Source organism: Bradyrhizobium prioriisuperbiae (genome assembly GCF_032397745.1).
GTDB lineage: Bacteria > Pseudomonadota > Alphaproteobacteria > Rhizobiales > Xanthobacteraceae > Bradyrhizobium_A > Bradyrhizobium_A prioriisuperbiae.
Genome location: NZ_CP135921.1, coordinates 8,941,889 through 9,055,081 on the forward strand (window position 1 = coordinate 8,941,889; position 113,193 = coordinate 9,055,081).

At 64.1% G+C, this 113,193-nt stretch carries 115 protein-coding genes and 1 tRNA gene (1 of these 116 running past the window's edge); 64 read left to right on the top strand and 52 right to left on the bottom strand.

Annotated elements, in window-relative coordinates:
* Positions 1-189: 189 nt before the first annotated feature.
* Together RS897_RS41510 and RS897_RS41515 are read right to left on the bottom strand one after the other, a co-directional pair.
* Positions 190-1,101: a hypothetical protein gene (locus tag RS897_RS41510; RefSeq protein ID WP_315834443.1), complete on the bottom strand. Its 912-nt coding sequence runs from the start codon at positions 1,099-1,101 to the stop codon at positions 190-192.
* A gap of 152 nt (positions 1,102-1,253) precedes the next feature.
* Complete coding sequence (locus RS897_RS41515) at positions 1,254-2,540, bottom strand: hypothetical protein (protein ID WP_315834444.1); 1,287 nt, start codon at positions 2,538-2,540, stop codon at positions 1,254-1,256.
* A 380-nt stretch (positions 2,541-2,920) separates the two neighbouring features.
* Between RS897_RS41515 and RS897_RS41520 the strand changes: the two genes are divergently transcribed.
* Both RS897_RS41520 and RS897_RS41525 read left to right on the top strand, forming a co-directional pair.
* Positions 2,921-4,165, top strand: a complete 1,245-nt coding sequence (locus RS897_RS41520; RefSeq protein ID WP_315834445.1) for an MmgE/PrpD family protein — start codon at positions 2,921-2,923, stop codon at positions 4,163-4,165.
* A gap of 167 nt (positions 4,166-4,332) precedes the next feature.
* A complete protein-coding gene (locus RS897_RS41525) occupies positions 4,333-4,710 on the top strand; it encodes a hypothetical protein (RefSeq protein WP_315834446.1) in 378 nt (125 codons plus the stop codon).
* Positions 4,711-4,872: 162 nt separating this feature from the next.
* Here RS897_RS41525 and RS897_RS41530 read toward each other — a convergent pair whose 3' ends face one another.
* From RS897_RS41530 to RS897_RS41560, 7 genes are all read right to left on the bottom strand, one after another.
* On the bottom strand, positions 4,873-5,994 hold the full coding sequence (locus RS897_RS41530; RefSeq protein WP_315834447.1) for a hypothetical protein: 1,122 nt from the start codon (positions 5,992-5,994) through the stop codon (positions 4,873-4,875).
* Between the two features lie 33 nt (positions 5,995-6,027).
* On the bottom strand, positions 6,028-6,582 hold the full coding sequence (locus RS897_RS41535) for a hypothetical protein (protein WP_315834448.1): 555 nt from the start codon (positions 6,580-6,582) through the stop codon (positions 6,028-6,030).
* A 384-nt stretch (positions 6,583-6,966) separates the two neighbouring features.
* A complete protein-coding gene (locus RS897_RS41540) occupies positions 6,967-7,668 on the bottom strand; it encodes a terminase small subunit-like protein (RefSeq protein ID WP_315834449.1) in 702 nt (233 codons plus the stop codon).
* Between the two features lie 328 nt (positions 7,669-7,996).
* Positions 7,997-8,278, bottom strand: coding sequence for a cell division topological specificity factor MinE (minE, locus tag RS897_RS41545; RefSeq protein WP_315834450.1), 282 nt, complete (start codon positions 8,276-8,278; stop codon positions 7,997-7,999).
* A complete protein-coding gene (gene minD / locus RS897_RS41550; RefSeq protein ID WP_315834451.1) occupies positions 8,275-9,090 on the bottom strand; it encodes a septum site-determining protein MinD in 816 nt (271 codons plus the stop codon). The genes minE and minD overlap by 4 nt, the downstream gene beginning before the upstream one ends.
* A 23-nt stretch (positions 9,091-9,113) precedes the next feature.
* Complete coding sequence (gene minC, locus RS897_RS41555) at positions 9,114-9,809, bottom strand: septum site-determining protein MinC (RefSeq protein WP_315834452.1); 696 nt, start codon at positions 9,807-9,809, stop codon at positions 9,114-9,116.
* A 124-nt stretch (positions 9,810-9,933) separates the two neighbouring features.
* A complete protein-coding gene (locus RS897_RS41560) occupies positions 9,934-11,247 on the bottom strand; it encodes an MFS transporter (RefSeq protein WP_315834453.1) in 1,314 nt (437 codons plus the stop codon).
* Between the two features lie 150 nt (positions 11,248-11,397).
* Between RS897_RS41560 and RS897_RS41565 the strand changes: the two genes are divergently transcribed.
* The gene (locus tag RS897_RS41565; protein ID WP_315834454.1) at positions 11,398-11,754 is read left to right on the top strand and encodes a hypothetical protein; all 357 of its coding nucleotides are present in this window, start codon (positions 11,398-11,400) and stop codon (positions 11,752-11,754) included.
* 201 nt (positions 11,755-11,955) lie between these two features.
* Positions 11,956-14,214 carry a lytic transglycosylase domain-containing protein gene (locus tag RS897_RS41570; RefSeq protein WP_315834455.1) on the top strand — a complete coding sequence of 753 codons (2,259 nt, stop codon included), beginning with the start codon at positions 11,956-11,958 and terminating at the stop codon, positions 14,212-14,214.
* A gap of 58 nt (positions 14,215-14,272) precedes the next feature.
* Here RS897_RS41570 and RS897_RS41575 read toward each other — a convergent pair whose 3' ends face one another.
* The 5 genes from RS897_RS41575 to RS897_RS41595 form a co-directional block, all read right to left on the bottom strand.
* The gene (locus RS897_RS41575; protein ID WP_315834456.1) at positions 14,273-15,265 is read right to left on the bottom strand and encodes a catalase family peroxidase; all 993 of its coding nucleotides are present in this window, start codon (positions 15,263-15,265) and stop codon (positions 14,273-14,275) included.
* Positions 15,266-15,368: 103 nt separating this feature from the next.
* Positions 15,369-17,138 (bottom strand): cytochrome c biogenesis protein DipZ, encoded by a 1,770-nt coding sequence (locus RS897_RS41580; protein ID WP_315834457.1) that lies wholly within the window; start codon positions 17,136-17,138, stop codon positions 15,369-15,371.
* 66 nt (positions 17,139-17,204) lie between these two features.
* On the bottom strand, positions 17,205-17,396 hold the full coding sequence (locus RS897_RS41585) for a hypothetical protein (RefSeq protein WP_315834458.1): 192 nt from the start codon (positions 17,394-17,396) through the stop codon (positions 17,205-17,207).
* 80 nt (positions 17,397-17,476) lie between these two features.
* Complete coding sequence (locus tag RS897_RS41590; RefSeq protein WP_315834459.1) at positions 17,477-17,893, bottom strand: organic hydroperoxide resistance protein; 417 nt, start codon at positions 17,891-17,893, stop codon at positions 17,477-17,479.
* Positions 17,894-18,153: 260 nt separating this feature from the next.
* The gene (locus RS897_RS41595; protein ID WP_315834460.1) at positions 18,154-19,218 is read right to left on the bottom strand and encodes an alpha/beta fold hydrolase; all 1,065 of its coding nucleotides are present in this window, start codon (positions 19,216-19,218) and stop codon (positions 18,154-18,156) included.
* A gap of 266 nt (positions 19,219-19,484) precedes the next feature.
* On the opposite strand from RS897_RS41595, the gene RS897_RS41600 reads away from it, so the two are divergent.
* Positions 19,485-19,955: a MarR family winged helix-turn-helix transcriptional regulator gene (locus RS897_RS41600; protein WP_315834461.1), complete on the top strand. Its 471-nt coding sequence runs from the start codon at positions 19,485-19,487 to the stop codon at positions 19,953-19,955.
* A 105-nt stretch (positions 19,956-20,060) separates the two neighbouring features.
* On the opposite strand, the gene RS897_RS41605 is transcribed toward RS897_RS41600, so the two are convergent.
* Positions 20,061-20,459: a MerR family transcriptional regulator gene (locus RS897_RS41605; RefSeq protein WP_315834462.1), complete on the bottom strand. Its 399-nt coding sequence runs from the start codon at positions 20,457-20,459 to the stop codon at positions 20,061-20,063.
* Positions 20,460-20,969: 510 nt separating this feature from the next.
* On the opposite strand from RS897_RS41605, the gene RS897_RS41610 reads away from it, so the two are divergent.
* The 4 genes from RS897_RS41610 (at position 20,970) to RS897_RS41625 (ending at position 22,992) form a co-directional block, all read left to right on the top strand.
* Positions 20,970-21,209: a GDCCVxC domain-containing (seleno)protein gene (locus RS897_RS41610; RefSeq protein WP_315834463.1), complete on the top strand. Its 240-nt coding sequence runs from the start codon at positions 20,970-20,972 to the stop codon at positions 21,207-21,209.
* On the top strand, positions 21,202-21,585 hold the full coding sequence (locus RS897_RS41615) for a hypothetical protein (RefSeq protein WP_315834464.1): 384 nt from the start codon (positions 21,202-21,204) through the stop codon (positions 21,583-21,585). Before RS897_RS41610 ends, RS897_RS41615 begins: the two co-directional genes overlap by 8 nt.
* A 99-nt stretch (positions 21,586-21,684) precedes the next feature.
* Positions 21,685-22,509: a helix-turn-helix domain-containing protein gene (locus RS897_RS41620; protein ID WP_315834465.1), complete on the top strand. Its 825-nt coding sequence runs from the start codon at positions 21,685-21,687 to the stop codon at positions 22,507-22,509.
* An 18-nt stretch (positions 22,510-22,527) separates the two neighbouring features.
* A complete protein-coding gene (locus RS897_RS41625; protein ID WP_315834466.1) occupies positions 22,528-22,992 on the top strand; it encodes a nuclear transport factor 2 family protein in 465 nt (154 codons plus the stop codon).
* 110 nt (positions 22,993-23,102) lie between these two features.
* Here RS897_RS41625 and RS897_RS41630 read toward each other — a convergent pair whose 3' ends face one another.
* The gene (locus RS897_RS41630) at positions 23,103-23,450 is read right to left on the bottom strand and encodes a MerR family transcriptional regulator (RefSeq protein ID WP_315834467.1); all 348 of its coding nucleotides are present in this window, start codon (positions 23,448-23,450) and stop codon (positions 23,103-23,105) included.
* Between the two features lie 87 nt (positions 23,451-23,537).
* On the opposite strand from RS897_RS41630, the gene RS897_RS41635 reads away from it, so the two are divergent.
* Positions 23,538-23,921 (top strand): EthD domain-containing protein, encoded by a 384-nt coding sequence (locus RS897_RS41635; protein ID WP_315834468.1) that lies wholly within the window; start codon positions 23,538-23,540, stop codon positions 23,919-23,921.
* 79 nt (positions 23,922-24,000) lie between these two features.
* On the opposite strand, the gene RS897_RS41640 is transcribed toward RS897_RS41635, so the two are convergent.
* Entirely contained in the window at positions 24,001-24,294 is a 294-nt protein-coding gene (locus tag RS897_RS41640) for a hypothetical protein (protein ID WP_315834469.1), read from the bottom strand.
* A gap of 550 nt (positions 24,295-24,844) precedes the next feature.
* On the opposite strand from RS897_RS41640, the gene RS897_RS41645 reads away from it, so the two are divergent.
* Entirely contained in the window at positions 24,845-25,093 is a 249-nt protein-coding gene (locus RS897_RS41645) for a DUF4168 domain-containing protein (protein WP_315838920.1), read from the top strand.
* 29 nt (positions 25,094-25,122) lie between these two features.
* Here RS897_RS41645 and RS897_RS41650 read toward each other — a convergent pair whose 3' ends face one another.
* From RS897_RS41650 to RS897_RS41660, 3 genes are all read right to left on the bottom strand, one after another.
* Positions 25,123-26,115 carry an Ldh family oxidoreductase gene (locus RS897_RS41650; RefSeq protein WP_315834470.1) on the bottom strand — a complete coding sequence of 331 codons (993 nt, stop codon included), beginning with the start codon at positions 26,113-26,115 and terminating at the stop codon, positions 25,123-25,125.
* 200 nt (positions 26,116-26,315) lie between these two features.
* Positions 26,316-27,521 carry a UxaA family hydrolase gene (locus RS897_RS41655; protein WP_315838921.1) on the bottom strand — a complete coding sequence of 402 codons (1,206 nt, stop codon included), beginning with the start codon at positions 27,519-27,521 and terminating at the stop codon, positions 26,316-26,318.
* A gap of 76 nt (positions 27,522-27,597) precedes the next feature.
* Entirely contained in the window at positions 27,598-27,885 is a 288-nt protein-coding gene (locus tag RS897_RS41660) for a UxaA family hydrolase (RefSeq protein ID WP_315834471.1), read from the bottom strand.
* A gap of 223 nt (positions 27,886-28,108) precedes the next feature.
* Between RS897_RS41660 and RS897_RS41665 the strand changes: the two genes are divergently transcribed.
* Both RS897_RS41665 and RS897_RS41670 read left to right on the top strand, forming a co-directional pair.
* On the top strand, positions 28,109-28,879 hold the full coding sequence (locus tag RS897_RS41665) for a GntR family transcriptional regulator (protein ID WP_315834472.1): 771 nt from the start codon (positions 28,109-28,111) through the stop codon (positions 28,877-28,879).
* A gap of 245 nt (positions 28,880-29,124) precedes the next feature.
* Positions 29,125-30,117 carry a tripartite tricarboxylate transporter substrate-binding protein gene (locus RS897_RS41670; RefSeq protein WP_315834473.1) on the top strand — a complete coding sequence of 331 codons (993 nt, stop codon included), beginning with the start codon at positions 29,125-29,127 and terminating at the stop codon, positions 30,115-30,117.
* 24 nt (positions 30,118-30,141) lie between these two features.
* Here the strand turns inward: RS897_RS41670 and RS897_RS41675 are convergent, their stop codons facing one another.
* From RS897_RS41675 to RS897_RS41695, 5 genes are read right to left on the bottom strand one after another with little or no spacing between them, the layout of a single operon-like run.
* A complete protein-coding gene (locus RS897_RS41675) occupies positions 30,142-31,446 on the bottom strand; it encodes a TRAP transporter large permease (protein WP_315834474.1) in 1,305 nt (434 codons plus the stop codon).
* A 13-nt stretch (positions 31,447-31,459) separates the two neighbouring features.
* Entirely contained in the window at positions 31,460-32,053 is a 594-nt protein-coding gene (locus RS897_RS41680; protein ID WP_315834475.1) for a TRAP transporter small permease subunit, read from the bottom strand.
* Positions 32,054-32,063: 10 nt separating this feature from the next.
* A complete protein-coding gene (locus RS897_RS41685) occupies positions 32,064-33,062 on the bottom strand; it encodes a TRAP transporter substrate-binding protein (RefSeq protein WP_315834476.1) in 999 nt (332 codons plus the stop codon).
* Positions 33,063-33,092: 30 nt separating this feature from the next.
* Positions 33,093-34,751 (bottom strand): hydantoinase B/oxoprolinase family protein, encoded by a 1,659-nt coding sequence (locus RS897_RS41690; protein ID WP_315834477.1) that lies wholly within the window; start codon positions 34,749-34,751, stop codon positions 33,093-33,095.
* A gap of 2 nt (positions 34,752-34,753) precedes the next feature.
* Entirely contained in the window at positions 34,754-36,850 is a 2,097-nt protein-coding gene (locus RS897_RS41695; RefSeq protein WP_315834478.1) for a hydantoinase/oxoprolinase family protein, read from the bottom strand.
* 79 nt (positions 36,851-36,929) lie between these two features.
* Between RS897_RS41695 and RS897_RS41700 the strand changes: the two genes are divergently transcribed.
* Complete coding sequence (locus RS897_RS41700) at positions 36,930-37,358, top strand: hypothetical protein (RefSeq protein ID WP_315834479.1); 429 nt, start codon at positions 36,930-36,932, stop codon at positions 37,356-37,358.
* A gap of 118 nt (positions 37,359-37,476) precedes the next feature.
* Positions 37,477-37,704: a hypothetical protein gene (locus RS897_RS41705; RefSeq protein ID WP_315834480.1), complete on the top strand. Its 228-nt coding sequence runs from the start codon at positions 37,477-37,479 to the stop codon at positions 37,702-37,704.
* A gap of 20 nt (positions 37,705-37,724) precedes the next feature.
* Here the strand turns inward: RS897_RS41705 and RS897_RS41710 are convergent, their stop codons facing one another.
* A complete protein-coding gene (locus RS897_RS41710) occupies positions 37,725-38,612 on the bottom strand; it encodes a dihydrodipicolinate synthase family protein (protein ID WP_315834481.1) in 888 nt (295 codons plus the stop codon).
* A gap of 232 nt (positions 38,613-38,844) precedes the next feature.
* Here RS897_RS41710 and RS897_RS41715 point away from each other — a divergent pair, with 232 nt between their 5' ends.
* The 4 genes from RS897_RS41715 to RS897_RS41730 all read left to right on the top strand — a co-directional run bounded on the left by RS897_RS41715 (position 38,845) and on the right by RS897_RS41730 (position 40,139).
* A complete protein-coding gene (locus RS897_RS41715; protein ID WP_315834482.1) occupies positions 38,845-39,042 on the top strand; it encodes a hypothetical protein in 198 nt (65 codons plus the stop codon).
* A gap of 6 nt (positions 39,043-39,048) precedes the next feature.
* Positions 39,049-39,270 (top strand): hypothetical protein, encoded by a 222-nt coding sequence (locus RS897_RS41720; RefSeq protein WP_315834483.1) that lies wholly within the window; start codon positions 39,049-39,051, stop codon positions 39,268-39,270.
* Positions 39,271-39,478: 208 nt separating this feature from the next.
* Entirely contained in the window at positions 39,479-39,787 is a 309-nt protein-coding gene (locus tag RS897_RS41725) for a hypothetical protein (RefSeq protein WP_315834484.1), read from the top strand.
* A 166-nt stretch (positions 39,788-39,953) separates the two neighbouring features.
* Positions 39,954-40,139 carry a hypothetical protein gene (locus RS897_RS41730; protein ID WP_315834485.1) on the top strand — a complete coding sequence of 62 codons (186 nt, stop codon included), beginning with the start codon at positions 39,954-39,956 and terminating at the stop codon, positions 40,137-40,139.
* A 254-nt stretch (positions 40,140-40,393) separates the two neighbouring features.
* Here RS897_RS41730 and RS897_RS41735 read toward each other — a convergent pair.
* A tRNA-Pro gene (locus RS897_RS41735) sits at positions 40,394-40,470 on the bottom strand.
* Between the two features lie 84 nt (positions 40,471-40,554).
* Here RS897_RS41735 and RS897_RS41740 point away from each other — a divergent pair.
* The 3 genes from RS897_RS41740 to RS897_RS41750 all read left to right on the top strand — a co-directional run bounded on the left by RS897_RS41740 (position 40,555) and on the right by RS897_RS41750 (position 43,704).
* The gene (locus tag RS897_RS41740; RefSeq protein WP_315834486.1) at positions 40,555-41,544 is read left to right on the top strand and encodes an L-threonylcarbamoyladenylate synthase; all 990 of its coding nucleotides are present in this window, start codon (positions 40,555-40,557) and stop codon (positions 41,542-41,544) included.
* Positions 41,545-41,586: 42 nt separating this feature from the next.
* Positions 41,587-43,014, top strand: coding sequence for an FAD-binding oxidoreductase (locus tag RS897_RS41745; RefSeq protein WP_315834487.1), 1,428 nt, complete (start codon positions 41,587-41,589; stop codon positions 43,012-43,014).
* A 108-nt stretch (positions 43,015-43,122) separates the two neighbouring features.
* The gene (locus RS897_RS41750; protein ID WP_315834488.1) at positions 43,123-43,704 is read left to right on the top strand and encodes an NUDIX hydrolase; all 582 of its coding nucleotides are present in this window, start codon (positions 43,123-43,125) and stop codon (positions 43,702-43,704) included.
* A 133-nt stretch (positions 43,705-43,837) separates the two neighbouring features.
* Here RS897_RS41750 and RS897_RS41755 read toward each other — a convergent pair whose 3' ends face one another.
* Complete coding sequence (locus RS897_RS41755) at positions 43,838-44,608, bottom strand: SOS response-associated peptidase (protein WP_315834489.1); 771 nt, start codon at positions 44,606-44,608, stop codon at positions 43,838-43,840.
* Positions 44,609-44,671: 63 nt separating this feature from the next.
* Between RS897_RS41755 and RS897_RS41760 the strand changes: the two genes are divergently transcribed.
* The 4 genes from RS897_RS41760 (at position 44,672) to RS897_RS41775 (ending at position 46,627) form a co-directional block, all read left to right on the top strand.
* Positions 44,672-45,199 carry a hypothetical protein gene (locus RS897_RS41760; RefSeq protein ID WP_407654403.1) on the top strand — a complete coding sequence of 176 codons (528 nt, stop codon included), beginning with the start codon at positions 44,672-44,674 and terminating at the stop codon, positions 45,197-45,199.
* Positions 45,199-45,633, top strand: coding sequence for an NUDIX hydrolase (locus RS897_RS41765; RefSeq protein ID WP_315838922.1), 435 nt, complete (start codon positions 45,199-45,201; stop codon positions 45,631-45,633). The genes RS897_RS41760 and RS897_RS41765 overlap by 1 nt, the downstream gene beginning before the upstream one ends.
* 49 nt (positions 45,634-45,682) lie before the next feature.
* On the top strand, positions 45,683-46,060 hold the full coding sequence (locus tag RS897_RS41770; protein ID WP_315834491.1) for a TIGR02301 family protein: 378 nt from the start codon (positions 45,683-45,685) through the stop codon (positions 46,058-46,060).
* A 300-nt stretch (positions 46,061-46,360) separates the two neighbouring features.
* Complete coding sequence (locus RS897_RS41775) at positions 46,361-46,627, top strand: hypothetical protein (RefSeq protein WP_315834492.1); 267 nt, start codon at positions 46,361-46,363, stop codon at positions 46,625-46,627.
* 167 nt (positions 46,628-46,794) lie between these two features.
* Here the strand turns inward: RS897_RS41775 and RS897_RS41780 are convergent, their stop codons facing one another.
* Positions 46,795-48,129 carry a dihydroorotase gene (locus tag RS897_RS41780; RefSeq protein WP_315834493.1) on the bottom strand — a complete coding sequence of 445 codons (1,335 nt, stop codon included), beginning with the start codon at positions 48,127-48,129 and terminating at the stop codon, positions 46,795-46,797.
* 131 nt (positions 48,130-48,260) lie between these two features.
* Here RS897_RS41780 and ygfZ point away from each other — a divergent pair, with 131 nt between their 5' ends.
* The gene (gene ygfZ, locus RS897_RS41785) at positions 48,261-49,154 is read left to right on the top strand and encodes a CAF17-like 4Fe-4S cluster assembly/insertion protein YgfZ (protein ID WP_315834494.1); all 894 of its coding nucleotides are present in this window, start codon (positions 48,261-48,263) and stop codon (positions 49,152-49,154) included.
* 10 nt (positions 49,155-49,164) lie between these two features.
* Positions 49,165-49,797, top strand: coding sequence for a DNA-3-methyladenine glycosylase I (locus RS897_RS41790; RefSeq protein ID WP_315834495.1), 633 nt, complete (start codon positions 49,165-49,167; stop codon positions 49,795-49,797).
* Between the two features lie 129 nt (positions 49,798-49,926).
* Here the strand turns inward: RS897_RS41790 and RS897_RS41795 are convergent, their stop codons facing one another.
* Genes RS897_RS41795 through RS897_RS41805 form a run of 3 tightly spaced genes read right to left on the bottom strand, consistent with a single transcriptional unit; the run spans position 49,927 to position 54,103 of the window.
* Complete coding sequence (locus RS897_RS41795; protein ID WP_315834496.1) at positions 49,927-51,558, bottom strand: HAL/PAL/TAL family ammonia-lyase; 1,632 nt, start codon at positions 51,556-51,558, stop codon at positions 49,927-49,929.
* A 24-nt stretch (positions 51,559-51,582) separates the two neighbouring features.
* Positions 51,583-52,848: an allantoate amidohydrolase gene (locus RS897_RS41800; protein ID WP_315834497.1), complete on the bottom strand. Its 1,266-nt coding sequence runs from the start codon at positions 52,846-52,848 to the stop codon at positions 51,583-51,585.
* A 28-nt stretch (positions 52,849-52,876) separates the two neighbouring features.
* Positions 52,877-54,103, bottom strand: a complete 1,227-nt coding sequence (locus tag RS897_RS41805; RefSeq protein ID WP_315834498.1) for a urate hydroxylase PuuD — start codon at positions 54,101-54,103, stop codon at positions 52,877-52,879.
* A 114-nt stretch (positions 54,104-54,217) separates the two neighbouring features.
* On the opposite strand from RS897_RS41805, the gene RS897_RS41810 reads away from it, so the two are divergent.
* Positions 54,218-55,144 (top strand): LysR family transcriptional regulator, encoded by a 927-nt coding sequence (locus RS897_RS41810; RefSeq protein WP_315834499.1) that lies wholly within the window; start codon positions 54,218-54,220, stop codon positions 55,142-55,144.
* Here the strand turns inward: RS897_RS41810 and guaD are convergent.
* Both guaD and puuE read right to left on the bottom strand, forming a co-directional pair.
* Positions 55,118-56,512, bottom strand: a complete 1,395-nt coding sequence (gene guaD, locus RS897_RS41815) for a guanine deaminase (RefSeq protein WP_315834500.1) — start codon at positions 56,510-56,512, stop codon at positions 55,118-55,120. The two genes, RS897_RS41810 and guaD, sit on opposite strands and share 27 nt — an antisense overlap.
* On the bottom strand, positions 56,509-57,927 hold the full coding sequence (gene puuE, locus RS897_RS41820) for an allantoinase PuuE (RefSeq protein WP_315834501.1): 1,419 nt from the start codon (positions 57,925-57,927) through the stop codon (positions 56,509-56,511). Before puuE ends, guaD begins: the two co-directional genes overlap by 4 nt.
* Positions 57,928-58,069: 142 nt before the next feature.
* Here puuE and uraH point away from each other — a divergent pair, with 142 nt between their 5' ends.
* The 5 genes from uraH (at position 58,070) to RS897_RS41845 (ending at position 64,366) form a co-directional block, all read left to right on the top strand.
* On the top strand, positions 58,070-58,483 hold the full coding sequence (uraH, locus tag RS897_RS41825; RefSeq protein ID WP_407654604.1) for a hydroxyisourate hydrolase: 414 nt from the start codon (positions 58,070-58,072) through the stop codon (positions 58,481-58,483).
* The gene (gene xdhA / locus RS897_RS41830; RefSeq protein ID WP_407654404.1) at positions 58,455-59,984 is read left to right on the top strand and encodes a xanthine dehydrogenase small subunit; all 1,530 of its coding nucleotides are present in this window, start codon (positions 58,455-58,457) and stop codon (positions 59,982-59,984) included. The genes uraH and xdhA overlap by 29 nt, the downstream gene beginning before the upstream one ends.
* Positions 59,971-62,331 (top strand): xanthine dehydrogenase molybdopterin binding subunit, encoded by a 2,361-nt coding sequence (gene xdhB, locus RS897_RS41835; protein ID WP_315834504.1) that lies wholly within the window; start codon positions 59,971-59,973, stop codon positions 62,329-62,331. The genes xdhA and xdhB overlap by 14 nt, the downstream gene beginning before the upstream one ends.
* Positions 62,328-63,215, top strand: a complete 888-nt coding sequence (gene xdhC, locus RS897_RS41840; RefSeq protein ID WP_315834505.1) for a xanthine dehydrogenase accessory protein XdhC — start codon at positions 62,328-62,330, stop codon at positions 63,213-63,215. Before xdhB ends, xdhC begins: the two co-directional genes overlap by 4 nt.
* A 113-nt stretch (positions 63,216-63,328) precedes the next feature.
* Positions 63,329-64,366, top strand: a complete 1,038-nt coding sequence (locus RS897_RS41845) for a hypothetical protein (protein ID WP_315834506.1) — start codon at positions 63,329-63,331, stop codon at positions 64,364-64,366.
* 81 nt (positions 64,367-64,447) lie between these two features.
* Here RS897_RS41845 and RS897_RS41850 read toward each other — a convergent pair whose 3' ends face one another.
* A complete protein-coding gene (locus tag RS897_RS41850) occupies positions 64,448-65,740 on the bottom strand; it encodes an NCS2 family permease (RefSeq protein ID WP_315834507.1) in 1,293 nt (430 codons plus the stop codon).
* 311 nt (positions 65,741-66,051) lie between these two features.
* On the bottom strand, positions 66,052-66,246 hold the full coding sequence (locus RS897_RS41855; protein ID WP_315834508.1) for a hypothetical protein: 195 nt from the start codon (positions 66,244-66,246) through the stop codon (positions 66,052-66,054).
* Positions 66,247-66,670: 424 nt separating this feature from the next.
* Here RS897_RS41855 and RS897_RS41860 point away from each other — a divergent pair, with 424 nt between their 5' ends.
* The 11 genes from RS897_RS41860 to RS897_RS41910 all read left to right on the top strand — a co-directional run bounded on the left by RS897_RS41860 (position 66,671) and on the right by RS897_RS41910 (position 73,128).
* On the top strand, positions 66,671-67,033 hold the full coding sequence (locus RS897_RS41860; RefSeq protein WP_315834509.1) for an ArsR/SmtB family transcription factor: 363 nt from the start codon (positions 66,671-66,673) through the stop codon (positions 67,031-67,033).
* Positions 67,017-67,511: an SRPBCC family protein gene (locus tag RS897_RS41865; RefSeq protein ID WP_315834510.1), complete on the top strand. Its 495-nt coding sequence runs from the start codon at positions 67,017-67,019 to the stop codon at positions 67,509-67,511. The genes RS897_RS41860 and RS897_RS41865 overlap by 17 nt, the downstream gene beginning before the upstream one ends.
* Before the next feature lie 81 nt (positions 67,512-67,592).
* Positions 67,593-68,033, top strand: a complete 441-nt coding sequence (locus tag RS897_RS41870; RefSeq protein WP_315834511.1) for a VOC family protein — start codon at positions 67,593-67,595, stop codon at positions 68,031-68,033.
* A gap of 39 nt (positions 68,034-68,072) precedes the next feature.
* A complete protein-coding gene (locus tag RS897_RS41875) occupies positions 68,073-68,594 on the top strand; it encodes an SRPBCC family protein (protein WP_315834512.1) in 522 nt (173 codons plus the stop codon).
* Between the two features lie 72 nt (positions 68,595-68,666).
* Positions 68,667-69,077, top strand: a complete 411-nt coding sequence (locus tag RS897_RS41880) for a DoxX family protein (RefSeq protein WP_315834513.1) — start codon at positions 68,667-68,669, stop codon at positions 69,075-69,077.
* A 35-nt stretch (positions 69,078-69,112) separates the two neighbouring features.
* A complete protein-coding gene (locus RS897_RS41885; protein WP_315834514.1) occupies positions 69,113-69,646 on the top strand; it encodes an SRPBCC family protein in 534 nt (177 codons plus the stop codon).
* A 10-nt stretch (positions 69,647-69,656) separates the two neighbouring features.
* A complete protein-coding gene (locus RS897_RS41890; protein WP_315834515.1) occupies positions 69,657-70,211 on the top strand; it encodes a VOC family protein in 555 nt (184 codons plus the stop codon).
* Positions 70,212-70,315: 104 nt separating this feature from the next.
* Positions 70,316-70,789: an SRPBCC domain-containing protein gene (locus tag RS897_RS41895; RefSeq protein ID WP_315834516.1), complete on the top strand. Its 474-nt coding sequence runs from the start codon at positions 70,316-70,318 to the stop codon at positions 70,787-70,789.
* Positions 70,786-71,262 (top strand): SRPBCC family protein, encoded by a 477-nt coding sequence (locus RS897_RS41900; protein ID WP_315834517.1) that lies wholly within the window; start codon positions 70,786-70,788, stop codon positions 71,260-71,262. Before RS897_RS41895 ends, RS897_RS41900 begins: the two co-directional genes overlap by 4 nt.
* 78 nt (positions 71,263-71,340) lie before the next feature.
* Entirely contained in the window at positions 71,341-72,543 is a 1,203-nt protein-coding gene (locus RS897_RS41905) for a multidrug effflux MFS transporter (RefSeq protein ID WP_315834518.1), read from the top strand.
* 198 nt (positions 72,544-72,741) lie between these two features.
* Positions 72,742-73,128, top strand: a complete 387-nt coding sequence (locus RS897_RS41910; RefSeq protein WP_315834519.1) for an antibiotic biosynthesis monooxygenase family protein — start codon at positions 72,742-72,744, stop codon at positions 73,126-73,128.
* 8 nt (positions 73,129-73,136) lie between these two features.
* Here the strand turns inward: RS897_RS41910 and RS897_RS41915 are convergent, their stop codons facing one another.
* Both RS897_RS41915 and RS897_RS41920 read right to left on the bottom strand, forming a co-directional pair.
* Positions 73,137-74,264, bottom strand: a complete 1,128-nt coding sequence (locus RS897_RS41915) for a glycoside hydrolase family 71/99 protein (protein ID WP_315834520.1) — start codon at positions 74,262-74,264, stop codon at positions 73,137-73,139.
* A gap of 189 nt (positions 74,265-74,453) precedes the next feature.
* Positions 74,454-74,987, bottom strand: coding sequence for a winged helix-turn-helix transcriptional regulator (locus RS897_RS41920; protein WP_315834521.1), 534 nt, complete (start codon positions 74,985-74,987; stop codon positions 74,454-74,456).
* 180 nt (positions 74,988-75,167) lie between these two features.
* Between RS897_RS41920 and RS897_RS41925 the strand changes: the two genes are divergently transcribed.
* The 8 genes from RS897_RS41925 to RS897_RS41960 all read left to right on the top strand — a co-directional run bounded on the left by RS897_RS41925 (position 75,168) and on the right by RS897_RS41960 (position 84,299).
* Complete coding sequence (locus RS897_RS41925) at positions 75,168-75,845, top strand: glutathione S-transferase family protein (RefSeq protein ID WP_315834522.1); 678 nt, start codon at positions 75,168-75,170, stop codon at positions 75,843-75,845.
* A gap of 33 nt (positions 75,846-75,878) precedes the next feature.
* A complete protein-coding gene (locus RS897_RS41930) occupies positions 75,879-76,451 on the top strand; it encodes a dihydrofolate reductase family protein (protein WP_315834523.1) in 573 nt (190 codons plus the stop codon).
* A 32-nt stretch (positions 76,452-76,483) separates the two neighbouring features.
* Complete coding sequence (locus RS897_RS41935) at positions 76,484-76,849, top strand: nuclear transport factor 2 family protein (protein WP_315834524.1); 366 nt, start codon at positions 76,484-76,486, stop codon at positions 76,847-76,849.
* Positions 76,850-76,933: 84 nt separating this feature from the next.
* The gene (locus RS897_RS41940; protein ID WP_315834525.1) at positions 76,934-77,551 is read left to right on the top strand and encodes a YfbR-like 5'-deoxynucleotidase; all 618 of its coding nucleotides are present in this window, start codon (positions 76,934-76,936) and stop codon (positions 77,549-77,551) included.
* A gap of 173 nt (positions 77,552-77,724) precedes the next feature.
* Positions 77,725-79,587: a patatin-like phospholipase family protein gene (locus RS897_RS41945; protein ID WP_315834526.1), complete on the top strand. Its 1,863-nt coding sequence runs from the start codon at positions 77,725-77,727 to the stop codon at positions 79,585-79,587.
* A gap of 214 nt (positions 79,588-79,801) precedes the next feature.
* Complete coding sequence (locus RS897_RS41950) at positions 79,802-80,308, top strand: tyrosine phosphatase family protein (RefSeq protein WP_315834527.1); 507 nt, start codon at positions 79,802-79,804, stop codon at positions 80,306-80,308.
* Positions 80,309-80,516: 208 nt separating this feature from the next.
* Positions 80,517-81,500, top strand: coding sequence for an NUDIX hydrolase (locus tag RS897_RS41955; RefSeq protein ID WP_315834528.1), 984 nt, complete (start codon positions 80,517-80,519; stop codon positions 81,498-81,500).
* 96 nt (positions 81,501-81,596) lie between these two features.
* Entirely contained in the window at positions 81,597-84,299 is a 2,703-nt protein-coding gene (locus RS897_RS41960; RefSeq protein WP_315834529.1) for a DUF2339 domain-containing protein, read from the top strand.
* Positions 84,300-84,439: 140 nt separating this feature from the next.
* On the opposite strand, the gene RS897_RS41965 is transcribed toward RS897_RS41960, so the two are convergent.
* The 3 genes from RS897_RS41965 to RS897_RS41975 form a co-directional block, all read right to left on the bottom strand.
* Positions 84,440-84,955, bottom strand: coding sequence for a hypothetical protein (locus tag RS897_RS41965; RefSeq protein ID WP_315834530.1), 516 nt, complete (start codon positions 84,953-84,955; stop codon positions 84,440-84,442).
* A 128-nt stretch (positions 84,956-85,083) separates the two neighbouring features.
* Entirely contained in the window at positions 85,084-86,070 is a 987-nt protein-coding gene (acuI, locus tag RS897_RS41970) for an acrylyl-CoA reductase (NADPH) (RefSeq protein WP_315834531.1), read from the bottom strand.
* Between the two features lie 141 nt (positions 86,071-86,211).
* Entirely contained in the window at positions 86,212-87,462 is a 1,251-nt protein-coding gene (locus tag RS897_RS41975; protein WP_315834532.1) for an MFS transporter, read from the bottom strand.
* Between the two features lie 377 nt (positions 87,463-87,839).
* On the opposite strand from RS897_RS41975, the gene nadA reads away from it, so the two are divergent.
* The 4 genes from nadA to RS897_RS41995 all read left to right on the top strand — a co-directional run bounded on the left by nadA (position 87,840) and on the right by RS897_RS41995 (position 93,190).
* Positions 87,840-88,952 (top strand): quinolinate synthase NadA, encoded by a 1,113-nt coding sequence (gene nadA / locus RS897_RS41980; RefSeq protein WP_315834533.1) that lies wholly within the window; start codon positions 87,840-87,842, stop codon positions 88,950-88,952.
* A gap of 113 nt (positions 88,953-89,065) precedes the next feature.
* Positions 89,066-90,652, top strand: coding sequence for an L-aspartate oxidase (locus RS897_RS41985; protein WP_315834534.1), 1,587 nt, complete (start codon positions 89,066-89,068; stop codon positions 90,650-90,652).
* A gap of 204 nt (positions 90,653-90,856) precedes the next feature.
* On the top strand, positions 90,857-91,735 hold the full coding sequence (gene nadC / locus RS897_RS41990; RefSeq protein WP_315834535.1) for a carboxylating nicotinate-nucleotide diphosphorylase: 879 nt from the start codon (positions 90,857-90,859) through the stop codon (positions 91,733-91,735).
* A 105-nt stretch (positions 91,736-91,840) separates the two neighbouring features.
* Positions 91,841-93,190: an SMI1/KNR4 family protein gene (locus tag RS897_RS41995; RefSeq protein ID WP_315834536.1), complete on the top strand. Its 1,350-nt coding sequence runs from the start codon at positions 91,841-91,843 to the stop codon at positions 93,188-93,190.
* 100 nt (positions 93,191-93,290) lie between these two features.
* Here RS897_RS41995 and RS897_RS42000 read toward each other — a convergent pair whose 3' ends face one another.
* The 3 genes from RS897_RS42000 to RS897_RS42010 all read right to left on the bottom strand — a co-directional run bounded on the left by RS897_RS42000 (position 93,291) and on the right by RS897_RS42010 (position 98,399).
* Positions 93,291-94,661, bottom strand: coding sequence for a cell wall hydrolase (locus RS897_RS42000; RefSeq protein ID WP_315834537.1), 1,371 nt, complete (start codon positions 94,659-94,661; stop codon positions 93,291-93,293).
* Positions 94,662-95,132: 471 nt separating this feature from the next.
* Positions 95,133-98,093, bottom strand: coding sequence for a pyruvate, phosphate dikinase (gene ppdK, locus RS897_RS42005; protein ID WP_315834538.1), 2,961 nt, complete (start codon positions 98,091-98,093; stop codon positions 95,133-95,135).
* Between the two features lie 150 nt (positions 98,094-98,243).
* Entirely contained in the window at positions 98,244-98,399 is a 156-nt protein-coding gene (locus RS897_RS42010; protein ID WP_315834539.1) for a DUF3096 domain-containing protein, read from the bottom strand.
* 107 nt (positions 98,400-98,506) lie between these two features.
* On the opposite strand from RS897_RS42010, the gene RS897_RS42015 reads away from it, so the two are divergent.
* On the top strand, positions 98,507-98,731 hold the full coding sequence (locus RS897_RS42015) for a hypothetical protein (protein WP_315834540.1): 225 nt from the start codon (positions 98,507-98,509) through the stop codon (positions 98,729-98,731).
* 76 nt (positions 98,732-98,807) lie between these two features.
* On the top strand, positions 98,808-99,173 hold the full coding sequence (locus tag RS897_RS42020; RefSeq protein ID WP_315834541.1) for a DUF1236 domain-containing protein: 366 nt from the start codon (positions 98,808-98,810) through the stop codon (positions 99,171-99,173).
* Between the two features lie 202 nt (positions 99,174-99,375).
* Here RS897_RS42020 and RS897_RS42025 read toward each other — a convergent pair whose 3' ends face one another.
* From RS897_RS42025 to RS897_RS42040, 4 genes are all read right to left on the bottom strand, one after another.
* Entirely contained in the window at positions 99,376-100,467 is a 1,092-nt protein-coding gene (locus RS897_RS42025; RefSeq protein ID WP_315834542.1) for a hypothetical protein, read from the bottom strand.
* Positions 100,468-100,607: 140 nt separating this feature from the next.
* Positions 100,608-101,198, bottom strand: coding sequence for a class I SAM-dependent methyltransferase (locus RS897_RS42030; RefSeq protein ID WP_315834543.1), 591 nt, complete (start codon positions 101,196-101,198; stop codon positions 100,608-100,610).
* A 220-nt stretch (positions 101,199-101,418) separates the two neighbouring features.
* A complete protein-coding gene (glyS, locus tag RS897_RS42035) occupies positions 101,419-103,521 on the bottom strand; it encodes a glycine--tRNA ligase subunit beta (RefSeq protein WP_315834544.1) in 2,103 nt (700 codons plus the stop codon).
* A gap of 4 nt (positions 103,522-103,525) precedes the next feature.
* Complete coding sequence (locus RS897_RS42040) at positions 103,526-104,455, bottom strand: glycine--tRNA ligase subunit alpha (RefSeq protein WP_315834545.1); 930 nt, start codon at positions 104,453-104,455, stop codon at positions 103,526-103,528.
* A gap of 347 nt (positions 104,456-104,802) precedes the next feature.
* Here RS897_RS42040 and RS897_RS42045 point away from each other — a divergent pair, with 347 nt between their 5' ends.
* Together RS897_RS42045 and RS897_RS42050 are read left to right on the top strand one after the other, a co-directional pair.
* Positions 104,803-105,048: a hypothetical protein gene (locus RS897_RS42045; RefSeq protein WP_315834546.1), complete on the top strand. Its 246-nt coding sequence runs from the start codon at positions 104,803-104,805 to the stop codon at positions 105,046-105,048.
* A gap of 188 nt (positions 105,049-105,236) precedes the next feature.
* Entirely contained in the window at positions 105,237-105,371 is a 135-nt protein-coding gene (locus RS897_RS42050; RefSeq protein WP_315834547.1) for a hypothetical protein, read from the top strand.
* Between the two features lie 125 nt (positions 105,372-105,496).
* Here the strand turns inward: RS897_RS42050 and RS897_RS42055 are convergent, their stop codons facing one another.
* Together RS897_RS42055 and RS897_RS42060 are read right to left on the bottom strand one after the other, a co-directional pair.
* On the bottom strand, positions 105,497-105,703 hold the full coding sequence (locus tag RS897_RS42055) for a hypothetical protein (RefSeq protein WP_315834548.1): 207 nt from the start codon (positions 105,701-105,703) through the stop codon (positions 105,497-105,499).
* A 305-nt stretch (positions 105,704-106,008) separates the two neighbouring features.
* Positions 106,009-106,839, bottom strand: a complete 831-nt coding sequence (locus RS897_RS42060; RefSeq protein ID WP_315838923.1) for a S49 family peptidase — start codon at positions 106,837-106,839, stop codon at positions 106,009-106,011.
* A 482-nt stretch (positions 106,840-107,321) separates the two neighbouring features.
* Here RS897_RS42060 and RS897_RS42065 point away from each other — a divergent pair, with 482 nt between their 5' ends.
* Entirely contained in the window at positions 107,322-109,862 is a 2,541-nt protein-coding gene (locus RS897_RS42065) for an autotransporter outer membrane beta-barrel domain-containing protein (protein ID WP_315834549.1), read from the top strand.
* A 313-nt stretch (positions 109,863-110,175) separates the two neighbouring features.
* Here the strand turns inward: RS897_RS42065 and RS897_RS42070 are convergent, their stop codons facing one another.
* Together RS897_RS42070 and RS897_RS42075 are read right to left on the bottom strand one after the other, a co-directional pair.
* Positions 110,176-110,940, bottom strand: coding sequence for a tRNA1(Val) (adenine(37)-N6)-methyltransferase (locus tag RS897_RS42070; protein ID WP_315834550.1), 765 nt, complete (start codon positions 110,938-110,940; stop codon positions 110,176-110,178).
* On the bottom strand, positions 110,933-111,160 hold the full coding sequence (locus tag RS897_RS42075) for a putative signal transducing protein (protein ID WP_315834551.1): 228 nt from the start codon (positions 111,158-111,160) through the stop codon (positions 110,933-110,935). Before RS897_RS42075 ends, RS897_RS42070 begins: the two co-directional genes overlap by 8 nt.
* A gap of 270 nt (positions 111,161-111,430) precedes the next feature.
* Here RS897_RS42075 and RS897_RS42080 point away from each other — a divergent pair, with 270 nt between their 5' ends.
* Together RS897_RS42080 and RS897_RS42085 are read left to right on the top strand one after the other, a co-directional pair.
* Positions 111,431-112,441: a polyprenyl synthetase family protein gene (locus RS897_RS42080; RefSeq protein ID WP_315834552.1), complete on the top strand. Its 1,011-nt coding sequence runs from the start codon at positions 111,431-111,433 to the stop codon at positions 112,439-112,441.
* 81 nt (positions 112,442-112,522) lie between these two features.
* Positions 112,523-113,193, top strand: the 5' portion of a protein-coding gene (locus tag RS897_RS42085) for an AAA family ATPase (protein ID WP_315834553.1). 493 nt of this gene lie beyond the right edge of the window; 671 of the gene's 1,164 nt are visible here — the first part of the coding sequence; its start codon is at positions 112,523-112,525; its stop codon lies off the right edge, out of view.

Sequence of the window (113,193 nt, forward strand, 5' to 3'; positions counted from 1 at the left end):
AATGTTGCGTCTGTCACCACGATTGGTCTCGATCTTGCGAAGAACGTCTTCCAGATCCACGCGGTCGATGCGCGGGGAGCGGAGATCGAATTACGGTGCACTTAACACACCGAGATCGTCATTCTCGCACTACGGAGCGCCAGACAAACAGCAAACGCTCGGAGTTAAACAGTCAGGACTTCGAAAAGCTCATCGTCTTTCATCGAACTCCTTGCTGACGTCAACAATCTTCACCGACAGCCGTTCTGCTAGGAGCCTAACGATCGAAGTTGGACGGCAATCGATGACAAGCACCGCTTGTGCATTAGGCGGTTCGGCAGCAGCGAGCTGCATGGCGCGGAGCGTTGCCCGATACTTCACACATTGAAAGATGCCGCGCTGAACTTCATCGTCAGAAGCTTCGCTTGTCTTCACCTCAACCGCCAGACGCGTTTTTGCATTAGTGAAGAGGACGTCGAGTCGATCACCAGACGCTAGCCAACATTCCGACTTTCCTTTCCCGAATTTTCCGAACGAACTGACGGCATCGGGATGGTTCACAACCCAGTCTTTGAGCTTTTTGTGTAACGCCGACTCTGGACCGCCGGCAAACCTTGACCGATTTGGCGTTGGTATCGGTTCTCCTCTGCCGCTGTCGAGACTCCCAACTACAGTCTTTGAAATTTTGAGGTGCCGACCTATCTGGTTCCAGCCGGTAAAATTGAACACCTGCTCCATTGCTGACTGAGCGTAGCTATCGCGCTCGTCTTTGTTCAAGCGCTTGATCTCTCGCGGAGTCATGCCGAAATGCTTGGCGAGATAGCTGTCGACACCATGGCTCGGCAAACCAGACTTTTTGCTCACAATGATAGCATTGAGCAGGGGAACGTCATGCCCCAGGTCTTCAACCAGCGCTTCGCACACATCGCCGACTTTTCCTGCAACATAGCGGTAGGTTAAGGCCATAACCAACGGCTCACCTCGCATATGTACGGCATGATTTAGATCGCCGTAAGTAATCGGATCGCCGCCCATTGCGCTCGCCAGTACGATAGGAAAGGCAATGCGCGTAGTCACGTCCGTCCACTCGTCGCCACCCCGCAGAAGTTCGATTGCCGACATATCTCGCCCTCGATCATTGATTTGATGGTGACAGCAACAGCAACATGGTCGCGTCGACGTTGCTGCTTGGAAACTACCCAGCAATCGATCCGACTACTATCTAGCCAATCCCAAACGACGCGTGCTCATAGTTGGACTCCCCACCCGAAGATTTATGAAGCCAGTCGAATTTGCTGCAGTGTTAGATTGTTCAGGGCGCGTACGGCCTCCTGGGAATATCTGGCGCCGTTATCGCCCCGCGGACCAAGGGCAATGTTCAATGTGTGGGTCTGGGTTGCTGTTACGCCGGCCAGATTGCCGATTGGCCCGCGAAATCGTACGAGTGTCCAGGTCGGTGCAATTGACGCTCCCGCAGTCACAACGAATTGGACCGAGTGCGAGACTGAATCGATCGGAGGATCAGGAATCCTCTTCGTGACATTGCCCGCATTTTCACCTGCCGCTTTGGATTGCTCGGCTGCGTCGGCAGCGAGATCAACCACATCATCTGCGTTTGTTTTCGCTTGGTTGGCCTTGGTGTATGCCTCGGGACTCGTATCGCCTTCCTTCATGTTCGTCGCAATGTCGACGACCAGATCGTTCTTCGTTTTGGCTCTGGTTGCGTCATCGCGCGCCTTTAGGGCTTGCTGTCTGGCCATTACTGCAATTGCGCGAGATTGTCGCAGGAATTCCGCGTCTTCAACATCTCTGAATGGCGATTCTTTAAGGGAAAGCTCAGCAGACGTCGCGGCACGCTCCGCTTCATCGGCGGATTTCTTCGCGGCCGCATAGGCGTCTTTTGATAGCTTCGCAGCCTCGTCTGCAATCTCTTTCGGCTGTTTGGTGGCAGCGACGTTTGCCGATTTCGGGACAGCCGGCGCGATTGCCGCGGCTTTTGCAGTCCCTGGAGCGGGGTGATCGCCCGCCTGAAGATCTCTCGTGGCCACCGGCGACAAAGCGGAATCAACCCATTCGCGCAAACCAAGATCACCCGCAAGGTTGCTCCGCAGGCCGGGATCACAGGGATCCGGAAGACGATATTTCGCACTACGAACAAGCAGGCCCCGACGCCACCGCCGTAACTCAAGAAGTGAGAGCGAAAAACTGATGGCCTCGGTTCTTATTGCCTGACCGGACACCGAGGCGCCGGCGCCAAACGAAAATTGCTGGGCAACTCCGCTAACGGTGCCCAGCGGCTCGACATACGCGCCGACAGGAGTGACTGATCCCAGATTGTTGGCGATCAACGTCATATCGACCTTGGCAGTCCATTGCTGGAGCCATCGGAACTGCGGTTCCTGAATTTTTTCGCTAAACGAGTCAGCCAATTCACACTTTACGCGTTCGACGATGTCGCGAATTGGTATGGCACCCGTGGCTTCAGATAGTGGCGGCACCGTCGAACACGCCACGAGCAACGAGCCGATCATCAACAGAAATACGCACGAAAAGATGCGCATTGGAGCCCCCACCCCTGAAATCACGCAAAGTATGCGACTACTATGGATTGTGCTTGGCAGAAAGATCAACTTGAATCTTAGCAACCCGCCGCTCTCCCTACGTGGCCCGCTGGCCATGGCTTGAGCGCCCCCCTTGCTGAGCCTGCGCTATAGCTCTCTCTAAAAAGGGGTACTCACATGAACCGACGCAATGTTCTCGGCCTGACGTCAACGACAGCCATGGGCCTTGCCCTGGCACCCGTACGCACGTTTGGACAGTCGCCCCCTCCCGCCTCCCTCATGGCCCCCCTCAGCGCCTACATGTCCGCCGCCGCCACCCGCCCCTCCCCGCCGACGTCACCGAACAAGCCAAGCACCACCTGCTCGACACCCTCGCCGCCATGATCTCCGGCTCCGAGCTGCTGCCGGGACAGGCGGCGCAGCGCTACGTCAGCGCGTCCGCCGGCCGCGGCGCGGCGACGGTCGCGAGCTTTCCGCTCACGGCGGCGCCGGCGGATGCGGCGCTGGCCAACGGGGTGATGGCGCATGCGGACGAGACCGACGACTCGCACAACGAGTCGCGCTCGCATCCGGGCTCCTCCGTGGTGCCGGCGGCGCTGGCTATGGGCGAGGATGGCGGCATCGACGGGACGCGGCTGTTACGCGCGGTGACGCTGGGCTACGACATCGGCACCCGCGTGGTGATGGCGATGGGCGGCGCCGCGTTCAGCTATGAGAGCAGCCTTGCCACCCACAGCATCGCCGGCACCTTTGGGGCGGCGGCCGCGGCCGCCTGCGCCGCCGGGCTCGACGCGCAACAGATGCGTTTCGTGCTGGACTACACCGCGCAACAATCCTCCGGGATCGTCGCCTGGCGGCGCGACACCGACCACATCGAGAAGGCGTTCGTGTTCGCCGGCATGCCCGCGCGCAACGGCGTCACCGCTGCGCTCTTGGTAAAATCCGGCTGGAACGGAGTCGACGACATTTTTTCCGGCGCGGACAATTTCTTCCAGGCCTATGCGCCGAAGGCCATGCCCGCGCGGCTGGTGGAGGCGCTGGGCGAGCGTTACGCGATTACGCAGACCGACATCAAGAAATGGACCGTGGGATCACCGATCCAGGCGCCGCTGGATGCGATGGCTGCGATCCGCGGCCGGACGCCATTCACGGCGGATGAGGTGCGCGAGGTGAGCGTGCGCGTGGCGCCGTCGGTGGCCGCGGTCGTGGACAACCGCGACATGCCCGACATCTGCCTGCAACACATGATGGCGGTGATGCTGCTGGACGGCACGGCCTCGTTCCACGCCGCCCACGACAAGCCGCGCATGCAGGATGCCGCCGTGCTGGCCCAGCGCGCCAAGGTGCGGCTGATGCGCGACGAGGAGCTGGCGAAACTGCTGCCGGTGCGCGTGGCCATTGTGGATGTGACGCTCACTGACGGACGGGTGCTGTCGGAGCGCATCACCGCCGTGCGCGGCACGCCGCGCAACCCGATGGAGCGCACGGAGGTGATGGAGAAGGCGCGGGATCTCATCGCGCCGGTGCTGGGGCGGGGCAAGGCGGAGCGGCTGATCGCGACGATCTATGCGATCGAGGGTGTGGGGATGTGCGGGGGGGTTGAGGGGTTGTTGCAGCGGGGGTGAGTGCACCGCAACCTTATGCGCATATGCGTCATCCCACTGGATCTGTTCGCAAGGCCGCGAAAGTGCGCGTTACAGATCCCGACACTAGTCTTTAGTAGTAGCATACCCCCTTGCGCTCCCCCACGGGTTGAGAAATGATCTTACTCAGGTCTGGGGAGATCACGAAAATGCGTGTTCTGGGAATCGTGGCGCTGGGCGCTGCGCTGGCGGGCTGTGCGTCGAGTTCATCGGAAATCGCGCCCGCCTATGTTTCACCGGTCATGTACCAGCAATACACCTGCGCGCAGCTCGCCCAGGAAGCGCAGGGCGTGTCGGCGCGTGCGGCAACCCTGTCCGGCGCCCAGGACCAAAAACGCACAAACGATGCAATCGCAACGACGGCAGCTGTCGTGATCTTCTGGCCAGCGGCTTTCCTGGTTGGCGGCGACAAACAGACCGCGGCAGAACTCGCGCAGATGAAGGGACAGATGGTCGCGATCGAGCAAGCGTCTATCCAGAAGAAGTGTGGGATTCAGTTTCAGGGGCAGCGGCCGCCTGGCACGTAACAACCTCTACTCCAGCGCATTGGATGGAAAGACCGGGTTTACGGTGGCTGCGATCGAGGGCATGGGGATGTGCGGGGGTTGAGACCGCTGCTGCAGCGGGGGTGAGTCGGCTGATGCGCGCGATGACGCCAGGCTACGACATCGGCACCCGGGTGGTGATGGTTACCTCACAATCGCCGGTGTGATCGCAGCAACGGACGTCGGGGACGACGGAATCTCTCCGAGCTTGATCGTCAATCCGGCATAGAACTCGTCCTGCCTGGTCAGCGTGCGCGGCGTGTTGCCGTTGGTATAGCGTGCCTGCAGGAAAAGGTTGTCCTTGTAGATCGGATAGGATGCGGTGACCTGTACGTAATCGATGTTGCGCTTGCTGGACGGATTGAGCGTCTCAGCGAGATAGATGTACTTCGCTTCAAACGTCAGCGATTTATCGATGACGTCCGGCCAGAGGTTGTCGAATATCAGACTTGCGGAGATCTTCGTGCCGGCCCAAAGATAATTGTCGCCGGGCGTCAGCGTCTTGAACACCCCGTCATCGGCCACATGGAAATAGTCGAGTGCTAACGTCGGGCGGAAGTTCAGCCACACATTCTCGGTCAGTTGCGTCGTCTTGCCGATAAAGCCCAGCGTCATGGGCTGCCAGAATGCCTCAAAGCCGAATATGCTCGCTTTTCCGTCGAAGTCCGTCGTGTAGACGGCATCAGCTTTCACGTATTGGCGAATCAAGTACGAATTCGGGCTGAAGTATTCGAACTCGAAGCCACCCTTGGCCGACTGCGAACCGGTGTTCTTCGAACCATTTTGAATGCTGCGATCGAATTCCATTCCCGTCAACAGAGCTACCCGGCTGAGGTAGCTGTTGGCTTTCAGATTTTCAGTCGTGAGTTCGCGGTCCCAGACAAATCCCGCGATCACCGCGCCCTTGATGGCCAGCGCACTTTGTTTCGCGATGCGGTCATCGGTGTAGGACACCAGTGCGCCGGCATCCGATACTTTCGTGTCATTCGTGATCGCGGCGCCAGTCGGATAGGCGTCTCTCACAAGAAACACCGGGGCCGGCTTGAACGGATCTTTCTTCGGTGCCGGTGGCTTCGGTTTCGGCTTCGGCATCACCGCGACATCGCGCTGGAATACCTTGACTTCCTCGCTGTCAATGCACCCGTCCCGATCGAAATCATACTTTTTCAGAAGCTCCTCAAGGCCATCGGCCTTCAGGCAATATTCCGACGTCGCAGCATTGGCAGCATTGGCAGCATACGGCAATGCGCAAACGCCGGTGATCATCATTGCCCGGATGGAATGACGCATGGCCGTGCCTCAGTTCTTCTGCGGATTATGGCGAACAACTGCTCCAATAAAATCCGCGACGAACGACGCCGACTGCGTCTCATAGGGCTGGATCCACTGCTTCATGGTATACCCCGCCTGGTAGTAATAGTTGTCCAACAGGACCGCCATGGTGCGCTTCTCGTCCACTTCAAAGTGGTAACGGGACAATGGATAGGCGGCCGCTATCGTGTTCGGATCGACGTTCTTGAAACGACCGATAACGATCCTGACGTCACGATCGGCCGCGATCGGCGAATATCCACGCACCTCCAACCCTTCAAGATGCTTGTGCTGATCGTGAGCAGACGCGTTCGGATCAAGACCTTCGAGAATATCCCTGCTGATCCTGCTGTTCGCCGCAATTTCGGCCTCCACCGGCGCCTGGTTGAAATCGACGACAATGCCAGCGGTCCGCAGCGCGGACGATGCAGCGTCCTTGAACGCTTCGGAATAGACCCGCGCCCGCTCTTTCTTGTCCGCTATCTTATCCGATTGCTGTTTCGCGTACTGCGCAAAGTCGGAGCCCCAATTTTCGTTCGCCATGACCGCCCCCCGCTTTCCATTTTGTGTTCGGTTGATGCCCATCCGCTCAAATCAATGCATCAAGATGCATGCAGCATCGCCTGGAGCGACGAACGCTCCGCGCGCTGTTCACTTGAACTCGACGATGTGACTTGAGGCCCTTGCTGTCAGTTGAAATCAATAAAACGCGTCACGCAGGTGACGAGGAAAATACAAGTCACGAATATTCCGCGCTGGAAATGCAGCAGAAATAACCCATCGAAAAATGACCAAATTATTAAACGCCAAGGGATGACGAAACGCAACTACAGCAAAAGAGATTTTTTGGGTGTGCTTTTGCGAACACTCCCGTTTTGTGTGGCTCGACCGCCGCATAGAGACGATGCGTCGCGCCGCCCACCGCCGTCATGGCTTCAGCCCCCAGGGACGGCGGCAGTAGGGGCAGCCGTCGCTTTTCGGCGGCAGGCCGCGGGAGCGGCCGTCGATCTCCTTCAGCAGATCTGCCCAGGTGTGGTGGGGCTGCTCGGGCCTGGCCTGCACGTCGAGGCTGCTCTTGAACACGCGCGGCATCACCTTGGACAGAATCCAGCAGCGCGCGGTGACGCGGGCGCGGGAGCGCATCACATTCTCGCGGTTGAACACCCGATGCACGCCGCCACGCGCGCTGCGGCGCTCCATCCAGTCGTTGCGGGCGTTGTCGGCGATGTCGAGGATGGCGTCGGCCATGACGAGATAGCCGAACTCGCGTGCCTGCCAGTAGCGCGCCGCAAAGCCGTCGCGGTCGGCCTTGACCCAGCCAAACACCGCGTCAGCGGAGGGCATGCCGGCCTCGCTGCAGACATCGCTGAGGGTGCGCCCGGCGCTGAGCTGGCCGCAGATATCGTCGGCGATCTCGGGCGTATAGAGCAGCGGTACGCCGCGGGAATGCGGATAGGTCTTGTAACGGTCGCCGAAGCCGGCGCGGTTCTCGCGCACCCACTGGTGGACGGTCCACGCGTTGGGCATGCCGTCGTCGGTGCAGATGTCCTTCACGGTGCGGCCGCGCGCCAGTTCGTTGCAGATGCGGTTCGCAATGGCGGCGCTGTAGGGAACGTATCGCCTGCGCATGGGGATGCTCCTCGGTCAGGTACGCGGCTCGCGCGGACAATAAAAAGCCCGCGCCGGGCGGAGGCCGGAGCGGGTGCGAGCGTGACGAGAGTCGGCGATTTGGCGTTACGGCGCAAGGGTGGGGATGTGGATATTGTGGCTAACTCCGTGGGTGGTGCAGGCGCGGTGGGGATGATGCGCCTCGCCACCCTCCGTTGTCATGCCTGCGGACGCAGGCATCCAGTACGCCCGGTGTGCGAGAGGAAACTCTGCGCACATCACGCCGGCCTGCGTTTACTGGATCACCCGCGGGTGATGACACCGTGTGTGGAGCGAGGCTGTCGTCACCTCATCCCGCGATCGCGAGCCGCTTCTCGAAGCCGTTCGGCAGTTCGATATCCACCTCCAGCGTGGAGACGCTGTCGCCGCGGTCCATGCGGACAATCACCTTGTCGGGATCGAGGTCGACATGGCGGGAGACCACCGCGAGGATTTCCTCGCGCAGCAGGTTCAACAGATCCGGCTGGCCACGCTGGCCGCGTTCGTGGGCGAGCAGGATCTGCAGCCGTTCCCGCGCCACCGGCGCGGAGGCGGTGCGCGGCCGCAGGAAACGCAGGATGTCGAGGCTCATGCCGCCCTCCGTCCCAGCAGCCGCTCCATGAAGCCGCGGCGCTCGGCCGGCACCGTCATGGTGATGGTCTCGCCGGCGAGGCGCTTGGCCGCGTCCATGTAGGCGCGGGCGGGCGGGCTTGCCGCATTGTTCAGGGTGACGGGAGAGCCGACATTGGAGGCGCGCAGCACGTCCTGGCTTTCGGGAATGATGCCGAGCAGGGGCGTGGCGAGGATCTCGAGAATATCGTCGATCGAGAGCATCTCGCCGCGCGACGCCCGGCCCTGGTCGTAGCGGGTGATCAGCACATGCTTCTTGACCTGCTCGCCCTTCTCCGCCTTCACGGTCTTGGAATCCAGCATGCCGATGATGCGGTCGGAATCGCGCACGGAAGAGACTTCCGGATTGGTGACGATCACGGCTTCGTCCGCATAACGCATCGCCAGCGTGGCGCCGCGCTCGATGCCGGCCGGTGAGTCGCAGATCACCCAGTCGAATTTTGCGCGCAACTCATCGATGACCTGCTTGACGCCCTCGTCACTGAGCGCATCCTTGTCACGGGTCTGCGACGCCGGCAGCAGCCACAAATTCTCCAGCCGCTTGTCGCGGATCAGCGCCTGCGAGAGTTTCGCCACCCCCTGCACCACATTGATGAGATCGAACACCACGCGGCGTTCCGCCCCCATCACCAGATCGAGGTTGCGCAGGCCGACGTCGAAATCGACCACGACGACCTTGTCGCCGTTCTGCGCCAGCGCCGCGCCGAGCGCGGCCGTGGTCGTGGTCTTGCCCACGCCGCCCTTGCCTGATGTCACGACCAAGACCTTGGCCATTCGTTGTCTCCTTGGAAGTTGAATTAATTGAGCGGTGTGATGCGCATGGTTTCGCCGTCGAGCCACGCCTGCGCGGCCCGCCCCCGCACCATGGCGTTGATGTCTTCGGCGGTCTGGTAGTAGCCGTCGATGGCGAGAAGCTCCGCCTCGATCTTCTGGCAGTAGATGCGCGCGGCGGCATTGCCGTTGATGCCGGCCATGGCGCGGCCACGCAGCGCGCCATAAATATGGATCGAGCCCCCGGCCACGATCTCCGCCCCCGACCCCACCGCGCCCAGCACGGTGACGTCGCCTTCCGAGAATACGATGCATTGCCCCGAGCGCACCGGCGCCTCGATCAACAGCGAGGTCTGCGGCGGCGGCTTCAGGTCCGGCTTTTTCTCCGGCAGCGGGTCGATCACACAGTGGCGCCCGCCGGTGAGCAGCGGCGGCAGTTTGGCATCGACGCGCGAGGCATCCACACCCTCGATGCCGAGCACGCGGATGCCGCGCTCTTCGAGGCTGGCGATCAGGTGCGCGATGCCGTGGCTGGACAGATCCAGTGCCGCGAGATCCAGCACGATCGGACGGCCGACGAAGAATCCGGGCGAGCGCGCCAGCGTCGCGTCGATCTCGTCCAGCCAGTCCACGATGGGCAGCACCGGCGAAAACACGAACGCGACATAGGACCGGCCGCGCAGCCGCACCAACTGCCGTTGCGGCTCCACCTTTGCATCCATGAGGGGCGACTCTCTTGACTGGTTGTCGATTGGTTAACGCGAGATTGGCCACGCATGGTTAATGAGCGGTTAACGGCTGTCATATTTTGTTAAGGAACCGGGGGATGGAACGCGGGGCGCGCGCCTACGGCGTTCGCCCCGGCGCGGTTTCCCGCATCAGGGTCATGGCGATCAGGCCGACGGTGCCCGAGAACAACAGGTACCACGCCGGCGCCAGCGCATTGCCGGTGACATGCAGCAGCCAGGTGACGACGAGTTGCGCGGTGCCGCCGAAAGTGGTGATCGCTGCCGCATAGAGAATGGCGAAGGCGCCGCCGCGGATGCGTTTGGGCAGGCTCTCGGTCATTGCCGCATAAAACGCGGTGTAGGGAATGGTGCCGATCAGCGACAACACGCCGAAACCGCCGAGCAGCGCGGCGGGGCTCTTGGTGTCCACGATCCACAGAAACACCGGATAGGTGAGCAGCAATGCAGCGAGTTGCGGCCACACCATCAGCGGGCGGCGGCCATAACGATCGGCCAGCCAGCCGCCGAGCAGCGCGCCGGCAAAGCCCAAAGCGTTGCCCGCAACCGAGGCTGCGAAGGCGAGCGACGGCGCCACCTGCAGCGTGGTCTCCGCATAGGTCGTCATATATTTGGTGACATAAGTGGCGATGGTGCCGCTGGCGAGAATCAGCAGACCCAGCACGAACACCCGCGTATGGGCACGCCAGACTCCGGCTTGTGCGCCGACCTGCGCCTCCGGCATCGCATGCGCCGCCTCCTCCGGCAGGTGCATGGTCTCGGGCATCCGCGTGCGCATCCACAGCCCGAACGGCAGCGTCACCGCGCCGAGCAGGAAGGCAATGCGCCAGCCATAGGCATCGAGCGCGCTGGAACTGAGTGTCGTCGACAGCACAAGACCGACCACGGCGCCGATGGTGGCGGCGATCTCCTGGCTCGCCGGCTGCCACGACACCGCAAAACCGCGGCGATGCGGTGGCGCGGATTCCAGCAGATATGCCGTGGTGGGGCCGACCTCGCCACCCAGCGAAAACCCCTGCACCATGCGCGCCAGAATGGCGATGATCGGCGCGGCAATGCCGATGCTTTCATAGGACGGCGTCAGCGCCAGCACGATGATGGCGACGCCCATCATCGTGAAACTCAGGATCATCGCAGGCTTGCGGCCGGCACGATCCGAATAGAGCCCGATCACGATGCCGCCGAGCGGCCGGGTGATAAAGCCGGCGCCGAAGGTGGCCAGCGCCCCCATCAGGCTGGCGTAGGCGCTGTGGGAGGGAAAGAAGGTGCGGCCGATCTGCACCGCGAAAAAAGCGAAGGTGATGAAATCGTAGAACTCGAGCATGTTGCCGATGGTGGCGCCGAGTGTGGCACTCACGCGGGCGCCGGGCACCTCGCGCACCTGTTCGCGTACCTGCACGACGTCCTCAGTCATCAGCCCCTCGATTCACCGGCACGCCATCATGCCATCGCGGCGCATGGACGCCAACCGCGCAGGGACCATTGAAATGGTTCCTGCGCGTTCCAGCACAAAGCCGATGATCCTGCCTTCGTTGCACCACAGAGTGCCGTATGAGTGTCGCGCATGAAATGGTGTCACGTGTTTTCGGGATTGTTCTTCGCCGCATTCGGTTCCACCCCCGCAATGGCGGAGATGTCGAAAGGTGTCGCGCGCAGTGCGGGTTCGTTCTTTGCCGCCGCCGTGTCGTGCGAACAGCGCGACCGGATCCAGGGCGGCCAGACCGAGGCGCTGCGCGCCGGCCTCGATCGTTATCTCACGCAGGACAACAGGCGCTGGCTCCAGCAGGGCTTCGACAAGGGCACGCGGCGCGCGCAGGTGTTCGTTCCGGAGACCGGATGGACGCCGTTCACACCCGACGAGGCCGGCTGCTACCGGGTGCAGGGCGTGCTCGACGATTACAAAATGCAGCTCAGCGATTAGGGGAACCCGCGCCGGACACATTTTCTCCCTGATGTTTTGCGCCCATGTTGCCCAAACGTAACAGTGGCCTATCGGCGCTGTGATACCCTGCCGGGGCAGGAACGGCACGGATTGTGCGATTCAGGTTCGTGCCTCTTCCTGGTGTTTCGTCTTTGGTGCTCCTTGCTTTCGTGCCTTTTGGGGTTTCGCGGGGGATCAGGAATGAACCGACGTATCCGGCTGCTGACGGGGGTCGTCAGCGTCGCCTTGCTTGCCGCGCTGTCGAACGACGCGGCGGCCGCCGTCCGCCACAAGCCGACGCCCCGTGCCGCGACCAAGCCAGCCGCGGCCAAGGCCGTTGCGAGCAACTCGTCCGCGCACAAGCCGGCTGAAAAGAAGTCTCGCGCCAGTAAGACTGTTGCGACCAAACCCGTCGCCAGCAAGTCTGTCGCCAGCAAATCGATCGCAACCACCTCGACGACCAAAGCGATCCCGATCCCGAAGCCCAGACCGGTGATCGACGCTGCCGCGCCGACGACAACAACGCCGCAGCTCGCCGGCGATCCGGCGCTGGTGAAGCAGGCGCTCGATCTCGTGCGCAAGGGCGAGATCACCGAGGCCACCACCCTCAAGACATCGATCAATGATCCCGCCGCCCGCACCCTGGTGGAATGGCTGATCCTGCGCAATCCGAGCAGCGACGTGACGTTCGGCCGCTATGCGGCGTTCATCTCGGACAATCCGGACTGGCCGGCGGTGCGGATGCTGCGCCGGCGCGCCGAAGACCGGCTGTGGCAGGCGCGCGGCGACGCGGCCACGGTGCGCGGCTTCATCGGCGACGCGCCGACCAGCAGCAAGGGCCGCCTCGCGCTGGCGCGCGGGCTGCTCGCCGAAGGTGACCGTGACGGCGCGGCAAAGCTGGTGCGCGAGGCCTGGCGCTCGCATGAACTGTCGGAACGGCTGGAGACTGAAACGCTCGCCGCCTTCGGCGATCTCCTAACCCGCGACGACCATCGCGCGCGCATGGACAAGCGCATTGGCGCCAAGGATCTCGCCGGCGCGATGCGCGCCGCACGCCGCCTGGGCGGTGACGATGTCGCGGTGGTGAAAGCCTGTTCCGCCGTCGCCGGCAGCGCCAGCAATGCACTGGCGCAACTCGACGCGGTGGCAACCGACGCGCGCCAGGACCTCGGCTACGTGCTCTGCCGCCTGCAATGGCTGATGCGCAACGATCGCCTGCAGGACGCCGCGCGGCTGATGCTGTCGGCGCCGGCCGCGACCATGGCTTCGCAGGAGACCGACGAATGGTGGCGGCAGCGGCGCGTGCTCGCCCGCAAGCTGCTCGACCTCGGCGACAACACCACCGCCTTCCAGGTGGTGCGCGACGCAGCGCTCCCGGCCAATGAGAATTACCAGGCGGAAGCCCGTTTCCTGCCCGGCTGGATCGCACTGCGTTATCTCGGCGAGCCGGCCACGGCGCGGGCACTGTTCGCCGATATCGACGACGGCTCGATCAATCCGATCGTGCTGGCGCGCGCGAACTACTGGCGCGGCCGCGCCGCGGAAGCGCTCGGCGACAGCGAGGGCATGCGTCGCTTTTTCGAGGCCGCGGCCGCCCACCCCACCGCCTATTACGGACAGCTGGCGCGCGCGAAACTCGGCCTCGACAGGCTGGAGCTGCGATCGCCGGACACCGCGCCCCGCGAGGACATGGCGCCGGCCGACGACCGCGTGCGCGCCGCCGACATGCTGTACACCCTCGGCGAGCGCGACACGGTGCTCGGCTTCGTGGCTGATTTGGGCGAGCGCAGCACCGACACCGCGTTGCTGGCCGCGCTGGGCGAGCTGACCGCGCGTCGCAACGATGCCCGCGCCATGCTGCAACTCGGCAAGACCGCGCTGGCCCGCGGCCTCGCCCTCGACACCTATGCGTTTCCCGCCATCGGCATCCCGCAGCACACGCCAATTGGCCCGGAGATCGAGCGCAGCGTGATCTATTCGGTCGCCCGCACTGAGAGCGCATTCGACCAGAAGGACATGTCGCCGGCCAAGGCGGTCGGCCTGATGCAGGTGACGCCGGACGCCGGCCGCGACACCGCCAAACGCTTTGGCGTGACCTATGACTGGAACCGGCTGGTGTCCGATCCCGTCTACAACACCCAGATGGGCGCGGCCGAACTCGCCGCCCTGCTGCGCGAATACCGCGGCAACCACATCATGACGTTTGCCGGCTACAATGCCGGCCGTGGCCGCGTGCAGCAGTGGATGCGATCCTACGGCGATCCGCGCGATCCGAAGGTGGATGCGGTCGACTGGGTCGAGCGCATTCCGTTTGCCGAAACCCGCAACTATGTGCAGCGGGTGATCGAGAACGTCGCGGTCTACCGCGTCCGTCTCGATGCGGCACCGCCGGTGGTGGCGGAGCGCGATGCCACCCGCGCGGTGAGGCGGGAGGCCAGCGCCGTCGCGGACGCACCGTAGCCGGCACTGGCACAGTGACCAGCAGTGCGTTGGCGCCGCCATTTCCGCATCAGGCGATCTATTTGGTACGGCGGCCGAACGACTCCGCATAGGCCTCGGTGCGGGTGTTGATCAGCGGGTCGTCCGACGCCTCGATGCCGCCGGTCAGGTTGGTCGGCATGAACAACAGCTCGTTTTCCACCTTTTTGGTGTCCAGCGCCTTGGTCACCGCGATTTCGCCAAGCTCCACCGTGGGCCGGCTGTCCGGCCAGACCTTGGTGGCATCGGTGGTGGAGTCGCCATCGGCCGCGACGTGAACGAGCAGCCGGAACTTGACCGGCGCTTTCTCGACCGACGCGCGCAAATTGTCGGCCAGCGCATTCGGGGAGCGCTTCGCGGCATCCTCATCGCTGACATAGGCTGCCTCGTTCACCGGCACGATGCGATAGCGGCCGAACTTGCTGGCACCCTGCGCATTGCTGAACTTGAACGCATTGACGCCGAAATACGGCTGCGTGCCGTAGCTGACCGCGACCGGGCGCGGTGTCGTGACAAACGCCAGCGCCGCAGGATGCGCCCCCAGGAATGTCTCCACCGGCGTGGGTTTCGGCGCAGAGGGACCGCTGTTGCCGACCGCCTTCAGCAGCGCCAGGAAATCCTCGCCGGTCGCCACCGGAAAGCCGTTGGCCGAAATGCAGACGATGTCGGCCTCGCTGCCATCGGGCAGCCGGAACTTGATCGCCATGCCGCGCACGCCGCCGACGGAAAGGTGGGTGTCGGGCGCATCCGGCACGCCGCCCGAATTGGAGAACCGGATGGTCAGCGGCGTCGGCGCACCCTTGAGGAACACCGCCGAACTCAGCGTTTCGGCGCCCGGCGCTGGCGTGAAGGTGCCTTCGAACACCGCGCCCTTGGCATGGTTGGCGCGAACGCCGGGATGGACGCCGTACAGTGCGTTCATCTGATCGACGAGCTGGACGCCGAGTGGTGCGTCTTCAGCGGCACAGGTCACGCCTGTGGCGACCAGAGTCGAGATGGCGATGCTCACGGCTGCACCGAAAAATGATCGCATGATGTTCTCCTGACCTGCCTTTGACGAAAATCCGTAACCCGGACGATCGCTGCGTTGATCCGGGCCGCACGTCTTCTACGTTGCCGCTATCCCGCCCGTTACCTTATCCAAATGTGAAGGCATAAGCATGAACGCCTGCGTCGAGGAATTCGATCTGGAAGGTGCGATCCGTCACCTGCCCGGCCTGCCGGACCAATTGATAGAGCCGCTCCTCCTTCACGCTGCCGAAGCCATCGGCATCGATGTCGGTGCCGTGATCGGCGCCCGGCGGCTTGCCGTCGATGGTGACGCGGAAACGCACCGGCTGTCCCCGCGCGGACGGGCCCAGCACAAGGTGAAGATCGCGGGCATGAAAGCGGTGAAGGATGCTGCCGCCCTTGTCGTTGAGCGTGGCGAACTCGCCACCGATGGTCCAGGCGCCGTCCAGACTCCAGCGATTCAGCGGAAGGCTCGACGCCGCGCGATAGCGGCTCGCGACACCCGGCCGAATGCCGCCGGGTGATGCAAAACCCGTGGCCTGATTATAGCCGAGATAAGTCTCGCCCGACTGCAGGTTGCCGGCGTCAGCCGGGGCCTGTGCGCCCTCGCCGCTGACGTCCGAGATGTCCTGCCTGGTCTCGGACCTGTCGCGAGCCTCGGCCAGCAACTTCTGGATCAGCAACTCTGAGGTCTCGTAGTCGCCCTCGCCCAGCGTATGGTGGCGGACACGGCCGTCGACACCGATGAAGTAGAGCGCCGGCCAGGCCTGATTGCCAAACGCGCGCCAGATCGCGAAGTCGTTGTCGATGACCACGGGATAACGCACGCCGAGCGACGCGGCGGCCTTGCGCACATTGCCGACATCCTTCTCAAAGGCGAACTCAGGCGTGTGTGCGCCGATCACCACCAGCCCCTGGTCCCTGTATTTGTCCGCCCAGGCGCGGACATAAGGCAGCGTGCGCAGGCAATTGATGCAGGAATAAGTCCAGAAGTTCACCAGCACCACCTTGCCACGCAGATCCTCCGGGCGCAGCGGCGCCCCGACCCACGAACGGCCGTCGAACAGCGGCCGCAAGAACGCCGGCAGTGCGGCGGCGGCTGCAACCTGCCCCGGCTCCGCCATCGCCGGCGTCGGCGCCATCCGCAGCGCGTCAATCAGGTTCTGCTCCAGCCGCGCAGTGTTCACTGACGACAATCGCGTGAGCAGGCCGGTGTCGGCGCCGAGCGCAATGACCACCGCGCCGGCGACGACAGCCGCGCCCAGCACCCGGCGCACGCCGCCGCTCGCTTGCGGTGACCAAGGCAGGTGCGCCAACAGCCGGCGGCCGAAGGCGAGACCCAGCGCCAGCGACGTTGCCGCGCCCAGGCCATAAGCCAGCAGCAACAGCGAGGTCTGCAGGCTCGGGCCGCGCAGTGCCGCGCCGGTGAGGATCAGCCCCATCACCGGGCCTGCGCACGGCGCCCACAGCAAACCGGTGGCGACGCCGAGCAGCAACGATGCGCCGGCGGTTACCGGACGCGACGCATCTGCAGGCCTTCCGTCTCCGTTGGTCCCGCGCTGCGCGGCCCAATCCGACAGCCGCGTGCCCAGCGCCACCAGCGGCGCCATCACACGCTCGGCCAATGCGGGCCACAGCAGCGTCAGCCCGAACAGCGCCATCACCGCCAGCGCGACCACGCGACCATTGCGGTTGAGATCGATCGCCCAACCGCCCGCAACGGAGGCGAGCGTCGCGACCACAGCGAAGGTGAGCGCGAGACCGACGAGCAGCGGCAGGCCGCCGCGCGTGAACGGCACGCCGGAGCGCGCCAGCACGAACGGCAGGATCGGCACGATGCAGGGCGAAGCGATGGTGAAGAGGCCCGCCGCATAAGCGAGGATAAAGAGCGTCATGGGGACACCATTGGAAATCGAAACGGAAGTGGTTTGCGACGCAAGTGCGTCGCGGGGCAGCGTGGGTTAGCGTGGGCCGGGCCGTTCCGGCTTGCGCTCGTAACGCAGCACCAGGCGTGGACTCGGTCGCGCCGGAATGCAGCCGCGCCGGTCCTGCGGCCAGGCGGTTGCGACATGAAGGCCGGCGACCAACGCAGGCAGCACAGCCAGAAGCCACGCCGATCCGCGCTGCAACTGGCGAAACAGAAACTGACGCATGATCACAAACCCTTGCGATGGAGAGAGACCGACCGAGGCGACGCCGCCCGCACGATGCGAGCGGCGCCGCTCTTGACGGGTCACACGACGTTCAGCGTGACGTCGATGTTGCCGCGCGTCGCCTTGGAATACGGGCAGAGCTGATGGGCGCTATTGACCACGGCGCGGGCGACATCGGGCGCAAGTCCGGGCAGGCTGACGTTGAGCCGGGCCTGCAGGAAGAATGCTTCGCCCCCGGTGCCGAGATCCACCTCGGCATCGACGGCGAGATCCTTCGGCAGCGTCACGTCAAGCTTGCGTGCGGCCCGGTTCATGGCGCCGATGAAACAGGCCGACCAGCCGGCGGCGAACAACTGCTCGGGATTGGTGCCTTGGCCGTTGCCGCCGGGAGGCGACAGCTTGATGTCGAGATGGCCGTCATCGCTGCGCGCCGCGCCATCGCGGCCGCCGGTGGTGTGGGTCTTTGCGGTGTAGAGGACTTTTTCGATCTGGGACATGAGAGACTCCTTTGATTGCGTAAATCGAGCTGAGAGAACAAACCGTCATCCTGAGGTGCCGCGCAGCGGCCTCGAAGGATGGCAGCCGAGGTGCCGGGCCGTCGCCCTTCGAGGGCCATGCTACGCATGACCACCTCAGGGTGACGGGTAACTGGAAACGCGCTTCAGTTGATCGTGTAGCTCGGGTGAGCGCAGCGACACCCGGGAACGATGGTGAATATTGACCCGGATGTCGCTTCGCTCGTCCGGGCTACGAGTCTTCAGAAGCGAGCGACGTCGATCACCGCCTGCGCAAACGCCTGCGGCGCTTCCTGCGGCAGGTTGTGGCCGATGCCGCCGCTGATGTTCCGGTGCTCATACTTGCCGGAGAATTTCTTGGCATAAGCCGCGGGCTCCGGATGCGGCGCGCCGTTGGCGTCGCCTTCCAGCGTGATGGTCGGAACCGTGATCACGGGGAATGCGGCGAGCTGCTTTTCCAGTGCGTCATACTTCGCTTCGCCCTCGGCGAGGCCAAGCCGCCAGCGATAATTGTGGACGACGACGGCAACGTGGTCCGGATTGTCGAACGACGCAGCCGAGCGGTCGAACGTCGCATCATCGAATTTCCACTGCGGCGACGCGATCTGCCAGATCAGCTTGGAAAAATCATGGCGGTTGGCGTCATAGCCGGCACGGCCGCGCTCGGTGGCGAAGTAATACTGGTACCACCACTGCAGCTCGGCCTTCGGCGGCAACGGCTTCTTGCCGGCCTCCTGGCTGCCGATCAGATAACCGCTGACGGAGACCAGCGCCTTGACCCGCTGTGGCCACAACGCGGCGATGATGCAGGCGGTCCGCGCGCCCCAATCGCAGCCGGCGAGAATCGCCGTGTCGATCTTCAGCGCATCCATCAAGGCGATGATATCGGCGGCCACCACCGATTGCTGTCCGTTGCGCGGCGTGTCGCCCGACAGGAAGCGCGTGGTGCCATAGCCGCGCAGATACGGCACGATCACCCGATACCCCGCCGACGCAAGCTGCGGCGCGACGTCGACATACATGTGAATGTCGTAAGGCCAGCCGTGCAGGCAGATCACCACGGGACCGTCGGCGAGGCCCAGTTCGGCGTAGCCCACTTTGAGCACGCCGGCGTCAATCTGCTTCAGCGGACCGAACGAGGTGTGGGTGCCCGGCTTAAGCGCAGGCAGTGTCGCGGCCTTGGTGGTTTTCGCCATGGACTGTGCATTCGCGGCACCGCCGAAGGCGGCCGTTGCGAGGACGAAAGCTGCCGTGCCGAGGAAGCTGCGGCGGCGCGGGTCGATGATGTCGATGGTCTGTTCGGTCATGGTGCTGGTCTTTCCTAGAAAGCATCTCGTGGTCGGCGCGGTCAGCCGCGCGCGTGGGGGGCCGCCACCACAAGGGTGGAATGAATAGTCGTCACGGTTCGTCTCCGTTGAGTGGGCAGGCGCCAGATTTAAATCGCTTACGATTAATTCGTATACGTTACATAAAGACACCTCAATCGCTCAGTCAACCCTTTCGATTTAATCGGATGCGATATATATGGATGCGAGAGTTCACATCACCGTGTGGTTTCCCTGAAAGGTGCGCCATGACCCTTATTGATGAGGCCGCGCCGGCCAAACCGGCTCCCCGGCTGTCGGATTTCCTTTGTTTTGCAATCTATTCGGCCAACCTGGCCTATGGCCGGGCCTACAGGCGCATCCTGGACGAACTCGGGCTGACCTATCCCCAGTACATCGCCATCGTGTCGCTGTGGGAGGAGGACAACCAGACCGTCAGCGGCCTGGGCGAAAAGATGTTCCTGGAATCCAACACCCTGACCCCGATCCTGAAGAAGCTCGAGGGGCTGGGTTACCTGCGCCGGCAGCGCGATCCCGCCGACGAGCGCGTGGTCCGCATCAGCCTGACCGATGCGGGACGCCGGCTGCGCGAGAAAGGCCTGACCATGAATCTGGTGGAGGCCTCCGGACTGAAGCCCGACGAATTCGCCAAGATGCAGAAGGGCGTCGCCACCCTGCGCAACAACCTGATCAAGGCGACGGACGAAGGGCGGACGTGAGGCAGCGTTTCGTTTGCGCAGCCCGCGCCGGATCGCGATCAGCGCACAGTGGCGCGCGTTTCTCGCGCTGGACCACGCTAACTGTGACGCTGAGATGCAACGGATTCAACCGTTGGCGAGCATGTCGAGAACAGGACAGGCCGGCGTCTTTGTCCCGGAGCATTGATCGACAGTCTTTGTAAGGATGGTTTCGAGCTTGCGAAGGTCTGCGATCTTGGCCCGCACTTCATCGAGATGGCTCATCGTCAGCGCTTTGACATCGGCGCACGACGTATGGCCCGGCTCGGCCAAGGCCAAAAGCGCCTTGACCTCTTCGATGCTGAAACCAAGTTCCCGCGCCCGCCGGATAAAGGACAATCGCCGGATGTGCTCGGCGCCATAGCTCCGATAACCGCCAGCGGTGCGGGCGGGCTTAGGCATCAGGCCGATGCGCTCGTAATAACGAACGGTCTCCAGATGGACGCCGGCCGCATCCGCCAGTTTGCTTATGGTCAGGTCTCGCACGGTCGTTTTTTTTGGCTTGAGCCAGTAGCGGCTACGGAGTTCAGGGTACACCCGGCTCGCGAGGAAAACACTTATGGCTCTTCAAGAATCGCTTCACGAATCCGTTGCCACACGTAGGGTTTCCGACGTTCCGAACCCCAACACAGGGGTGGCCGGTGGCTCGCTGGCTGCCATAGGCGCAATCACGGGCCTTGGGGCCATTGCCGCATCATCGTGTTGCGTCGTGCCGTTGATACTCGCCTCTGTTGGTGCCGGTGCCGGCATCTTTGGGATCCTCGAGTTCCTTGCGCCGTGGCGAATACCTCTTCTCATTGTGAGCGGCGCCGGGGTGGCGGCGGGCTGGTTTGCGTGGTGGCGCAACCGCCGGATCGCCTGCGAAGTCTCAGCATGCGCCCCACACTCCCGGTCCCAGGCACCGCTGATACTTCTCGTTCTGGCCTCTCTCGTCATCATGGCGGCAGTCGGCTGGAACTACCTCGAGCCCTCCTTGCTCAAGCTCGCGCGGTCCACATGACGCAACTCACATCGAATCTCACTTGCCCCGTGTGCGGGCATCAGGCCTCCGAACGTATGCCCACCGACGCCTGTCAGTTTTTCTACGAGTGCAAGGGCTGCGGTGCGCTGCTGAAGCCGAAAGCAGGAGACTGTTGCGTGTTCTGCTCCTACGGCGATGTCCCCTGCCCGCCGATACAGGAGGCACGAGCCGGGAGACAGGTTGCGTCATGCTGCAGTGGAGCCGTCGATGGCTGACGAATGCAACTCCTGCTCTCCATCTCACGCGAAGGACTGGGCTGGTGATTGGCGCTCGCTGGCCGGGCTTTGGGGAGTTCCTGGCGCGCTCATGCTCGCCGCCGGATTGTTGGGACCGATGCCCCGCACGGTCATTTGGACCATCATGCTGAGCTGGATGGCGGCGGCTTGTTTCGCAAACGCCCGCCGCTGCGGCCGGACTCACTGCCGCATCACAGCGCCGTTCTTCGTTGTGATGGCAATCCTTGTCGTCGGCTACGCAACCGGAACGGTGCCTCTCGGAGAACACGGCTGGCTCATTCTGGGAAGCGTTACCGTTGTCGGTCATGCCGTCCTGTGGTGGGGCAGCGAGCGTGTCTGGGGCACATTCTCGTAATCTTCACCACGGAAACGTTCTTCCTGCAGACGTCGTCCCGCCGTCGCTTACGTCGGAGGTAATTGATCTCCCGACCTGTGAAGGTCTAGGCTCGTCATCATGAGCGCGCAGACCTACGCCATCCATGATGCCGCGACGGGACAGTTCAGTCACCTGCTCAAGCAGTGGCGACACGCGCGCCGTCTCAGCCAGATCGATCTCGCAAGCGAGGCCAATATCTCGGCCAGGCATCTTTGCTTCATGGAGACCGGCCGCGCGCAGCCTAGCCGTGAGATGGTGCAGTTGCTCGGCGCGGCGCTCGAACTGCCGCTCGAAGAGCAGAATGCCCTGCATGTCGCGGCCGGCTTCGTGCCGCCCTACGGCGACCTCGGACTGGAGGCTGTGAATCTGCAGCCGGTACGCCAGGCGCTGGACTTCATTCTCAAGCAGCAGGAGCCCTATCCCGCGATCGTGGTCGATGGACGCTGGGACGTGCGTATCCGCAACGACGCATCGCGGCGCCTGTTCAGGACGTTTCATGCATCCTACGACATGGAGGCCGGCCTCGCCGACAACGCCATGCACGCGGTGTTTCATCCCAGGGGCCTGCGCCCGTTCATCCTGAACTGGGACGAATTCGCCGGCCAGATGATCCAGATCCTTCATCGCGACATCGCGCAAGGGCACCGCGTTGCCGCGCAACTGCTCGACGAAATCGTGGTCTATCCCGGCCTGCCCGCCGACTGGAAGCTGCCGCGTGCGGCCGGATCCGCCTCGCCGGTGATGGCGATGAAGTTGCAGAAGGGCGATCTCCGGCTCGCGTTCTTTTCAACGTTTACGGCGCTCGCAATGCCGACCGACGCCGCGCTGCAGAAGCTGAAGATCGAATGCTTCTTTCCCGCAGACAACGCGACCGCGACAAAAGCCCACGAACTGGCGCTCTGACACGACCGGGAGACGACAATGCAGCAAGCCTTACAGCACCAGGCGTCCGAGGCGATGGGTACCCTGAGTGCGCTGAACGCGCGCTTCATCCACAATTATGTCACGCGTGACGTGACTTCTCACGAAGCCATCCTGCATCCGCGCTTCATCAATATTACGCCCACGGGCCTGCGCCAGGAGCGCGCCGCCTATCTGAGGTTCTGGGCCACCGGATTCGATCCCGACACCATGGTCTACTATGATGTCCGCGATGAACGCATCTCGATCTTCGGTGATGTCGTGCTGGTGCGCGCCACCACCAAGTCCATCCGCCGCCGCGACGGCGAGGACATCATGGGCATGACGACCTATACCGACATCTATCAGTTCGAGAAGGGGACATGGACCTGCATCCAGGCGCAGATCACGCCGGTCGCCCCTGAACACCACCCCGCCGACGATACGATCGTCAACGTCTACATCGACGGACAACTCCAGCAATGAATCTGATGAGCAAGCGGCGCGCAACCTGACGCGCTCGCACACGAAGCCGATACGGCGGCCGAAAAAAGCCAAGCGCCCTGCGACGAAAGCAGCACGCCGCAGGCGTTCCGTCAGCTGCCGCGTCCGAGATAAGAAGCGAGCACGCGACGGCTCTTGGTCAGGTGAGCAATCTGCCGGTCCAGCTCGGCGAGCTTCTGCCGGACGCTGCTCTGCAACTCCCCGCAGGGCTTGAAGCCGGGCGCGCCCGGCAGCGGACAGGGCAGCACCTGTCGAATGCTCGCGAGCGTCAAGCCCGCCTTGTTCAGCAGCGTGATGCGCGCGACCCGATCGACATCGCTCGCGGCATAGAGCCGGTAGCCGGCCGCGGTCCGCTGCGGCTGCAGCAGGCCCTGGCTTTCATAGTAGCGCAGCATCCGAACGCTGACGCCGCTCCGCTGCGACAGCTGGCCGATCCGCATGATCATCTCCGCTTGACCCTGACACTACTGTCAAGGTGTAGCCTCGCGGCGACGACATGAAAAGCAGATCTTGGAAAGGACATTGCGATGCTGAAGCTCACCATTCTGGTTAAACGACGCGCCGATCTCACGCAGGCGCAATTCGATGCGCACTGGCGCGACCGCCACGGCCCACTGGTGCGCTCGCATCAGGACAGCCTGCGGATCCGACGTTATGTGCAGACCGTGCCGCTCGACAATCCGGCGGCGCAGGCCGCGATCCAGGCAAGCCGCGGCAGTATGGCGGCCGACTTCGATGGCTGCGCCGAATTGTGGTGGGACAGCCTGGAGGAGGCCGCGGCGGCGCGGGCGACCCCGGAGGGAGTTCGCGCGCTGCAGGCCCTGATCGAGGACGAGCGCCGCTTCGTCGATCTTTCGCAGAGCGTGCTCTGGTATGGAACCGAGCGACAGGTCATTCCGGACAGCGCCTGACGCTACAAGAAAGCACCGCAGTCCGGCGGCGAAAGCCGCCGGAGCGCGCGCAGATCCTTCGTTTGGATCCTGATCTCGATCAGTGCGTGACCTCGAGTTCGATGACGGTGCCGGTGGGCGCGGGTTCATGTGGCGCCAGCCCGGTGCGGTTGGAATCGGTCCAGTTCGCGAGGTTCACGACCTGTGCCGCCTTGCCTCCGCTTGTCACGGCGTCCGTCGCCGGTTCCAAGATGTTCAGGCCGTGGCGATCGAGCAGGAAAGTGTGGTCCCCGAATAATTCGTTCAGTTGCGGAACCACGGGATGGCTGTCGGGAATCGCCTGGGCTTCGAACTGATCCATGGCTTTCTCGACCTGTGCGGACGTCAATTTCATCGCACACTCCTTTGATGTGGGTTGGATGGTTTTGGATCGCGGGTTGGGCTCCGCGCGATGACGCGGAGCGCATCAGTCACGCATCACGAATGCTCCCACCTCCGAGCTGTCACGCATCAAGGTGGTCCAACGCTGCCGCGGTTCCGTTCACATCGATCCCGCGTGGGCTGCAACGCATCGGCGCATTCGCACATCATGCGTGAGGAGTTTGATTTTTTTCCGGCGGTTTGTTGGCCCGGATCTGATGTTGGCGCGGTATGTCTTTCGACATGCCAGCATCCCCCGAATGGCCAGAACCACGCGGAAGCTGTTTGCACGCCATGCCGCAGGCATGATTTTCAACGCCAGCACGCCAACCCGTACAGGAACAAGCATGCGACCCATGATGCAATCGATGATGCACCCCGCCGCCGCGGTGATGAGCGCTGCGTGACTTCTCGCGGTTCCAGCCGCAAATGCTCAGGCTCCGACGAAGCAGGCTCCGGCCTCCCAGGCACCGAGCAGCGCGCAGACACCCAACGCCCAGGCGCCGAATATTCCAGACCAGAAGCTGGATGCCGCCGCGGCCGCGGTGGAACAGGTCGCCAACGTCAAGAAGGATTACCAGCAGCGCATCGAAGCCGCACCAACACCGGACAAGCAGCGCATCGCCGACGAGGCCAATACGGTGCTGGCGAAAACCGTCACCGATCATGGCCTCACCGTCGAGGAATACACAGCGATCCTGGTGGCGGCGAAGGACGATGCCGGCGTGCGGGAGAAGCTGATCCAGCGCATGAAGCCGCCGGGCAAACAGTAGACGACCCTCGAGGCCCGCTACATTTAAATTTAATCCATTCTGGCAACCGCGCGGACGACCTCGTCGGGAATCGCGAGGCCGTCACGCGCCGCAGTTGCCCGCAATGCAAAGCGACGCTCGCCGGGAAGGCGCGCGCCGCTTTGGCCGGTGATGGACTGCGCGAGCGCCGCAATCAGCGCACCATAACGATCGTGCCCGAATCCGCCCGGGTTGACGGCCAGGATGAATTGGCCGGTGCCGGGCGGACCGCCCTCGCCGTCGAGGAAAGAGCTCGCACCTGCCGATGGATGCGCATTGACCAGCGCGACCGCAAGCACTTCGACCATCAAGGCCAGCGCAGCACCTTTGGCATCGCCGAGCGGCACCATGGTGCCCTTCAGTCCTGCATCGGGATCGGTGGTCGGCCGCCCCTGCGAATCGAGCGCCCACCCCTCGGGAATGCGTTCGCCCTTCTGCTTGGCCGCGACCAGATTGCCGCGCGCGACTTTCGACACCGAGAGATCAATCACGACCGGTGATTCTGCGGGACGCGGTGCGGCGAACGCAATCGGATTGGTGCCGAATACGGCCCTCTCACCACCCCACGGCGCCATCGCCGCCGGCGTGTTGGCGAACAGCAGCGCGACAAGGCCCTGCTCCGCCAACCGCTCGACATGATAACCGGCGGCGCCGCAATGATTGGAACGACGGACAGCGGCCACCGCGATACCCTGGCTGCGCGCGACATCTGGCAAATCGCGGATGGCGAGATCGATCGCGGGATAGGCGTAACCGTCAGCCGCATCGATGGCGAGCACGCCGGGTGCGGTGCGCACGCAGGCGGGCACCGCTTTGCCGTCCACCTTGCCGCTTGTCAGCATGGTGAGATAGGTCGGGATGCGGGTGAGGCCGTGGCCTTTCAAGCCATCCGCTTCCGCCGCGACCAGGGCGCGGGCGACCGACTCGGCGTTGGCGCGGGTGCAGCCGCGGCGCTCGAAGATGTCGGTGGCCCAGGTGATGGCGTCGGGGAGAGAGAGTTTCATGGGTGGCTCCGGTTGGCGCACTCAGGTCCACAATGATTGTAAGAATGATGCACTTCGACACCCAACGTCGTCATGCCCGCACTTGTTGCGGGCATCCACCCCAACACGTCTTACGGCGTCGCAGCAAGGAAGACGTGGATGGCCGGGACAAGCCCGGCCATGACGGTATGGAGTGGCGAGACGCATCGCGTCTCACTCGCTCACGCGCTCCGATATAGCTTGGTCAGCGAAAACTCCCGATGCCCCAGCGCTTCCGCAGCTGTCAGCCGCCCATTCGCGGTGCGCACGATCATGTCAATCAACGCGTCGCCTGCCTGCGAGATGGTGAGGTCACGACGCAGGATGCCGGAGACGTCGCAGTCGATGTGCTCGGGCATGGTGCGGATGGTCTTCGGGTTGCCGGAGATCTTGATCACAGGCACGATCGGATTGCCGATCACATTGCCCTGCCCTGTCGGAAAGGTGTGGATGACATAACCACCCGCCGCCATCAGGGTCACGCATTCGGCGGCAGCCGAGGACGAGTCCATGAAATAGAGTCCGGGGCCCTTGGCCGGCGCTTCGGCGGGCTCAAGGATCTCGATGTATTTCGAGGTGCGGCCGATCTTCTCCAAATTGCCGAGCGCCTTCTCCTCGATGGTGGTGAGGCCACCGGCGATGTTGCCCTTGGTCGGCTGGCTGTCGGAGAGATCGGAGGTCTTGTGCGCCTCGATCACGTCGTCTTGATATGCCTTCCACATGGTGTACCAGCGCTCGCCCAATTCCGGCGTCGCAGCGCGGGCCTTGCACAAATGCTCGGCGCCGGTGATTTCCGAGGTCTCGCCGAACACGCCATAGATGCCTTTCGGCAGGAGCTTGTCATACATGTTGCCGACGGTCGGGCATGACGACAGGCCGGTGGTGGTGTCGGACTCGCCGCACTTGGTCGAGATCCACAGCTCCGAGAGATCGCAGGGTTCGCGCTGCAGCTCAGAAGCCCACTGCACATAATCCTTGGCGATGTAGGACGCTTTCGCGATGGTGGCGATGTCGCCGTGTTCCTCGATGCCGAACCCGACCACCGGCTTTCCCGTTTTGGCAATGCCGTCGACCACCACCTTGGTCCAGCCAGGCTCGATGCCGATCACCACAACGGCTGCGACATTCGGGTTCGATCCGGTCCCGATCAACGTTCGAAAGTGCAGATCGAGATCCTTGCCGAACTGCAGACGACCATAGGCGTGCGGAAGCGCCAGGGTGCCCTTGACGTTGTTGGCCACCGCTTCGCATGCGGCGTTGGAAAGATCGTCCAGCGGCAGGATCAGGACATGATTGCGCACGCCGACACGGCCGTTCTCACGGCGCCAGCCGGTGATGGCGGTGGAGGTTGCGTCGCGCTTGACGGCCGGCGCCTTGTAGGCCGGCATCTCGATGTTGCGGCCGCGCACGTCGGCGAGCGGCGTCCTGGCGGTCTGGAAATTGGCTACGATCGACATGACAACCTCACCAGCGCTTGGTCTTGGCATTGTGGACGTGAAGATGTTCCCCCCGAGCGATCGCGGCCTTGGTGATGCCGACGTCCTCGCCGTACTTCCACACCGTCTCGCCCGCGGGGATGTCCTTCAGCGCCACCTTGTGGCCGATCGGGATATCCATCTTCACAGTGAGGCCGAACGTGGTGTCGTTCTCGGTGATCAGGCACAGCATGTCGGTGCCGGCCTTGAGGCCTTCGATAACGACAACACCGCAATTATCCTTGGGCGAATGAACCAGGCAGTGGGGATGACTCATGGGAATCCCTTCTTGTTCGCAAGTCAGAAACGAAAACTCTGGATTCGTCATGGCCAGGCTTGTCCTGGCCATCCATGTCTTTCTTGCGGTAACGCTGTGAAGACATGGATACCCGGCACAAGGCCGGGCATGACGGAGAACACAAAGCATGCTCCCAGCAGAGGCGGCACGATCGTCCTCCCCCAGTCTTGTATAAGATATAAGACATGTTAGGCTGTCAACCATGAAACGGGCAACGCTGCGTCACGCATCAGGACTGCCTTCGGTCACGGAACGTGCCGCAGCAACGGCCGATTTCCGCCCGCTGTACCGCCAGGTAAAGGACATGCTGGTGGCGCGGATCGCCGACGGCCGCTGGACACCCGAACAGGCCATCCCCAACGAATTTGAGCTCGCCGCTGAACTTGGCGTCAGCCAGGGCACCGTGCGCAAGGCGCTGGACGAGATGGCGGGCGAGAACCTTTTGGTGCGCTACCAGGGCCGCGGCACCTTCGTCGCCAGCCATGACGAGGCGCGCATCCTGTTCCAGTTCTTCAAACTGGTGCCCGATACCGGCGAGAAGGTGTTTCCCGAAAGCACGATCGTCGACACCACGCAGATCAAGGCGCCGCGCGCGACATCCGATGCGCTCGGACTCGACGCAGGCGCGCAGGTGATCCGCATCCGGCGGCTGCGTTCGCTGTCAGGCCGCCCAGTGATATCTGAGACCATCATGCTGCCGGCGACATCGTTCGCCGGCCTCGTGCAGGCGCCGATCCCCAACAACCTCTATCAGCTTTATGCCGCGAAATTCGGCGTGCGGATCGCCCGCGCCCAGGAACGGCTGAAGGCGATCGCACTGTCAGCCAAGCAGGCGCGCGAGCTCGGTGTCGCCGAGTTGACCCCTGCCCTGATGATCGATCGGATCGCTTTTGGTTTGGACGGCCGCCCCATCGAACATCGCATCAGCATTTGCCTGACGGAGGACGCGCATTATCTGTCGGATTTGAAGTGAGATGGGATACGCTTCAACAACGTTGTTGGGCAATGCGCATCAACACCCACATTCGTCATCACCGGGCTTGACCCGGTGATCCAGCTTAAGCGTACAATCGTTGGAGAAAGCTGGATTGTGACCGCGACTTGGCGCAAGCCGCTGAGATCAAGTCCGGCAATGACGTTGTGGGGATGATGCGCATCGAACATCAACTGATCTCTACAAAGAAAACAAAAAACCGCGTCCCCGGGAGGACTCCTAGAATGAATTTCGCGAAACGATGGGTTGCGCTTGTCATTCTTGCTGCGACGACCCTGTTCAGTGCCGCAACCTTCGCGCAGGATTATCCCACCCGCATCATTACCCTGGTCGTGCCATTCGCAGCCGGCGGTCCCTCCGACGTGATCGCGCGGCTGCTGGCCAATTCCATGAGCCAGACCCTGGGCCAGCAGGTGATCATCGAAAACGTGGTCGGCGCCGGCGGCACGGTCGGCGCCGCGCGGGTGGCACGCGCCGCGCCCGACGGCTACACATTGCTGATCCATCATCTGGCGCTGACCGCGGCGCCGAGCCTCTACAACAACCTCACCTATGACACCAGGACCGCATTCGAGCCGGTGGGCCTGGTCAATACCGGGCCGATGGTGCTGGTCGGGCGCAAGACGCTGGAGGCCAAAACCGCGCAGGACCTGATCGCCTACTTCAAGGCGCAGGGCGACAAGGTCACGCTGGCGCATGCCGGCGTCGGCTCCAACGCCCATCTCTGCGCGATTCTTTTGAGCCAGGCGCTCGGCGTGAAGCAGGTGTATGTGCCCTATAACGGCACCGGACCGGCAATGAACGATCTCGTCACCGGCCAGGTCGACGCGCTGTGCGACCAGTCGACCACCGCGGTGCCGCAGATCATCGGCGGCAACGTCAAGGGATACATCGTGACATCGGAGCAGCCGCTCGACGTCATCAAGGACGTGGCGACCGCAAGGATTGCCGGCGTGCCCTCCTTCGACATGGCGATCTGGCACGGCCTCTATGTGCCGAAGGATACCCCGCGCGAAGTTGTGCTGAAACTCAACGCGGCACTGGGCAAGGCGCTGACCGAACCGCTGGTGCTGGAGCGATTCAAGGCAGTGGGCACCACGCCGTTTCCGAAAACGGAATGGTCGCCGCAGGCTCACAGCAAGCGGTTTCTTGCCGAGATCGATCGCTGGGGCCGGCTGCTGAAGGTGGCGGGGGTGACGCCGGCGACGGCGAGGTAGCGCTGCCGGGATTGCGAGGGCGCCCTACCCGTAGAGCACCCTCGGCAGGATGGTGACGATGCTCGGGAACAGCGTCAGCAGCAGCACGAAGCTGACCATGATGATCAGATATGGCATCGTCACCCGCGCGATATAGCCGAGGCCGTCGTCGGTCAGGCCCTGGATGACGAACAGATTGAAGCCGACCGGCGGCGTGATCTGCGCCATCTCGACGGCAAGCACCAGAAAAATGCCGAACCAGACCTCGTCGAAGCCCGCGGCCTTCACGATTGGCAGCACGATCGGCAGGGTCATCACAATCATCGAGAAGCCGTCAAGGAAGCAGCCGAGCACGAGATAAAAGCCGACCAGCACCACGATCAGCATGAACGGCGACAGGCCCAGGCCCTTCACGAAGGCGGCCACCGCCTGCGGAATGCCGAGGAACGCCGCGGCGTTGCCGAGAATCGAAGCGCCGAGCACGATCAGCGCAATCATCGAGCAGGTGACGACAGAGCCGATGATGACGTCGCGCATCACCTGCCGGCTCATGGATCCCTGCCCCCAGGCGACCAGCGCTGCGCCGAGCACGCCGACGGCGGCCGCCTCCGAGGGCGTGGCAAGGCCGCCATACATCGAGCCGAGCACGCAGGCGATCAGGAACAGCGCCGGCGCGAGGTCCTTCAGGGCGGCGAAGCGTTCGCTCCACGGGACCTGCGCGAGCTTCGCCTCGGTCTCCGGCACCAGCGTGCCGTTCAGCGCCGTGTGCAGCATCACCCAGGCCATGAAGGTCCCCGCCAGCAACAGCCCCGGAAGCACGCCGGCGGTGAACAGCTTCAGGATCGAGACATCGCCGAGCACGCCATAGATGATCATGATGTTGGACGGCGGGATCAGGAAGCCGAGGGTGCCGGCGCCCGCAAGCGAGCCGATCGCGATGTCGCGGGAATAACCCCGGCGCAGCAGCTCGTTGAGCGACATGCGGCCGATCACCTGCGTCGTCGCCGCCGACGAGCCGGAGATCGCCGCGAAGATGGTGCAGCCGATCACGTTGACATGCAGGAGACGCCCCGGCAGCAGGCCGGCCCATGGCGCGAGTCCCTGGAACAGCGACCGCGACAGGCGGGTGCGAAACAGCAGTTCGCCCATCAGGATGAACAGCGGCAGCGCCAGCAGCTCCTGCGTGGTGAGGATGTTCCAGGCGTATTGCGGCAAGAGCTTGTCGAGCGGGATCGAACGGAACATCGCCAACAGCAGCGTGGCCGTCATCGCGAGCGTGAGCCCGATCCAGAGACCGCCCGCCAGCAGCGCGAACAGGATGGCGAACAGACTGACGACTTCGATGGTCATGGGAGGCGCGCAATCATTCGACGGGTGAGGCCTTCATGCGATGGTCTTCCAGCGGCAGGCCGAGCGCCGCCTGGATGGCGCGGGCCAGGAACTGCAGGGTAAGCAGCAGCATGCCGAAGGTGACGACGGCTTGCGGAAACCACAGCGGCGTGTCGCTGGATGTCGACACCTGCCCGCGGACGAAGGAGCCCCAAGCGAACTTGACCATCGCCGAGGTCAGGAACGCCATGAAGACGAAGCCGGCCAGGGCCGCAAGGATCTCGAGCGCGCGCCGCAGCGGCGCCGGAACATTCTTCAACAGCAGCACCACGCGGATGTGGCCGCCGACGCGCAGCGTCATGGCGGCACCGAAGGTGAAGGACGCCGCCATCAGATAGGAGGAATATTCCCACGCGATCGAGATGCTCGGGGGAAAGAACGGCAGCACATTCGACAGACAGCGGGTCGCGACCTCGGCGAGCATCAGCAGCGTCAGCGCCAGGAGACAGCCGCCGCCGATCCAGCCGTCGAGCCGGCCCAGGCGATCGATGGCGTCGAGCAGAAAACGCAGCGGCGCCGGCGCCGCCGCATTCAGGCTTTCCGGAGGAGCAGGCAGCACGGACGCCACGGCGCAGCCCCTAGCGCTTCATGTCGGCGAGATAAGCGCGCACCGGTTTGTCCGCCGCGGGCACGCGCTTGAGGAAGGTATCGAGCAGCGGTGCGGTCCTGGTGCGGATCTCCGTCATCATCGCGTCAGGCACCGGCACCACCTCCATGCCGCCCTCCTTGAGGCGGTTGAGGCTGTCGACATCGGCTTTCAGCGAGTTCGCCCAGAAACCCGGCTCCATCTTCGCGGCGATGCCGGCGATCAGCTGCTGCTGATCCGCGCTCAACGCCTTCCAGGAATCGAGATTGACGGTGAGCATCTGCGACGACCAGACGTGGTTGGTCGGATAGACGTATTTCAGGAACTCCCAGAACTTGCCGTCAACGCCCGACACCGCCGAGGTCGACACGCCGGCGACCGCGCCAGAGGCCAGAGCCGGAATGGTCTCGCCCCAGGGGATCATCACCGGCGCCATGCCGACCGCATTGAGCATGTCGACATTGTTCTTGTCGGGCACCCGGATCTTGATGTTCTTCAGGCCCTCGACACTTGCAACCTTCACCTTGAGGTGCAGGTACTGGGTCGGCCAGGGCACGATGTAGAGAATCTTCTGGTTGTTGCGCGCGGCGATCTTGTCGTATTCGGGCCGCACGTATTTGTGCAGAGCCTTCAGCTCCTCCATGGAGCCGGCGAGAAACGGAATGCTTTCGACGCCCATGAAGGGCTCGTCGCCGACCTGCTGGATGTTGAGCACGTCGGCGAGCGGCACCAGGCCATCGCGCACGGCGCGCAAGTGCTCGGGCCCCTTGAAGCCGAGCTGGCCGCCGGCCTTCACGGTGATGGTGACGGTGCCGCCGGTTTCCTTCTTGACGGCGTCAGCGAACGCCATGGCGTTCTGGGTGTGGAAATTGCCGTCCGGCCACACCGTCGACATATCCCAGCTCGCCGTGGCCGCCCGCGCTTGCGTCGAGACCTGGCCGGCGGCGAGCATCACCGCAGCACCCGTGGTGAAAGTCCGCCGTGTGATCATACGCCCCTCCGGTTTGAAAATTGAAACGCGTCAGCCCGCGGCGCCGTAAACCGCAGCCGCGTTCTCGCTGGAGACGAGACCGCTGTCGACGTCGTCGCGCACGTTTTGCGGCGCGCGTGCCCTGGGATCGCCGATCCCGGCGCCGCCGGGCGTCATCACCACCAGCCGGTCGTCCGGCGGCACGGTCTGGAACCCCTTGCCGCGCAGCTTGCGGCCCGACTTCAGCCCGACATAGCCGGCCTCGCCGTCGCGGCCGCCATCGCGGCCGCGCGGCGGATGATCGATGCGGTCGAACGCCGCAAGGATGTCAAACGGCGCATCGACGCCGCTGCCAACCTCGATGATCTGGCCGAGGCCGCCGCGGGTGCGGCCGGCGCCGCCGGAATCGGGACGCAGTTCCTTGCGCCAGAAGATCAGCGGCGTCTGCGTCTCCGCGATCTCCACCGGCGTGCCGCGCACACCGCTGGGATAGGCGGTCGCCGACAGTCCGTCCTTGGCGAAGCGCGCCCCGGTGCCGCCATTGCTGGTGACCGCCATGGAGAATCCGTAGTTGCCGCCGGCGCCGCTGCGGGTCTGCCCGCGCACATTGAGATTCCACAGGCAGGAGGTGCCCTCCGCCGGCACCCGCTCCGGAATGATCTGACGCAGACAGCCGAACACAACATCCGGCAGCATCTGGCCGATGACATGGCGCGACGCGACCGGCGCCGGCTTCGGCGCATTGAGGATCGCGCCCGCGGGCGCCGAAACCGTCAGCGGCGACAGCGACCCCGCATTGTTCGGAATCTGCGAGGCGACCACGCAACCGAGCCCGAACACGGTGTAGGCGGTGGTGTAGGACAGCGGCACGTTGATGCCGAACTTCGAGGCATTCGATGTGCCGCCGAAATCGACATGGATGCCCTCGTCCGAGATGGTCAGCGCCGCCGCGAGCGTCACCGGCTCATCATAGCCGTCGACCACCATGCTGTTGCGCCAGACGCCTTTCGGCAGCTTGGCGATCTCGGCGAGCACCGCCTCGCGCGACCGGTCGCAGATGTAATCACCAAGACCATCGAGCGACGAGGTGCCAAACTCGCTCATCATCTCGACCAGGCGCTGGCAGCCGACATCGTTGCAGCCCGCCAGCGAATAGGTATCACCTTCGGTGTCGATCGGCAGGCGGGTGTTGCTGCGGATCATCGCCATCAGCGTCTCGTTGACCACGCCGCGGTCAATCAGCTTCAGCATCGGGATATACAGCCCCTCCATGAACACGTCGGTGCCATCCGGCCCGAAGCCGATGCCGCCGATGTCCATCAGGTGACTGGTGCAGGAGAACAGCGCCACCAGTTGGCCGTCCTTGAAGCAGGGTGTGGTGACGACAAAGTCGTTGAGATGGCCGGTGCCCATCCAGGGATCGTTGGTGATGTAGGCGTCGCCTTCCTGCATCGTCTCCAGCGGAAAGTGCGCGATGAAATGCTTGACCGACTCGGCCATGGAATTGACGTGACCGGGCGTGCCGGTGACGGCCTGCGCCAGCATGCGTCCCCTGACGTCGAACACGCCGGCGGAGAGATCGCCGCATTCGCGCACGATCGGGCTGAAGGCGGTGCGCAGCAGCACCTGCGCCTGTTCCTCGACCACGGCGATCAGCCGGTGCCACATGATCTGCAGATCGATCAGGCTCGCGCCATTCGTCTCGCTCATGATCAGGCTGCCTTCCGTTCCATCTTGCGTTCCATGACGATGCTGCCGGCACCGTCGATATGCGCGTCGAAACTCATCGAGACGAAGGTCGAGGTCTCGTCTTCCGCGATCACCGCGGGGCCTGCGATGGTCGCGCCCGGCGCCATCTGGTCGCGGCGGTAGAGCGGGATCTCGATGACATGCCCGGCACGTCCGTCGAAGAACTTGCGGCTGCCCGCCGCCTTGCCGGCCGGCCGGCGTGTCACCTCGGCGACGCGCGGCGGATTGCGGGGCTCGGTGGTGGCGAGCACCGACCAGCTCAGCGCCTCGATCGCCGCTCCTGGGATCGGCCGCTCGAACAGCGCGGCATAATCGGTCTCGAACGCCTGACGCAGGCCCGTGAGATCGGCTTGCGTCAGCGGCCGGTTCGGCAGTTCCACCGTGATCTCGTGGCCCTGCCCGACATAGCGCATGAAGGCGACGCGACGCTCGCGCACCGGCGCACCGGCAGCACCTGGCTCCACCAGCGCGCGCGCCTCGGTCACCATCTGCTGCAGGAGATCCGACACCGCCGCGACATCGAAATCATCCAGCCGGACATGGCGGCTGCGCACCAGCTCATAGGCGATCGGCGCCGCGAGGAAACCCACCGCCGAGCCGACGCCGGCATTGGACGGCACGATGACGCGCGAGACGCCAATTTTTTCGGCAACGCGGGCGGCATGCAGCGGCGCGGCGCCGCCGAACGCGATCAATGTGTGCTGGCCGACCACGGCACCGCGCTCGACCGCATGCACGCGCGCCGCGCTCGCCATGTTCTCGCAGACCACCTCGTGGACGGCGTAGGCCGCGGTTTCCGCCGACAATCCCAACGGCGCGCCGATGTCGCGCAGCAGCGCCTGCTTCGACAGCTCGGGGCTCAGCGTGATGGTGCCGCCGGCAAAGGCATCGGGATCGATCATACCGAGCGCGACATCGGCGTCGGTCACGGCGGGACGCTCGCCGCCGCGGCCGTAGCACGCGGGCCCCGGCTCCGATGACGCACTTTCGGGCCCGACGGTGACGCGCTTCAAGGCGTCGATGTGGGCGATCGAGCCGCCGCCGGCGCCAATCTCGACCATCTCGATCACGGGAATGCGCACCGGCAGGCCCGAGCCTTTCAGGAAACGCGCGGCGCGATCGACCTCGAACACCCGCGAGGTCTCCGGCCGATATTTTTCGATCAGGCAGATTTTTGCGGTGGTGCCGCCCATGTCGAACGACAGCACCCGGCTCTCGCCGAGACGCGAGGCGATCTGCGCCGCGAAGATCGCACCGCCCGCAGGCCCCGACTCGACGAGCCGCACCGGGAAGCGCCGCGCCGTCTCGATCGAGGTGACGCCGCCGCCTGACGTGACGAGATAGATGGCGCCGCGGTACTGCTCGACCTGCAGCGCATCCGCCATGCGCGCGAGATAGCCGTCGATCAAAGGCTGCACATAGGCGTTGGCGACTGCGGTGGACGTGCGCTCATATTCGCGGATCTCCGGGCACACCGCCGAGGAGAGCGTCACCCGGATCTCCGGCATCTCCTCCTGCAGGACCACGGCAGCGCGCCGCTCATGCTCGGGATTGGCATAGGAATGCAGGAAGGCGAAGGCGACACTCTCCACCTTCCGCGCGCGCAGCTCCGGCACGAGCGCGCGCACGGCCGCTTCATCGAGCGGCAGGCGCACGGCGCCGTGCGCATCGACGCGCTCCGGCACGGTGAAGCGCAGCGCGCGCGGCACCAGCGGCTTCGGCTTGTCGATGCTGAGGTCATACTGGTCGTAGCGGCTCTCGGTGCCGATATCGAGCACGTCGCGAAAGCCTTCCGTCGCCACCAGCGCCGTTGTCGCCCCGCGGCGCTCGATGATGGCGTTGGTCGCCAGCGTCGTGCCATGAATAAAGACGTCGATGTCGCAGATATGCGCACTCGCGTCAGCCAGAATCAGCCGCATGCCGTCCAGCACCGCCTGTTCCGGCCGCGCCGGCGTGGTCAGCACCTTGCGCGTCCTGCGATCCGGCCCCACGTCCAGCACGATATCCGTGAACGTGCCCCCGATATCGACCGCAAGCCGGACTTCGGCTCCCTCAAGCATTTCCAAATCTCCGCGCACTCGCTGAACGAACTGAGCCGACTGTGCAGCAATTTATGTGCCAATGTCCATGCGGGCAGCGATGCGCCCAGCCATTTTGCCAAACGCCCCCTGCGCAGGCGCATCAGGGTGTCGCAGCAACGACCGCGTGCAAAAAAGCGCTCGCACCCGCCTGTTTGGCGCGGCCGTTCTGCTGTATCCTGGGGAATTCTTGCAGGACCGGAAAAGTGAAGTCTCGGAATCCGGGACTGAAGACATATGGATGGTCGCAAGCCGGGAGGATTCCGTGGCCGCCCCAATCGACGAACTGAAAACCACGATCGCGGATCTGAAACAGCAGCGCAACGCCCTGTTGTCGGACTACAGGGAAGCGATTGCCGCATACGAGCAGACCAAAGCCGAAGAGCTGAAAGATCGCGCGCTCGAAGCGCACAGCGCGGCGTCGAAAATCAACGACGACATCAATGAACTTGAAGTCCAGCTTGCGGACCTGGAAGATTCCGGGATGTGAGGCGGCGTCATCATCGTGATGAAGAAATTCTGAACGCGATATCAGCTGTTTTGCCGATGCGGTTAAGGCTCCGTGGCGGTTGCGCCGGTTACGCTGCCCGATAGCCAATGAGGGCCGCATGACGACCATCAGCAGTTCGACCGCCTCGCAATCGCAGGCCGCATACACGCAGGCCCAGGACCGAATGGCCGAAAACCAGCAGCGGCTTGCCGCAAACCAGGCCGCGAGAGCTGAGGCGGACAATCGCGCGGCCGACCAGGTGGCTTCGGACAAGGCCAATCAGCAGGCGGCGGCGAAAATTTCTAGCGCAGCACAAAGCGCCGGGCTGGTGGACATTACGGTCTAATCGAGCGTCTTCCGACTAACTCAGCGCAAACCCTTCAGCGTGTCGGCAATCTTGCGCTGTGCGGCCTCCGGCAGCGGCAGGATCGGCCGCGGCGGCTCCGCGCGGCAGATGTCCAGCAAACCGGCCGCCGCATACATCACGCGCAGGCTGGAAAACTCCTTGCAGAGAGCCCACAGCGGGGCCATCTCCCCGTCCAGCCGCCAGGCTTCATCGGCACGGCCCGCCTGAGCGGCCCGCACGATCGCCAGACAACTGCGCGGGAACAGGCCGGCTGCAACGCTGTACCAGGCGTCGGCGCCCGCCAGCAGCATCGCCACCGATTTCCAGTCGGCGGCGTAGCCCACCGAGAAACCAGCCGGCACCACCTTGCGCATGTCAGCGAGATCCGCCGCCGCCAGCTCCGGTTCGGGTGCCGTGCTCTTCACCGCCACCACGCCAGGGATCTGTGCCAGCCGGCCGACCAGAGCCGGCGTGAACTTGAAATGCGTGGTGCTGAAATTATCGTAGATCCACAGCGGCAGGCCACTCGCGCGCGCCACCGTCGCGAAGTGCTCGAACACCTCGTCATCCGTCAGCGGCGTATAGGACACCGGCGCGAGCAGCCCGCCCGCCGCACCAGCCGCCTTGGCATCCTGCGCCAGCTGAACCGCTTCATCGGTGCGCAGCGCGCCGACCCCGACCAGAATCGGCGTCTCGCCGCGCGCCGTCTCCATCGCCACCTCGATGGCCCGGCGACGCTCGGTCCGCGTGAGGTAAGGATATGATCCGGTGCTGCCGAGCAGGCCGATGGAATCCACCTTGGCCGCGACAAGCCGCGCCAGCAGCTTGCGCAAGGCATCGGTATCAACACGGCCACTGGCATCCGACGGCGTGATCGGAAACGCGGACAGACCCTTGAACACCATCACTGATTCCCTCCATTGAGCGCTGAGGGCGTGAGGCACCCCATCTGGACGGTGAATCTAGCAGGTCGATCAGACATCTCAAGCGACCGGCCCACGGGCCAGCATTGCGACCAGGGATCATCAGGTGCTTTTACCATCATGACTATCCCACGACACCATTTCGGGGGCGCGACGCAATCGTCCTGAAACCGTCGCCGGCTATTGCTGTTTCTGCCCGAGACGGCAGGAGGCGACCTTGAACCACTCGATCCGTAGCGCAGACCGTGCAACCCACCTGAAGATCGTCGTTGTCGCGCTGGTCGCCGGCATCGTGATGGCCGGCTTTTGCGTCGCCCGCCTCACCTCAGGCACCGTGTTCGATCAGAGCGCCAGCGTCATCAAGGCCGGGAAGCCCGTGACGATCTCCAGTTCGACCGCATCAGCCGTTCGCTAACGCCGCATGTCTGACATCACCGCCATGAACGAGATGCAGCACAGCGAGACCGGATCGATGGCGGTGCCGGCCGATCCGAAGCTTCGCAGCCCGATGCTTTGGACCCGGCTCAGGCGGGCTGCGTTCTTGACCGGCATCAGCGTCGTTGTTGTCGTCTCCATGGTGGGCTGGCTCGGCGGGCTGGCTATGGTTGTGCTCGAGCTCTGCGAGATCTTCTTCGTCTCCTAAGTTGGAATGTATTATCGCCTCCCTATCGGCGACTGCGGCCAAGCACGACAGCCGATTGCCGGGCAGGTTTTTCTTGGCGTGTGTCAGCGGCGGCAATTATTGCCGCGCGAACTCTGCCTCAATTGCGCTGTAAAACACGATATTTCCATTTGTTTCTATCTGGCATGGCGCTTGCTCGCATCTCTCGCGTGCAATCCGGAGCTTCGCCATGACCGTTTCGCTTCTGAGCTTTCTGACAACCTCGCCGCTCGATCCGCAGACGTCCGGCAAGCTCAGCGCCAAACCGGCCAATGACAAGTCCCCGGAGCAGTGGTTTCTCGATTATGCGAAGAAGACGCCAGCGGAGAAGATGCATGCCGCCATGCTCTCGCAGCTGGGCATCAGCGAGGAAGAATTCCAGGCCATGGATTCGGCCGCGCAGCAGAAGATCGAAGACAAGATCCGGGAGATGATCAAGCAGCAGGCCGAGAAGACCAACGACAAGCGCACAGGGCTGATGACGGACATCTCGGTCTAGGGTCGCGTCCGCACACATCTAGCCCGCAACCTGCTAGGCCGCACGACTGCGCCCCTCGTCCCCGAACAGATAGACCTTGTTACGGCCGGCAGCCTTCGCTTCGTAGAGCGCAACATCAGCTTCCGTGAACAATTCGGCAATCCGCCGGCGATAAGGGCGGCCAACGATGGCAGCTCCGACCGACGCACCGACCTATCCAGCGCCTTTCACCGCGCCAGGTCCTGATCTCGGCATCGAGCGATACCGCAAGGCCGGTCCGGATCACCTCGGCACGCGCGCGCATGTTGCGCCGGGACTCGTCGACATAGAGGTCGAGGACATCAGCTCGCCGCAGCGGGTGCCCATGGGGTAGCCGAAGATGTCGTAGACGCCCGACGTCCAGGTCAGGCGTTCTGCCGTGAGCTCACATTTTCCATGCGCCGATACCGGCAAGCCCCAAGGCCTGGTCATAGAGACGCGCGCGCACCTCAGGCAGCGGCACTCGATAGTGCTCGCGATGACTGACAGAACGTCAAGCCACCTCGCGTCACAGCTGCATGCGAACAAAAAATGGATTTTTGTTGGGAATTGGTTGCGCGAAATCCGGGACGATTTCGTGAGCCTAACTGGTCGGAGTGGTAGGATTTGAACCTACGACCCCTGCGTCCCGAACGCAGTGCTCTACCGGGCTGAGCCACACTCCGACTAGGTGCGGCCTTATAGCCAAGGGTTTCGCAGACCGCAAGAACTGCTATAGGGGAAAAAATCCGAGCAAAAACACCCCTGTAATGACCGATCCGAGCACCCAACTGATCGCGGCCGACGCAAAAGCCGCCGAAATCGCCGCGCAAACGCTCCTGCGCGGGGGTCTCGTGGCGTTTCCGACCGAAACGGTCTACGGGCTCGGCGCCGACGCCACCAATCCACAGGCGATTGCGCGGCTCTACCAGGCCAAGGGCCGGCCCGCTTTCAACCCGCTGATCGCCCATGTGGCCGATCTGGCGGCGGCGCAGGCGATCGCCCGATTCGACGCCCAAAGCCTCAAACTCGCGCAGGCGTTCTGGCCGGGGCCGCTGACACTGGTGCTGCCCAAAGCCGAGGGCTGCCCGGTGGCCGATCTCGCCACCGCCGGCCTCGACACCGTGGCAGTGCGGGTTCCCGCCCATCCGGTGGCGCATGCGATTCTCCAGGCGCTGGGGCGGCCCGTGGCGGCGCCGTCAGCCAATCTCTCCGGCCACGTCTCGCCGACCACCGCGGCCCATGTGGCCAGCGATCTCGATGGGCGTATCGACCTGATCGTTGACGGCGGGCCCGTGCGGGTCGGCGTCGAATCCACCATCGTCGCCTGCCTCAAGGCCCCCACCATGCTGCGGCCCGGCGGCGTGCCACGCAGCGAGATCGAGCGCGTGCTCGGCATCGCGCTGGCCGAGGCCGTCGAGGACATCGACTCTGACACGCCGCAGCCGCTGGCGCCGGGCATGCTGGCCTCGCACTATGCGCCACGCACCAAGGTGCGCCTGAATGCAAGCCAGCTCGCCGATGGCGAGGCCTTGCTGGCGTTCGGGCCGTCGGTCATATCTGGATCAGAGCATGCAACCGCGGTGCTGAACCTGTCGCCGCGCGGCGACCTGGTCGAGGCGGCGGCCAATCTGTTCGGCCATCTGCGGGCCTTGGACGGCAGGGGTGCCCACGCCATTGCGGTGATGCCGATCCCGGACGAGGGCCTCGGCGAAGCCATCAACGACCGGCTGCGCCGCGCCGCCGCTCCGCAAGAGTAGAGACACGGCTAAAAGACAAGAAGACCAGCTTCGAGGACACAGATGAACATCGTCGAAAAGCCCGTGACCACGCTCTCGCCCGACCTGATCGCCCGCTTCACCGCGATCGTCGGCGAGAAATACGCGGTGACGGACGCTCACGATCTCGCGCCCTATCTCACCGAAGAGCGCAACCTGTACCAGGGCCACTCCAAGCTGGTGCTGCGCCCGGGCTCGACCGCGGAGGTCGCCGCGATCTGCAAGCTCGCGTCGGAAACGAAAACCGCGCTGGTGCCGCAGGGTGGCAATACCGGCCTGGTCGGCGGCCAGACCCCACATCACGGCGAAGTGGTGCTGTCGCTGCGCCGTCTCGACAAGGTCCGCGAGGTCGACACCGCGTCGAACACCATGACCTGCGAGGCCGGCGTAGTCCTGGCGACCGCGCAGCAGCAGGCCGACGCGGTCGACCGGCTGTTTCCGCTGTCGCTGGGCGCCGAAGGCAGCTGCACCATCGGCGGCAATCTCTCGACCAATGCCGGCGGCACCGCGGCGCTGGCCTATGGCGTGGCGCGCGATCTCGCCGTCGGCATCGAGGTGGTGCTGGCGGACGGCCGCATTGTCAGCAACCTGTCGAAACTGAAGAAGGACAACACCGGCTACGATCTGCGCGACCTGTTCATCGGCGCGGAGGGCACGCTCGGCATCATCACCGCCGCGGTGCTGAAACTTTATCCCAAGCCGCGCGCGGTGGAGACCGCCTTTGTCGGCCTCGCCTCGCCGGACGACGCGCTGAAGCTGCTGGAGCTGTCGCGCGCGGAGGCCGCGGGCACGCTGACGAGTTTCGAGTTGATCGCCGACATCTGCATCGACTTCTGTGTCAAGCACGGCCCGAACATCCGCGCGCCGCTGGACAACCGAACGCCCTGGTATGTGTTGATGGAGATCTCGTCGCAGCGAGACGACGCCCGCGCCACACTGGAAGCGATCCTGGAGCGCGGCTTTGACGAGGGCATCGTCGAGGACGCCGTGATCGCCGCCAATCTCGACCAGCGCACCGCATTCTGGACGCTGCGCGAGGTGATTTCTCCGGCACAGAAACCCGAAGGCGGCTCGATCAAGCACGACGTCTCCGTGCCGGTCGCCGCCGTGCCGCAATTGATCGCCGAGGCCAGCGCCGCGGTGGTGAAGCTGATCCCCGGCTGCCGTCCGGTGCCGTTCGGGCATCTCGGCGACGGCAACATCCACTATAATGTCAGCCAGCCGGTCGGTGCCGACCAGCAGGCCTTCCTGGCGCGCTGGCACGACGTCAACGAGGTGGTGCACGCCATCGTGGCACGGCTCGGCGGCTCGATCTCCGCCGAACACGGCATCGGCGTGCTGAAGCGTGACGAACTGCCCCATTTCAAGGACGCCGTCGCACTCGACGTGATGCGCACCCTGAAAGCGACGCTCGACCCGCTCAATATCCTTAATCCGGGCAAAGTTCTGTAGTTCGTCACTCGTAGCCCGGATGAGCGAAGCGACATCCGGGAAGGCCAGTGTTGATGAATCCCGGATATCGCTGCGCTCATCCGGGTTACAAGCGTTCCGGGATTCTGAATGAGCATCGCCAACCGCATCCGCGTCCAGTCCGTCCGCCTGCTGTCGGACAATTGGTACACGCTGAAGAGCACCACGTTCGAGTGGCTGCGCTCGAACGGCCAATGGCAGACCCAGCACCGCGAGACCTACGATCGCGGCAACGGCGCGGCGCTGCTGCCTTATAACCGCGCGCGCCGCACCGTCATCCTGACCAAGCAGTTTCGCTATCCTGCCTATGTCAGCGGCCATGACGACCTGCTGATCGAAGCTGCTGCCGGACTGCTCGACGACGAAACTCCCGAAAAGCGCATCCGTGCGGAGGCGGAAGAAGAGATCGGCTATCGGCTGCACCGCGTGGAGAAGGTGTTCGAGGCGTTCATGAGCCCAGGCTCGGTGACCGAGAAACTGCATTTCTTTGTCGCCGAATACGACCCAGGCATGCGCATCAGCGACGGCGGCGGCAATCCCTCCGAGGGCGAGGATATCGAGGTGCTGGAGCCTTCAATCGACGAGGCGCTGGCCATGATCGCCGACGGCCGCATCGTGGACGCCAAGACCATCATACTGCTGCAGTATGCGGCACTGCATGTGTTCAAGTGACGGCTGCGCAATCTTTGTCGCCGTTGGTTGATGTGTGATACGCGCCACCTCTTCTCTGTCATGCCCGCGAACGTGTTCGCGGGCATGACAGTGGGTGTGGAGGCGCGTCGTCTTTCTCCGCCGCCGGCATGACCTAAAACAACGACCCCTGCCCCTCGTCCTCGACCTTCGCCCGCGGCAGCTTCCTTGCCGGCGCTTTCTTTGCAAGGAACGCGGCTTCTTCGTCCGCCGCCTGCTCCGCCGTGATCGGCAGGATCAGTTGCGGATCGTCGTTGGCCACGTGATTGACCGCGGTCGAGACCTCGTACCACGCCATCGATCCGACCTGGGGCGGCACCAGGAGCGGCATCGCCTCGTCCGCATCGAACGCCAGACAATCAAGCCAGCGCTCGAAATCCGCCGGCGCGATCGTCACGGGCACACGATGATGCAGGCCGGCCATTTCCGGCGCGGCCGCGGTGGTGACAATCGCCACCGTGTCGACCTCCTCGCCATTCGGTCCCATCCAGGTCTCGGCCAGGCCGGCAAAGGCCATCGGCGCGCCGTCGCGGCGGCGGATGAAGAACGGGCGCTTGCGGCCGCCCTTGTCCTGCCATTCATAATAGCCATCGGCCGGCAGCAGGCAGCGGCGGCGGCGGATCGCGTTCTTGAACGCCGGCTTGGTCTGTACGGTCTCGGAGCGGGCGTTGATGACCAGCGCGAAGGTCCGGGGATCCTTGACCCAGGCCGGCATGAAAGCCCAGCGCATCAGGTGATAATGCCTGACGCCGCGGTCCTGCAGCACCACCGGCACCGGCTGGGTCGGCGCCACATTGTGACGCGCCGGACTATTCGGCAACTCAGGGTAGTTGAAGAGCCGCCGCAGCTCATCGGGCGTTGTCAGAATGACGTATCGTCCGCACATTTCACGACCCAGGCCTGACCATGTTCAGCCCCTCTTAACCCTGTCCGCCTAACACTTGAACGGATGAGCTCCGCGGCCGCGAAGATATCCCCACTCGATGAGGCTGTGTCCGGCGATCAGGCCGCCAACGGCCGCGCTGTCCCGCGGCCCAGCGCCGAGGAGTTGCTCACCGCCAACATCAATCCGCGCACCGGGCTGGCCACCGACTACCTCAATCATTTCAATGAAGCCATCATGCTGCTGGAAATGATCCCGGACCTGCCGGACTGCGCCGAGGATTTCCTGAGCTGGCAACCCCTGTCCTACGCCGAGCATTTCCGCGCCGCCAATTTCAAGGCGCGGGAGCTGGCGATCAGCACCTACGAGACGGCTGATCCGGCGATCCGCGGCGAGTTCGATAACATCACCCGCACCATGACCTCGATCCTGACCGCGGTCGGCGATGCCATGCGCCAGATGCAGCAGGACAAGAGCCGGGCGCAGCTCGCCGAGCAGGCCACCGGCTGGGTGAAACCGCTGGTCACGCTGGCCGGCGGCATCATCAACGGCTCGGGCCATGAGGCCGATGTCGACGGGATCATGACCGCGTGATGGCGAGCAGCGCCAGCCCCCCGGAACGGCCGCAGCTCGCTGCCAGCGCCTCGATTTTTCGCGACGGCAGGATTCTGCTGGTGCGGCGCGCCCGCCAGCCAGCCAGGGGCGTCTACACCCTGCCCGGCGGCCGGGTGGAATTCGGCGAAACCCTGGCGGAAGCCGTGCAACGCGAGGTGCGCGAGGAAACCGCGCTCGCGATCGATGTCATCGGCCTCGCCGGCTGGCGCGAGGTGGTGCCCAATCCCGCCAAAGGCATCGCCGGCCACTTCGTCATCATGTCGTTCGCCACCCGCTGGGTCTCGGGCGAGGTGACGCTGAACGACGAACTGGACGATTACAGGTGGTGCGACCCGGACCATCCGGATGTCCAGCCCACCACCGAGGGACTGTTTCAGATCATTGCGGCGGCCCGCGCCCTGCTCGCCGGCTGAGGCCGGCTTTGCCTTGCTTCCTTCCCATTGAAAAGGCATATCCCGCTGGATGCTTAGGCACCTGGTTGCGGCCCTTATCGTCTTGACCCTTGCTGTTCCCGTCTCCGTCCGGGCGCAGGACGCGGCCGCGCCATTTGACGCCGACCTGCAGCGGCTCGCGGAAATCCTCGGCACACTGCATTACCTGCGCGCGATCTGCGGCAGCAATGAAGGCATGAAGTGGCGCAACGAAATGCAGGCGCTGGTCGATGCGGAGACGCCATCGGGCCAGCGGCGTTCGCGCATGGTGGCAAGCTTCAATCGCGGCTATCACGGCTTCCAGCAGACCTATCGCGCCTGCACCCCGGCCGCGAACCTGGCGGTCCGCCGTTATCTCGACGAGGGCTCGAAAATCTCCCGCGACCTGACCGCTCGCTACGCCAACTAACTGATGGCGCCCGGCACACTCATACCGGCCACAAACGTCCCCGCGCTCACTGAACAGGCTTAAGATTGTGGGTAAATCCGGCCGTGGCGACACGGCCATCGCACGCCGCTCAGTCATGGAGATCCCCGACAGATGCGGTAAATGCTTGATAACCCGCCGCTTCCGGAAACGTAGATGATTGATCCCGCGCCGTTAACCTTTCCTAAAGAACCGGCTAGGCCGCCGCGCGGCGCGTGCTAAAGCTTTGATCATAGTCGCCGTGCTCCCCAGGGAGCCATGCCACACAGGTTGTTGCATTCCATGAGCCATTTGCCGACGTACACAGTTGCCCGCGACCCGCTGCCGGACCATGAGCAGAAGCAGGCAGCGCTCGGCTACCTCAACGAGGCCTGGGCGGAGGCGCGGCACGACGGCATCGACGGCGATTGCCTGGCGCAGGCCAGCCTGTTCGCCGCCTTCGCCGAACTGGTCGGCACCTATGGCGAGGATGCGGTGGCGAAGTTCGTCGAGGGCCTGCCGGCCCGGATTCGCAACGGCGAATTTTCCGTGGTGCTGGCGCGGCAGTAAGGCGTCGTAACGCCTACACCGTGCGTCATTCCATATTCTGCGTCACCCGCGGGCTTGACCCGCGGGTCCAGCTTGAACTCTGAATTCGCGTTGTAACATCGAAGAAAGCTGGATTGCCGGGTCAAGCCCGGCAATGACGGAGTGGGGATGGCACGTCCGCCCCCACACTACGCCTTCAGCGTCTCCAGAAACCGCACCGGCTCGCCCTGCGACGGCGTCGCCAGTTCGCCCTGCCACATCACGCGGCGGCCGCGCACGAAGGTGCCGACCGGCCATCCCGTCACCTTGACGCCGTCATAGGGCGTCCAGCCGGCCCGGGACGCAATCCATTTGTTGGTGATGGTCTCGCTGCGCTTCAGATCAACGATGGTGAAATCGGCGTCGTAGCCGGCAGCGATACGGCCCTTGCAGGCAATGTTGAACAGGCGCGCGGGACCGGCGCTGGTGAGATCGACAAAACGCGCCAGCGACAGTCGGCCCGCATTGACGTGGTCCAGCATGGTCGGCACCAGCGTCTGCACGCCGGTCATGCCCGACGGCGATGCCGGATAGACCTTTTCCTTTTCTTCCGCCGTGTGCGGCGCGTGGTCCGAGCCCAGGATATCGATGATGCCTTGATTGACACCGTACCAGATCATGTCGCGATGGCTGGCGTCGCGCACCGGCGGGTTCATCTGGGCGCGGGTGCCGAGCCGCTCGTAGCACTCGGGCGCGGCCAGCGTGAGATGATGCGGCGTCGCTTCCGCCGACGCGACATCCTTGTGGTCGCGCAGATAGGCGATCTCTTCCTTGGTGGAGATGTGCAGCACATGGATGCGCTTGCCGGTCTCGCGCGCCAGCGCCACCAGGCGCTGCGTCGCCTGCAGCGCCGCGATCTCGTCGCGCCACACCGGATGCGAGCGCGGGTCGCCCTCGATGCGCAGGCCCTTGCGGTCGTTCAGGCGATACTCGTCTTCGGCATGGAACGAGGCGCGGCGGCGGATCACCTGGAAGATCTTTCGCAGGCTGTCGTCGTCTTCCACCAGCAGGCTGCCGGTGGACGAGCCGATGAACACCTTGACCCCGGCGCAGCCCGGTGCGCGCTCGAGCTCCGGCAAGTCTTGCACGTTCTCGCGGGTGCCGCCGATGAAAAAGGCAAAGTCGCAGTGCATGCGATGATGGCCGGCCTTGACCTTGGCGGTGAAGGCTTCGTCGGTGATGGTCAGCGGATTGGTGTTCGGCATCTCGAACACCCCGGTGACGCCGCCGAGCACGGCGCCGCGCGATCCGGTTTCCAGGTCTTCCTTGTGGGTCAGCCCGGGCTCGCGGAAATGCACCTGGGTGTCGATCACGCCGGGCAGGATGTGCAAGCCCTTGCAGTCGATGACCTCCGCGGCACTCGCCTGCGTAAGCGAGCCGATCTCGGCGATGCGGCCATCCTTGATGCCGATGTCGCGCAAACCCTCGCCGTCCTGATTGACCACGGTTCCGGACTTGAGAATCACGTCATAAGTCTGGCTCATTGCACACCCGGTTCGGCCCGAAACAACAACGATTCAAGCGTGATCGCCTGACCACGGGCCTTGTGGCAGGCACCTTAGCGCCTTACGTTCCCTGCCTACATCTGACAAGCGGAAATCGCACGGATACCCCCATGAAATCAGCGTTTCTCCCGGACCGGGGCGTGGTCAAAGTCTCCGGCCCCGATGCGCGCAGCTTCCTCAACAATCTGGTCACGACCGAGGTCGACCTGGTGCGTCCCGGCATCGCCCGCTTCGGCGCGCTGCTGACGCCGCAGGGCAAGATCGTGGTGGATTTTCTGATCACCGAAGCGCCCGAGGGCCATATTACAGAACCTGGCAGCGGCTTCCTGCTGGATTGTCCGCTGCCGCTTGCGGATGCGTTTGCGACCAAACTGGGCTTCTACAAGCTGCGCGCCAAGGTCGTGGTGGAGAATCTCTCCGGCGGGCTCGGCGTGCTCGCGGTGTGGGACGGCAAGCCCGAGGCACTGCCGGATCTTGCGTTTGCCGATCCGCGCAGCGAAGCACTGGGATGGCGCATCCTGGTGCCGCAGGATCTCGCGGAAAAAGCCACGCAGCTGATCGGCGCCGAATGGGTCGCGCCAGCGGCCTATGAGGCGCACCGCATCGCTTGCGGCGTGCCGCGCGGCGGCGCCGACTTCGGTTATGGCGATGCCTTTCCGCATGAAACCAACATGGATCACCTGCACGGCGTCGACTTCGACAAGGGATGTTATGTCGGGCAGGAAGTGGTGTCGCGCATGCAGCACCGCGGCACCGCGCGCACCCGCACCGTGCGCATCACGCTGGACCAGGCGGCCCCCGCAGCGGGAACCAGCATCCTTGCCGGCGAAAAATCGATCGGCACCATGGGATCATCGGCGCAGGGCAAGGCCCTGGCTGTGATCCGTGTGGATCGCGCCACCGAGGCGCTCGACGCCGGCCTGGCATTGCTGGCAGATGGTCAGCCGATCCAGCTGGCAGCGCCGGACGAGGTCCGCGCCGCCGTGAAGAAAGCCAGCGCGTGAGCATGTCCCGATGAGCAACGCCAAACTGCACGCCGACGGACTCGTACGCTGTCCGTGGCCTGGCGAAGACCCGTTCTACATGGCCTATCACGACACCGAATGGGGCGTGCCGGAGTATGATGACCGCGCGCTGTTCGAAAAGCTGATCCTCGACGGCTTCCAGGCCGGCCTGTCCTGGATCACAATCCTGCGCAAGCGCGAGAATTTCCGCAAAGCCTTCGACAATTTCGAGCCGGCCAAAATCGCGCGTTATGACGCGAAGAAGGTCGAAGCGCTGATGAACGATGCCGGCATCGTGCGCAACCGCGCCAAGATCGAAGGCACGGTTGCCGGCGCCAAGGCCTATCTGAAAATCATGGACGAAGGCCCCGGCTTCTCCAAGCTGCTGTGGGACCATGTCGGCGGCAAGCCGAAGGTGAATGCGTTCAAGACCACCAAGAGCGTTCCGGCCTCGACGCCGGTTTCGATCGCGGTCTCGAAGGATCTCGCGTCGCGCGGCTTCAAGTTCGTCGGCCCGACCATCGTCTACGCCTTCATGCAGGCCACCGGCATCGTCAACGACCATCTCATCAGTTGCCACTGCTACGATACCTGCGGCACGGCGAAGCGGCCGAAGAAGTTGAAGGTGCCAAAGAAGGCTTGAGTTATTGTCGTAGCCCGGGTGAGCCAACGGGTCCGCGCGGAGCGCGGCCCGATGACAGGCTCCGCGATACCCGGGGAAGACAACGCATGGCCTCCCCGCATATCGCTCCGCTCATGCGGGCTACACGCTTCATGGCTCCAGCGGCCCCGTCACGGCCTCCACAGCTGACACCAGGGCCCCCGAGCGCACCAGCTCCAGCGCCGCCACCATCTCGGTGTGATACCAGCGATCGCCATCGAGCGCCGGCGGGACCACGCTGCGCAGCGCATCGAGCGCCGCCTGGCTGCCACGGCCGATCGGATGCTCCCTGGCGTGATCCGCGATCAGCGACAACGCTTGGCCTGCCATCAGGATCTCGCAGGCGACGATCTGTTCAAGGTTCTCGACCACCGTACGAGCCTTGCGGCCACACCAGGTGGAGTTGGAGACGTGGTCCTCGGCATTGGACTTGCCGGGGATCGAATCCACCGAACCGGGCGTCGACAGCGTGCGGTTCTCCATCACCAGCGCCGACATCGAGCACTGCACCGTGGCGAAGCCGGTGTTGAGCCCGCGCTTGCCGGCAAGGAGATTGCGCGGCAGGCCATAACTCATGGTGGGATCGATCAAGCGCGCGAGGCGTCGCTCGCTGATCGAACCGAGGTCGGTGGCGGCGATCGCCAAGAGGTCCATCACCTGCGCGATATACTGGCCGTGAAAGTGACCTCCGGAGATGCAGGTGTAACCGCCGACACCGTCGTCGAAGATCAGCGGATTGTCGGTGGCAGAATTGATTTCGGTGCCGACCACCTGGCCGATATAACCCAGCGCGTCGCGCATCGGGCCGTGCACCTGCGGCGTGCAGCGCAGGGAATAGACATCCTGCACCCGCGGCGCCGGCGGCTTGCCGGGCGCGCGCGCCTCGTCCGGATAGATGGTGACGCGCGCGGCCTCCGAGCAGCGCTGCGATCCCTGGGCGATGCGCAGGATGTTGCGGGCGGTAGCGGCTTGCCCGGCATGCGGCCGCGCCGCGTGCACGCGGGGATCGAACGCGGCAAGCTCGCCACGCATGCATTCCAGCGACAGCGTCATGGCGATGTCGGCATGCTTGAGGATTCGCTTGGCGTCCTCCAGCGCCAGCACGGCCAGCGCCAGCGACACCGTGGAACCGTTGATCAAAGCGGAGGCGTCCTTGGCGGAGAGCGGAAAATCCGGCGCCAATCCCGCTTCGCTCAACGCCGCGCGCGCCGGCATGCGCCGGCCGCGATACACCATCTGCGCTTCCGGAAAGCCGCAGATCGCGGCCGCCAGATGCGCCAGCGGCGCCAGATCTCCGGATGCACCAACCGATCCCTTCTGCGGAATCACCGGATGCAGGCCGGCATTGAGGCACTCCAGCAAACGATCGACCACGGCCACGCGCGGACCGGAATAGTTGGAGGCGAAGGCATTGGCGCGCAGCAGCATGGTGGCGCGCGTCACGTCTTCGCCAAACGGCTCGCCGATGCCGGTGGCATGGGCGTACACCGTCTTCATCTGGTACTCGGCCATCTCCGACATCAGCACCCGCTGGTCCTTGAACAGGCCGACGCCGGTGTTGAAGGAGTACATCAGCGGCGCGTCGTCGTGCATGAAGTTGGCGTCGATGTAGGTTCTCGCCGTGGCGATCCGGGCGCGCGCCGCCTCATCCAGCGCGGCGGTGGCGAAGCGGCCGCCATGGCTGCGGGCCACGTGCGCGACCTGGTCGCCGGTCAGCGTCCGGCCGTCGATGGTTACGGTCATCTCACAAACTCTCCCATATGGAATTCAGCGCCCAGGAACCGGGCGAAAGCGCCTGATGGCGTCGAGCAGCACGCGCACCGCCGCGTCCGCGTCCTCCACCGTGATCCGCTCGGCCGGATTGTGGCTGATGCCGCCGTCGCAACGCACGAACAGCATGCCGACGGGACACAGTGCGGCCACGGCCATCGTATCGTGCCCGGCGCCGGAGGCGAGCCGCAGCGGCCGGAGGCCCTGGCGCGCGACGGCTGCTTCGATCTGGCTGACGATATCAGGATGACAGGCGCAGGCCGCCGCCTCATGGGTGGTGGTGATTTCAAGTGCGATGGCGCGCGCCTGCGCCAGCGCGCCAAGACGCGCGCCGATCTCGGCCACCGCACGAGTGCGCTGCGCGTCGTCGGAGGAGCGAATGTCGACGGTGAACAGCGCTTCGCCGGGAATGACGTTTACAGCTCCTGGCCGTGCCTCGATCCGCCCCACGGTCGCAACCAGGCCGGGCTGTGACCGCGCAAGCTCCTCGATCGCGACAATCGCAGTCGCCGCGCAGGTCAGCGCGTCGTGCCGCAATCCCATCGGCACCGTGCCGGCATGGCCGGCGGTGCCGCGCATCTGCACCGCAAGACGCGTCGCACCGTTGATGGCGGTGACGATGCCGACCGGCAGGCCTTCGCTCTCCAGCACGGGGCCCTGCTCGATGTGCACCTCGAGAAAGCCCAGCACCTGATCCCGCTTGCGCGCGACCGCGCCGATCCCGTCGGGGTCGCAGCCGAACGCCGTGAGCGCGTCGCGGCGCGAGACGCCGTCGCGGTCACGCTCGTCGAGGGTCGCGGGATTGAACGTGCCGGCCAGCGCCCGCGATCCGGACAAGGTGGTGGGAAAGCGCACGCCCTCCTCATCACCGAATGCCACCACCTCGATGGCGAACGGCAGCCGCTCACCGCGGCGGGCCAATTGCTCGACGGCAGTCAGCGCCGCCACCACGCCGAGATTGCCGTCATAACGTCCGGCGTTGCGCACGGTGTCGATGTGCGAGCCGATAATCAGCGCCGGTGCGCCCGGCGTCTCGCCTTCATAACGCGCGATCACGTTGCCGGCCGCATCGAGTTTGGCCTCGATGCCGAGCGCGCGCCACCAGCCGAGCAGACAATCCACGGCACGGCGATGCGCCGGCGACAGATAAAGCCGGGTCAGCATGCCCGGCTCGTCGGTGAAAGCGTCCAGCTCCGCCAGCCGTTCCATGGCGTGGTGTCCCAGCGCACGATCTGCGGAGGTCGATTGCGTCAGGTCGAGCATGGAGGGGCTCCCGTCCATCACTTTCAAATCACTTGCTGTTCTTGACCCAGATGGCGATCGCGGTGCGCTCGTCGTCCGTCATGGCGGTGATATTGTTGGGCGGCATGGCGCGGCTGAGCACCGCCTGCAGGTTGATGGCGTCGGCCTGGCGGGCGATGTTGGCCGGGGTATCCAGGAACACCGCCTTCGGCGCGATCTGGATGCCCTCCCACACCGGCTCCGCCGCATGGCACATCGAGCAGCGCGAGGTGACGATCTCGATCACCTTTGCCGGCGCCGGCACGTGGCTTTCCTTGGCCGGCACGCTGGCGGCGGCGCTCAGTCCCAGTTGCTCGCGTCCTGTCGGCGAGGAGGCCATCGCCACCCAGAAGGTGAACCACAGCGCCACCGCGGCCGCGGCCCATGTCCACCACGGAGACTTGGCATGGTCGGAGTGGCGCACATTGTAGAAATGGCGGATCAGCGATCCGGAGATGGTGATCAGGAACACGATCGGCGGAATCACGGCGGAGTTGGCGTAGAGCACCGGATAGTGGTTCGCCAGCATCAACAACACCACCGGCAAGGTGAGATAGTTGTTGTGGGTCGAGCGCTGCTTGGCCTGCTTGCCGAGTGCCGGATCCGGCGTCTCGCCGGCCATCAGCGACGCCACCACCTTGCGCTGGTTGGGGATGATGATCAGGAAAACGTTGCCCGCCATCCAGGTCGCCATCAGCGCACCGGTGTGGATCAGCGCGCCGCGCCCGCTGAACACCTGGGTGAAACCGAAACTCGCCGCCACGATCGCGACCAGCCCGACCAGACCGAGCACGTTCTCGTTCTTGCCGAGCGGCGACTTGCAGAGCTGGTCATAGATCACCCAGCCGAGACCGAGCGCACCGACGCCGAGCGCCGAGGCCTGCCACGCGTTCAACTGCATCACGTCGGGATTGATCAGATAGAGATGGGACTGGGCGTAATAGATCCAGGCCAGCAGCACGAAGCCCGAGAGCCACGTCGTGTAGGCCTGCCATTTATGCCAGGTCAGCTCCTCCGGCATGAACTCCGGCGCGACCAGATATTTGCGCATTTCATAGAAGCCACCGCCATGCACCTGCCAGCTGGAACCGCCCTGGCCGGCCGGAATGTCCTTCGTCGACCGCAGGCTGGCGTCGAGGTGCATGAAGAAGAACGACGCGCCGATCCACGCCATCGCCGACACCACATGCAGCCAGCGCAGCAGCAGACTGCCCCATTCCAGTATGTAAGGGATCATCGCCCCCTCCCGATCAGCATCCGTGTTTCTGCGACCCTACCCGGATCAGGGTCGTTGCACCTTCAGGGAATTCGGGAATATCTTTCTGGATATTCGACAAATCGGAGCCCCCGCATGATTTCGCTGGAAAACATCAGGATTTTCATGCGGGCCGCCGAATCCGGCAGCTTTTCCGCGGCCGGCCGCACCCTTCGGATGTCGCCCTCGGTCGTCAGCTACCGGGTCCAGGCGCTGGAAACCCACCTCAACTGCCGCCTGGTCAGCCGCACCACCCGGCGCATGAACCTCACGGAGGCCGGGCGGGTGTTCTATGAGCGCTGCCTCGACGTGATCGAATCGGTGGAGCGGGCCGAGGTCAGCGTGACTGAGGCCGGCGCCACGCCGCGCGGCGCGCTGAAGGTGACCGCACCGCTCGGCCTCGGGCGGCGGGTGATCTCGTCATTGGCAGCGCATTATCGCGAGCAGCACGAAGAGACCGACATCCATCTGCGGCTGTCGGACCATCTGCTCGACCTGGTGCAGGAATCGGTCGACGTGGCGATCCGGCTCGCGCAACTGCGCGATTCCACCTTCACCCTGCGCAAGATCACCGACGTGGAGCGGGTGCTGTGCGCGGCGCCGTCCTACCTGGAGAAGCGTGGCATGCCCGAGGCGCCGTCGGACCTGTTGCGCCACAGCTGCCTCTTGTTGCGTTTTCCGGGATCGCAGCAGTTCCGCTGGACCCTGATGGTGGAGCACGAGCCGCAGATCCTGCCGGTCTCCGGCCAGCTCGATGCCGACGACTGCGACGTGCTGATCGAGTGGGCGCTGGCCGGGCAAGGCATCATCATGATGCCGCTGTTCGAAGTGGCGGAGCACATTGCGGCGGGACGCCTGCAGATGCTGCTGCCGGACGCGCCGCCGCAAGCGGTGACGCTCGGCGTGCTCTATCCCACCCGCAAGATGCTGCCGGCGCGGGTCAAGACCTTCGTGGACATGACCGTGGACGGCGTACGCCGCCACGTGTCGAAGCAGCTAGGGCATGTCGGCAAGAAGCTGTGATGCGGCCTTGCGCAAGACCGCTTCGGGCTTTCGTGGCTTGCTCGGCCGACCCGCCACATAGGTTTCGGCAACACAGCGATCGTCACCGAGCGTCATCAGCAGGAACAGCTCTTCGGCGAGATTGTCCTCGATGCACTCCATGCGGTGCGCCATCGCCGGCGTAGCCCGCGGATCCAGCACCGCTATGTCGGCCTCAAAGCCCTGCGCGAGACTGCCGATGCGGTCCTGCAGGCCGAGCACGGCTGCGTTGCCGTGGGTCATCATATAGAAGGCCTGCAGCGCCGGCCATTGCTGGCCCTGCAGTTGCAGCACCTTGTAGGCTTCGTTGGCGGTCTGCAGCATGGAATAACTGGTGCCGCCGCCGACATCGGTGGCGATCCCCACCCGCACCGGTTTGGCGTGCTGCTGCAGGCGCCGCATGTCGAACAGGCCGGAGCCCAGGAACAGGTTCGAGGTCGGACAGAACGCGGCGATGGACTCACTCTCCGCCAGCAGTTCCAGCTCGCTGTCCTCCAGATAGATGCAGTGGCCGAGGATCGACTTCGGCCCGAGCAGGCCGTGGCGGGCGTAGACGTCGGCATAACTCGCGGCTTGCGGAAACAGCTGCTTCACCAGCGCGATCTCGGCGCGGTTCTCGCCGAGATGGGTCTGCACATAGGCGTCAGGAAATTCGCGCGCCAGCGTGCCGGCCGCCTCCAGTTGCTCCGGCGTGGAGGTGATCGCAAACCGCGGCGTGATGGCATAGAGCTGGCGTCCCCGGCCATGCCACGCCTGCAACAGTGCGCGGCTCTCGCTGTAACCACTCTCGGCGGTATCCAAAAGTCCCTCGGGGGCGTTGCGGTCCATCATCACCTTGCCGGCGATCATTCGCGTGCCGCGCCGCTCGCTCTCGGCGAAAAACGCATCCACCGATTGCGGATGCACCGAGCAGTAGACCACCGCCGTGGTGGTGCCCTGCCGCAGCAGCTCATCGAAGAAGAACCGCGCGACATGCTCGGCATGGCCCTGCTGGCGCAATTTCTGCTCTTCCACGAAGGTGTATTTCTGCAGCCACTCCAGCAGCTGCTCGCCATAGGAGGCGATCACCCGCGTCTGCGGATAATGGATATGGGTGTCGACGAAGCCCGGCAGGATCAGCCGGCCAGTGTGATCGTCGACCGGCACGTGCGCACCGACATGGCGCAGCAATGCATGCGCCTCGCCGACCGCGACGATCCGGCCCTGCGCAATCACCACAAGGCCGTCTTCGATATAACGATAGCTGTGCTCCGCGCCAGCCAGCCGCGGATCGGCATGGAAACTCAGCACACGCCCGCGCAACACGCGCTCGGCGCCGGAAAACAGGGATGGGCAGACGTGGGACGTCACGGCAGGCGCTCCTTCAGTCGCAGCAGGGCAATGCGCTCGACCTGGCGGAGCGCTTCGTTGAATTCGGCCTCGATCTCGTTGCCGAGGCGGGTCTTGAAGATGCGGAGGATGTCCGCCTTGCCGTGTCCCTTCACCGCCAGGATGAAAGGGAAACCGAAGCGGGCGCGATAGGCGTCGTTCAGCGCAGTGAACTCGGCAAGCTCCGCCGGCGTCAGCGTGTCGAGGCCGGCGCCGCTCTGTTCCCAGGTGGAATCGGCGGTGAGTTCGCCCGCCAGCGCAAGCCGTCCGGCCAAATCAGGGTGCGCATCGATCAGAGCGCGCTTGCGCTGCTGCGGCAGATCGCGCATCGCCGCGGTCAAACTCGTATGTAGTCCCTCCGCGGTATCGTCCCGCGACGACAGTCCGGCGCGATGGGCGGCTTCCGCGATCTCCGGCGAATGCTCGAACACGTCGCCGAAACTCTCCACGAACAGCGCCCGCGGCATCCGGCTCGGGCGCAGGCCGGCGGGCGGATGGTGCCGAACCCAGTGCCGGGCGATGTCGATCCGACGCGCCATCCAGACCTGGGGATGCGACGCCACGTAATCGAGAAAACGCATCAGGGCGGCGATTCGCCCCGGCCGGCCGATCAGGCGGCAATGCAGCCCGATCGACAGCATCTTCGGCGCCTCCTCGCCCTCGGCATAGAGCACATCGAAGGAATCCTTCAGGTAGTTGAAAAACTGGTCGCCGGCATTGAAGCCCTGCGCGGTGGCGAAGCGCATGTCGTTGGCATCGAGCGTATAGGGCACGATCAGATGCGGTCCATGCGGTCCCTCGATCCAGTACGGCAGATCGTCGGCATAGGAATCCGACGAATAGAGAAAACCACCCTCCTCCATCACCAGCTGCGTGGTGTGTTCGGAGCAGCGGCCGAGATACCAGCCGGTCGGCCGCTCGCCGGTGACCTCGCGATGCAGGCGGATCGCCTGGCGCAGATGCTCGCGCTCATCCGCGACACTGAGATCCTTGTACTCGATCCACTTGTAGCCATGGCTTGCGATCTCCCAGCCGGCTTCGCGCATCGCCGCCGTGATCGCCGGCGCCCGCTCCAGCGCCGTCGCTACGCCATAGACGGTGACAGGAATATTGCGGCCGGTGAACAGCCGCCACAGCCGCCAGAACCCGGCACGCGAGCCATACTCATAAATCGACTCCATGTTCATGTGGCGCTGGCCGGGCCAGGGCTGCGCGCCGACGATCTCCGACAGAAAGGCCTCGGAGGCGGCATCGCCATGGAGCACGCAGTTCTCGCCGCCCTCTTCGTAATTGAGGACGATCTGCACCGCGATGCGGGCGTTGCCGGGCCAGGTCACCCGCGGCGGGTACTGGCCGTGGCCGATGAGGTCGCGCGGGTAGTCGAGAGTGGTTGCCATCGGTGGAATCCCCGAGAAAATCTCGGGGGACACTAGGCGGCCGGGGCCGGTTTGTTCTTTCGGGAAATTCGCAAGATGTTTCCGAAGCCGACGGCAAGTCGCTTGCCGGCTTCCGTGACAATATCGCACACGCGGTGCCGCGATCGGAGCACCGCCTGGACAAACACCATACGGGGGGACTGCCTTGGTCAGCCAGCATAGCGGCGGACGCCTGACGACGCACGTACTCGATACCGCCAACGGGCGGCCGGCAGCGCGCCTGCGCATCGTGCTGGTCCGCCTCGACGGCGATAGCCGCGTCGTGCTGGCCGACACCGAGACCAACCTCGACGGGCGATGCGACGCGCCGCTGCTGAGCGCGGAGACCATGGAAACCGGCCGCTACGAGCTGCTGTTCCATGCCGGCGCCTATCTGCGCCGCGAACATGACGCGCTGCCGGAGCCGGCCTTTCTGGACGAAATCCCGATTCGTTTCGGCATCGCCAATACGAATACGCACTACCACGTGCCGCTGCTGATCTCTCCCTATGGCTACAGCACCTACCGGGGCAGTTGATCCCTTGCACGGAGGACATGACGTGAGACCACGCATCCGTTTCCTGCTCGGCGACGAGCCCCACGAGATCGACCGCATTGCGCCGACCATGACCGTGCTGGACTGGCTGCGCCTTCATGAGCGCCGGACCGGCACCAAGGAAGGCTGCAACGAGGGCGATTGCGGCGCCTGCACCGTGGTGGTGGTGCGGCCGGACAACGCGGGCGGACTCGCCTATCGCGCCGTCAACGCCTGCATCCAGCCGGTCGGCACCCTGGACGGCTGCCAGTTGCTCACCGTCGAACATCTCAAGGAGGACGACGGCGCACTGCATGCGGTGCAGAACGCCATGGTCGAGCATCACGGCTCGCAATGCGGCTTCTGCACGCCGGGCTTCGTGATGTCGCTGCTGGCGTTCAGCAAGACCAGCGGCACCTGCCCGGGCGAGCAGGCGATCGACGACGCGCTGTCCGGCAATCTCTGCCGCTGCACCGGCTACGCTCCGATCGTGCGCGCGGCCCAGCACGCCTGCGCCAATCCGCAACAAGACAAATTCGATCGGCGGGCGCCGGAAACCTTGGCGCGACTCAAGGCGCTGCAGGACACCGACACAGTCGAAATCGGTGACGACAGCGGCACGTTTTACGCGCCAGCCACCACCGACGCGCTGGCCGAGATCCTGCTGGCGCAGCCACAGGCCACCATCGTCGCGGGATCGACCGACGTCGGCCTGTGGATCACCAAGCACATGCGCAAGCTGCCGACGCTGGTATGGATCGGCCGCATCCGTGAGCTGCAGGCCATCGACGACAGCGGCAGCGCCATCGAGATCGGTGCCGGCGTCACCTACAGCGAAGCGGCGCCCGTGCTTGCCCGCCACTATCCGGACCTGGGCGAACTGATCCGCCGTCTCGCCTCCACGCCGATCCGCAATGTCGGCACCATCGGCGGCAACATCGCCAACGGCTCGCCGATCGGCGACGCCTCCCCCGCTCTGATCGCGCTTGGCGCCACGCTGCACCTGCGGCACGGCGGGAAGCGGCGCGCCATACCACTGGAGCAATTCTTCATCGCTTACGGCAAGCAGGATCGGCAGCCCGGCGAATTCGTCGCGCGCATCACCGTGCCCAAGCCGGCACCGGCCGGCCGCTATCGCGCCTACAAGATCTCCAAGCGTTTCGACCAGGACATCTCGGCGGTGATGGGCGCGTTCTGGCTGCATCTCGACGGCAGCCGCATCACCGACATTCGCATCGCCTTCGGCGGCATGGCGGCAACGCCCAAACGCGCGCTCGCGACAGAAGCCGCGCTGCGTGGCCGCAGCTTCGATCTGGCCGCAGTGGCCGCCGCCAAGGCGGCATTGGCCGAGGACTTCACGCCGCTCAGCGACATGCGGGCCACCGCGAGCTACCGGCTGCGCAGCGCGCAGAACCTGATCGCGCGGCTGCATGTCGAACTGATGCATCCCGAGGTCGAAACCCGCCTGGTCGGCGACAAGGCGGTGGCTGATGTCCAGGGCTGAACGCGAATTCCCGACGCAGACGACATTGCGCAGCGGCACCCATGCCTCGCTGCCGCACGACAGCGCGCGCCGCCATGTCACCGGCGAAGCTATCTACATCGACGACATGCCAGAGCCGGAAGGCCTGCTGCATGTTTATCTCGGCCTCAGCGAGCGGGCCCATGCCCGTATCGTCGCCGTCGATCTGGCGAAAGTGAAAACCGCGCCCGGCGTGATCGCGGTGTTCACCGCCGCCGACATCCCCGGCGAGAACGACGTCAGCCCCACCCATCTGCATGACGAGCCGCTGCTCGCCATCGACCGTGTGGAGTTCCTGGGGCAGCCGATCTTCATGGTGGCCGCGCGCACCCGGCTGGAAGCGCGAGCCGCGGTGCGGCTTGCCGAGGTCACTTACGAGGATCTCCCGGCGGTGCTCGATATCGACGCAGCCAAGGTGACCGGGCAATTGGTCACCGCGCCGATGACGCTGGCACGGGGCGACGCGACCGCCGCGCTTGCCGCCGCGCCGCGCCGGATCACCGGGCGCATGGCCATGGGTGGCCAAGAGCATTTCTATCTCGAAAGCCAGGTGGCACTCGCCATTCCCGGCGAGGAGGACGACGTCACCGTGTTCTCCTCGACGCAGAACCCGACCGAAGTGCAGCACATGGTGGCGGTGACGCTGGCCATCCCGGCCCATGCCGTCACCATCGAGGTGCGCCGCATGGGCGGCGGCTTCGGCGGCAAGGAAACCCAGTGCAGCGCCTTCGCCTGTTATGCAGCCATCGCCGCCAAGCGGCTGGGACGGGCAGCAAAGATCCGACCCGACCGCGACGACGACATGACCGTCACCGGCAAGCGGCACGATTTCATCGTCGATTACGACGTGGGCTTCGACGACGAGGGCCGCATCCAGAGCGTCGACATGACCTTCGCCGCGCGCTGCGGCTGGTCGTCCGACCTGTCGGGACCGGTCACCGACCGCGCGCTGTTCCATGCCGACAACTGCTATTTCTATCCGGCGGTGCGGGCGGTGTCCGAACCGCTGAAGACCAACACCGTCTCCAACACCGCATTTCGCGGCTTCGGCGGCCCGCAGGGCATCGTCGGCGCGGAGCGCATCATCGAGGAGATCGCGTTTGCGATCGGCCTCGATCCGCTGACCGTGCGCAAGCGCAACTTCTACGGCGAAGCGGGGCGCGACGTGACGCCCTATCATCAGACGGTGGAAGACAACATCGCCCTCGAGCTGGTGGAGAGGCTGGAGCGCGACTGCGCCTACCAGGCGCGGCGCGAGGCCATCCGTGCGGCCAATGCCGCGAGCCCGGTGATCAAGCGCGGCATCGCGCTGACGCCGGTGAAGTTCGGCATCTCGTTCACGCTGACCTCGTCGAACCAGGCCGGCGCATTGCTGCTCGTCTACACGGACGGCAGCGTGCAGATCAATCACGGCGGCACCGAGATGGGCCAGGGGCTTTACATCAAGGTGGCGCAGGTCGTCGCCGACGTGCTGCAGATCGACATCGAGCGGATCAAGATCACCGCCACCACCACCGCCAAGGTGCCGAACACCTCCCCGACCGCCGCCTCCTCCGGCGCCGACCTCAACGGCAAGGCGGCGGAAGCCGCCGCGCTGACCATCCGCGAACGGCTGACCGAATTCGCCGCGAGCAAGTGGGGCGTCGCCAAGGACGAGGTGACGTTCCTGCCGAACCAGCTGCGCATCGGCACTGAAGAAGTGGCTTTCGACGATGTCGTGAAGCAGGCCTATCTCGCCCGCGTGCAACTCTCCGCCACCGGCTTCTACAAGACGCCAAAAATCCACTGGGACCGCAAGGCCGGCCGCGGCCATCCCTTCTATTACTTCGCCTATGGCGCCGCCTGCACCGAGGTGGCCGTCGACACCCTCACCGGCGAATATCGCCTCGAACGCGTCGACATCCTGCACGATTGCGGACGATCGCTGAACCCGATCCTCGACATCGGCCAGATCGAAGGCGCCTATGTGCAGGGTGCCGGCTGGCTGACCACCGAGGAATTGTGGTGGGACGCCAAGGGCCGGCTGCGCACCCATGCGCCCTCGACCTACAAGATCCCGGCCTGCAGCGACCGCCCCCGCATCTTCAATGTGGCGCTGTATGACGCGCACAATCGCGAGGAAACGATCTTCCGCTCCAAGGCGGTGGGCGAGCCGCCATTCCCGCTCGGCATCTCGGCCCTGCATGCCATCTCGGATGCGATCGCCAGTGTCGCCGACTATCGCATCTGCCCGCGGCTGGATGCGCCGGCAACGCCGGAACGGGTGCTGGATGCGGTCGAGCGCCTGCGCATGGCGACGCCGCATCGTGAACGGGACGCAGCCGAATGACAACCGGCCTCGCCGACATCCTCTCCGCTCATTTCGCCACCGGCACCGCTGCCGCCCGTGTCGTCGTCCTCAGCGCCCGCGGCTCGACCCCGCGCGAAGCCGGCGCCACCATGCTGGTGACGGCGGAGCGCGTCGACGGCACCATCGGCGGCGGTCATTTCGAATGGATTGCCATTGCCGAGGCGCGCGCGCTGCTGCTCTCCGACATCGACCAGCGCGAGATGGACGTTCCGTTGGGGCCCGCGATCGGCCAGTGCTGCGGCGGCCATGTGACGCTGCTGATCGAGCGCGCCGGACCACAAACAGTGGCGGCGCTGCGCGCCCATGAGGCGATCGAACGCGCCGGCTATCCGCATATCCTGATCTTCGGCGCCGGCTTTGTCGGCCGCGCGCTGGCGACAGCGCTGTCGCCACTGCCGTTCAAGGTCCGGCTGATCGACGGCCGCGCGGCGGAGTTCGCAGGCTTCACGGCTGACGGCGTCACCAATGTCGTCACCGACCGCTCGATGGCCGAGGTGGAAGCTGCGCCCGCAAGTGCGGCCTACGTGATCATGACCCACAGCCACTCGCTCGACGCCTTGATCGCCACAGCCGTGCTGGAGCGCGCCGATTTCGGTTATCTCGGCATCATCGGCTCGCGCACCAAGCGCAAGCGCTTTGAGGCGGCATTTCGCGAGTGCGGCATTTCCCACCAGGACATCGCCCGCATCACTTGTCCGATCGGCGGTGGCGCCGTGCGTGACAAGCGGCCGGCGGTGATCGCAGCACTCGCCGCCGCCGAACTCATCACCGTGTTCGCCACCGAACTCGCTGCGGCGCAGACCGTGGCTCATGTGCGGCCTCCGCTTGCCACGCAAGACCTCGCCGAACAACGGGTCGCATAACGCTTCTGCCATCGCCGCACGCACACGATCGCCGCCCGGAGGACGGCGTCGCGAACTGTCATGCCTGCCATCCATCGCTTCATTCAACAAAAATTTTGGGGAGAAATTATTCGATGTCCTGCGCTTCCATCACGCTCGCAACGGGTCTTATCCTGGCGACGGCCAGCACCGCATTCGCCGCCGACACGACGATACTGCCGATCAAGAGCAAACCGGCGATCGACGCACCGTTCTTCTTCGTCAACGACAACCGATTGACTTATGCCTACCAGTTCACGGCCACCGCCCCCGGCGCCGCCGACAAGACCGGCAAGCATGTTCTCGCCGTCACCCATTTCGACGTCTGGGCCTACGGCACCAATTTCGTCAACCTGGAGCTGTTGAAATCGGACAGCCGCGATCCTGCCTCGCCGTGCCTGCCGACCGTCGGCGTGCCGAACGCCTGCGCGGGCGCCACCGAGTTCTACGGGCTGTTCCGCAGCACCTTCGGTTGGAACCAGATCTTCGACACCAAGGCGTTCGCGATCGGTCCGCTCAGCAACATCTCGTTCGAGATCGGCGGTGACATCGAAACCGAGAACCAGTTTCTCGCGCCGAGCAAGCGCGACGTGGTGGCGGGCCTGCAGTTCGCATTCGACCTGCCATACAAAGGCTACGTCAACGTCGCGCCGCTGTACTATCAGGAGTGGAATCACACCTCGTTCCTGACGCCGGGCTTCATGCCGGCCGGATTCACCGGGATTCCCGACGGCAACACCCGTTTTCATCCGACCTGGGCGGTGGAGCTCAACTACTACATGGATCTCGGCTTCCTGCCGGAGACCCTGCGCTACTTCGCACTCAGCGGCCGCGCCGGCTTCTACGGACCGAAGGGCGACGGCACCCGCAACGGCTTCACCGTCCCCGCCACCAACAGCACCCGGACCGAGATCAACAGCGAACCGGTGCGCCTGACCTTCGACGCCAGCAAGGCGGCGTGGGGCTCCAAATACACCCACTTCGTCGATATCTGGGTGGCGTATCGCTACTGGCAGAACAAGTTCGGACTCGACGACGGCAATCCCGCCAACGGCGTCTGTTTCTCCAATGGCGTGAACAACAAAAGCTGCACGGAGAGGTCGCTCTACTCCGGCGTCTCGGTTAAATTCTGAGGAGCTGAGTTGCCGAAGCCTTTATGGGCTGCGTCATTCCGGGGGGCACGCATCCCCCCGGAATGATGAGGTGGACGGTGATCAGCCCGCCACCAGCGCAAAACGCACGATGAACAACGCGGCCACAAGCCAGGTCGCGGCATGGACCTCGCGGGCGCGCCCGGTGACGGTCTTCAGCACCGCATAGCTGATGAAGCCGAAGGCCAGGCCATTGGCGATCGAATAGGTGAAGGGCATCATCAGCGCGGTCAATGCCGCCGGCGCCGCGTCGGTCACGTCCTCCCATTCGATCTCCACCAGTTCGCGCAGCATCAGACACGCAACGTAGAGCAGCGCGGGCGCGGTGGCGTAGGCGGGCACCGAGCCGGCGAGCGGCGAAAACAGCAGCGCGGCGATGAACAGCGCGGCCACCACCACGGCGGTGAGACCGGTGCGGCCGCCGGCCTGCACACCCGACGCGCTTTCCACATAGGCCGTGGTGCTGCTGGTACCCAGCAACGAGCCAGCAACGATGGCGGTGCTGTCGGCCAGCAGCGCGCGGCCCAGCCGGTTCGGCTGCCCCTCCTCGATCAGGCCGGCGCGCTTGGCGACGCCGATCAGGGTGCCGGTGGCGTCGAACACCTCGACCAGGACGAACACCAGGATGACATGCAGCAGGCCGGCATGCAGTGCGCCCATGACGTCAAGCTGCAGGAAGGTCGGCAGGATGCTGGGCGGCATCGACACGATGCCGTTGAATTTGGTGACGCCGAGCAGCATCGACAGCACCGTGATCACCAGGATGCCGATCAGGATGGCGCCGCGCACTTTGAGGCTGTCGAGCCCGGCAATGATGAAGAAACCGAGGATCGCCAGCAGCGGCCCCATCCTGGTGACGTCGCCCAGCGTCACATAGGTCGCCTTGTTGGCGACGACGATATCGGCGTTCTTCAGCGCGATGATCGCCAGGAACAGCCCGATGCCGGCGGCGATGGCGCTGCGCATCGAATGCGGAATGCCGGCAATCAGCCAGCTGCGCACGCCACTGACCGTGAGAAGCAGGAAGATAACGCCGGAAATGAACACCGCGCCGAGCGCCTGCTGCCAGGTGAAGCCCATGGCCCCGACCACGGTGAAGGCGAAGAAGGCATTGAGGCCCATGCCCGGGGCCATGCCGATCGGCCAGCGTGCCACCAGGCCCATGATCAGCGACCCCAGCGCCGCCGCGAGACACGTGGCCACGAACACCGCATTGCGGTCCATGCCGGTGGTCGACAGGATCTCCGGATTGACGAAGATGATGTACGACATGGTCAGGAAGGTGGTGACGCCGGCGATCACCTCGGTCTTGACCGACGGCGCGCGAACATCGAGCTCGACAGATTTCTGCAACATGCGTTTCCCCTGTGTGGCTCGGTTGAGATGCGGCCACTGTCGTTAGCGTCCGCCGTCCAGCGCACAGGTCTGGATCGGCTTTGCATTTTTTGGGAGCATGTTTGGATTGACTTGTCCGCGCAAGGCCGAGATTGCGCGGACCGTCACGAAGCAGTTTTGCAATTTTCCGGGGAATGAAGCGGGCCTTGAAGTCTGGCCTCGCCGCCCCTGCGATCATTTAATCGTCGGCACATGATCGCAGCGAATGCTGCTGCAACATTCAAATCCGCATCATGCGAAGCAACACATCATGTTCGCGCGACCAGCGACAGTCAACGTCGCTCGATCAACGGAAGCAGCCGGGAATCCGCAACCGCCGCGGTGCGATGGCCGAGCCCGGCGAGATAGGCGGCGTCAGCCGCAAAATCCAGAAACGACTGCACGCTGCTCTGGCGAACCAGCATGACGAGATCCCATGACTCATCGGCGGGTCCGATCAGGAAGGATCCGCCAGCACCCAGGAACACGAGATCACCTCCGCTCTGCTTCAGGTGCGGCAGGGTGTGAGCGATGTACCGATCATGGGCCTCGACCCCGGTGACGGGGGACTCCGGCGCAAGATCGGGATTGGCTGAGTAGTCGGCAATCGCGGAAGCGCAACAAGTTCAGCATCACGATCTCGCCTGCGATGGCCCGCTGGATGAAGGCGCGACCAGCGTTCTGTGTGGGCTCGAGATAGCTGACAGTTTCTGGCGCCGTCATGGATTTAGGTCCTTCTGCTCGCGGGCCGTTCGACAGGCCTATAAAAAAATGCGTTATCAATATTACCCGTATAATATTATTGCCCTTGGCCAAGCGCTTTTTTTCAGCGGGGCCGTCCAAGTCGCTTGACGGCTGAGCCCATCGGACGTATATAACCGAAAGATTATATAACCATATGGTTCTGTAGAAATGACCGACCGCCTTTCCACCACCCTGCAAGCCCTGGCCGATCCGACCCGGCGGGCGATCCTGGCGCGGCTTGCGTTGGGTGAGACCACGGTCACGGAGCTGGCCGAGCCGTTCCAGATGAGCCAGCCCGCCGTCTCCAAGCATCTCAAGGTGCTGGAGCGCGCCGGCCTGATCGCCCGGGGACGCGAAGCGCAGTGGCGCCCGTGCCGGCTCGAAGCCGGGCCGCTGCGCGAGGTCAATGAATGGCTCGAGCACTACCGACGCTTCTGGGATCAGAGCCTCGATCGGCTCGATGCCTACCTGCAGGAGCTGCAGGCGCAGGAGGCGCAAGCCGAGGAGAAGGATCGTGGACGCAAGAAATAACCGAAGCGATTTTCAGCTGACGCTGCCGTCGGACTACGAGATCCGGCTGACGCGCTCGTTCAGCGCGCCGCGCGAACTGGTGTGGATTGCCACGACACAGCCCGAGCACGTGAAACGCTGGTGGAGCTGCGACCGGTTCGCGCTGACGGTCTGTGATATCGACCTGCGCGTGGGCGGTGGATATCGCTACGTGATGCCCGGACGCGACGGCAGCGAGCATCGCTTCAAGGGTGTGTACCGCGAAGTGATACGGCCACAACGTCTGGTCTACACCCAGATCTACGACGTCGAGTCCTATGCTGATCGCGAAGCCATCGTCGTCACGACTTTCGACGAGAAGGCCGGCCGCACCCTCTACACCAGCATCATCACCCATCTGTCGCGCGAAGACCGCGACAACCACATCGCCAGCGGTATGGAGGCTGGTTCGGCTATCGCGCTCGATCGCCTCGCCGACTTGCTGCTGACGCTCACATAGACCGACCGCCGCCGGTCGCGCTTCGCCGCGCTCACCCGACTGCGCCGCGATTTCACCAACCAGCACCCACGGAGTTACGCCATGACAACCCAGCCCGCCCTGCAACCCGTCACCGCTCATCTGTCGATCCGCGGCGCCGCCGACGCCATCGAGTTCTATAAAAAAGCGCTCGGCGCCACCGAGCTGTTCCGCGCGCCGGCGGAAGACGGCAAGCGGCTGATGCATGCCGAGATCTCGGTCAACGGCATGAAGATCTATCTGATGGATCATTTCCCTGAACACGGCACCTGCGGCGGCGGATCGGTGCGGCTCGCGCCACCGCCGGAGCTCAAGGGCACCTCGATCGTCCTGCATCTGGAAGTTCCCAACTGCGACGAGGCCGTCAAGCGCGCGGCGGACGCCGGCGCGACCATCGCGATGGAGCCGTGGGATTCGTTCTGGGGCGCGCGTTACGGCCAGGTGGTCGATCCGTTCGGCCATGTCTGGAGCTTCGCCCATCCTCTGCCGGCCAAGACCGCCTGACGTCACTCCTATCGATCGAGCTCAACAAGGATCAAAACGATGCTTGAGACAACAACACTGACCCCAACCCAACAACAGGACTTCTTCATCAGCCGGACCTTCAACGCGCCGCGCAGCCTGGTGTGGAAGGCATGGACCGAAGCCGAACGACTGGCGCAATGGTGGGGACCGACGGGCTGCAAGCTGATTGTCGACAAGCTCGACTTCCGTCCCGGCGGGCTGTTCGTCTATGCGATGGAATTCCAGCCCGGCCAGGACATGTGGTGGGGCCGCTTCGCCTATCGCGAGATCGACGCGCCCGGACAACTGGTCTTCACCAGCGCGTTTTCCAACGCCGATGGCGCCGTCGTCCGTGCCCCGTTCAGCGCGACCTGGCCGCTGGAAGTGCTCAACGTGCTGACCCTCACCGAGCGTGACGGCAAGACCACGCTCACTCTGCACGGCGGCCCCATCAACGCCACCGACGACGAACTCAAGACCTATGAAGGCATGCACGCCTCGATGCAGCAGGGCTTTACGGGAACCTTCGATCAGCTCGACGCCTATCTGGCCAAGGCGTGACACTCATCAGCGGGACATTGTCGCGATGTCCCGCTGGCTTCATCCCGAATTCATGAACCACGGAGATCTTCCATGTCGGCGACCGTTGCAACCTATACTGAATCGAGAACCATGCTGTGGACCGGACGCGTCATGTCGGGCCTGGTCATATTGTTCCTGCTGTTCGACGGCGCCATCAAGCTGGTGCCGCTCGACATCGTGATCGAGACCTCGCGCGAGCTCGGCATCCCGACCAGCCTCGCCCGCACCCTCGGCGTGCTGACGCTCGTCTGCACACTGCTCTATGCGATCCCCACCACCTCGGTGCTCGGCGCAGTGCTGATGACCGGTTATCTCGGCGGCGCGATCTATGTCCATATCCTCAACGGCAGCCCGCTGTTCACCCACACGCTGTTCAGCATCTATCTCGCGCTGCTGATGTGGGGCGGCCTCTATCTGCGCGATCCGGATCTGCGCAGGCTGTTTCCGTTCCGGCGCCTGTGACATCGCCCGAACAAAGTCATTTACAGGAGACTCTCATGCTCACCACCATCGCCGTGATCGCCATCATCATCGCCGTCCTGCTTGCCGCGGTTCTCATTTACGCGGCAACGCGGCCCAACACCTTCGTCATTCAGCGGACGGCAAGCATCAAGGCCCCCGCCGCCAGGATCCAACCACTGATCGATGATTTCCGTCAGTGGCCTCAGTGGTCGCCCTACGAAACCAAGGATCCGGCGATGGCCCGCACCTTCAGCGGCGCGCCGAGCGGCAAGGGATCGGTCTACGCCTGGCAGGGTGACAAGAATGTCGGCTCCGGCCGCATGGAGATCATCGACACATCGCCGTCGAAGGTCACGGTCGACCTGCAATTCATCGCGCCGTTCAAGGCGCACAACACCGCGGAGTTCTCGCTGGTTCCCAGCGGCGATTCCACTCAGGTCACCTGGGCGATGCGCGGTCCACTGCCCTACATGGCCAAGATCATGCACATGTTCATCAACATGGACCGCATGGTCGGCAACGATTTCGCCGCCGGCCTCGCCAACCTGAAAGCCGTTTCCGAAAGATAGGAGCACCCCAATGCCGTCATCCGCGGCACGCAAACTCTCGACATCGACGTCTTCCAGCGCCGCGGCCCTGCCGAAGAAATTCGCGGTCGTCGTGTCGTTCTCCGGCTTTTCGATCGTCAACAAGGAATCCAAGGAAAACTCCAAGGAGCAACCGATGCAAGTCACCCCTTATCTGTTTTTCAGCGGCAACTGCGAAGCCGCCTTCAAGTTCTACGAGAGAGCCCTGCGCGGCAAGATCGAGATGATGCTGCCGCACGAAGGAACGCCGGCGGAGCAACATGTGCCGGCCGATTGGCGCAAGAAGATCATGCACGCCAAGCTCGTGGTCGGCAACGTCGCCCTGATGGGATCCGACGCTCCGCCCGATCAGTACAAGCCGATGCAAGGCTTTTCGGTCGCGCTGGGCATCGATACACCGGCCGAAGCCGAGCGTGTCTTCAATGCGCTTTCGGACAATGGCACCATCACCATGCCGCTGGAGAAGACCTTCTGGGCCGAACGGTTCGGCATGCTGGTCGACCAGTTCGGAACCGCCTGGATGATCAACTGCGAAACCAAGGCATGATACCGGTGTTTTGTGCCGGTATTTTCTGAAGCCGGTCGGGTGACGTGCAACGCCACCCTTCTCGCCTTCTGACGACACCTTCCGACCACACGACGGACCCGACCATGACCACCGCAGCGGACACCCGATCTTCCAACGACCAATTGGTGATCACGCGGCTGTTCGATGCGCCGCGCGACCTGATGTTCCGGATGTGGACCGATGTCCGCCATGCGATGCACTGGTGGGGGCCGCAGGACTATCCGGCCGTGCAGATGGAGATGGACGTGCGCCCCGGCGGCAAATGGCGCCACTGCCTGCGCGCGACCGCCGACGGGCGCGAGCTGTGGCATCACGGCGAGTTCCGCGAAGTGATCGCACTGGAACGGCTGGTCTTCACCTTCGCCTGGGAAGAGGATGGCGAGCGCGGCCAGGAGACGCTGGTCATCGTGACGTTCACTGACGAGAACGGCAAGACCCGCATGACCTTCCATCACGCGCCGTTCCAGTCGATCGGAGAACGCGACGGTCACACCGAGGGCTGGAGCAGCGCTTTCGATCGCCTCGGCGACGCATTGCAGCGGAGTATGACTCCATGAACTCCGCAACGGACAATCGCGACGTCCGCGATATCACCGTCACCCGCCTGATCGCCGCGCCTCGCGCAGTGGTCTGGCAGGCCTGGATCGATCCGCAGCATCTGGCGAAATGGTGGGGGCCGGATGGCTTCACCAATCCGGTCTGCGAGGTCGATGCGAGGCCCGGCGGCGCCATCCACATCGTGATGCGGGCGCCGGACGGCACCGATTATCCGATGAGGGGAATCTATCGCGAACTCGTGGCGCCGCAACGGCTGGTCTTCAACAGCTGGCCGGTCGGCAACGACGGCCAACCCCTGATCGATGGCCTCACAACGGTCACTTTTTCGGAGGAACAAGGCGGCACCAAGCTCACCGTGCATACACGCGCCGTCGCTCTGGTCGAAGCTGCAAGTCGCATGCTCGACCATATGGAAGCCGGCTGGACACAGAGCCTCACATGCCTGCAGCAGCAACAGGCAGGCAGATGCTGAACGCCGTCATGGCCAATCTCGCTGCAATCACACTGCAATAGTTCTCACCGCGTCCAATCTCACTGGAAGTCAATTCTCATGGTTTCGACCTACACCAAGAATGCCATCGTGCTCGGCCTGCTGTCGGCGGTCGGCCCGTTCGCCATCGACATGTACCTGCCCGCGCTGCCGACCATCGCCAGCGATCTCCAGGCATCGACGGCGGCGACACAGATGACGCTGATGGTGTTCTTCATCGCCTTCGGCGTCTGCCAGATCGTCTACGGACCGGTGTCCGACATGGTCGGCCGCAAGCCGCCGCTGTATGTCGGACTGACATTGTTCATCATCGGCTCGATCGGGTGTGCCTTCTCGCCCAGCGTCGGCTGGCTGATCGCAGCCCGCTTCGTGCAAGGCGTCGGCGCCTCGTCGGTGATGGTGATCCCGCGCGCAATCATCCGCGACCTGCACACCGGGATCGAGGCGACCAAACTGATGGCGCTGGTGATGCTGGTGCTCAGCGTCTCGCCGATTCTCGCCCCGCTCGGTGGCAGTGCCCTGATCGTGCCATTCGGCTGGCGCGCGGTGTTCGTGGCGGTCACCATCGTGGCCGGGCTGTCCTTCGTGCTGATGGCGCTGTTCCTGCCGGAGACCCGGCCGCCACAGGAACGCGTCGACGTCAGCGTGGGTCAGGTGCTCGGCAGCTTCGGGCAATTGCTGCGCCACTGGCATTTCCTCGGCCTGACCTTCATCGGCGGCCTCGGCATGGCGAGCTTCTTCACTTTTCTCGCCAATTCCTCGTTCGTCTATATCGACCACTACGGCCTGACCCCGACCACCTTCAGCTTCGCATTTTCGGTCAACGCCATTGGCTTCATCGGCGCCTCGCAGTTCGCGGCCTCCCTCGGCCAGCGTTATGGAATGGGCCGGGTCGTAATCGCGGCCACCGCGGCCTACGCACTGTTCACCACCATCCTGCTTGGGCTGAACCTCGCGGGGGTCGACAGCCTGGCGGTGATGATGGTGCTCTTGTTCCTCGGCTTCGCCGCCATGGGCCTGGTGATCCCGTCCACCATGGTGCTGGCGCTGGAGGAGCATGGCCCGATCGCCGGCATGGCCTCGGCGCTCGGCGGCACCCTGCAGATGGTGACCGGCGGCATCATGATCGTGATCGTCAGCGCCTTCTTCAACGGCACCGCGCGCCCGATGGTGGCGGCGATCGCGCTCTGCGCCCTGGGCGCGCTGGCGCTCAGCCTCGTGACACTGCGCCGGCGCGAACTGGCGCCGCAACTGGCGGAGTGATCAAAGGCGCACTCCAACGACCTGGCATCACCGGGTAGCCCGGATGAGCGAAGCGACATCCGGGAATCTCAGTGCTCTATCCCGGATGTCGCTTCGCTCATCCGGGCTACATTCTGCTGCACTTGACCTCAACTATAGTTGAGGTTGTAGCGTCGTGTCCGTTAGCTGCAAGCCTCCATCACCTCAGGGACATGATCCATGCGCATCCCCATCACCGTCGGCAACCGCCCGCTCACCGCCCCCGTTCACGACGGTGCGCAAGCCAACACCGGCCCGCGCCAGCGCCCGGTCGTCATCATCAACACCTTCGTCACCAAGGCGGGGAAACTGGATGAATTCATCGCACTGCAAGACGCCGCGCGGCGTCGTTTTGCGGGGCAAATTCCGGGACTGCGCGGCAGCCGGATGCATCGCTCGCGCGACGGCGAGACGGCCGTGCTGATCACCGCGTTCAACACCCTGCACGACCAGAAGAGCTGGCTCGCCAGCGACCTGTTCGCGGAGCACCGCGCACAGATCCTGCCGCTGATCGAACACGCGAGCCCGAAGGCGTTCGATATCGTCTATGAGGCCGGCGAGATCTAGCCCGGATCTCACAACAACTGGGCCTGCTTCAGAACCCTTGCCACCGCATCGAGACGAGAATGGTCGACACCGTTTTCGCTCCATGTCGGGCACAGCACGCTGCCGCCCTCGTCGCATTCGTTCCAGGAATAGACGAGGACGTTGTTCGCCTCACACGTTCCGCGGTGCGCGCGCACAAAAGCCACCGCGGCCTCGATATGAGCGGCGATGTCCTTCGGCGTTCCCGGAATGACGTAGTCATCAGGATTGAGATGCAGCGGATCGAACGGCGGCGGACGTTCGATGCGGGGACGGCGATCCCATCCGGTCATGGCATTCGGCACGACCGGAAGCCCGGTGGCCGCCATCTCCAGCCAGAACTTCCGGACAAAGGCATCGAGTGTCGCATAGGGGATCGGCCCGCCCGTCATGGCAGGCGCGCTCGCATAGGCCCCGATCGCATCCGCCCCGATGCCTCTTGCATCCAGGGCGCCGAGCTTGGCCACGCTGCTCTGCGCGATCACATAGGGATTTCCCACGCCGGCGGCGGCGCATGCCGCACGAAGCGCATCCAGCGCCCGCGCCGCCGCGGGCAGCGGTGACTTGTCGTGCATGACATAGAGCAGCGGACGGTCACCGAACTTCTCGTAATTTTCATACTGGAAATACCTGACCAGGTCTGCTGTCGGCGGGAAGTTGCCGGCAAGGGAGCCCAGCCCGATCAACGCACACCAGTTGACCAGCGCGTTGTGCTCGCTGAGCTGGTAATATTCCCACCCCTTGCGCAGCGGGCGGCCGAATTGATACCAGCCGAACGCCCAGTAACTGATCCCGGCCTTTGCGGCGTAGGAAATTTCCGCGTCCATGCTGGCCTGGGTGCCGCTGATGAACATGCGGTCGGTACCGATCTTCTCGGCAAAGAAAGGCGCGCGGTGATGATATTTCGCCGGATCGAGCCCGTGCGCGGCATGCCATTCGGACGACCCCGGCGCCATGTCCGGGGCGTACCAGGCATCCCAGCGAATGGCGCCGACACGAACCTTGTCGCCGTCGCCACTTGTGTCGCGAGCAAAGAGTTTGCGCGGACGGAAATCGGCTGCCGCCGCAAGACCGCCGAAAGCGAGCCTGAGAGCCGCGCGACGAGATATCGAGAACACCATCGATCCGACCGATCACATGCGAAGCAGCACTTCCAGGCGAATGAGAATGCTCGCCATTGAATGTGGCGGATCATTGAAGATCCGTTGCGGCACAAGCAACCACGCACGCCGACACGACAGCGATTTTGCTAAAATGGAAAAGGCTTTGTTGTATCCGCGCGAACCAATGACCGCGGATGACGCCTGCTATTGCGGCGCCGGCTCCGCCGCTGGCGAACACGCCTTTCGTTTCGCCACCACATCCAGATAGGCCTGCTGCAGCCGCTCGCCGACCGAAGGTCCGTTTCGCTTGCGCGCCTTGAGGCCGAGATGGGTCTCGCGCAGCTCGTCCATGAACTCGTCCCACATGAGCGGGCCGCCCTGGGCCAGCAGTTCCGCGCGAATGCCGAGTTCTTCGCTGACCGGCAGATACTTGAATCCCCAGGCCGCCATCTGCGCCAGGATCGGCAGCAGCTCGATGCCCTGTTCGGTGAGGCTGTAGATCCCCTTCTGCTTGTGGGTGGGATCGTCCGCCTTGGTGAGGATGCCCTGCTCCAGCAGGGTCTTCAGCCGGTCGGCCAGGATGTTCGACGAAATGCGCTCATCGGACTTGGTCAGCAGTTCGCGGAAATGCCGCCGGTTGCCGAAGATGATGTCGCGGATGATCAGCAGGCTCCATTTGTCGCCCACCACTTCCAGCGTCAGGTTGATCGGGCAACCCGATCGGGAGGCATCGTTCATGTGCTGTCCGGCAGGGACGAAGACGGCTAACCCGAAATTTACGGCCGCCCCTCAAAACCGCTTGCATTATCGCACCAGTAATTCTAGTCTGCAACCAGTTGCAAATTGCAATCAGTTTACGGCAAGCGCCAGCCGTGGAACGCGGACGGCACCAATCCTTATGCAAACCGAGAGTTGGCGATGACCCTGAAGCTCTATTTCCACCCGCTGTCGTCCTACTGCCAGAAGGCGCTGATCGCCTTCTATGAAAAAGACCTGCCGTTCGAGCCGCACATCGTAGACCTCGGCGATCCTGCCCAGGCCGCTGAGCTGAAAGCGCTGTGGCCGATCGGCAAGTTTCCGGTGCTGCGTGATGACGCCAGGAATGTGACGGTCGCGGAAGCCACCGTCATCATCGAATATCTGGACCTGCATTATCCCGGACGCGTGCGCCTTGTGCCAGAAGACGCGGACCAGGCGTGGCAGACGCGGATGCGCGATCGCGTGTTCGATCTCTATGTCGACGAGCAGATGCAGACCATGGTCGGCAATCGCCGCCGGCCTGACGACAGCAAGGATCCGCTCGGCGTGAGCTTTGCCAAAGCACGGCTAACGAGCGCGCTTGGCATGATCGACGCCGAGATGGCGGGCAGGACCAACGTGAGCGGGACAAGTACCGACAACTGGACCATGGGCGAGGCCTTCACCATGGCCGACTGCGCCGCGGCCCCCGCGCTGTTCTACGCCAACCAGGTGATGCCGTTCGGCGACAGCCATCCCCATGCGATGCGCTACTTCGAACGCCTGACGCAGCGGCCGTCCTATGCCCGCGTGCAGCGGGAAGCCGAACCGTACTTCCACCTGTTTCCGAAATCGTAACGGCCGAACGCCGACCTCAACGGAGTGACTCTGATGCGACCTCTTGTCCTCGCCATGTTCGTCAGCCTCGATGGTTTCATCGAAGGGCCCGGCAAGCAGCTGGTGCCGCCGGCCTGGTCGGACGACCTGAAACAGCACTGGTCCGATCACAACATCGACCGCGCCGGTGCGCTGCTCTATGGCCGCGTGGTTTATGACGTCATGGCCCGGCATTGGCAGGGGGCAGCCGCGGATCCGGCGAACCCGCAGCATGACTTTGCCCAGCGGATGACGCGGCTGCCCAAGTTCGTTTTCTCGAAAACACTGACAGACCCCGCCTGGGCCAACACCACCGTCATCGCCCACAATCTCGCGGACGAGATTGGCAAATTGAAACAGCAGGACGGCAGGGACCTGATTTTGTTTGGCGGCGCCGACATCACAGCGAGGCTGATGAAGCTGAACCTGATCGACGAATACCGGCTGATGATCGTGCCGGTGCTGCTGGGCGGGGGCACCCCCCTGTTCAGCGGCGGGTACGACCGCCGCAAGCTGACATTGATCGAGTCCAGGACGCTTGACACCGGATCGATGATCCTGTCCTACCGGCCAGAGGCCATGGACTGAAGGGGCTGATAACGCGAACCCGGGAGGTCGAAATGCACGATCAAGCCAAAGCCGACATCATCCGCAGCTTGTTTACGGCCTACAAAAACAGGACCCGGAACGTGGTGGAGGATCTGCTGACGGATGACTTCACCTTCACCAGCCCCTATGACGATGCCATCGACAAGACAGCCTATTTCGAGCGCTGCTGGCCGAACAGCGAGCGGATCAAGCAACACGTCCTCGAAGCAATCTTCATCGAAGGCGATGCAGCGTTCGTGACCTACAGTTGCGAGGTCGAGGGCGGAAAGCAGTTCCGAAACACCGAGTTCTTCGCATTCGATGCCGATAGGATCGCGTCGGTCGATGTGTATTTCGGCGCAACCTACAAGGACGGAGTTTTCGTCAAGCAGGCGTAAACCATCGATCGACGATCGCAGCGCAAGCATGACCGACCGACTATAATCGCCGCAACGCGATTCGAACGGACACTGCGGCACTCTATGGCGATTTCCAAATCTTCACCCGCCCCCTCAGCCACGCGCGCCTGGCAGCGCATGCTGTCGGGGCGGCGGCTCGACCTGCTCAACCCCTCCCCGCTCGATGTCGAGATCGAGGACATCGCCCATGGGCTGGCGCGAGTCGCCCGCTGGAACGGGCAGACCCATGGCGCCCACATCTTCTCGGTGGCGCAGCATACGCTGCTAGTGGAAGCGGTGCTGCGCGCCCGCACGCCGCGCATCGACCACCGCATCCGTCTCGCGGCCATGCTGCATGACGCGCCGGAATATGTGATCGGCGACATGATCTCGCCGTTCAAGGCGGTGATCGGCGGCTCCTACAAGCAGATCGAGAAACGGCTGCTGGCGGCAATCCACATCCGCTTCGGCCTGCCCGCACAGCTGTCCGCCGATGTCGAAGCCCAGATCAAGCTCGCCGATATGGGCGCCGCCTATCTCGAGGCGACGCGCCTCGCCGGGTTTTCGCAAGCCGAATCGCGCCGGCTGTTCGGCCGAGATCCCGGCCTGCCGCATGCGATCGAATCCGGCTACATGACGCCATGGCCGGCCAGCAAGGCCGAGAAGCAGTTTCTGGCACGATTCAAGACACTGATCGTTTAGTTTCCTCTCCACCGCGGCTGGCTGTCCGGCAGGCAACGATATGTTGCGCTGCCGCAACCACCATGACCGGTTCGCGCACCGGATCCGTCATCAGTTGCTCTCGATAGACAGGAGATAGCGAACTATAAACGGTTCGAGACCTCTCTTTGTTGTCCACCTGTGGAATGCGCGTCATGTCGGAACCAAACGGAGACAATCAACACAGACATGATCTGCTGCAAACCATTCTGAAGGGTCACTTCGCCTCGGACGATGCCGAACTGATCGCAAGCATCAAGGCATCCGCCGAATTCATCGACCTGCCATCGGGCGCCACCCTGTTCCGCCAGGACGACCACAGTGACGACGTCTATTTCGTGCTGTCGGGCCGATTGCGGGCGTTCGCGGACACCAAGGGCGGCAGCAAGATCCTCGGTGAAATCGGCCGCGGCGAAACCGTGGGCGAGCTCGCGCTGTTCACCGGCGAGCCGCGCTCCGCTTCTGTCATCGCGTTGCGCGACTCATCGCTGGTCAAGGTGACGCGACAGGTCGTGGAACGGACGCTGGCCAGATCGCCGCAGGTCGCGCTGCAGATGACACGAATCGTCATCAATCGGTTTCGGCGATCGGAACGCGAGCGCCAAACCCCGATCGCCCCCATCAACATCTGCATTCTCGCCATCTCTTCCGGCGTCGACGCCGTAGCATTGGCGAAACGCCTGCGGGCTGCAGGGCGAGACAGCGCGACCACGCACATCGTAGGGCCGGATGATATCGCGCGACAGTTCGGCGGCGATGCCGCAAGCGCGATCAAACGCAATCATGACGCAGTCGCTTACCATGTCGACGAGATCGAGGCCGCGAGCAAGGCGGTTTATCTCATCGCCGACTCCGGCGAGTCGGCCTGGACGCAGTTCTGTCTGCAGAACTGCGATGAAGTCATGCTGGTCGGGGATGCCCGCCAGACACCGGAGCTTTCACACGCGGAGCGCCATTATCTCGCCGGCGAGACACCGATTTCGATCGCACGCCAGACACTGGTCCTGCTGCATGGCGCCGAGACCCGAAGCCCGACCGGCACCGTGCATTGGTTGAAGGCCAGGCGCGTCTCGCGTCACGTCCACATCCGACCTGAACTTGCGCGCGACATGCGCCGGCTGGCGCGGATCATATCGGGCAATGCCGTGGGCCTGGTGCTGGCGGGCGGCGGAGCCCGCGGCTTCGCCCATATCGGCGTCATGAAGGCGCTGGAAGAAGCCGGCATCGAAGCCGACTTCATTGGCGGCACCTCAATCGGCGCCATCATGGGGACATGTCTTGCGCTCGACCAGTCCGCGGAAAAGATAGCAATCGCCGTTCACAAGGCGTTTCTGCGCCATCCCAAGGGCAATATCACCGGCGACTACAATCTCATTCCGCTGGTGTCGCTGATCAAGGGCAAGCGGACCCACGATGCGATGCGAGAGGCAATCGCGACCGCGGCCGGCGCCGATATCGACGCGGAAGACACCTGGAAGACATTCTTTGTCATCGGCTCGGATTTTTCCACCAGCAGCGAGGCGGTTCTGGACCGGGGCAACCTCGCGCGCAATGTGATCGCAAGTTACGCCATTCCCGGCGTGCTGCCGCCGATGCTGATCGGCGGCCACCTGATGTTCGACGGCGGCATGTTCAACAATTTTCCCGTCGATGTGATGGCGCGCCTCGGCGCAGGTCAGATCATCGGGGTCGACCTCTTGATCGAGGACGGTCACGTGTTCGAGATCGACCAGATTCCCGGCACGCTTGCGCATCTGCGCGACAAGCTGCGGGCGCGGGAGGCGCAGCGCTATCGCCTGCCGACCATGCCGGAAACGATGCTGAACTCGTCCGCCATCAGTTCGGTGCCGAAACAGAAGGCGATGCGGACGTTCGTCGACCTCTTGTTCGAGCCACGCATCGAACGGGTGGGACTGCTGGAATGGAAGCGCTACGACGAGATCGTCGCCTTGGGATACGACCACGCCAGGCAGAAACTCGCGGCGGAATCCGAGGAGAGGCTGAGCGCGTTCCGCTAGAGCGTTTTCCAGCGAAGTGGATACCGGTTCGCGTGAAGAAAACGCGTCAAAACAAGAATCCAGAGCTTCCGTTTCGATTCTATCGAAACGGAAGCTCTGGGAGCCGATTCGCGGTCAAAATTGGCTGAAATTCCGCGCCGCGAGGTGCCTTTTGCCCGCTTCCCGCCGCGACAGTCGCGGCCTATAAGGGCAGCAATCATCACTGGAAGCCGCCATGATCCACGTCTGCTCGCTCGCCGATATGCCCGCAACCGTCGAGGCCACGGGGGCGCGTTATGTGCTGACCGTGATGGCACAAGTCGACAAGGCCCAGCGCCCGCCGTCGATCCCGGAAGCCAATCATCTGAAGATCTCGATGGACGACATCACCGAGGCTGCCGACGGCTTCGTGGCGCCGTCGTCGGCGCATGTGGCGCAGGTGCTGGATTTCGTGCGCAGCTGGAACCGCGATGCGCCGATGGTGATCCACTGCTACGCCGGCATCAGCCGTTCCACTGCCAGCGCCTTTGCCGCGGCCTGCCTGCTCAATCCGCATCGCGACGAGTTGTCGATCGCGCAGCAGATCCGCCAGGCATCGCCGATCGCATTCCCGAACCGGCTGATTGTGACCCTTGCCGACGAGGCGCTGGGGCGCAATGGCCGCATGGTGCGCGCACTCGACGCCATGGGCCCGGGCAACATGGGCGTCGCGGGCCGTCCGTTCCAGGTCGACATCGACTGACGCGGAAGCTCCGGACTGCCGTAGCCGGGATGAGCGCAAAGCACGATATCCGGGATCGATCGCAACCAGGCATCCCCGCATATCGCGTTGCTCATGCGGGCTACGGACCGGCAGGCTCGCGCCTAAGCGGATTGGATAGCGCTACCATCTACCATACCTGCAGTAGTCTGCCGTCATTGACCGCTTTGATTCGGATAAAGCCACGCCGATGACCGACAAGCTGCTCCGGCCCATCGAAATCGGCCTCACCGCCGCGATCGTCGCTGTCGACACCAACGAGCCGGTGGTGCTCACCGCAGCCCCCAGCGACGGTGACCGGCTTGCGGGACTGCCGTTCGGGCCGTTTGACGCGGTCTCCCACCGCACCTTCGAGATCGGCCTGCGCGCCTGGGTGCAGGAGCAATCCGGCCTGACCCTCGGCTATGTCGAGCAGCTCTATACTTTCGGCGACCGCGGCCGCCATGCACGCGCCGGCGACACCGACGCACACATGGTCTCGGTCGGCTATCTGGCGCTGACCCGGATCGCCGACACCGCCGGCCAGCCCCATGTCGCCGGCGCCGCCTTCGAGCCCTGGTATCGCTATTTTCCGTGGGAAGACTGGCGCACCACGCGGCCGGAGATCATCGAAAAACAGATCCTGCCGGCCCTGAACGAATGGGCGGCGCAGCCCGAAGCGCCGAACACCGCGCGTGCGCTCGCCCGCGCCGATCGCGTCCGGTTCTATTTCGGCAGCGACGGCGCGCAGTGGGACGAGGAGCGCGTGCTCGACCGTTATGAGCTGCTGTACGAAGCCGGACTGATCGAAGAAGCACGGCGCGACGGCCGTCCGGCCGCACTCAGCCGCGGCGCGATGCCGCAGCTCGGCGTCGCGATGCGGTTCGATCATCGACGGATTCTCGCCACCGCCATCGCACGGCTGCGCGCCAAATTGAAATATCGCCCCGTGGTGTTTGAACTTCTGTCGCCCGAATTCACACTTACTGAACTGCAGCATACGGTCGAAGCGATTTCGGGGCGGCATCTGCACAAGCAGAATTTCCGCCGCCTGGTCGAATCCGGCGCTCTTGTCGAATCCACCGGCGAGATGTCGACACGGACCGGTGGCCGTCCGGCCGCGCTGTTTCGCTTTCGTCGCGAAGTCCTGCAGGAGCGGCCCGCACCGGGTCTGCGCGTGCGGGGCCGCCGCTGATTCTTTCGAGGTCTCCCTGGCGCAGGTTGGTGTCGCTGGACGACCATCTCAAGCAATTCCGGCCGTTGTGATACAGCGGTCGACCTGGAGGATGTCATGGAATTTCTGGCCCTGCTGATTGCCATCATGGCTTTCATTTTCGCGCGCCAAGCCATCAGCCGCATCAAGGCACTGACGGCGCGTGTCGCGACGCTGGAAGCGGCCGCAACGAGCATGGCTGCGTCGGGAGTCACCATGGCCGCGCCGCCGCCGATCCCCGCGGCGCCAATTGCGCCGGAATTTCCGCGTGACGACATCGCGCCCGCGACAGCGGAGGCGGTGCCCTCGCCAACCATGCGCGAGCCGCCACCTGTGGAAACAATCGCCTCCACCGCGCCGCGGCCAACATTGGAAGAAGCGCCGTCGCCCATCCCCCCGGCTCAGCCCGGCCTCGAAGAACGGCTCGGCACCCGCTGGGTTGTCTGGGTCGGCGGTTTGACACTCGCGCTCGGCGGCCTGTTCATGGTGCGTTACTCCATCGAAGCCGGCCTGATCGGCCCCGGCGTGCGCGTGCTGCTTGGCGGACTGTTCGCGCTGGCGCTGCTCGTGTCAGGTGAATGGACCCGCCGCAAGGAAAGCCTCGCGGCGATGCCGGCGCTGCCGGTCGCCAACATCCCCGCAATCCTGACCGCAGCCGGCACAGTCGTGGCGTTCGCAACGGTTTATGCGAGTTACGCGCTGTATGATTTTCTCGCACCCGCCTCGGCTTTCATCCTGCTCGGGATCGTCGCGATGGGAACGCTGGCCGCAGCCTTGCTGCATGGCCCGGCGCTCGCCGGCCTCGGCATCGTGGCGGCTTTTGCCACCCCGATCCTGGTCTCCTCGGGCAAGCCGGATTACTGGGCGCTGTATGTCTATCTCGCCGTAGTCACGGCAGCGGCGTTCGGCCTCGCCCGCATCCGGCTGTGGCGCTGGCTCGCTGTGACCACGATCGGCTTTGCCCTGTTCTGGCTGGCGCCGTGCCTGGAATGCGGCCCGTCGATGATTCCGCCGCACGCCTTCCATGTGATCGCAGGCTTTGCGCTGGCCGCGATCCTGGTGGTTTGTGGCTTCCTGTTCGGCCCCCCGCATCAGCCGGGCGAGATCGAACCGGTATCGTCGGGCTCGCTCGCGGCCTACCTCCTGGGCGCCGCCCTCATCGTGCTGAGCAGCGGCCACGCTGACTCGACACTAATCGTGTTCGCTGGCCTCACCGCCGCCGCGCTGGTGGTGGCCTGGCGCACCGACGCCGCCGTGGGCGCCGTCGCCGCTGCCGCAGTCCTCACCGCTATCGTCTTCCTCGAATGGACCGTGCGTGCGTTGCCCGATCTTGCAGTGGTGTCCGGCGGCGCGTTTCCCGGCATCGGGCCTCGACCCGTGGATGACTCCATCACCTCGCATCTGGTAATGGCCACGATCTTTGCTGCGGGCTTCGGCATCAGCGGTTTCCTGGCGCAGGGCCGCGCGGTCAGCGCAGCGGTGCCGGTGATCTGGTCGGCGGCGGCGACCTTCACACCGCTGGTGTTGCTGGTCGCGCTCTATGCCCGGATCTCGCATCTCGACCGCTCGATCCCGTTCGCCATCGTTGCGGTGATCCTGGCCGCGGCCTTCGCCGCCGCGACCGAAATCCTCAGCAAACGCGAGCATCGTCCAGGGCTGGCGATCTCGATCGCCCTGTTCGCCACGGCGACACTGGCCGCGCTGGCGCTGGCGCTGACATTCGCACTGGAAAAGGGCTGGCTGACCATCGCGCTGGCGCTGATGTGCACCGGCACCGCCTGGATCTCGGTGCAACGGCCGATCCCGTTCCTGCGCTGGCTGGCGGCGATCCTCGCCGGCATCGTGGTGCTGCGCATCGGCTATGAGCCGCGCATCGCCGGCGACGCCGTCGGCACCACATTGATCTTCAACTGGCTGTTGTGGGGCTATGGCGTGCCGGCGCTGGCATTCTGGACGGCGGCCTCGCTGCTGCGCCGGCGCGGCGACGATGCGCCACTGCGCATGGTGGAATCCGCGGCGATCGTGTTCACGGTGCTGCTGGCGTTCATGGAAATCCGCCATGCGGTCAATCAGGGCGATGTCTACGCGCCCAGCGCCGACCTCACTGAAGTCGCCCTGCAAGTGTGCGTCGCGCTAGCCATGGCGATCGGGCTGGAACGACTGCGGCTGCGCAGCGGCAGCATCGTGCACAATGTTGCATCGATCCTGCTCGCCGCCTTCGCCGGTCTCGCCACCGCCTTCGGCCTGCTGACACTGGAATGGCCGATGCTGACGGGCGCCGATGTCGGTGGCCTCGTCATCAACCTGCTGCTCCTGGGTTATGCCCTGCCCGCCGTGCTCGCTTTGTTGCTGTCCTACGCGGCGGCTGCAGGCAAGCGCCCGGTGGCCTATGGCAACACCATTGCCGGCGTCGCGCTGCTATTGGCGCTGGCCTATATCAGCCTGGAGGTGCGCCGCTTCTATCACGGCCCGGTGCTCACGGGCCCGACCACCGATTCCGAGCAATATGCTTACTCGGTGGTGTGGCTGGTGTTCGGCGTGATCCTGCTCGGCGCCGGCTTCGTCTTCACCTCGCAACGGGCGCGGCTTGCGTCCGCCATCATCATCGGCCTGACCGTGCTGAAGGTATTCGTGATCGACATGTCGGTGCTGACCGGCGTCTATCGCGCGCTGTCCTTCATGGGCCTCGGCCTGGTGCTGGTGTCGATCGGCTGGCTGTACCAGCGCATCCTGTTCCGGCAGCGCGCGGCGGCGGCGAGCAGCGAAGGAGCGGCGCAATAGTTTGCTTCGGTGCGACTTGGCGTACCGGCGATTCCGGCGGCGATCGCCGGACAAGGCAAGGTGCTGTTCGTACCGTGACAGAAAAAAGCGCGCCTCGATCAGGGGCGCGCTGAATTCCAATCGAACTTCAAGTTATTTGATCACTCCGTGGAGCGGCGCAATTCCAGCGCGGGCTCGGGCTTCGCCGGCTCGGCCCGCGACGCGTCGGCGGAGCGGGTCGGCGGATGCAGCGAACGCGGCCGCGCCTGGGCGCGCGCCATGATCATGGAATTGCCGTGCTTGCGGAAATCGCAATACGCGAAACCCATGCCTGACACCGAGCCGCGGAAGCTGACGTCGTCGGCCTTGTTCAGGTTGAAGCAGGGCTCGAACGGAAGGCCCTTGAGCGAGGCGCACACCGCATTGGAGCGAACCTGGATGGTGTTGACCGGCAGCCGCGCGTAACGCGTGGGGCCCGTTCCGCCGAACTGAATGGAGCCCGCCACCGAGCCGTCGCTGTAGATGCGGCCGGTGCCGCGCGAACCGTCGAAACAGGTGAAGGAGAACATCTTGTTGGCGACAAACTGGCGGGCCTGCTCGGGGCCCATCTCCTCAGCGAGAACCGGAAACGCAACACTGGCAGCAACAAGGGATCCAGCAAGAAAACGCGCCAACATGAGCAACTCCAACTCATCGGGTTTGCGTGCGGCCACGCCAAGATGCTGCAAAAGGCCGCCTTAACCCGCTGCTTACCATACCAACCATGGCAACATTGGCGCACGATGGTTGGTAAAGTCTGAACGTTTCACATGATTTTCACGACCAGCCGCCCCCGGACCTGGCCACGGAGAATATCCGGCGCCGTGGCGATGACGTCGGACAAAGAAATTTCCTGAGTGATTTCAGCGAGTTTTCCCCGATCCAGGTCGGTCGCAAGCCGGCTCCAGGCGAGTTTTCGCTTTTCGATCGGGCACATCACGGAATCGATGCCCAAAAGGCACACTCCCCGCAAAATGAAAGGCGCGACCGACGACGGCAGGTCCATGCCCGCCGCCAGACCACATGCGGCGACGGCGCCGCCGTACTTGGTCATCGACAGCAGATTCGCCAGCGTGGTCGAGCCGACGCTGTCGACCCCGCCCGCCCACAGTTCCTTGGCCAGCGGCTTGGCCGGCCCGGACAGCTCGTTGCGGTCGAGGATCTCGGCGGCGCCGAGGCTGCGCAGATATTGTTCCTCCGAGGTCCGCCCGGTCGAGGCGATGACATGGAAGCCGAGCTTCGACAGCAGCGCGATCGCCACCGAGCCGACGCCGCCGGCCGCGCCGGTGACAACGATGGCGCCGTTTTTCGGCGTCAGTCCCTGCTTTTCCAGCGCCAGCACCGACAGCATCGCGGTGTAGCCGGCGGTGCCGATCGCCATCGCCTCGCGCGTGGTCAGGCCGTCCGGCAAGCGCACCAGCCAGTCGCCCTTCACCCTCACCTTTTCAGCGTAAGCGCCGAGATGGGTCTCGCCGAGGCCCCAGCCGTTCGACACCACCTTGTCGCCGGCCTTCCACAACGGATGCGACGACGCGATCACGGTGCCGGCGAAATCCACCCCCGCGATCATCGGGAAACGGCGCACCACCGGCGCCTTGCCGGTGACCGCCAGGCCGTCCTTGTAGTTCACCGTGGACCATTCGACCGCGACGGTGACGTCGCCGTCCATCAAATCCGCGTCGTCGAACTCGGTCAGCGCGGCCGTGGTGCCCTTTTCCGCCTTGTCGATCCTGATCGCCTTGAACGTTCCCAAAACGCACTCCCCAAGTCTTCAACAGTCAAGTCTTCAGCAGCTTAAGTCTTCAGTAGCCCGGATGAGCGCAGCGACATCCGGGATCGGCCTTAATGTATGTCACCCGGATATCGCTTCGCTCATCCGGGCTACATTTTGATATCACGCCGGCTGCGCCGCTGCGCGCACCACCGGTCGTTCCTCGATCGGCAGGTTGATCAGCGCGGACAGCACGCCGAACGCCACCGACAGTCCCCAGATCACATTATACGATCCGAACTGACTGAAGGCGATACCACCAAGCAGTGCGCCGAGGAACCCGCCGACCTGATGGCTGACAAAGGCGAAGCCATACAGCGTCGCCAGCCAGCGCGTTCCAAACATCAGCGAAATCAGCGACGATGTCGGCGGCACGGTCGACAACCAGGTCAACCCAGTGATGACGGCGAAGACGATTGCCGAGAAGGTCGTGATCGGCATCGTCACGAACGCCAGTGTCGAGAGGGCGCGGGCGAAATAAATCGAGGAGAGGATATAGCGCCTGGGGAAATACCCCGACAGCCAGCCAACGCTGATTGAGCCAACGATATTGCACAAGCCGATCACCGCCAGCACCCAGCCGCCGGTCTGCGCCGGCATGCCGCGATCAACCAGATAGGCGGGCAGATGCGCGGTGACGAAGGCGAGCTGAAAGCCGCAGGTGAAGAACCCCAGCACCAGCAGCACGTACGAGCGGTGGCCGAACGCCTCCGCCAGCGCCTGCTTGATCGATTGCTCCTGTTCAGCCGAGGGGTCCGTACTCGCTGCTGCCGCTGCGGGCGTCGCCACCACGAACGACAGCGGCACCACCAGCAGCATCAGAACGGCAAACATCGTCAGCGTGGACGGCCAGCCGATATTGTCGATCAGCGCCACGCTGATCGGCGCGAACAGGAACTGGCCGAACGAGCCGGCCGCGGTACCGACCCCGAGCGCGAGATTGCGCTTCTCCGGCGGCACCAGCTTGCTGAACGCCGCCAGCACCAGGTTGAACGAGCAGCCGGACAGTCCGAAGCCGATCAGCACGCCGGTCGATAGCGTCAGCACCGAGGGCGAGGCCGCATAGCGCATCATCAAAAGCCCCGCGGCGTACAGCAACGCGCCGACCGCGAGCACGCGCAGGGTGCCGTAGCGATCGGCGATGGCGCCGGCAATCGGCTGCCCGAGACCCCACAGCAAGTTTTGCACCGCCAGTGACAGCGCGAACACGTCGCGGCCCCAGCCGAGATCGGCGCTCATCGGCTGCATGAAAAAGCCGAAAGTCGAGCGCGGGCCGAAGGTCAGCATGCCGATCAGGCCGCCGCAGATGATGACAAGAGCAGGCGTCCGCCAGCGCGAACCTGCTGTGACTGACGCAGCGTCGGCAACCGACATGGCGAATCCCCCAATTTTTGCGAAACAAGTGTGTTTGGAGAGTTGTTCTCATCGCATCACACGAAAGATGCGAGTGCATGAACATAGCGCCATTCGTCGCGCTTTTGGAATCACCGCACCGCATCGCAGCGATGCAAATTCAATTCATCGGGAATGCGAAAATCTCCACCGATCGCCGCTGGTGAAAACCAGAGCGGTGTGTTATGTTTGTTTTGCTCAATATGAGAATAATAAATTGCCCGATCGACGAACCAAAGGTTCTGAGCACCGTTGACTGATCGGGCCCTCAAAACGCCGGCCCTGGTGGCCGGATTTCTCAGGACCTATATATGCTCAACTGGAGTATATATAGGAGGAAAGACACAAGGAGTTGGCCGATGCCGATCTCAGCCATTTACGGTCCCGACGATTTCGGACCAACCGCAACCGCCCGACCCGGGATCGCTCCAAGGTCCGACCGGAGCGTATCAGCCCGCACACGATCGCTGCCGAAACCGTCGCTGGAATGGACGCCCGAAGTCGAGCGCGCCACGGCGCATCTCTATGAGCGCGTACGTTCGGTGATCCCGCCGGTGGAGTGGCCGCTGATGGCGCCGACCGTCAAGGCGATCAACGACCTGAAGCGCGAGCGCAATGCGGTGATCCTCGCCCACAACTACCAAACGCCCGAGATCTTCAACTGCGTCGCCGACGTGGTCGGCGATTCGCTGCAGCTGGCACGCGACGCCGGTCGGGTGAAGGCCGACATCATCGTCCAGTGCGGCGTGCACTTCATGGCCGAGACCTCGAAGATCCTCAACCCGGACAAGATGGTGCTGATCCCGGATTCCCGCGCCGGCTGTTCGCTGGCGGAGGCGATCACCGGCGCCGACGTGCGGCTGTTGCGCGAGAAATTTCCCGGCGTGCCGGTGGTGGCCTATGTCAACACCACGGCCGACGTGAAGGCGGAAGTCGACATCTGCTGCACCTCGGCCAACGCCGTGCAGGTGGTGGAAAGCCTCAACGCCGACACCGTGATCTTCCTGCCGGATCAATACCTGGCGAAATACGTCGCCTCGAAAACCCGCGTGAAGATCATTGCCTGGAAAGGCGCTTGCGAGGTGCACGAGCGTTTCACCGGCGACGAGCTGCGTGGCTACCGCGCCACCGATCCGTCGGCGCAGATCATCGCCCATCCGGAGTGCCCGCCCGACGTGCTGGCGGAAGCGGATTTCACCGGCTCGACCTCGCAGATGATCGACTGGGCCCGCAAGACCAAGCCGCGGCGCCTGATCATGATCACCGAGTGCTCGATGGCCGACAATCTGAAGAGCGAGCTGCCGGACATCGAATTCCTGCGTCCCTGCAACCTGTGCCCGCACATGAAGCGGATCACGCTGCCGAAGATCTTGGACAGCCTGCTCACCCTCACCGAGGAGGTCACGATCGATCCCCTGATCATCGACCGTGCCCGCCGCTCGGTGGAGCGGATGATCCATCTGAAGAGCTGAACTGAACGAGAACGCGTAGCCCGGATGAGCGCAGCGATATCCGGGATATGTCTCCGCACGTCTCTTCCCGGGTGTCGCTGCGCTCACCCGGGCTACAGGATGAAATCGACGCCATGCCAATCAACAGCATCTCTCCACACGACGACATCGTGATCGTCGGCGGCGGCCTTGCCGGACTGTTCTGCGCGCTGAAGCTCGCGCCCCGCCCGGTCACGGTGATCTCGGCCGCACCGCTTGGCCAGGGCGCTTCAACCGCCTGGGCACAGGGCGGCATTGCGGCTGCGGTCGCCGAGGGCGACAGCGCGGAGGCGCATGCCGCGGATACGATCGCGGTCGGCGGTGGGCTGGTCGACGAAGCCGTGGCGCTCGGCATCGCCCGCGAGGCACCGGCGCGCATCGACGATCTGCTGCGCTACGGCGTGCCGTTCGACCGCGATCTCGAAGGCAAGCTTGCGGTCGGGCGCGAGGCCGCGCACTCGGCGCGACGCATCGTGCATGTGCGCGGCGACATGGCGGGTGGCGCCATCATCGCGGCCCTGATCGCCGCGGTGCGCGCGACACCATCGATCCGCGTGATCGAGGGTTATGTCGCCGAGGAGTTGCTCAGCGACGGCGAGACCGTCGCCGGGCTGCGTATCCGCAAGGCAGGCGACCAACATGCAAAACCGGTGACCATCACGGCTCGCGCGGTCGTACTCGCGACCGGCGGCATTGGCCATCTCTACGCTGTGACCACCAACCCGGCGGAAGCCAGCGGCCAGGGGCTCGCCATCGCGGCGCGGGCCGGCGCTGTCATCGCCGATCCCGAATTCGTGCAGTTTCATCCGACAGCCATCATGGCCGGCCGCGATCCGGCCCCGCTAGCCACCGAGGCGCTGCGCGGCGAAGGCGCCGCGCTGATCAACAGCCATGGCGAGCGCTTCATGGCGGCGCTGCATCCCCTCGCCGAGCTTGCCCCGCGCGACATCGTCGCTCGCGGCGTGTTCGCCGAGATCGCCGCCGGCCGCGGTGCGTTTCTCGACGCGCGCAGCGCGCTCGGTGCGCGCTTCGCTGACAAATTCCCGACCGTGTATGCGAGCTGCCTCAAGGGCGGCATCGACCCGGCCGATGCACCAATCCCGATCGCGCCGGCCGCGCACTATCACATGGGCGGGGTGGCGGTGGATGCGCGCGGGCGGACATCGCTGCGGGGCCTGTGGGCCGGCGGCGAGGTCTCCTGCACCGGCGCCCATGGCGCCAACCGGCTCGCCTCCAACTCGCTGCTGGAGGCGGTGGTCTATGCCGGCCGCATCGCCGAGGATATTTTGGGACAATCCCTGGCCACAGCGATCCATCACGTCTCCGACGTCGGCTCATTGAATGGCGGTTTGGGCACCAACAACGAAAAGCGGCTGCGGCAGTTGATGACCGCGCAGGTCGGCGTGATCCGCGACAGCAACGGTCTCGCCGGTGCCGTACGCGAACTCGCTGATATCGAGGCCAATGCCACCACGGCATCGATGCGCAACATGGCCGTGACCGCGTTGCTGGTCGCGACCGCGGCCTGGGCGCGGCGCGAAAGCCGCGGCGCGCATGATCGCTCCGATTATCCGACCGAACTCGCAGACGCGCAGCGCACCACCATCACGCTGACATCAGCCCGCGCGATCGCCACTTCACTCGGCGCTGCGCGTGCCGAAAAAATTCCGCTGATGGCCTGAGCCATGAAGGTCAGTTCATTCTGCAAACCAGTGGAGAAACAGATCCGTCACCCTGAGGTGCGAGCCCACGGCGAGCCTCGAAGGGCGACGGCCCCGCCGTCGACACGTTCGCCTGGGCCGTCCATCCTTCGAGGGCCGCTACGCGGCCACCTCAGGATGACGGATTGATGTTCACGTGACTTCCATTTTTCAAGGACAAGAATCATGACAACGCCTGCCACCCTGCTCCACCCCGACGCGTTCCTCTCGCCGTTGGCCATCGACGAAGCGGTGCGCCGCGCCCTCGACGAAGACCTGGGACGCGCCGGCGACATCACCTCGATATCGACCATTCCCGAAGGCACCCAGGCCCATGCGATCCTGGTCGCGCGGCAGTCTGGCGTGATCGCGGGCCTGCCGTTGGCGGTGGCGGTGTTCCGGCAGCTGTCGCCCGACATCAACATCCAGGCCCATGTGCGCGACGGCAAGGCGGTCGCCGCTGGGATGCACATGCTCGTGATCTCCGGGCCAGCGCGGGCGGTGCTCGCGGGCGAACGCACCGCGCTGAATTTCGTCGGGCGGCTGTCCGGCGTCGCAACCCTGACGGCGAACTACGTCCGCCACACTTTGACAACCAAGACGCGGATCTGCTGCATCCGCAAGACCACTCCTGGCCTGCGTGCGCTGGAGAAATACGCGGTGCGCTGCGGCGGCGGCTTCAACCATCGTTTCGGCCTCGACGACGCGGTGCTGATCAAGGACAACCACATCGCGGTGGCCGGCGGCATCAAGCCGGTACTCACCCGCGCCCGCGCCCACGTCGGACACATGGTCAAGGTCGAGATCGAGGTCGACACTCTGGCCCAGCTGCGCGAGGTGCTGGACACCGGCCTCGCCGACGTGGTGCTGCTCGACAATATGGACATCGCGACCCTGCGCGAGGCGGTCGGGATCGCCGGGGGACGCGTGGTGCTGGAAGCGTCCGGCGGCGTCACCGAGCAATCGATCGCCGATATCGCCCGCACCGGCGTCGATTACATTTCCAGCGGCGCATTGACCCATTCGGCGCCGAATTTCGACGTCGCGCTGGATATCGACGCCTGACTGCCCGGCGGGAGGCGCCGGCATTGAACCTGCATTCCGCTGGATGCGACTGACAATCGCAGCCTCGCAAATGTCCGGCACGCGCGTCATCGCGTGGGATGTTGCGTGCAGCACGCCCTGATCACCCTCCCCGAGGCCTCCATGTATCTCGCGAAATTCTTCCATCGCCCGCCGGGCGACGACGACCGTGAATTGCTCCTGATCCCGGGCGGCGATCCGATGCTGATCGGCATCCATATGCGCGAGACCGGGGACGACTTCCTGCGCGACGAGTTCTCGAACATCCGTGACGCGGTCGCCGCATTCCACCGCCACACCGGCGATCTCGTCGCAGCCGGCTACATGGAAACCACCCACACCCGCTATACACTGCGCAACCTGCTGCCCGATCCGCAGCCAAAACCGGAATGGCAAAAAGGCCTCGACGATCTGATGCTGGCGGCGCTCAGCGCTCCTCTAACCGAGCAGGCGCGGCTTCTGGCGTTGCTCGCAGACACACAGGCCGCACATGAGCCGCTCTATCTCTGGCTCGCGGCACACCACGGGATGGCCGGCGATGGCCAGCAGGACCGGACGCTGCGCTTCGCCGAACAGGCGCGCGACACGCTGGCATCACGCCGGGCCGGCAAGATACCGCACTACACCTGGTCCATCGCGGAGAGCGATCTCGAAGGCTGGATCTTCGAAGTGATCTCCGAGGGACATCTGTATGCGGACGACCCGGCGGCGGCGCTCGCCGCCATCGAACAGGCCTGGGAGGTCGCGCCGAACCAGCAACGCGGCATCCAGCGCGCGACGATTTTGTGTGAGCATTTTCCGGACCGGCAAGACGAAGCCTTCGACCTCGCCTACAAATGGTCAAGCCATGGCGGCTACGAGGCGATCATGGCACGTCCGGCCTATGCGCAGTACGTCGCCCGTCGCAAGAGCAAACCGAAAGCCAACAAGGGCTGGCACTGGACAGCCAAGCAGCCCGTGAGCGAGGCAGAGGTGCGTGCGGCCGAAGCCCAGCTCGGCGCCGACCTGCCAATGGACTACCGCAATTTTCTGACCACGTTCGGCAAGGCCCAGCTGGCGATCCGCCTGCCTGACGAGTCCAGCGATTTCTGTTTCTTCGGCGCCGCCGAACTTGCCCAGCAACGCCAGAACCTGTTCGATTTCATCGTGCGGACCGAGCCGGATCCGGCAAACGCCGCCGCCTATTTTCGCACGCAATATGGCGTCTCGCTGCGCGACCTGGTGCCGATCGCCGAGCCCGCGCAGGAAAGCCGTTGCCTGGTGATCCATCTCGGCAAGGGCGATCGTTTCGGCTGGTGCTTTCAATGGGACCATGACGGCGCATGGGAGCTCGAACAAGCCACTCCGAGTTTCGATGCGACGTTGAAGGCGCTCACCGACGGCATCGCACGGCGCGACAAGGTCACCCTGGGTTTTCTCGGCGTCTATCTGGATTGATGGTCGTAACCCGCACGAGCGCAGCGACATGCGGGATGCGGCAGACCCGGGTCTCGCTTCGCTCACCCGGGCTACGCAACTGACGCAGCAGCAAGGCGCTTTACAGCTTCGCTGAAATCGCCGCGGTCTCACTCGGAGTGCCCCAGCTCGGCGCTTCGCGGCCGTCACCCCAGGCACGGGGACGATAGAAGGTGTGCACGCCGTATTTGTACATCTTCTTCATCTCGTGCACCCAGGACGGGCGCACCCAGTAGGCATGATAGTGCGTGGACTTGGCGACTTCCGGCAGCCACAGCTGTCCGTCCAGGGTGGCCTTGGCGATCTTCCTGGCGCGCTCCCACATCTCCGGCTCGCGCACCACGTCGGCAACATTGTCGCAGGCAAAGGTGAACTGGCAGGCCAGATGACGGTGCTTGTTCTGATAGACCACGCCGCACACCGTGGTGGGATAGAAGCCGGAGAACACCCGGTTCATCACCACCTGCGCCACCGCAATCTGGCCGCGCACCGCTTCGCCACGCGCTTCGAAATACACAGCCTCGGCAAGACATTTTTCGGCCTTGGCGCGCGCCTTGTCGTTGAGACCGAGGCGCTCGGACGGCGTCTTCTGCCGCTTCGGCGCGGCAATCACGTGTCCCTTGTCGACGGAGGTCTCGCCGCCTTTGATGTCCGCGCCGGGCTTCACCGACGGCGGTGCATAGGCCTTCAGATCCGTATCCGCCGGTGCATGCGGCAGCACGATGACCGGCTCCTCGCCGGGCTGCCAGCGCTCGAGCGATCCGCTGGGAACGCCCATTGCGCCGTTGCCAAAAAACAGACTGGCGATCTTCACCGAAAAGCCTTCGGTCGCGCCCACCGGCTCCCCAGCGTTCGGCGCGGACGTCGCAGGAATTCCCTCGAGTGACAGCGAGGCGTCGTATTGCGGCAGCGGCGGCGCCTGCAGCGCGGCCTGCAGTTCCTCGTCGAGCGGCTCGGCCGCGGCGGGCGCTGAGTCCGCGGTCTTCGCGCCAAACACCGAGGCGTTGGAGGTCGCGGGATCTTCAGGCAGCCTCACAGCGTCGGCCGGCTCGTCCTGCGGCGGCGTCTGCAACGCCAGCCGATCGCTCTTCAGCGTGCGATCGACCTTCGGGAAATCACCGGCCTGCAGCCGGCGCGGATCCTGCCCGAGCGGACCGCGCGTGATCGCGCCGGTGATGTCGCTGCTTTGGCTGTCGAGGCTGGCAAGACGATAGCTGGCGGAATGGGGAATCGAGGTTCCGATCGGCCGCGGCAGGCTGAAGGCGGCAACGCGGATGGTGGGGAAGGTGGTCGCGACATGGTGTTGCGACCGCTCCGCGACGCCGGGCTGGCGTGCGAGCAAGGCCGCAAGATCCTGGTAGCCAATCTCGCTCGGCAACAGAGCGAACAGGCTGAGACTGAGACCGAAGGACACAAAGTGCGTGCCCTTCGGCCCGTTACGCAACACAGGCATTTGGTACGCTCACGCAACACTTACGCTGGCCGGCACGTACATCCGGTGCAATTCGACCAAAATTTTTGGTACTGGATTAAAGTTGCGAGCCGGTTAATCGGCGATGCAGCGGCGCAACACGCAAGACTTGCAGCACAATAGACGCGCGCATTCGAAAATGATGGTGAATCCCGCGTCGGCGAAATTGGTGAAGAGGGCGTCAACGAAGATGGTTGATGAAGTGTTGCGTGGCGCGTCCATCACACCTGTCGTTGCCGGGCTTGTCCTCAGCGACTTCGGCTTCGCCGAAGTCGCGGAAACAACCCCGCTTAGGGACGCAGTGCGCTCCTAAGCGGGATCACCGGGACGAGCCCGGTGATGACATTCTTTCTGTTGATACGCATCACTCCAAAAACGTTCAGCCGGCCAAAACAAAATCGCGCCGACCAAAGGCCGACGCGATTCTGTTAGCTCCACATTGTCGAGCGAGGCTTACGCCTGACTTGTCGCCGTCTTGCCGAGCGCGGCCTGCGCTGCGGCCAGGCGGGCGATCGGCACGCGGTAGGGCGAGCAGGAGACGTAGTCGAGCCCGACCTCATGACAGAACGCGACCGAAACGGGATCGCCGCCGTGCTCGCCGCAGATTCCCATCTTCAGACCGGCGCGGGTCTTGCGTCCGCGCTGCACACCGATCTTCACCAGCTCACCGACGCCGTCGCGATCGATCGAGACGAACGGATCGATCTCGATGATGCCGCGCGACATGTAGGTGCCGAGGAAACCCGCGGCGTCGTCGCGGCTGATGCCGTAGGTGGTCTGGGTCAGGTCGTTGGTGCCGAACGAGAAGAACTCGGCGGTCTCGGCGATATCGCCGGCCATCAGGCAGGCGCGCGGCAGTTCGATCATGGTGCCGGTCTGGTAGACGAGCTTGGCGCCGGTCTCGCGCGAGACCGAAACCGCGGTCGCATCGATACGGGCCTTGATCAGGTCGAACTCAGCCTTGGTCGCGATCAGCGGCACCATCACCTCGATGCCGACCGGCTCGCCGGTACGCTTGGCGGCAACGCCGGCCGCCTCGAAGATCGCGCGCGCCTGCATCTCGGCGATCTCCGGATAGGCGATCGCGAGACGGCAGCCGCGGAAGCCGAGCATCGGATTGAACTCCGACAGCTCGCGCACCCGGTCGGCGAGACGCCGCGGATCGGCGTTCATGGCGCGGGCGACTTCCTCGATCTCCGCCTGGGTGTGCGGCAGGAATTCGTGCAGCGGCGGATCGAGCAACCGGATCGTCACCGGCAGCCCCTTCATGATCTCGAACAGGTCGACGAAGTCGGCGCGCTGCATCGGCAGAAGTTTCGCCAGCGCCGCGCGGCGCGACTGTTCGTCCTCGGCGAGGATCATCTCGCGCACGGTGCGGATGCGGGTTTCCTCGAAGAACATGTGCTCGGTGCGGCAGAGACCAACGCCCTCGGTGCCGAACCGGATCGCGGTGCGGGCATCCGCCGGCGTATCGGCATTGGCGCGCACCTTGAGCTTGCGCACCTGATCGGCCCAGCCCATCAGCGTGCCGAACTCGCCGGACAGTTCCGGCTCGATCATCGGCATGCGTCCGGCCAGCACCTGGCCCAACGAACCATCGATGGTGATGACGTCGCCGGCCTTGAAGGTGCGCCCGCCGATCGTCATGGTGCCGCGGCCGTAATCGACACGGATCGAGCCGCAGCCCGAGACGCAAGGCTTGCCCATGCCGCGGGCGACCACCGCCGCGTGCGAGGTCATGCCGCCGCGGGTGGTGAGAATGCCTTCGGCGGCGTGCATGCCATGGATGTCTTCCGGGCTGGTCTCGACGCGCACCAGAATAACTTTACGCCCATCGGCCTGCAGCTTGGCGGCTTCGTCCGACGAGAACACGATTTCGCCGGAGGCCGCACCAGGCGACGCCGGCAAGCCGGTCGCGATCACGTCGCGGTTGGCGCTGGGATCGATGGTCGGATGCAGCAATTGATCCAGCGACGCCGGATCGACGCGCAGCACGGCGTCCTTCTTGCTGATCAGCCCTTCATTGGCGAGTTCGACGGCGATGCGCAGCGCGGCCTTGGCGGTGCGCTTGCCGTTGCGGGTCTGCAGCATCCACAGCTTGCCCTGCTCGACCGTGAATTCCATGTCCTGCATGTCACGGTAGTGCTTTTCGAGCTGGGTGTAGATCCGGACCAGTTCATCGAACGCGTCCGGCATCGCGTCTTCCATCGACGCCTTGTCGGAGCCGGACTCCTTGCGCGCCTCTTCGGTGATGTCCTGCGGCGTGCGGATGCCGGCAACGACGTCCTCGCCCTGCGCATTGATCAGGAATTCGCCGTACAGCTTGCGCTCGCCGGTCGAAGGGTTGCGGGTAAAGGCAACGCCGGTGGCCGAGGTGTCGCCCATGTTGCCGAACACCATGGCCTGCACGTTGACCGCGGTGCCCCAGGATTCCGGAATGTCGTGCAGGCGCCGATAAGTCACCGCGCGCGCGTTCATCCAGGACGAGAAGACAGCGCCGACCGCGCCCCACAACTGCGCATGCGGATCCTGCGGGAAATCATGACCGGTTTCGCGTGCAACGGCGTCCTTGTACTTGCCGACCAGTTCGACCCAGTCTTCCGCGGTCAAATCCGTGTCGAGGTTGTAGCCCTTGCTGTCCTTGTGGCCGTCGAGGATGTCCTCGAAGTGATGATGCTCGAAGCCGAGCACCACGTCGGAATACATGGTGATGAAACGGCGATAGCTGTCATAGGCGAACCGGCGATCACCGGATTTCGCCGCCAGCGCCTCGACGGTCTCGTCGTTGAGGCCGAGATTGAGCACGGTGTCCATCATGCCGGGCATCGAGGCCCGGCCGCCGGAGCGCACCGAGACCAGCAGCGGGTTCTTGGTGTCGCCGAAGCCCTTGCCGGTGATCTTGCTGACATAGGTCAGCGCCGCTTCGACCTGCGCCTTCAATTCCTTCGGATAGGTTTTGTCGTTGGCGTAGAAATAGGTGCACACCGTGGTCGGAATGGTGAAGCCGGGGGGCACCGGCAGGCCGAGATTGGCCATCTCAGCCAGATTGGCGCCCTTGCCGCCGAGCAGATCGCGCAGGCCAGCTTTGCCCTCCGCCTTGCCGTCACCGAACGTGTAGACCCATTTGCCGGACTTGACCGCCGCGGCCACAGGCTTTGCGGCAGGCTTCGCCACCGGCTTGGCAACCACCTTGGCGGCCGGTTTGGCCGGGGCCTTTGCGATTGGTTTGGCGGCTGGTTTGGCGACAGGCTTTGCTGCTGGTTTGGCCACGACCTTGGCGGCCGGCTTGGCAACAGCCTTATTGGCAGCGGGCTTGGCCACCGCCTTGAGCGGCTTTGCGGCACGCGCGCTCGGGGCGGCGGATGTCCTTGATTTTGCTGGGGCGGGTTTGGTCTTCGATGCAGCTTTGGCCATGGTTTCCAAGCGTCAGCAGGAGGGAAAACAGCAGCGCCTTACAACACGGTTTTGCCTTGGCATGCAAGCCGTGCCGGCGCCATCAGGACGTCAGTATGGTCTGCTTTGAGACTTCAGTATGGTCTGCGTTTTGACCGTTTTTTGCACTTTTTAGAGGTGAAGCGCGCGCAGAACGCCGAGACCGACCAATCCGATGAAGATCAGATAGATGGCAACGATGAAATTGAGCAGCCGTGGCATCACCAGGATGAGGATGCCCGCAATCAGGGCGACGATGGCTGGAATATGAGCGCTGGTCAGGTGCATTGGAATCTCCGGCGGGAATGATTGATGGCTGACGAATCGCGGCGGATGTTATCCGCCGCGCGAAGGCCGCTCCAGTGCTCGGGCTCTCAGATCGGCGAGTTCTCGGCATGGACGGCGATCCCGGCACCGATGCAAATACCGACACCGGCACGCCAAAATCCGTTACGAATCCGACATACCGGTGTGACGATTTTGATGATGATTTTGCAGATGCCGTCATCGGCCCCCTGCTGCTGTCTGTAGCGGCAGGAACAGACGCGCACGACGCCATTTGGTTCCTGCTGCAAGAAAAAGACGCAATGAATTCACGGAAGCGTCAGGAACATCGATAGCTGCGCTGAATTGGTTGGGCTGTTCTCGGTACGCGTCGGTTGCGTCATCGTTGCGAAATCAGCTTGGAGACCAGACATGCGTCATAAAATTCTCGTTCTTGCCGTGCTTACAGCTGCCGCACTGCCGATCAGTGCGCAAGCCCAGCAGCGCGTGATCGTCGAAGAGGGCACGACAACCGGCATGGCCGGCGTGCCCGTCGGCGGCGGTATCATCACTGAAACGCAGCGGCCGCGCTTCCGGCAATATGTCGTCCAGGAACAGGTGCCGTCCTACACGGTCGATGCACCGGTTGCGGTGGGCACCGTGCTGCCCGAGGCCGGCGTAACCTACTACGACGTGCCGCAGCAGTTCGGCTCGACGACATATCGCTACACGGTGGTCAATGATCGCAGCATCCTGGTCGATCCGCGAACGCGGCGCGTGATGCAGGTGATCGAGTGATGTCATCGTGTAGCGTGATCGAAACGAACGCCGTCAGCGGACGTTAACGTCACCAGCGATGTGAGGTTGGCGTTCAGGATCAAGCGCGCGGTTGTCCCCCCGCCCGTCGCTTCCCTGTCGACGCCAGAGGTCCCGCCCCCTTCCCTCGGGGGCGGGACTTCCTCTTTTCGGAGACGTTATTCCGTCGGCGTCAATTGCCTTGTCAATTTCCCTGCAGCATCGACAGGATCGACGACGTCGACTTGTAATTCTTCACCGCGAGTTCCTGGAACTGGGGCGTCCAGTTGGTGGCCAGCCGCTCTTCCGCACTCATGCCGGAATAACTCTTGAGGATGCCGAGGCTGAGCTGGCGCGGGTCACCCGAAGACTGGCTCTGCTTCAGCGCGTCGAGCACCGCGGCACGGGTGCGGGCGCTGAGTTCTCTTTTCGCTGCGAAGATTTCCTCGCCGGAGAACTGGCCACCCTGATTGAGCGTGATCGCCGACAGCGAGCGGTTGTCGAGCGAGGCGAGATCGGCGAGCTGACCCATTTTGCGTTGCGGGTCGTAAACCAGTTCCTTGTGGTTCGCTGCGGCATCGCTTTTCTGCTTGTCCAGATACGCCCGCACGTCACTCGCGACACTGCCGAAATCCCTGACAGCCGCCGGTGTCTTGCCGGGCAGATCCGTGAGCAAGGGCGCAACCGGATCGCCGGCGATGCCGGCAGGACGCTTGGTCGAATCCTGCTGCGTGGCCTGATATCCCTTGAGCACCGCGGCGCGCTGGGCCGCCCAGGTCGCGGTGGCTTTTTCCTCGGGACTCGCGGCGTCGAGATAATCCAGCGCGGTCTTGTAGCTGACGCCGTAGTCGCCGGTCAGGCGCGTGGTCGCAATGGACGGCGCCAGGGCCGCATCGAACCGCTTCTTCAATTCCGTGTTTGCGACCGCCTGCTCGTCCGGGGTGAACTTGCCGGCGCCGTTGGTCGCGATGGCAAACAGCGAACGGCGGTCCAGCGACGCCAGATCGATGGTCTGCTTGCCGTCAACGATCGGCGCCGTCACCTTGGCCGCCGCATAGAGCTGGTCGAGGGTCTTGCGCGCGGCATCGGTGACGGTGGAGAAATCGGGCAGCGCGGCGGTGCTGGCAAGCTGCGCCCGCGCGGCATCCGACAAGGTGAGATTGGTGGCGGCATTGACATTGCCGATGCTGCCGTCGTCGGCGGCGAGCGTGGTCGCCAGCGACGGCATCGCTGCCGCCTTCGCATAAGCCGACCCGTACTGGGCGTAAGGATTATAGCCGGTGGAGACCGATGTCATCGGCGGTCCTTGCATTTGCGCGAGGGACGCAGGGGGCGCGTCAGACCAATGTCTTAACAAAGCGTTGATCCGCTGCGACCATCGCGGATCATGGTTAAGAATGTGTAAATGTTGCTGAATGTTGCCAGAATTTTTGGCGATCAGCCGGCCTTTCGGACAACCATGCGATGGATGGTCTTCCCGGACGAGGCACTGACCACCTGCTCGTCGAGGAGCGATTGCGCGACGGCAAGCTCGGCACGCACCAGGCCGGCATCGAACGCCGCATAAAGTCGGCCCTGCTTGTCGCGCAGATCGGCATCCGGCGTCACCCGCCAGCTCAGATACAGCACGCCGCCGGGCTTGGCGATGTCGAGCAGCCGCCGCACCGACGGCGCAATTGCCGCGTGCTCCAGATGCATGATCACCGTCTCGCACAGCACGTTGTCGAAGCTCGCCGGCGCGATGCCGTCCATATCAGGCAATTCGGCATGGCGGAACGACAACTGCGGATAGCGCCGCCGCGCTTCCGCCAGCAGTCCGTCGGATGCGTCGAAGCCCTGCGCGGGAAAACCGTTGGCGGCGAGCCACGCCACCTCGCGGCCCGAGCCGCAGCCGATATCGGCAACGGTGCCTTGGACGAAAAAGCTGTCAACGATGGCATGCAGATCACTCGGCGGCGGCTGGTCGTGCCAGTCCTGGGCAAAGGCTGCTGCGGCGGTGTCGTAGGCGGAGAGAGTTGTGCGGTCCATAAACCGGCTCCGAATTGCTCCCACGCCATCCCACGACAGGCGCAAGCACGACGTTGAATTGTCGAGGCGCCCCTTTCCCACAGAGTCATACGCGGGCTTGACCCGCGTATCCAGCTTAGGGGCTCAATTCACACTTCGACTCTTCGGAAGAAAGCTGGATTGCCGGATCAAGTCCGGCAATGACGCATCATATGCAGAAACGCGTCGGCTTTCTCGAACGTCAATCCTGGATCTTCGAGAAATCCGCCACCGCGCGGGTCGCCGCGCGGATTTCGTTCAGGAGCTTCAGGCGGTTCTCGCGCACCTTCGGATCGTCGTCATTGACTTTGACCTTGTCGAAGAACGCATCCACCGCCGGCCGCAGCTTGGCCATCGCGCCCATGGCGGCGGCGAAGTCTTCCTTGGCGACCGCAGCGCCGGCCTCGGCCTTGACCTGATCAATCGCCTTGGCGAGCGTCTTTTCCTCATCGAGGGCGTAGAGCGCGGACTCCGGCGCGCCGTCGAATGTCCGGCCGTCCTTCTTTTCTTCGATGCGCAGGATGTTGGCCGCGCGCTTGGCGCCGGCAAGCAGATTCTTGCCGTCGTCGGTGTCGAGGAACTTGCCCAGCGCCTCGACCCGGCGCACCACCATCAGGAGGTCGTCCTGGCCACCCAGCGCAAACACCGCGTCGACGAGGTCATGGCGCGCGCCCTGCTCGCGCAGTTGCACCTTCAGGCGGTCGGCGAAGAAGGCCAGCAGATCATCGGACAGCTTGGCCGCATCGGCGTCGATCTTTGCCAGTCCGGCCACAGATGATTTTGCAACTCCGAGCAACGGCAACCGCAAGGTGTTTTCGACCAGCAGCCGGATTACGCCCAAGGCTGCGCGCCGCAGCGCATACGGGTCCTTGCTTCCGGTCGGCTTCTCATCGATCGCCCAGAAGCCGACCAGCGTATCAAGCTTGTCGGCCAGCGCCACCGCGACCGACACCGGATCGCTCGGCACACGATCGTTCGGACCCTGCGGCTTGTAGTGCTCCTCGATCGCGGCGGCGACGCTCGCGTCCTCGCCCTGATCGAGTGCATAATACTTGCCCATCAGGCCCTGGACTTCGGGGAATTCACCGACCACCTCGGTCGGCAGATCTGCCTTGGCGAGTTTCGCCGCGCGTTTGACCTTCGCGAGATCGGCGCCGACCAGCGGCGCAATCTCGGCGGCAAGGCGCTCGATCCGCGCGATGCGCTCGGCTTGGGTGCCGAGCTTCTCATGGAACACGATCTGCTCGAACTTCGGCAGCCGGTCTTCCAGCTTTGTCTTGCGATCGGTCTCGTAGAAGAATTTCGCATCCGACAGCCGCGCGCGGATCACCCGCTCGTTGCCGGCAACGATGGCCTTGCCGCCATCGCTGGCCTCGATGTTCGAGACAAGAATGAACTTCGGTGCCAGCTTGCCGGTCTTCGGGTCGTTGACCACGAAGCACTTCTGGTTGTTGCGAATGGTGGCGCGGATCACTTCGCCCGGGATTGCGAGGAAGGAAGGATCGAACGATCCCATCAACACCACCGGCCATTCGACCAGACCGGCAACCTCGTCGAGCAGCGCCTGGTCCTCGACCAGTTCAAAGCCCTGCGCGAACGCCAATTCCTTGGCGTCCGCGAGGATGATGTCCTTGCGGCGCTGCGGGTCGAGCACGACCTTGGCGGCGTGCAGCTTCGCCTCATAATCCTCGAAACGGCGCACGCTGATCGGTCCCGGCGCCAGGAAACGATGGCCAAAGGTGATCTGGCCCGCTTCGATGCCGGCGATGTCGAGCTTCACGACATCCGGATCCTCGGTTTCCGGCCCGAAGGTGGCGATGATCGAATGCAGCGGGCGCACCCAGGTCAGCGCGCCCGGCTTGGCCGAGCGTTCGCCCCAGCGCATCTGCTTCGGCCAGGGGAATGTGCGCACGATGGCCGGCAGGAATTCCGCGATCACGTCGATCGCGGCGCGGCCCGGCTTCTCGATCAGCGCGACGTAGAAATCGCCTTTCTTGGGATCGCGCTGGATCGTGGCCTGGTCCAGCGAAGTGAGACCGGTGGCTTTGAGAAAGCCCTGCACGGCGGCATCGGCACCGCCGACGCGCGGGCCCTTGCGCTCTTCCTTCAGGTCGGGCTGGCGCGCGGGCACGCCGTGCACCGTGAGCGCAAGCCGCCGCGGCGTCACGAACGCCTTGGCGCCCTCATAGACCAGGCCCTCGGCGACCAGCTTTTCGGTGACCAGACGGCGCAGGTCATCCGCCGCCTTCGCTTGCATGCGCGCGGGAATCTCTTCGGAGAACAGTTCAAGCAGAAGATCGGGCATGACGTTACGCTCCGCCCGCTTCGGTGGCGATCCAGGCCTGGCCGCAGGCTTTCGCGAGTTCACGGACCCGCAGGATATAGCTCTGCCGCTCGGTGACCGAGATCACCCCGCGTGCGTCGAGCAGGTTGAACACATGGCTCGCCTTGATGCACTGGTCATAGGCCGGCAGCGCCATCAGATGACGCTCCTTCTTGCCATCCTGCCATCCCGCTTCGAGATATTTGCGGCAGGCGCTCTCGGCCATCTTGAACTGCTCGAACAGCATCGTGGTGTCGGAGTGTTCGAAATTATGCCGGGAGTATTCCTGCTCGGCCTGCAGGAACACATCGCCATAGGTCACCTTGTCGTTGCCGGTGCGGCCATTGAAGTTGAGATCGTAGACGCGATCGACGCCCTGCACATACATCGCAAGCCGCTCGAGGCCATAAGTGAGCTCGCCCGCCACCGGCGAGCATTCGACGCCCGCGACCTGCTGGAAGTAGGTGAACTGTGAGACTTCCATGCCATCGCACCAGCACTCCCAGCCCAGCCCCCACGCGCCGAGTGTCGGGCTTTCCCAGTCGTCCTCGACAAAACGGATGTCGTGCAGCGCGGAGTCGACGCCGATGGCGGCCAGCGATTTCAGGTACAGGTCCTGGATGTCCGGCGGCGACGGCTTCAGGATCACCTGGAACTGGTAATAATGCTGCATGCGGTTGGGATTTTCGCCGTAACGGCCGTCTTTCGGCCGCCGCGACGGCTGCACATAGGCCGCGTTCCAGGGTTTCGGGCCCAGCGCACGCAGCGTGGTCGCCGGATGGAAGGTCCCCGCGCCGACTTCCATGTCGTAGGGCTGCAGGATGACGCAGCCGTAATCGGCCCAGAACCGTTGCAGGGTCAGGATCAGGCCCTGAAAGGAGCGTTCAGGCCGCATGTGGTCGGGCAGGGATTCCATGATCGTCTTAAGGATTGGCTCACTGTGAACAAGAGCGCGGGACCGTATCGATGGGGATAACGGGAATCAAGGCGGCGAAACAGGAAACCAATACCGCCGTTCAGCGTAATAAGCCCGGGAGCTCGTGTCCCGAATTCGAAGTTCGCATCATTCGCCGCACCCTTGAACGAACTTCGAATTCGAAAAGGACACGAGCAAGCTTATGATTCTAGTGTGCTTTATGAACGCGAAGTTCCTGAAAGAGCCAGCCGCATAGTCACAGGAACTTCGCGTTCAGCACACCAGAGAAATTCCCTCAAAATCCACCGTGACGGCGGTCTCTCGGCAACGAGAGTTCAGGAGACCATATGCTTTTTGCCACCGCCACGACGATTCTCGTCGTGGTCGCGACCCTGATCGCGGCCATTCCTTTTATCCATGCCGACCGCCAGCAGCGCCGGCGCAGCCGCGCCCTGCAGCACACCCACATGCAGGAACCCCAGCCGCAACAAGCCCAGTTACAGGTTCAAGTGAAGCGTGCCGACGTGAACCGAGCCCAAATCAAGGGGACTCAAGTCAAGCGTGAACAAGTCGAGCGTGAAAAGGTCTCTTAACGCTGAACCGCGAGGCCGCCTTAACCGTGATGAGAACGGCCGCTTCCGCGGTTGCGCTTTATTAGGAACCTTGTCCCAAACTGTCCAAAGCCGAGCAAAAAATCACCCTTGACCACCGAATGGTTTGAACCGGCGGCGGTCAAACGGTGACGAACACACAACAATCGCGCACAGGGCAGGGCTTTGAGATGATGATTTTCAACATGGTCGCCGCGGTGGTGATGACGCTGTCGCTGATCGCCGTCATGAACGCCAAGATCCGCGATCACCGCGTCCGCGCCACCGTTCGCGCGTCGCAGAATCGCCACGACGTCCGCCGCTAAGGCGCCCGTCCTGATTTCACGAATCTCCAGATTTCCCGCTCCAAGCTTGCTCGCCGGTTTTGCAGGTGGTGCCCCACCTCAGGACCGGCGCAAGTTTTTTTGGCGCGACCGTTTGCTGCGACAGCCTAGGTTGAGGGCCTGTTTTCCGGCCAATAGGCGCCGGTCACCGGATCGCGGCGCAGCCGCGGGATCGGCTCGACCCGGGCTTCAGCCATGCGGGCGGTGCGCGCCCGTTCCAGTTCGTCATTGATCCGGCGGGCTTCCCGCAGGCCCCAACGCACGAGCGCAGTTCCACCAAGAGCACCCACAATCACCAGAATCAGCGGCGGCATGGTTCAATCCTCATTCGAGGCCTGAACTGTCTTGAATCCGCGTGTCCCGATTGTGGCAAATGAGCGGACACCTTGCCGCAGGGATGGCACGCCGCGTGTCGATGACAGCGGCATGCGGCCCCAACTCGCTTATTTTGATGCACTTTCTCGATGCGGGCCGGATCGTCACCCGATCAAACCAACGCGATCGTGAACGAAAAGCCTAGAGCCTTTTCCGTTCTGGTTGAATCACAACAGAGGCTCTAGCTTTTTGTTTTGACGCGTTTTCTTCACGCGAACCGGTATCCACTTCGCTCGAAAACGCTCTAGAACCCGAAGCGCGCCCAGACCGCCCGCGCCTCCAGCGCCGAAATCAGCCCCTCCGGGAGGTCGCTCGCGCCGCCCAGCAGCGCTCCCGCGCCCGCCGACCGTCGCCCCAGCAGACCCGCCAGTGGCCCACTGGCGGGCGCGATCACCGGGGTCACCACCTTGTCGCCGAATCGGGCGCGCAGTGTGGTGCGCAGGTCGCCGAGCGCATCGACCAGCCCGAGCTCCACCGCACGACCGCCGGCCCAGTATTCGCCGGTGAACAGGTAGTCGTCGGCGCCCTTCAGCCGGCTGCCACGGGCGCCCTTCACCAGCGCGATGAAGACCTGGTGGATCTCGCGCTGGATCGCCTTCAGACGCTCCACGTCCTCGGGATTTTCCGGCAGGAACGGATCGAGCGTCGCCTTGTGCTCACCCGCGGTATAGAGCCTGCGTTCGACGCCGATCTTCTTGATCAGGCCCTCGAAGCCGAAAGAGCCGCCGACCACACCGATCGATCCCAGGATCGACGAGGGATCGACAAAGATCTCGTCGCCGGCACAGGCGATCATGTAGCCGCCGGACGCCGCGACATCCTCGACGAACACCAGCACCGGGAGTTTTTTCTCCGTCGCGAGTTGACGGATGCGCAGAAAAATCTGACGCGACTGCACCGGCGAGCCGCCGGGGGAATTCACCACCAGCGCCACCGCCTTGGCGTTCTTGGTGCCGAACGCGCGCTCCAGCGTGCGCGCAACACCGGCCAGGCTCAGGCCCGGCCGCAACGGTGTCACCGCACCGATCACGCCGCTGAGGCGCACCACCGGAACGACGGGGGCGTCGCCCCGCATGCGGGCGGGCAGCAGCCGGCGACTGCGCTGAATGAGATGTCGGGCAAAACCGGCGACGCCGGGCTCCGGGTGTGGGTCTATATGGCTCACGTCCTGGTCCTTATGCAGCAATGTCCGGCAGGGCGTGAAAGCCAACATGCCGCAGTCTTTAGGCGGTGTCTCTCTCCCGCATCAGCCAGGAGATAGTCACGCCTGCCCTTCTTGTCACCACCCCATGATCTCACTAGGGTTCCCTTGGGGAATGAAGCTTCTGGGAAATGAAGCGACTGGGGAAAACGACGGCGCATTTTCGCCGAGGGTGAGTTGGTACGGCGTTATTTTCGCCGGGGGGTAGCCAAGTGATATTACGGGATGTCTTGCCGGCGCAATGCCGGGCAGGTGTCATTGCATTCGGTGGCGTCATTTTCGCGCTGGCGGTCGGATTCTCTCCTTCTTCAGCTTTTGCCGCATGCGCGCCCACACCGGCCAGCAGCGGCGACGCGGTGACGTGCAGCGACGCGGACACTGACGGCGTCGGCACCGGCGCGGAAAATCATGTCACCGTCACGGTGAACTCCGGCGCCACGATCGTGCCGTACGTGGCCCTGTTCGGCATCGACCTGACCTATCGCAACGTCATCACCAACGATGGCAGCGTGACCGGTTTTGTCGGCGGCATCAGCGTCACCAACCGCAACACCATCGTCAACAACGGCACGATCGGAGATGCCGCGACCAGCGTTGGCATCACGATGGGCAATCGCAATACGGTCACCAACAACGGCACCATCACCAGCGGCGGGCTCGCAATCTTCGGTCAGGATCGCAACACGATCGTCAACAACGGCACCATCGAGGCTGGCGACGGGTTTGCAGGCATTCTGCTCAACAGTCGCGGCACGGTGACCAACAACGGTTCGATCAACGTTGGAGTCGGTAGCGCCGGCATCGCACTTGGCGACCGCGGCAACGTCGTGAACAACGGCCAGATCGTTGCCGGCGAGACCGGCGTCGGTATTGCGCTTGCCACGTTGAACGGCGGCAGCATCGTCAACAACAACAAGATTCAGGCTGGCAACGATGGCATTGGCCTGCTGCTCCAGGGCACAGCGACCGTCCTCAACAACGGCACCATCAGTGTCGGTAACAGCAGCGGCGGAGGCTTCCCTCCCGTTGCGGCCGTGGCGGCGTCAGGGGACATGGCGATCACCAACAATGGCCTGATCACAGCCGGTGACAACGCCGCCGGCGTCTTCCTTCAGGGCAGCGGCAGCCTGATCAACAACGGCACGATCCAGGCGGGCGCGCTCGGTTCGAGCGTTGTCGCCGGAGGATTTCTGGGTCCCCTCACCATTACCAACAACGGCAAGCTGGACGGCACGATCAGTGTCTCCGGCATCGTTCCGGACACCGCGCTGATCAATAACGGCACGATCACCATCACCAATCCGAACACGCCGCTCGACAAACTGACGGATCCGTTCTTCGCGCCGTTGACCTGGCATTTCATCGACAGCACGTTCACCCAGACCGCCGGCGGCACCCTGGAACTGCGTGTCAACCGCGACGGTCAGAGTGACGGCCTCGGCTCGGCCGATCCGCATCTCGGCGGCACCCTGCGCGCGGTGCTGCAGCCGGGGCTCTACGACAAGGTCACCACCTACTACAGCGTGGTCTACAATTGCGGCTGCATCGGCGGCGACCTCAACGGCACCACCTTCGACAAGGTGGTGGTGAACTCCGCCTCGCCGTTCTTCTCGATCACCGCCAACTACGTCAACAATCCGCTGATCGGCAGCGGCATCAACGCGGTCGACCTGGTGCTGACCCGGCAGGCGTTCGGCGCGGTGCCGGGCGAAACGCAGAACCAGCGGGCGGTGGGTACGGCGCTCGAGCAGGGCTACTCCACGGCACTGACCGGCGGGCTTGCGACGTTCTACACAAACCTTCTGTTCGCCACCAATTCGGTCGCCGTGCTCGACCAGCTCTCCGGCGAAGGCACCATCGCCACCCAGAACACCTCGTTCCTCGCCACCACACTGTTCGTGAAGGCGATGATGGGCGAGACCTCGTGGGGTTTTGCCGCACCCGGCACCAGTTCAGGCCCGCTCGGCTTTGCGCCACAGCGGCGCGAGCACCCTGCCTTCAAGGCCCTGGTCAAGGCGCCGGAAACCGACGATCCCACGCGCTGGCGGTTCTCGGCCGGCGGCTTCGGCGGCAGTCTCACGACCAAGGGCAACGCGGATGTCGGCAGCGCCAACCAGGTGCAGAGCGGCGGCGCCGGTATCGCCAGTCTGAGTTATCGGGTCGATCCGCAATTGCTGGTCGGCGGCGCACTGAGCGGCGGGCGGTTCTCATTCTCGTCGGCGCCGCGCGCCACCACCGGCGACATCGACGCATTCCAGGCCGGCCTGTTCGCGCGCCGCGACTGGAACACATTCCGCGTCACCGCGGCACTCAATGGCGCCGTGTTCGACAACAGCACCTCGCGCTTCATTTCCGGCATCGGCGCCACCGAACAGGCCCGCGCCAGCTTCACCAGCAATTTGATTGGCGGCCGTGTCGAAATCGCACGGCCCTATGCCTTCGAAGGCCTGAACGTCACGCCCTTCGCCGCGATCCAGCCTGCGACGTTGTGGCAGCGCGCCCGTACGGAAAGCAGTGTGGTGGTCGGAACCGGGCTGCCGGGGATGCTCGGCCTCGCCTACGCGCCAGTGACGGTCACGTCGCTGCCGAGCTTCCTCGGCGTGCAGTTCGACACCAGCTTCGATCTCGGTGCAGGGCGCCTGCTGACCCCAGTGCTCCGCGCGGCGTGGGTGCACGAGTTCCGGCCGGACCGCAGCCAGGATGCGAGTTTCCTGGCGATACCCGGGCCGAACTTCACCGTGTTCGGTCCGCGCGTGGCCTCGGACGCGGTTCAGCTCGATGCCGGCCTGCAACTGGCACTCAACAGCTCGACGACGCTGCAGGCCAATTTCTCCAGCGAACTGTCCGGCTCCAGCAGCCGGTATTCCGGCTCCGGCGCACTGCGCCTCGCGTGGTGACGGCAATCAAACGATACATAAAAATTTAATTTTGCCGTCAAGTAACCGTTCATTAACCGCGGGAACGCTTCCTGATCGGGAGTGTTGAGCGCGTGGGTTCACAGAACGGATACCGATTTTGTGATCGGACCGCCGCCCAACTTGATTGGAGCCGCGCGCATGCGGCGACTTAAGGTACGGCGATGAAAATCTATTTGCTGCTGATGCTGATGGGCACGCTTCTGACCGCGATCCGGCTGACGTCGCTGCCGGACGCCCGGTCGAAGACCATGCCGCGGCAAAAAACCTTCGCGCAATAATCAGGCTTGAAGCCTCAGCTTTGGCTCAGAGGCAGCGCCCTCTCCCCGCGCAACACCGCTTGAACTGCCGCCGGTGCTACTCCCTGGTCATCATTGAGCAGCAGAGCCGGGCCAAGCCTCAGAGGCGCCCGCCCGCCCTTCACGGCACCAACAATAATCCTGATCGCTGCCGACATCGGATCCGGATGCACCGGCAAAACCGTCAGGCTGCCGAACCCCTTGTCCAGCGCCGCCAGCACCTCGGCCAGCGCCTCCGCGCGCCAGATCAGGGTGAGCCGGCCACCGGGCTTCAGCACCCGGCGAGCCGCGAGCATCCAGGCCGTGAGCGTGCCGGTTTCAGCCTGATGCGCCAGGCTGCGCGCGGCATCCGGCGAAGCGCGGTGGCGGCCCGCATCGTTGAACGGCGGATTCGTCAGCACCGCATCGGCACTGTCGGGAGGCAATCCGGCAGCGGCGAAATTCGCAGCGCTTGAGGCGACATCCAGGACAACGATCTTGGCCCCGACCCCATTCGTGGCGGCATTGTGGCGGGCCAGCGCGGCGAGCGCAGGATCGATTTCAACCAGCGCGAGCGCGACACCGGGCACGCGGCATGCCACCGCGAGCCCTGCCGCACCGACCCCCGCGCCGAAATCGACCACCCGATCGCCGGCCTTCACGGCCGTGGCCGCCGCCAGCAGGATCGCGTCATGGCCGGCGCGGTGGCCGCGTTTGGGCTGGCGCAGCCGGAGCCGGCCGCCGAGAAACCCATCCTCCGTGATGGGTTCGATGTCAGTCATCGAGCCGCAGCTCGTGCGCGAGCCCGGCCTCGCTCAAAAGCTGGCGCGCGGCCGCAAAATCGTCATTCCCCACCAGCAGCCGCCGCGGCAGCACCCCCAGCGAACCCTCGATAATGCTCATGTTCTGGTCCAGCACCAGATGCCCGATATCGGCCCCGTCCAGCAGGGCCTCGACGGCCGAAACCAGCACAATATCGTTTGTTCGCAACAGCTCCCGCACGCGCTCGTCGCTCCTATATGACACTGAAGGGCCTTGCGATTTGACGCCCTCGCCGCTATGCGGCAGGTTGCAGTGTCCCGGTTCTAACGTTCGTATACCATTGCAGCGACTGCTTATACGAACGTTAGAATCAAAGGGACACTGGCGTAATAAAATGCCAGTGCGGCTGCTGGATTTGACGTTCGCAACGAGGACTCGCGGCAACGTCGTGCGAACGTCAAATCCACCGCACTGGTCTGGCATTTGAAACAAGATTTTTGGAGATCTTGCGTGGCGGTGATTGTTCCTTTCGAGTCCCCCTCGACGGCGTCGATCGACGAACTGGTTGGCCTTGTCGCCTCCGACATGGCGCGCGTCAACAGCACCATCCTGTCGCGGACCGGTTCGGAAGTCACCATGATCCCGGAGGTCGCCAATCACCTGATTTCGTCGGGCGGCAAGCGGCTGCGTCCGATGCTGACGCTGGCGATGGCGCAGCTCGCCGGTTATTCCGGCGACGGCCACATCAAGCTCGCCGCCGCGGTGGAATTCATGCACACGGCGACGCTGCTGCACGACGACGTGGTGGACGAGAGCGAGCTGCGCCGCGGCAAGCTCTCCGCCCGCATGGTGTGGGGCAACGAAGCCAGCGTGCTGGTGGGCGACTTCCTGCTGGGCCAGGCGTTCCGCATGATGGTGGAAGTCGGCTCGTTGCGCGCGCTGGATATTCTGTCGGCGGCGGCCGCAACCATCGCCGAGGGCGAAGTGGCCCAACTCGCCGCGGCAAAGAACACCGCCACCACCGAAGACGAATATCTCGCCGTGATCCGCGGCAAGACTGCGGAGCTGTTCGCCGCCGCCTGCGAGGTGGGACCGGTGATCGCCAACCGGCCGAAGCCGGAGCAGACCGCCTGCCGCTCGGTCGGCATGAATCTCGGCATCGCTTTCCAGCTGGTCGACGACCTGCTGGACTACGGCGGCAAGGCCGCCAAGCTGGGCAAGAATGTCGGCGACGACTTCCGCGAAGGCAAGATCACGCTGCCGGTGGTGCTGGCGTTCCGCCGCGGCAACGACGTCGAGCGCGCATTCTGGATCCGCACGCTGGAGCGCGGTGAAATCGAGGACGGCGATCTCGATCACGCCATCGGCCTGATGTCCAAGCACCGCGCGCTGGAAGACACCCTCAACCGCGCTCATCACTACGGCGCCATGGCGGTCGACGCGCTCGCGCTATTCCCGACATCGCCGATGAAGACGGCGCTGGAGCAAGTGGTCGCCTTCTGCCTGGCACGCTCGCACTGATCCTCTTCAACTTTTTTCATGAAATGTTTGCGTAGCTGACGGAGCGCGTGCGCGAAACAGATTGCACCGGGGTCGAAGGTCATGCTGAAGACACTCGCCATTTCGAACTACCGCTCAATCCGCAATCTCGCCATCCCGCTCAGCCAGCTCAACGTCGTCACCGGGCCGAACGGCAGCGGCAAGTCGAGCCTCTATCGCGGACTGCGTCTGCTCGCCGAGACGGCCCGGGGCGAACTTGTCGGTTCGCTGGCGCGCGAAGGCGGCGTGCAATCCACGTTCTGGGCGGGCCCGGAAAAAATCTCGCGCGACATGCGCTCAGGCAAATATCCCGTTCAAGGCACGGTCCGAAAGAACCCGGCACAGCTGCGCCTGGGGTATGGCGCCGACGATCTCAGCTATGCGATAGACCTCGGTTATCCGTCGGGCGGCGCGGCGTTCGAGCTCGATCCTGAAATCAAGCGCGAATGCATTTGGGCGGGTCCGGTGTTCCGCCGAGGAACATTGCTGGTCGATCGGCGCGGGCCGGCGCTGCTGGCGGCTAATGACGACGGCAACTGGGACAAAGTCGCCGGCATCACGCTGTCGAATTTCGAAAGCATGATGCACGCGTTTGCCGATCCACGCACCGCACCGGAGATGATCACAGTCCGGGAGCGCATCAGAGCCTGGCGATTCTACGATCATTTCAGAACCGATCGGCAGTCGCCCTGCCGGATGCCGCAGGTCGGAACCTACACACCGGTGCTGTCCGA

Coding starts and splice junctions, on each gene's coding strand:
- RS897_RS41510 (WP_315834443.1), bottom strand. CDS start 1,101: ATGTCGGCAATCGAACTTCTGCGGGGTGGCGACGAGTGGACGGACGTG.
- RS897_RS41515 (WP_315834444.1), bottom strand. CDS start 2,540: ATGCGCATCTTTTCGTGCGTATTTCTGTTGATGATCGGCTCGTTGCTC.
- RS897_RS41520 (WP_315834445.1), top strand. CDS start 2,921: ATGATCTCCGGCTCCGAGCTGCTGCCGGGACAGGCGGCGCAGCGCTAC.
- RS897_RS41525 (WP_315834446.1), top strand. CDS start 4,333: ATGCGTGTTCTGGGAATCGTGGCGCTGGGCGCTGCGCTGGCGGGCTGT.
- RS897_RS41530 (WP_315834447.1), bottom strand. CDS start 5,994: ATGATCACCGGCGTTTGCGCATTGCCGTATGCTGCCAATGCTGCCAAT.
- RS897_RS41535 (WP_315834448.1), bottom strand. CDS start 6,582: ATGGCGAACGAAAATTGGGGCTCCGACTTTGCGCAGTACGCGAAACAG.
- RS897_RS41540 (WP_315834449.1), bottom strand. CDS start 7,668: ATGCGCAGGCGATACGTTCCCTACAGCGCCGCCATTGCGAACCGCATC.
- minE (WP_315834450.1), bottom strand. CDS start 8,278: ATGAGCCTCGACATCCTGCGTTTCCTGCGGCCGCGCACCGCCTCCGCG.
- minD (WP_315834451.1), bottom strand. CDS start 9,090: ATGGCCAAGGTCTTGGTCGTGACATCAGGCAAGGGCGGCGTGGGCAAG.
- minC (WP_315834452.1), bottom strand. CDS start 9,809: ATGGATGCAAAGGTGGAGCCGCAACGGCAGTTGGTGCGGCTGCGCGGC.
- RS897_RS41560 (WP_315834453.1), bottom strand. CDS start 11,247: ATGACTGAGGACGTCGTGCAGGTACGCGAACAGGTGCGCGAGGTGCCC.
- RS897_RS41565 (WP_315834454.1), top strand. CDS start 11,398: ATGAAATGGTGTCACGTGTTTTCGGGATTGTTCTTCGCCGCATTCGGT.
- RS897_RS41570 (WP_315834455.1), top strand. CDS start 11,956: ATGAACCGACGTATCCGGCTGCTGACGGGGGTCGTCAGCGTCGCCTTG.
- RS897_RS41575 (WP_315834456.1), bottom strand. CDS start 15,265: ATGCGATCATTTTTCGGTGCAGCCGTGAGCATCGCCATCTCGACTCTG.
- RS897_RS41580 (WP_315834457.1), bottom strand. CDS start 17,138: ATGACGCTCTTTATCCTCGCTTATGCGGCGGGCCTCTTCACCATCGCT.
- RS897_RS41585 (WP_315834458.1), bottom strand. CDS start 17,396: ATGCGTCAGTTTCTGTTTCGCCAGTTGCAGCGCGGATCGGCGTGGCTT.
- RS897_RS41590 (WP_315834459.1), bottom strand. CDS start 17,893: ATGTCCCAGATCGAAAAAGTCCTCTACACCGCAAAGACCCACACCACC.
- RS897_RS41595 (WP_315834460.1), bottom strand. CDS start 19,218: ATGACCGAACAGACCATCGACATCATCGACCCGCGCCGCCGCAGCTTC.
- RS897_RS41600 (WP_315834461.1), top strand. CDS start 19,485: ATGACCCTTATTGATGAGGCCGCGCCGGCCAAACCGGCTCCCCGGCTG.
- RS897_RS41610 (WP_315834463.1), top strand. CDS start 20,970: ATGACGCAACTCACATCGAATCTCACTTGCCCCGTGTGCGGGCATCAG.
- RS897_RS41615 (WP_315834464.1), top strand. CDS start 21,202: ATGGCTGACGAATGCAACTCCTGCTCTCCATCTCACGCGAAGGACTGG.
- RS897_RS41620 (WP_315834465.1), top strand. CDS start 21,685: ATGAGCGCGCAGACCTACGCCATCCATGATGCCGCGACGGGACAGTTC.
- RS897_RS41625 (WP_315834466.1), top strand. CDS start 22,528: ATGCAGCAAGCCTTACAGCACCAGGCGTCCGAGGCGATGGGTACCCTG.
- RS897_RS41630 (WP_315834467.1), bottom strand. CDS start 23,450: ATGCGGATCGGCCAGCTGTCGCAGCGGAGCGGCGTCAGCGTTCGGATG.
- RS897_RS41635 (WP_315834468.1), top strand. CDS start 23,538: ATGCTGAAGCTCACCATTCTGGTTAAACGACGCGCCGATCTCACGCAG.
- RS897_RS41640 (WP_315834469.1), bottom strand. CDS start 24,294: ATGAAATTGACGTCCGCACAGGTCGAGAAAGCCATGGATCAGTTCGAA.
- RS897_RS41650 (WP_315834470.1), bottom strand. CDS start 26,115: ATGAAACTCTCTCTCCCCGACGCCATCACCTGGGCCACCGACATCTTC.
- RS897_RS41655 (WP_315838921.1), bottom strand. CDS start 27,521: ATGCCGGCCTACAAGGCGCCGGCCGTCAAGCGCGACGCAACCTCCACC.
- RS897_RS41660 (WP_315834471.1), bottom strand. CDS start 27,885: ATGAGTCATCCCCACTGCCTGGTTCATTCGCCCAAGGATAATTGCGGT.
- RS897_RS41665 (WP_315834472.1), top strand. CDS start 28,109: ATGAAACGGGCAACGCTGCGTCACGCATCAGGACTGCCTTCGGTCACG.
- RS897_RS41670 (WP_315834473.1), top strand. CDS start 29,125: ATGAATTTCGCGAAACGATGGGTTGCGCTTGTCATTCTTGCTGCGACG.
- RS897_RS41675 (WP_315834474.1), bottom strand. CDS start 31,446: ATGACCATCGAAGTCGTCAGTCTGTTCGCCATCCTGTTCGCGCTGCTG.
- RS897_RS41685 (WP_315834476.1), bottom strand. CDS start 33,062: ATGATCACACGGCGGACTTTCACCACGGGTGCTGCGGTGATGCTCGCC.
- RS897_RS41690 (WP_315834477.1), bottom strand. CDS start 34,751: ATGAGCGAGACGAATGGCGCGAGCCTGATCGATCTGCAGATCATGTGG.
- RS897_RS41695 (WP_315834478.1), bottom strand. CDS start 36,850: ATGCTTGAGGGAGCCGAAGTCCGGCTTGCGGTCGATATCGGGGGCACG.
- RS897_RS41700 (WP_315834479.1), top strand. CDS start 36,930: ATGCGCCCAGCCATTTTGCCAAACGCCCCCTGCGCAGGCGCATCAGGG.
- RS897_RS41705 (WP_315834480.1), top strand. CDS start 37,477: ATGACGACCATCAGCAGTTCGACCGCCTCGCAATCGCAGGCCGCATAC.
- RS897_RS41720 (WP_315834483.1), top strand. CDS start 39,049: ATGTCTGACATCACCGCCATGAACGAGATGCAGCACAGCGAGACCGGA.
- RS897_RS41725 (WP_315834484.1), top strand. CDS start 39,479: ATGACCGTTTCGCTTCTGAGCTTTCTGACAACCTCGCCGCTCGATCCG.
- RS897_RS41730 (WP_315834485.1), top strand. CDS start 39,954: ATGGCAGCTCCGACCGACGCACCGACCTATCCAGCGCCTTTCACCGCG.
- RS897_RS41740 (WP_315834486.1), top strand. CDS start 40,555: ATGACCGATCCGAGCACCCAACTGATCGCGGCCGACGCAAAAGCCGCC.
- RS897_RS41745 (WP_315834487.1), top strand. CDS start 41,587: ATGAACATCGTCGAAAAGCCCGTGACCACGCTCTCGCCCGACCTGATC.
- RS897_RS41750 (WP_315834488.1), top strand. CDS start 43,123: ATGAGCATCGCCAACCGCATCCGCGTCCAGTCCGTCCGCCTGCTGTCG.
- RS897_RS41755 (WP_315834489.1), bottom strand. CDS start 44,608: ATGTGCGGACGATACGTCATTCTGACAACGCCCGATGAGCTGCGGCGG.
- RS897_RS41760 (WP_407654403.1), top strand. CDS start 44,672: ATGAGCTCCGCGGCCGCGAAGATATCCCCACTCGATGAGGCTGTGTCC.
- RS897_RS41765 (WP_315838922.1), top strand. CDS start 45,199: ATGGCGAGCAGCGCCAGCCCCCCGGAACGGCCGCAGCTCGCTGCCAGC.
- RS897_RS41770 (WP_315834491.1), top strand. CDS start 45,683: ATGCTTAGGCACCTGGTTGCGGCCCTTATCGTCTTGACCCTTGCTGTT.
- RS897_RS41775 (WP_315834492.1), top strand. CDS start 46,361: ATGAGCCATTTGCCGACGTACACAGTTGCCCGCGACCCGCTGCCGGAC.
- RS897_RS41780 (WP_315834493.1), bottom strand. CDS start 48,129: ATGAGCCAGACTTATGACGTGATTCTCAAGTCCGGAACCGTGGTCAAT.
- ygfZ (WP_315834494.1), top strand. CDS start 48,261: ATGAAATCAGCGTTTCTCCCGGACCGGGGCGTGGTCAAAGTCTCCGGC.
- RS897_RS41790 (WP_315834495.1), top strand. CDS start 49,165: ATGAGCAACGCCAAACTGCACGCCGACGGACTCGTACGCTGTCCGTGG.
- RS897_RS41795 (WP_315834496.1), bottom strand. CDS start 51,558: ATGACCGTAACCATCGACGGCCGGACGCTGACCGGCGACCAGGTCGCG.
- RS897_RS41800 (WP_315834497.1), bottom strand. CDS start 52,848: ATGCTCGACCTGACGCAATCGACCTCCGCAGATCGTGCGCTGGGACAC.
- RS897_RS41805 (WP_315834498.1), bottom strand. CDS start 54,103: ATGATCCCTTACATACTGGAATGGGGCAGTCTGCTGCTGCGCTGGCTG.
- RS897_RS41810 (WP_315834499.1), top strand. CDS start 54,218: ATGATTTCGCTGGAAAACATCAGGATTTTCATGCGGGCCGCCGAATCC.
- puuE (WP_315834501.1), bottom strand. CDS start 57,927: ATGGCAACCACTCTCGACTACCCGCGCGACCTCATCGGCCACGGCCAG.
- xdhA (WP_407654404.1), top strand. CDS start 58,455: ATGGCTACAGCACCTACCGGGGCAGTTGATCCCTTGCACGGAGGACAT.
- xdhB (WP_315834504.1), top strand. CDS start 59,971: ATGTCCAGGGCTGAACGCGAATTCCCGACGCAGACGACATTGCGCAGC.
- xdhC (WP_315834505.1), top strand. CDS start 62,328: ATGACAACCGGCCTCGCCGACATCCTCTCCGCTCATTTCGCCACCGGC.
- RS897_RS41845 (WP_315834506.1), top strand. CDS start 63,329: ATGTCCTGCGCTTCCATCACGCTCGCAACGGGTCTTATCCTGGCGACG.
- RS897_RS41850 (WP_315834507.1), bottom strand. CDS start 65,740: ATGTTGCAGAAATCTGTCGAGCTCGATGTTCGCGCGCCGTCGGTCAAG.
- RS897_RS41860 (WP_315834509.1), top strand. CDS start 66,671: ATGACCGACCGCCTTTCCACCACCCTGCAAGCCCTGGCCGATCCGACC.
- RS897_RS41870 (WP_315834511.1), top strand. CDS start 67,593: ATGACAACCCAGCCCGCCCTGCAACCCGTCACCGCTCATCTGTCGATC.
- RS897_RS41875 (WP_315834512.1), top strand. CDS start 68,073: ATGCTTGAGACAACAACACTGACCCCAACCCAACAACAGGACTTCTTC.
- RS897_RS41880 (WP_315834513.1), top strand. CDS start 68,667: ATGTCGGCGACCGTTGCAACCTATACTGAATCGAGAACCATGCTGTGG.
- RS897_RS41885 (WP_315834514.1), top strand. CDS start 69,113: ATGCTCACCACCATCGCCGTGATCGCCATCATCATCGCCGTCCTGCTT.
- RS897_RS41890 (WP_315834515.1), top strand. CDS start 69,657: ATGCCGTCATCCGCGGCACGCAAACTCTCGACATCGACGTCTTCCAGC.
- RS897_RS41895 (WP_315834516.1), top strand. CDS start 70,316: ATGACCACCGCAGCGGACACCCGATCTTCCAACGACCAATTGGTGATC.
- RS897_RS41900 (WP_315834517.1), top strand. CDS start 70,786: ATGAACTCCGCAACGGACAATCGCGACGTCCGCGATATCACCGTCACC.
- RS897_RS41905 (WP_315834518.1), top strand. CDS start 71,341: ATGGTTTCGACCTACACCAAGAATGCCATCGTGCTCGGCCTGCTGTCG.
- RS897_RS41910 (WP_315834519.1), top strand. CDS start 72,742: ATGCGCATCCCCATCACCGTCGGCAACCGCCCGCTCACCGCCCCCGTT.
- RS897_RS41920 (WP_315834521.1), bottom strand. CDS start 74,987: ATGAACGATGCCTCCCGATCGGGTTGCCCGATCAACCTGACGCTGGAA.
- RS897_RS41925 (WP_315834522.1), top strand. CDS start 75,168: ATGACCCTGAAGCTCTATTTCCACCCGCTGTCGTCCTACTGCCAGAAG.
- RS897_RS41930 (WP_315834523.1), top strand. CDS start 75,879: ATGCGACCTCTTGTCCTCGCCATGTTCGTCAGCCTCGATGGTTTCATC.
- RS897_RS41935 (WP_315834524.1), top strand. CDS start 76,484: ATGCACGATCAAGCCAAAGCCGACATCATCCGCAGCTTGTTTACGGCC.
- RS897_RS41940 (WP_315834525.1), top strand. CDS start 76,934: ATGGCGATTTCCAAATCTTCACCCGCCCCCTCAGCCACGCGCGCCTGG.
- RS897_RS41945 (WP_315834526.1), top strand. CDS start 77,725: ATGTCGGAACCAAACGGAGACAATCAACACAGACATGATCTGCTGCAA.
- RS897_RS41950 (WP_315834527.1), top strand. CDS start 79,802: ATGATCCACGTCTGCTCGCTCGCCGATATGCCCGCAACCGTCGAGGCC.
- RS897_RS41955 (WP_315834528.1), top strand. CDS start 80,517: ATGACCGACAAGCTGCTCCGGCCCATCGAAATCGGCCTCACCGCCGCG.
- RS897_RS41960 (WP_315834529.1), top strand. CDS start 81,597: ATGGAATTTCTGGCCCTGCTGATTGCCATCATGGCTTTCATTTTCGCG.
- RS897_RS41965 (WP_315834530.1), bottom strand. CDS start 84,955: ATGTTGGCGCGTTTTCTTGCTGGATCCCTTGTTGCTGCCAGTGTTGCG.
- RS897_RS41975 (WP_315834532.1), bottom strand. CDS start 87,462: ATGTCGGTTGCCGACGCTGCGTCAGTCACAGCAGGTTCGCGCTGGCGG.
- nadA (WP_315834533.1), top strand. CDS start 87,840: ATGCCGATCTCAGCCATTTACGGTCCCGACGATTTCGGACCAACCGCA.
- RS897_RS41985 (WP_315834534.1), top strand. CDS start 89,066: ATGCCAATCAACAGCATCTCTCCACACGACGACATCGTGATCGTCGGC.
- nadC (WP_315834535.1), top strand. CDS start 90,857: ATGACAACGCCTGCCACCCTGCTCCACCCCGACGCGTTCCTCTCGCCG.
- RS897_RS42000 (WP_315834537.1), bottom strand. CDS start 94,661: ATGCCTGTGTTGCGTAACGGGCCGAAGGGCACGCACTTTGTGTCCTTC.
- ppdK (WP_315834538.1), bottom strand. CDS start 98,093: ATGGCCAAAGCTGCATCGAAGACCAAACCCGCCCCAGCAAAATCAAGG.
- RS897_RS42010 (WP_315834539.1), bottom strand. CDS start 98,399: ATGCACCTGACCAGCGCTCATATTCCAGCCATCGTCGCCCTGATTGCG.
- RS897_RS42015 (WP_315834540.1), top strand. CDS start 98,507: ATGGACGGCGATCCCGGCACCGATGCAAATACCGACACCGGCACGCCA.
- RS897_RS42020 (WP_315834541.1), top strand. CDS start 98,808: ATGCGTCATAAAATTCTCGTTCTTGCCGTGCTTACAGCTGCCGCACTG.
- RS897_RS42025 (WP_315834542.1), bottom strand. CDS start 100,467: ATGACATCGGTCTCCACCGGCTATAATCCTTACGCCCAGTACGGGTCG.
- RS897_RS42030 (WP_315834543.1), bottom strand. CDS start 101,198: ATGGACCGCACAACTCTCTCCGCCTACGACACCGCCGCAGCAGCCTTT.
- glyS (WP_315834544.1), bottom strand. CDS start 103,521: ATGCCCGATCTTCTGCTTGAACTGTTCTCCGAAGAGATTCCCGCGCGC.
- RS897_RS42040 (WP_315834545.1), bottom strand. CDS start 104,455: ATGGAATCCCTGCCCGACCACATGCGGCCTGAACGCTCCTTTCAGGGC.
- RS897_RS42045 (WP_315834546.1), top strand. CDS start 104,803: ATGCTTTTTGCCACCGCCACGACGATTCTCGTCGTGGTCGCGACCCTG.
- RS897_RS42050 (WP_315834547.1), top strand. CDS start 105,237: ATGATGATTTTCAACATGGTCGCCGCGGTGGTGATGACGCTGTCGCTG.
- RS897_RS42055 (WP_315834548.1), bottom strand. CDS start 105,703: ATGCCGCCGCTGATTCTGGTGATTGTGGGTGCTCTTGGTGGAACTGCG.
- RS897_RS42060 (WP_315838923.1), bottom strand. CDS start 106,839: ATGCGGGGCGACGCCCCCGTCGTTCCGGTGGTGCGCCTCAGCGGCGTG.
- RS897_RS42070 (WP_315834550.1), bottom strand. CDS start 110,940: ATGACTGACATCGAACCCATCACGGAGGATGGGTTTCTCGGCGGCCGG.